Below are 115343 nucleotides of genomic sequence, written 5' to 3'. Positions count from 1 at the left end.
GCCAACAATAGTTACTATTAGCGAAACCACTATTCCCACAATAAGCGCAATCACAGGTTAACCTCCGTATTTTTGTTAAGGCTAGTGTTAAGGCTCTTACTAAGTTTAGCCCAGCTTTCAGCCAAAACGCTCAGCCCCGAAGCATGAGACCCCTTTAACAACACAACAGTACTAGAATGCTCAGCCACAAGACTCCAAACAATATTATTCGCCTCAACGCAATCATGAACAAAATACACGTTGTGTTTAGAATCAACATTGTCATTTTGATACTTATTTACACTGTTATTTCTGTTATTTCGCCAATTATCTCTAGCACCTTTAGCTACGCAAGAAGCTAATTCATCTAATTTTTCACTCGTGGAAGATCCAACGGAAATTATTGCGTCAATATTCTTTTGTGCAACATATTTTCCTATAGACTCATGCATATTATATTCGTCTTTTCCAAGTTCCAACATTGAGCCTAAAACAGCGATTCTAAAAAGTTTAGTGTATACACGCTTAGAGGAATCAGCAGAGTCTACAGAACCAGAAGAATCATCGGACTCATAAGAGCATAATCCATCAATTCCTGCTTTCATAGAGTCTGGATTTGCATTAAATGAATCGTCAATAAGTGTAAACTTTTTATCATCTTTGCAAATAACAGAAATTTGCATACGATGCGGGCTAATATGCGAAACTTTATTCAAAACTAGAGAAATGTTTTTAAGACTCATTCCAAAATATCGTGCAACATTTGATGCAGCAAGAGCATTCATAACATTGTGCACGCCAGGAAGCGCAAGATGTAGTGTTGCACTATTTTCGCTAGTCGCACTATTTTCACTAGTCGCGATTTTTTCGCTCTCGATAATCGTAAATTTTGCACAACCACTTTCGTCTAAAGAAATATTTTGCGCGCGTAATTGATAATTGCCATTATTCGACGCATCAAAATTGCCATTATTATCAACATTTAAGCCAAACCAGCGAACTTTATCTTGGTCAGCCAGCTTGTTCATAGCCGAAACGCGAAAATCATCTGCATTCAAAATCGCAACACCATGAGGCAAAAGTCCCCTAACAATCTCACTCTTAGCTTGCGCAATTTTTTCTACAGATCCAAATTCGCCCAAATGAGCAACACCAACTTTTAGCACAACCGATAAGTCTGGAGGCGCAATAGTTGTGAGCATTGCGATTTCTCCAACATGATTTGCACCCATCTCCGCAATAAGGAATCGCGTATTCTCGTTTACACGCAAAGACGTTAACGGCAATCCAATCTCGTTATTAAAAGAGCCAACGGGCGCAACTGTATTGCCAAGCGTTGAAAGCAAAGCATTAAGCATATCTTTTGTGGTAGTTTTTCCAACGGAACCAGTTATGCCAATAATGCTAAATGGCGTATTTAACGCGCGGCGGCGAACTAAATTATGTTTTGCTAAAAGTCCAAGCGCTTCAACCGAATTTTTAACAACTATTTGCGCAATCTTGTTTTGCACACTTTCATCCAGCAAAACAGCATGTTCCACAATCGCAGCTTTGGCTCCAAGCTGAGCCGCTTTTTGAACAAAATCGTGTCCATCTACTCGCTCGCCCTTTATAGCAATAAATACCGCTCCGCAAGCAACGTTACGCGAATCACTTGTAGCGAAATTAACAATATCGATGCTTTTTACAGAATCGCAAGATGCAGACGAACCACAAGACGCCGAATCGCAAGACGCAGAATCGCAAGATGCAGACGAACCACATAAAAGCTCGCTTGCGTTAACAGCATCTGATACCTCTTTAATGCTCATAGGCATCATATGAGTACTATCTTGCGTAAAAACAGTGTCTGTAATTTTATTTTGCATGCTATTTTGCATGCTATTTTGCTTGCTATTTTGCTCTATTGAAAACATTTTCTGCTCTTAAAATATATTGGTTTCTATTTTAGTTCGTGAGATACTCGCAACGCGCTCTTAATTGTACCTCTTCTAACACCAGCAGCAAGAACCATTGCGATTGAAAGAGAAAGATGTTTACTAACACTTTTGCCGCCGATTTGATCTGCTAATGCAGCTAACTCATCGGATTCCCTAGAACGCATTACACAATAAGATCTTTCGTGACTTATAAATCCATACCTTTGTTGCAAATTATAAAAACTCATTACAGGGCGCGCAGATTTTATGCTTGATTCGTCAATCTTAGAATCAATCTTAGAATCATCTTTTCTATTACTATATATAAGTGATTCCGATGATTCTTTAGACTTAGACTCATACGAATCTTGCGAATCTTCTGAATTAGCATTCACTTTAGATTTGGCTTCTAATGCGCCGCTTGCTTGCGACTTATCTTTTGAATTTGCCAAGCTTGAATCATATGCCAAATCGCCACCACTGTGTTCAATAGCTTGCAAACTGGAATCTGACTTATACAAATCAAGACTTCCTGCCATTGCTAGCGCATTATTGCTTTCAACTCCAAGAACATCAATGTTTACAGATTGCAAAGCGTCTTTTTTAAGAGTTGCAGAATTTAACGCTATAACAACAGCTGCAGCACCATCTTCTACACATACCGACAAATTGTGCTGAATATCCACGATTCCAAGCGGATATTCTAAATCCAGTTCTCGCTGAAGAGAATTAGACCCTGCAGCGCTTATAACACCAATTGGGTTGCCAAGCATATGAAGAAAATCAGCTAATCGTATAACATTTGCATAGACTTCGTCATCATCATCGCCAGCAACCGCAAAAGTCGCTATAAAAGAAGATGGGTCATTATTAACATCGCAAGCAAGTTTACCCAAAGTTACTGGATTGTTAGAGGAAACTAAAAGTGGAATACCAACGCTCATCGCTTCGGACCTAAACTCTGGAGTAACCATTGCTGCGTATGCTCCAGCATCTCTAGCAGCTTCCAATTGTCTTTTATCTACGCGATTTGCAGGAATAAAAAGACACCCAGGCTTAACATTCCTAACGTCGCACGCTAAAGAAGTAATTGTTATTCCAGAAGCAAAAGATGGTATTACTTCAAAACCATATTGTTGCGCAGCAAAACCAAGAGTTACTCTTGTTCTAGAAAATTCATCAACAGCATTCATACTTGCACTCGCCCTTGTTCACTATGTATCACCATTGTACAGCAATAGGGTTGCTGCGAGGAGTTGATACTGGAACGTTGTACTTTTGCATTAAGAACTCGCCTATTGTTTTTATAAGAGTAGCTGCTGTGTAAACGCCGAATGTGCCTTCTGGATTGCTTAATGCAACTGTTATTGCAAAACGAGGGTTATCGACAGGCAATATTGCCGCACAGTCTGCAACAATAGAGCTAAGCGATCCACCAAATCCAGCAACCTCTGCAGTACCACTCTTTGCAGCAATGCGATATCCATTAACAGATATGTAGCTACCGTAATATTCTGCCGCGGATTCCATAGCATTTAACATTTGATCAGCAACGTGTTCATCTAAAACGCGAGTTCCTTGTGGCCTCTTGCGCTCAGTAATTCTGCCATGTGGGTCGATTACAGACTTGATAATCGATTGCTTAAGCCTTACGCCCTTATTGGCGATTGTTGAAATAGCATTGGTGATTTGCAAAACGTTTGTTGCATATCCCTGACCAAATAAAACAGTATTTTGCTTACGACCATCCCACGCTTGCACACTCGGGAACAAACCTTGGGATTCTCCTTGCAAATCCAGGCCAGTTAATTGCCCAATTCCAAACTTAGACAAGAATTCATAACGCTTGTTATTTGGATACTTTTCGCCAGCCATAATCATGCCAACGTTAGAAGATTCCTTTAAAATGCCTGCTAAAGTAAGCTTCATAACACCGTGGCTGTGAGCATCATGGAAAAGTTGACCTTGCTTTTCAATGCTTCCAGGAACAGCAAACTTATCCGTTAGCTGGCGTGCTCCAGTTTGAAGCATTCCAGCAACTGAGAATACTTTGCCAATAGAGCCTGGCTCAAATACCTGGCTAACAGCCTTAGAAACAGATGCTCTAGCTTCGGCAGAACCAGCTTTAATATTATCGCTATCTTCTAGAGCAACAATTTCTCCAGTGCGAATATCTTGAACAACAGCAACGCCCCATCCAGCTTTGTACTTATTCATACCATCTAGAAGAACCTTCTTAACGTACCAATCTACATCGCTATCAATAGTTAGCTTTATGTCGTTACCGTTTACAGCCTCTTTATATTCACTTACCGTTCCAGGAATTTTCTCATTTCCAACGTTATTTCCCTGATATTTTTGGTAACCATCTTTACCAGTTAAAACTTTGTCTTGAGAAAGCTCCAAGCCAGATTCACCAACTTCGCCTCTTCTGCCCTTAGCTTCTTTTCGGCTGCTTTCTTCTGCGTCTTTAACAGAGCCAATCAAAGCGCCTAAAATAGGACCACTTGAATATACGCGCTCACTGCTATTTTCTGCATAAACACACCCAGAAAGATTAAGCTTATCTATTGCACGCTTAACAGAAGGCTTAACGTTTCTTTTTATAACAGCATAACGCCCTACACCTGCAATTTTTCCGCCAATTTCAACAGAACTCATATGCAAAATAGGAGCCAAAAGACGTGCTACAGCAACAGCGCCCGTTCCTTCAACGTCTTTGCCATTAATTGCATGGCAATTCCCAGCAGTTTGCTTTGTGCAAGGAGTTGGTTTAAAGGACTGAGCATTCATTGGATCTGCAATTATGTTATATCTTTCAACACTCTGAGCCAAAACAGCACCATTTGCGTCCAAAATACGCCCTCTACGAGCGAGTATTGGACGAGTCCTACTACGTTCTGCCTGCGCCGCCTGAGCAGTAGAACGTGCATTGATTAACTGTATAAAGCTAAGCTTTACTATTGCTATAGACGCAATAAACGCGAATATCATTGCAACAGCAATACACTTTTTTGCAAAAACCGTGTTTCGTATAACGCTAGTTTGAGCGCCATAACGTGCATTAGCTCCAGAAGAAGCATAACCAGAACCAGAACGCGCGGCATTACTGCCGTATGATCTGTACAACTTACTCGTATTGAATCTGCTCTTGCTGATTTTGCTCACTCTGCTTGTAGTAGAGCGCAACTTTTTACCAGCAAGTTTGGCATAATACAATACTGTTTTCATTTTGCCTGAGTATTTGGCGAAACGTTGCTTGATTAGGCGGTTCATCAATGTTTCTCCTTATTTTTTTGTTCTGGCTGTTGTTTAGTTTGTTGTTTAGTTTTATCTGGTTTAGTTTTATCTGGTTTAGTTTGTTGTTGTTTAAGTTTTTGCTTTGCTTGCTCTGGCTTAGCTTTTTGAGCTTCAATCGCAGCTTGTTCTGCCTTCTTTTTGTTTGCATAAGCACTTAAATCAACTGTTATTGCTCCCTGTTGTGGAATCATTCCCATATCTTGTGCTTTTGCTGGAAGATCCGCTTCTAGCGCATCTAACTTTGTTTGCGCAGTTTCCACATCTTGACGAAGCCTAGAGATACTTGATTGAGTGGCAGCTTGTTCAAAAGATATCTCCGCCATTTTTGTTCGCAACAACAAAGACGTAGTAGGCGTAACAAAAAGGAAAATAACAACAATAATCAAGTTGAAAAGAGGAGCTTTACGAGTGTTACTCCACTCTATAACTCTATGTAAGTGATTCATTACTGTGTAAGACCTACGGTCAGAGGCACTAAACACTAATGGAATCGACTTTAAAACACGATTTTGCCTTGAATTATTACCAGCTGCTTTCTCGTTTACTCGCCCAGCAGGAGCAGATGAACTTGCATAAGACGCAGCAATCCTAGAAGCACGGTTTTTACTTGGCTTATCCATTAGAACCTGCCTCCTTTGCTGTTATTTACACCATTCGCTTTAGAAGAAGAACGATGCAAAGATGAATCTTCTCCTTGAGCAATAGCTGTAAAGTCTTTAATCCACCTATCTGGAATATCTCTAATAAGCTCCACTGCGCGTAAGCGAACAGAAGAAGACCTTGTATTATTTGCAATTTCTTCTTTAGATGCTTTAATAGCTCCGCGAGTTAAAGACTTAAAGAAAGGTTTTGCACTTTGCGGAATAATTGGCATATTTGCTGGAACATCTACTTCTAAGCCTTTATTCATAAAACGCTTAACCGTAATATCTTCCAAAGAATGATAAGACTCAACAACAATTCTGCCGCCGTTATTTAAGCGCAAAGCAAGCTTTGGTAAAGTCCTAGAAAGCTTATCCAGCTCTCCATTAACTTCGATTCTAAGAGCCTGAAAAACTCGTTTAGCTGGATTTCCTGGAGCACGATGAGCACGCGGAATAACATGATCCACTAAATCAACAAGTTGACCAGATGTTTTTATTGGATTCTCTTGTCTAACTTGCACTATTTTTCTTGCGATTGGCCCAGAAAAACGTTCTTGACCATACTCACGGAATATTTGAGCAAGACTGGATGCACTATAAGTAGCAAGAATGGTTTCAGCAGTAACACTTTGAGTTGTATCCATACGCATATCTAAGGCTGTGTTATGAGAATAAGAAAATCCTCTATCTTCCTCGTCTATTTGCAAACTAGAAAGACCCAAGTCCATAAACGCTGCGTCAATCTTATCGATTTCTAAATCTTCAAGAACTTTGTCAACTTCATCAAATGCAGCATGCACAGGAATAAAACGATTCTCTAAGCCTTCGTCGCGCATTCTTTTTGTCGCTAAGCCAAGAGCTTCACTATCTCTATCTATTCCAATAAGAGTTGCAAGTGGAGCAGCTTTAAGAAAAGCTGTTGCGTGACCCGCAAGTCCAAGAGTGCAATCAACAACAATAGAATCTTTGTGATCTAATGCTGGAGAAACAAGATTTACACAGTCTTCCAACAGAACTGGCGCATGAATTGTAGATAAATCTTTCATTGTGCCACCGCCGGAAGAACATCATTTGCAATATCTGCATAATCTTGCTCTTTATCTGCAAGATAATTGTTCCAAGCAGATTTGTTCCATATTTCTGCGCGAGTTCCAACACCAATTACAACAATCTCATCTCCAAGATTTGCATAATCCCTTAGCATTGGAGGCACTACTATACGACCTTGCTTATCTGGCTCCTGATCAACAGCGCCAGAAAGGAAGACTCTAAGGTAGTCTCTTGCAGACTTATTACTCATAGATGTGAGCTGAATCTGAGTTGTAATACGCTCAAACTCTTGCATTGGAAGAACATAAACGCATCGCTCTTGTCCGCGAGCCATAACAAAACCATCGCCCAATTGGGATCTGAATTTTGCAGGTAAAGCAACGCGACCCTTTGCATCTATTTTTGGAGAATAAGTTCCAAGAAGTATCGGATTCTTTACGTGATTATTAGCCTGACTTTGCAAACTATTAGCGCCAAAAACCGCGTCTTGAGGCAAAGGAGTGGATGTAAAAGCCGAAGACGTAGGTTGAGGCTGCATAACAGGCTGCATAACAGGCATTTGAGGCATTTGCTGCGCTTGATACATTTGCGGCATTTGCGGCATCACATAATAAGGCTGAGCGTACGCTTGAGAATTTTGCATTGGCATATGCGCATCTTGGGCATTAGCTTGAGCCGTATTTTGAGAATCATAACCAGATGGATTTTGAGCATGCTTAAAGGAGAAATTGGCTTTATCTTGCGCATTTGCGCCAGCTTTATTACTAGCCATAAATCCATCTCCTTTTCAACATGCAATATGCCACTTGCACATCATTCACCATTTTACCCCATTTCTCACCAAAAATCCCCACTTTTTTGTAAAAAAATAATATTTTTTTAACTTAGATTGGAAACATGCAACGTGTATTAGCCTCGAGGTATACTTAAACGCCTAGTTTTAGCCCAACTTTTAAGAAGAACGGACACAAATGTCTACGTACTCCTCACAACTCAGCGAAGAACAACAAGCGGTTGATTGCGCTTACAGTCGATTAGATAACTTGCGTTCAACAATCCGAGCAAGGCTTGATTCTGTACGCGCTGCAGGCTCGCATGGCTCACCAACTCAGCGAACAGAACGAGATTCTTTTGCAACAATGTACGAAGATCGTTTAACGCAACTTAGAGCTGTAGAAGATAGACTCGTGTTCGGCAGACTAGACAGCCTAGAAGGCATAAGACGTTACATTGGAAGAATCGGTTTACTAAGCGAAAATCACGACCCAATCTTAACTGATTGGAGAGCAGAAGCAGCCAGACCATTCTACGAAGCAACTCCTTCAAATCATGGAGACATTGTTATGCGTAGGCACATAACTCTTAAATTCCGAGAAGTTGTAGGAGTTGAAGACGAGATTCTAGATATTCATTCAGACGAAGTAAACAAAGCATCTAAGCAAGGAACACTTACTGGCGAAGGTGCATTGCTTGCTTCTCTAGGTTCTCGTAGAACTGGAAAAATGACGGATATTGTTGCAACCATTCAGGCAGAACAAGACCGCATTATTCGCGCTCCTCTTGACCGTACAATTGTTGTTCAAGGTGGACCTGGTACAGGCAAAACTGCAGTAGCTTTGCACAGAGCAGCATACTTGCTCTACACGCATCGCAGAAAGCTTGAAAGATCAGGCGTTTTGATCGTAGGACCAAGCTCCGCATTCTTAAGATACATAGATCAAGTTTTGCCATCTTTGGGTGAAACTGGTGTTGTTAGCAGAACTATAGCGGATTTAATCCCAAACATTCATGCAACAGTGCAAGACACTCCTCATGCAGCAAAACTTAAGGGAATGTACCGTATGAAAAACGTTATTCAAAACGCTATTTGCGCAAGAATACGTATTCCTAAAGATTTGCCAACACTACGCATAAATGGTTTTGCTGTGCAATTAAAGAAGGAAGATATAGAGCTTGCGCAATTAGACGCTCAGCGCACACACCATCCTCATAACCAGGCGCGTAAAACATTTGTAAAGTCAGTTATAAGTTCGCTTAGAAACAGGTATCTAGAACAACTTGATTATGTTCCTTCCCAAGCGGAGATATCCGACATTACTTCGCAACTTAGAATGGAAAATAAGCTCAAGATTACATTAAATCTTGCTTGGCTACCTATGAATGCCAATTGGCTTATAGACCAACTCTTTTCTAAACCTGAACAACTTCGCATATATGCTCCTTGGTTAAGTGAAAATGATATTCGTGCATTAATTAGACCAAAAGGAAGTCCTTTAACTCAGTCCGACATCCCACTTCTTGACGAAGCTATGGAGCTACTAGGCCCAGATCCAAAGATTGAAGCACAAAACGCTGCTATCGCTCGTAAAAAACTCGAAGAACAGCAATATGCTTCCGATACTCTTGCACAAAATGGCATAGGGAATGGCATTATTACCGCCGATATGCTTATTGAGAATATTCAAGGTAACGATGCAAATATGGTTGCAAATCTTGCCGCGTCTGATAGAGAGTGGACTTATGGCCATGTTGTTGTAGATGAAGCGCAAGAGCTTACTGCAATGGATTGGCGTATGCTAATACGCAGGTGCCCTTCACGCTCATTTACAATTGTTGGCGATGTTGCACAAACCTCCTCTTTAGGTGGTACACATAGTTGGCAAAAAAACATGAGCTCATTGTTTGGAAACGAAAACTGGGATCTTTATGAACTAACAATTAATTACCGTAATCCTAAAGAAGTTTCTGAAGCTGCAGGAAAAGTTGCAAATAATTCTGGCTTATATATATCAACAGTTAATGCAGTTAGATCTGTTCCAGATTCGCTTGTTACACATACGGTTCAGAATCAAAATGAGCTTAATAATATGCTTGCTAAATATTGCATTGACTTATTTAACGAATTTGTTTCCGAAGACGGAAGCGGACGCGTAGCAATTATTGTTCCTCAAGAACTAATAGAGCATGCAAACAAAATCGTTAAAAATACTCTTAGCAAGAATCTTTCGACTAAGGAATATGCACGCATAATTCAGCAAAACTTTGACGATAGTCAAATTAGCGTTTGCAATGCGGAAGATGTTAAGGGATTGGAATACGATGCGGTAATTCTAATGCAACCTTCTGCCATCGAGCAGGAAGCGGCATCCAGACTTAGCGCAGCGGCAAATCTATACGTTGCAATGACAAGACCAACACAGCGTCTTGTTGTCTTGCGCACACAAGACGACGCCAATTTTTCAAAGTAATAATCGCGAAGTAAAAGTACTGAGTAAACCCAACTATTAACAACCTTGTTATTTGTTTGACCCTTTAATTGGGTCAAACAAATCAGGTTATCCCTCACACTATAACCATATTTATTCTAAGACTCAACGATTCGCTAACAAACAGCAAATCAACATTCACACAAACTCAAATACTCAAACCTATACTTTTAGCAACATTCGCAAAGTGTTCACTCAATGTAAAACATTGCACAATCACTTGCTTTTCTTAAGATCATCTATTGCACGTTCAAAATCTTCCAAACCAGTAAAATTCTGATATACGCTAGCAAAACGAAGATACGCCACCTCGTCTAGTTCACGCAACGGCTTTAATATTGCTTTTCCAACATCTTCGGATGTTATTTGAGCTAATCCACGAGCGCGTAAATCAGCTTCAACTTCCATTCCAAGAGTCTTTAGCTCCTCAGAATCTATTGGTCTACCCTGGCAAGCTTTTCCAACACCAGCAACCACTTTTGCCCTATCAAAAGGTTCCACAGAACCAGAACGCTTCATAACAAGCAATTGCGTAGTTTCTACTGTTGTAAAACGATTACCACACATCTGACACTCGCGCCTACGACGGATTGAATATCCATCCTCGCTGATTCTAGTGTCAATAACCTTAGTATCGGAATTCTTACAAAAAGGACAATGCATATATACAGCATACTAAAAATTAATTAAATATGTTATATATATTTCAATGTTTTATATAAATAAATCGATTTTTTCATATTTTTCCTCGTATATTTTATAAAATTTATCGCAAAACACTCGAATAGATGGATATATAGATACATCCATAACAACAAGTGGTTCAACAATTGGTTTAACGCTTAAATCATGACAACTGCAACATGCAGAATCATCGCAATAATATAATGCAAACAAATCGTATGATTCTGACGAATTATATTCATAATCTGTACTCATGAATACTCCATTCTAATAATATTTGTAATAATAAAATTAGTTGTCAATAAAAGGTACGCGTATAGACTGCCCTACTTCTAAATCTGGAGAATCAAGATTATTTAATTGCATAAGGTAATCAACAGAATCAGAAATATTGCCATTTTTATCTGTTATTGATTTTGCATAACTCCACAAGGTATCTCCAGGTCGAACAGTATACGTTACAAAGGATTTTGATACGGCCGAAACAGCTGGCTTTGGCATAAAAATAATCCAAGCAAAACAAACTAACGCAGAAAAAACTATAAAACGAATAAATAATTTATTTTTGCGTTTTTTGTAACCCTTATTAGCCAGAGCGGCACGATTTAGCGTTGAATAACTAATACCATTAGAAGAGTTCGAGTTCTTATACATAACTATCCTTTCTTACTCTTTAATTGACATGAACATTTGTTCTATCGAACAAGTGTATTAATCTTGACACATTTGTTCTAAAGATGCAACGGCGTGTCGAACATATGTTTGATTTTTTTAGAAAAGTGTATTAGAATGTAAAACAACGAAAGGAGACACCATGAATACCACCCAAAACGAGCTTAGTGATTCTGCGGCGCACAACGCTGAGCCACTAACAGATCGCCAGAGAAAAATCATGGATGCTATACAGCAATGCCTCGAAGAACATGGATTCCCTCCATCATTTAGAGAAATAGGTGAAGCTGTAGGCTTAAGAAGTCCTTCTTCCGTAAAACATCAATTACGAGCACTCGAGATGAAAGGATTAATACGAATAAGCGCAAATAAAGGTAGAGCAATTGAAGTTATTGGAGATTTTATACAAAAGAATAAAGAAAAAGCCCATGCATTGCTTGAAAAACAATCAGCTATCGATGTGAGCATGTATAACAGTGAGTCTTTGATAAACTCTCACGATGTTCCTCTTGTTGGAAGAATCGCTGCAGGAACACCTATAACAGCTGAACAACATGTTGAAGATGTTATGCGTTTACCAGAAAGACTTACTGGAAGCGGAAATCTGTTCATGCTAGAAGTACACGGAGATTCAATGATTGACGCAGCAATTTGCGACGGTGATTATGTTGTTGTGCGAGAACAGAACGAAGCAACAAATGGAGATATTGTTGCTGCGCTGCTAGATAACGAAGCAACTGTAAAGACGTTTAGAAAAGAAAATGGTCACGTTTGGCTTATGCCTCACAATCCAGCGTATTCCCCTATAGATGGGTCTCACGCAAAGATAATGGGCAAAGTTGTTACCATTTTAAGAAAAATTTAATGATTTAAGAGATTTACAAGATTTACTAGATTAAAACAGCTAAAGAGCAATACTGTTAAACGGATACAAATAAGCATATAAATAAAATCGCTGTGACCTATAAATCATATAGATTCTAAATCACAGCGATTAGAGAAAATAGATAGATAACAAGTATGTGCTCGCTTATTAAAACAAATTCATTGTTTAAGCGAGTGGATGAGAATCCTTAATGGTTACAGAAATTTGGCGACCATTTGGAGCAGAGTAGCTAACAGTATCACCCGCTTTAGCGCCAATAATTGCAGCACCAATCGGAGATTCTGGACTAATAACATCGTAATCGGTAGCAACAGCAATATCACGAGAACCAAGAACATAAGTCATCTCTCGACCAGCAAGATCTAAAGTAACAACAGAGCCATTGCCAACAAGGCCTTCCTCTGGAGCCTCAAGAATCTTTGCGTTGCGTAGCTTAACAATAAGCTCGTTAATACGACCCTCGTTCTTGCCCTGCTCTTCGCGAGCAGCCTGATAGCCACCGTTTTCAGACAAATCGCCTTCGGCGCGAGCAGCAGCAATACGCTCGGTGATTTCATCACGATATTCACCCTCGCGATGAGCTAATTCTTCCTTAAGCTTATCGTAGGCCTCTTTAGTTAACAGAATTATTTTTTCTTCAGCCATTTTGCAATCTCCTTAACAAAGAATAAAGAATAAAAGCAACAAAACAATCACTCGCGTTTAGCGAGTAGAAATAATATCAATCACAAAAACGAGGGTGTCCGAACCACCAATTCCAGCCTGCGGAACACCTCGTGAACCATAACCATACTCAGGCGGAATAGAAACAAGTAAGCGAGAACCAACATTATGTCCTGGAACAGTACGATCCCAACCCTGAATAACCTGGCCAACACCAATACCAAAGCTGGCAGGAGTATGACGAGCAAAACTAGAGTCAAAAGGCTCACTTGCTCCCCAAACAACGCCATGGTAATTAACGGTAACAGTGTCTCCAGCACGAACCAAAGGCCCATTGCCTTCTACCAATTCAACAACCTTAAGCCCTGCTGGCGGCTCAAGCGCTGGGAACGTCACCGTTGGCGTAGTACCAAATTCCGCAACTACTTCTGGCATATCCTGTGCCATTTTGCCTCCTTTATAACCTCTTATAATCCCTTACAAACATGTGTAAATGCTTGCAAAAAGCCACTAACACTTACAAACTATTCATTAAAAACTTTGAATATTATAACATTTTTGCAATTTTATAGCGTGTTTTAGATTAGCACTCAACCGCTACCTATGCCAATACGCATATAACTTGCATAACAATATAGCAACACAATGCAAGCAAATACGCAAAACATTCTTAAGGAAAATGCAATAAAAATAGCTATAAATGCAACGACTATAACTAGCACTCAACTACGTTCACAGCTAAGCCACCCTTAGATGTTTCGCGATATTTAGACATCATGTCTTGGCCAGTTTCCTTCATAGTTTTAATAGCACTATCCAAGCTAACAATATGAGAGCCATCACCTAGAAGAGCCATTCTAACAGCGTTAATAGCAGTGTTGGCAGCCATAGCATTGCGCTCGATACAAGGAATCTGAACCAAGCCACCAACCGGATCACAAGTGAGACCAAGATGATGCTCAATACCAATTTCGGCAGCATTTTCAACCTGCTGCGGAGTTCCGCCAAGAACTTCGCACAGGCCTGCAGCAGCCATAGAACACGCAGAACCAACTTCTCCCTGGCACCCAACTTCTGCACCAGAAATAGAAGCATTGCGCTTAAACAAATAGCCAACAGCTCCAGAAGCAAGAAGGAACTTTATTATTCCCTCCTCGCTAGAACTGTCTACAAAACGCCAATAGTATTGCAAAACAGCCGGAATAATACCAGCGGATCCATTAGTCGGAGCTGTAACAATACGGCCACCCCCAGCGTTTTCTTCACTTACTGCAAGAGCAAAAAGATTTACCCATGCAGAGTCAGAAGCTTCCAGAGCGCAATCAGCTCGCCTACGATTTTGCTTAAGCATATCGGAATTTGCAGCAAGACGAGCATACATACGCGGAGCACGCCTATGAACCTCAAGTCCGCCTGGAAGAATCTGCTGCTTAGAGTTACATCCATTTTCAACACACTCTTCCATAACTTCCCAAACATGCAACAAATAGGAACGAACATATTCGGAATTACCGTTATGCAAAGCAAGTTCGTTTTGCCAAACAATGTCACTTATGCTCTTATGCTCTTTTTTGCAAATCGAGATAAGTTCTTTGCACGTTGTAAAAGGATATGGAACAGACGAGTCTTCACGCGAATCACTAGAAGATTCAGAATCTTTATGACTAGAATCTTTAGTTTTATCTTCACTTTCTTCCACATTTTCATCAACGCGGTCATGCAAACCAATCATCTTATCGTTTGCATTGCCTTTGCGAATAAATCCGCCACCAATCGAATACCAAACTTGTTCGTCAACAGTATTACCAAAGGAGTCCAAAGCAACAAACCGCATGCCATTAGGATGTGCAGCCATGCGCCGCCACTTTTCAAAAACAACATCGGAATCGTAGTCAAATTCGATAGTATGACTATGCGCAAGTGTTAAAGTTCCGCTTTTCTTACAATCTTCGCGAATAGTCATCATGTGTTCCGTATCAACATCGTCTGGAAGGTTACCTTCAAGACCAGCAACCGATGCACGATCCGTGCCATGCCCCAATCCAGTAAGAGACAAGGAGCCATACAGTGTGACTCGCACACGCGAAACGTCTTTAAGCCTTCCATTCTTTTGAAGAGAAGTCACAAAAGCATTCGCTGCGCGCATAGGACCAACAGTGTGTGAAGAACTAGGACCTACACCAACCGAGAACATTTCTAAAATACTGAACACATATCTATTGTAAGCACAATTGTTAGTAGGCACGACACGCTACGTCAACGATCACTATCATAAGAGTGCAAAACACTACCGTCGTTTACATTATCAATCCAGTTTTCAATCAAGTGACTAACAAGATGCAAAACTAACCAGATAACAAAGGCAAAAATTACAGCACAAATCATAACAAACATTGCATTTCCACTCACAGGAACATGCAAATCAAAGAAATGCGCAACAAACGGTATAAATGCACCAATAACGCCAGCAGCAGCAAAGCATAAGACCATAATTCCGCGCCAGGAGATAAGTGGCTTAGAAACTGTAGCCAAAACTGCAACACCGAGCACAAAAACAGTAACAGCACAAATAGTGCGAGTTACACCAACAGCGTGCACAGATTCAACAATAAGCCTAGAAGCGTTAGCGTTAGAAGAATCAAGACCGCGCGCAAGCATTAAAGGAGAAAGAATGGACACAACCAAAACAGACACAGCAACAGCTATACCATTTGGTAAAGCAAAACGAACAACACGATGCAAGAATCCAGGAACGTAGCGCCTTGTATTAGGAGCCAAAGCGAGCAAAAATGCTGGAATACCAATGGTTAACGAACCAATATAGGTTATGTGACGAGGCAAATATGGGAAATTAAGACCGAGCAAAACCACACCCGCAGAAATCAGTGCAGAATACACGGTTTTAACAAGGAACAGTCCTGCAACACGTTCCATGTTTGCCATTACTTGACGACCTCTAGCAACAACGTCTGGAAGATGCGAGAAGCGTGAGTCAACAAGCACAACTTGCGCAACAGCTTTAGCAGCTGGAGCAGCGTTACCCATTGCAACGCCTAAGTCTGCTTCTTTGAGCGCAAGCGTGTCGTTCACACCGTCGCCAGTCATAGCTACAACATGGCCTTTAGAGTGCAAAGCTTGAACAATCGCCTTCTTTTGATCTGGCAAAACGCGACCCAAAACGTCAACGTTTTCAAGAACCTCGGCAAGTTGATTTATATCTTTAGGCAACTGCCTTGCGTCCATCGAAACAGGCTTTGAGTCACCAGTTAGACCAACTTTTTCGGCAACAGAGGCAACAGTTGTTGGATTATCGCCAGAAATAACGCGACACCTAACGCCTTGCTGCCTAAACCAAGCAAGAGTTTGACGAGCGTCAGCACGTATTTTCTCTGAGCATCGAACTAAAGCAACAGGGCGAGCGCTTGTAGACACTACTGGAGAACTGGAGAACGTTGCATCATTAGAATCGCCAGAATCACTATAAGCAACAGCTAGAAGAAGAACACGATTACCCTGCTGAGCGTATTCGTTTACACGATTCAAAATTTGCTTAAACGAATCCGTTAAATGGTAATTATCGAAAGGAGAATCGCCAGAAACCGCAGAATCGCTGATTCCGCCTTCTGCAACCGCTGGAGCAATAGAACCGTGCAAATCGCTAGAAACAACACTAGATTTGCGTGCACAAATCGCAGTTGCCAAAACCTCTGGAGCACCCATATACCACGTTTCAAATCTACCGTCTTTTAGCGCGTAGCGTATTGCGCTCCACTTTCTTGCAGACGAAAATGGCAAGCGAGCGCTAACACTAGAAGCAGAGGAAACACCTTGATTTTTAAGGCCTTCCATAATGGCAGAACCTGTAGCATTTGGATTTTCTTCGTTAGATAAGTCAAACAAAGCTTGATTCACCAAACGATTCGAGCCATCACCAATCAAGTCAACACCAACAAACGCGATTCCGCCATCCGTAATCGTGCCAGTTTTGTCTAGATTAAGGCAATCCACTCGAGCCAAAGTTTCAACAGATTCAAGCTCCTGAACCAACGTTTTTTTACGCGCAAGACGCATTGCAGCAACAGCAAAGTTAAGCGAAGTTAAAAGAACAAGCCCTTCTGGAATCATGCCAACAACGCCAGCAACAGCAGAAACAACAGCGCTCTTCCACTGCCCCGTCTGTAAAGCTACAGCAAATCCGCCAACCTTATTGATTTGCGACCAAACAAGCAAAACGCAAAGAGGAACAACAACAATCGTCATCCACTTTAGAATCGTGTTAATTCCACGACTCAAATCGGAGATTGTTTTTGTATAGACCTTTGCTTGTGCAGCAAGCTTAGACGCATAGCTGTTATCTCCTACAGCTGTAACGCGCATTAAAGCAACGCCAGAAACCGCAGTAGACCCAGAATAAACAAAGTCGTCCGCAGCTTTACGAACAGTCACAGATTCGCCCGTAAGCATGGACTCGTCCATTTCTAAGCCCCAAGATTTAACAACATTTGCATCTGCAGGAACCTGGTCGCCAGAACGAACCCACAACAAATCACCAAGCACAATACCGCTATGATCAACATAAACATTTTTGCCTTCGCGCCGAACAATCGATTTGGAAGCAACAAGAATCGAAAGACGGTCGAGCGTACGCTTTGCGCGCAACTCCGTAACAACACCAATACCCGTGTTAATAAGAATCACAAAGCCAAAAACAGCGTCTTTCCAAGAACCAGTGGCAAGAACAACAACCATTGCTGCAAAAATGATTGCGTTAAAAAGAGTAAACACGTTTGCGCGCACAATAGAAAGAACGGACCTAGATGTTCGATTATTCGTAACATTTACAAATCCGCGATTTACAGCATCAAAAACTTCGCTTTGCGTTAAACCTTGTTCGCTAACCTCTGGCAAATCAGGGAAATCGGAGATATTCACAGAATCTGTATAATCTGTAGAGTTTGCAGAGCTTTGCGAACCATGCATTTTTTGCAAACTCGTAACGTTAGCGCTAATCTTTGTCATTTATAACCACATCCCTACTATGAGGCGTATTGTCAATCACAGATTGAACGATTTTTAGAAGACTAGAATGTTGGATTTTACCGAAACTCTTAATTAGATTTGCGTCAAACAAATTCTCGCCATCTAAATCCTTAAGAATATAAAGCTTTGCTGCATACAAAGTGCGGTCCTTAGGTGGATTTTGCGGATTAACAAGCACAACAGGAATCCCAGCAGAGCGCGCATATTCAAGCGCATTAGTCCAAGCTTTGCGAGCTTTTAGATCAACGTGCGCACCACCAGCATTGCTTTTAACGCTAGAATCAACGCGATCTGCTCTATCAACATTAATATTGTTTATCAAAATAATAGACACAGGCTGATTTGAAGCGTCCATAATTGCCTCTTGCGAAGCAAAATTAGCATTTTTGACGTCTGCAATCGAAGTATATGATGCATGCAAACCAGATTTCTCACACATATGCAAAAGCTTAGAATCAAGAGCCGCCTGCCTGGATCCAACTACAAACAATTTTATGTCTTCTACATCAATGCCATCATGAACAATGTCGTCCAAATGCCCGCTATCGCCAACAGCGTGGCCCTGAGGAGTGCAAGCACTTAGAGACGCAAATAAGAAAATCACCAATGCGGACGCAAAAGCCGAAACAACATAATTACGTTTGCACAAAACAGCACGAATCGCACGCATAAGAACGTGTTTTGTTTTGCGCATAAAGACCATAAGACTTTTATAGCACAAATCACGCACGAAGAGTATCGAAGAGCAGCGCAAGAGTTAAGGGTAAGAGTTAATAACTCTGGCCTATAACCCAACTTTTTGGCCTATAACCCCACAAGAGGTAAACATCGTAGATAACAAAAAACGCCGCTAAAACTAGCGGCGCAAAATTTGTACCCCCTAAGAGAGTCGAACTCTTGTTGTCAGATTGAAAGTCTGGTGTCCTAACCGTTAGACGAAGGGGGCTTTAACCAAACCATATGATATTAACACTCATGCGCAGTTCTTGCAAATTACGGCGTGTTGAAGGAAGACAACGCGATTCTAACGCCACGTACAACGCACCACACGCCACACGCCACGCACCACACCACGCTCAACAATCAAATTCACAACTCACTTTTTAACAACATACGCAAAATCGTGAATCACGCGACCAGCATCTAATCCCTTGCGCTCAAAATTCGTCAAAACACGCCCATCAAAGCGACGCGACTCAACAAAATCCGCATGAGGCAAATCCGCAGCATCTTGCGCATTCCCCTTTCCAACATGCTCAGTAGGCAAGCTCACACGCAAATTGCCATCGTTTTCAAAGCACGCCAAAGAATCCATAACTTCGTGAACATGCAATGCGTAATCCTCAATATCTGTAGCAATTCGCCAAACTCCGCCTGCAACAAGCGCATTATGCACAGACTTAGCCAAAGATGGCTGAACAATTCGGCGCTTGTGATGACGCATTTTAGGCCAAGGATCTGGGAAAAATGTCCAAACTCCTGCCAAAACGCTGCTTTGGCATGCCGCAAGAAAATCAGGAGCGTTCACTTGAGCAATTCGCAAATTATGCAAATCCTGCTTACCAGCCAAAAGCATAGTGTGCGCTACGCCTGGGTCATAAACTTCTAGCGCAAGAAAATTCGTATTCGGATTTGCTGCAGCAGCCGCCACAATGTTTTCTCCCTGCCCCGAGCCGATTTCGACTATAAGCGGATTAGCATTGCCCCAATTGGCCTCAATCCACTGCGAATCCACACACAAATCGCTTTTTACGCGCAAAGACCCATCGCCATCCGCAATGCGTAGCAAATACGCGCCTGAGTAGCGCTGCTTGGCTTTCTCTAAGCGCGCGTCGAGCCTGGCAGATCTTCGTACAAAAGAAAGAATCGCCCTAGCGGATGCGTGAGGCTGTTGAGGTTTGGAAGAGTCGCAAGCAACCGCGCAATCATACGCACCAGCAGTCAAATCGCCAGTCAAATCACCAGTCAAATCGCCAAAAGAGTGGCCACTATGCAAATCGTCACTTGCACTATCTACATTAAAATCGTTCATTTTTAGCCAATCTTCCTTATTTTCTTGCATACGCGATTGAATCACAACTCATCGCATAATATCAAACGCGCAAAACACTGGCACAAATACCAGCACAAACACAAACAATCACAAACACAAACACAAACAATGCCAAAAACACAATATGATTCAAGCGCTATAATTTCCCTATAACATTATGCAAAAACAGCATATGCAAGAAAGGTAAACGGTAAACAATGACTATTCTAGTTACAGGCGGATGCGGCTACATTGGCGCACACGTTGTACACGCTCTTCACCAAGCAAAGCAAAACGTTGTAGTTATAGACGATTTGAGCTACGGAAAGCCTACAAGAATTGAAGGCGCGCGACTTTACGGAATGGACATTGCTTCCCCAGACGCTGGAGCGCGACTTGCGCAAATAATGAAGGAAAATAACGTCGATTCTGTAATTCACTTTGCTGCACGAAAGCAAGTTGGAGAGTCCGTAGAAAAGCCACTTTGGTACTACCAGCAGAACATTAATGGCATGCTTAACGTTTTAGAAGGAATGCGCCAAAGTGGTGCTAAAAAGCTTGTTTTTTCGTCTAGCGCGGCCACGTATGGCGAGCCGCCTGTAGATGTTGTGCCAGAAGACGTTGTGCCAATGCTTCCGATTAATCCATACGGCCAAACTAAACTTTTTGGCGAGTGTATGGCACGCGCTTGCGAACACACTTATGGAATTCGTTTTTGCGCACTTCGCTACTTTAACGTTGCGGGATGCGGGCCTGTGGAGCTAGAAGATCCTGCGATTTTGAACCTGATTCCTATGCTTTTAGATAGGTTGCAGCAAGGCAAAGCTCCTGCGATTTTTGGTAATGACTACCCTACTGCCGACGGCACTTGCATTCGCGACTACATTCATGTTTCGGATCTTGCAGACGCGCACATTGCAGCGCTTACTTATTTAGATCGCGATGAGCGCAAATACGACGCTTTTAACGTTGGAACAGGCAAAGGCACTTCTGTTCGTCAAATTGTAGACGAAGTTAGGCGCGTTACTGGATTGCCATTTAGAGAGGCGATTTTAGGGCGTAGAGCTGGCGATCCACCACAATTGATTGGAAGCACTAAGCGCATTAACGAAGAGATGGGGTGGCATGCGCGCTACAACGTTAAGGATATTGTGGAATCCGCTTGGGAAGCTTGGCAAGCAAATCCAAACCATCATATTGATGTTGAATCGTGGAAGCAAGTTGACTAGACAGGTTGACTAAGCAAGTTGACTAAGCAAGTTGACTAAGCAGGTTGACTAGGCAAGTTGACTAAACAGGTTGACTAAAGAGATTAACTAGTCAAGTCATATAAACAAAAAACGCGCGGCAAAAATGCTGCGCGTTTTGTTATCTAGTTTTTATTTATTTACTTGTGGCTCCGAGCGGGATCGATCCGCTGACCTAGCGATTTTCAGTCGCTCGCTCTACCAACTGAGCTACAGAGCCATGACGAATAAAAAACCCGGCGAACCGGGCCTTTACTAATCGCGACCCCGGCCGGACTTGAACCGGTGACCTCCGCCGTGACAGGGCGGCGCTCTAACCAACTGAGCTACGGGGCCGTGGCTTTGTTCCATTGAACAGCCGAGTTACTATCTTACAGAATCCACGCCAAAATGCAAGTTCAAAAGCGTATTCGGCGTGTTGCCGCAGAATATCAAGCAAACACGACGCTTGCTACTCCAGCTCCATTGCACCCGTGCAAAGTTGATAATATTCGCCGCGCTTTTTCATCAAGTCTTCATGAGACCCACGCTCAACAATGCGTCCGTGGTCTAGAACCATAATCACATCCGCGTTTCGCACTGTGGAAAGCCTGTGCGCAATAACAAACACGGTTCTATCTTGCATCAAAGCGTCCATCGCGCTTTGCACAAGCGCTTCCGTATGCGTGTCGATCGAAGAAGTTGCTTCGTCTAAAATCAAAACAGGCGGATTCGCAACAGCAGCGCGCGCAATCGCAATCAACTGCTTTTGGCCTTGAGAAAGGTCTGCTCCGCCGTTTTTAATATGCGTGTTGTATCCGTCTGGCAGCTTGGAGATAAAGGAATCCGCATGAGCAAGAGTGGCTGCAGCAATGCAATCGGAATCGCTAGCATTAAGGCGTCCGTAGCGAATATTGTCTATTATGCTTGCACTAAACAAGCCAACATCTTGCAAAACGGTTGCAACAGCATGGCGCAAGTCACTTTTGCAAATATTACGAACATCGATTCCGTCATACAAGATTTGACCATCAGCAATGTTATAAAAACGCGTAAGAAGATTGGCGATAGTGGTTTTGCCAGCTCCAGTGGCACCTACAAGCGCAACTTTTTGACCCGCGTGCGCATACCAAGATATATTGTGCAAAACAGTTTTAGAAGGCTCGTAGCCAAACGTAACGTTTTCAAAGCGAACATCTCCCCTAACAAGCGTGTACACGCCGTCTTTAGAGCGAATCGCGTGTTTTTGGGCATCTGCGCAAGAATCGCCGCTTGACCTTTTAGAGCAATTTTTCCACGCCCAATACACGTTACTTCCGCAAGAATCTTCGCTTACTTCGTTAAAAACTTGCAAATAAGACTGTTTAGCGTCTGTAAAATCTACTTGATTTACTTGCGATTTATCGCCACTATCATCGCCATCTCCACTACAGCACTCAACGATTTTTGCGCGAATTTTAACGAGCTTAACTGTTCCATCATCTTTTTCAACAGGTTCATCTAAAAGCGCAAAAATGCGATTCGCTCCTGCAGTCGCCATCATAAGCGAATTTAGTTGCATTGTTATCTCGCCAATCGGGTTTATAAATGCGCGAGAAAGCGTAAGAAGAGATATAAGCGTGCCGATTGTAAGCGTGCTTGAATTCACACCAAAAACGCCGCTCAATCCAGCAGAATACACGCCAGCATTTACCGCCCACGCTCCAAAAATCGCAAGCAAAACGTAAAACAGGTAGCTCGCGTTACTAATCACAGGCATAACATTATTCGCGTAAGAATTGGCGCTAGCAGAAATTTTTTGCACGCGAATCGCCAAATCACTTAATTTTTCCACCGCTGCACGCTCGTGATTAAAAATCTTAATAACTTTTCTACCAGAATCCGCCTCTTCTACAAACTCGTTCAAATCGCCCAAAGCCGCCTGGAATTGCGCGAAAAGCTTGCCCGAACGCTTAAGCATAAAACGCACTAGAAGCAAGAGAATGGCAGTAAAAATCACAAGAAAAATCGCAACAGGAATCGAAAGCCAAACAATTGCGCAAAACGCCGCCGTAATAGACATTAGCGCGCTAAACGAATCTGGAAAAGACCAAGAAATCGCTTCATGGAGCGCTTCCGTGTCGTTGGTGTATCGGCTCATAACATCGCCATATCCGTGAGAATCTAAGTACCCAAGCGGAAGATCTTGATGATGCTTAAACATTTGATTTCTAAGGTTTCGCATTACACTTTGCGCGATTTTTACAACCAGCCTGCTCCAAAGCCAGCTAAAAAACACACCAATAGCGCACACGAACGCCATAATTGCAATCATTCGCAAAAGTGGCGCAAAATCGGGATTACGCTTGCCAATTAGAGGCAAAATGTACGCGTCTACAAGCGATTGCAAAAACATTGCGCTTACAGCTTGAACAATGGAGCTTATAATAATTGACGCAATAACAACAAAAACTTGCATCTTGTAAGCCATAATATAAGACGCTAAGCGCTTTAGAACGCGCCAATTTAGAGCGAATTTTTCTTGCGACTTTTGATCTAAGTTTTCTTGCGACTTTTGCGAAGATTCTTGCGAAGATTTTAACGCAGACTTTTCTTGCGACTTTTTCTTATTTATCATTGTTAATCCTGCCGCCCTCGCTACCTTCGGTGTCTTCACTGCCTTCGCTGTTTTTAGATTCAATTATTTTTACACCTTGAGAAATCGCCATTTTTCTATACGTTTCGCACGATTCCATCAACTCGCTATGCTTCCCTTTAGCAACAACACGCCCATCTTTAAGAACAACAATCAAATCCGCGTGCATGCAAGAAGACACGCGTTGCGCAACAATGATTTGCGTGGAATCGGGCATAAAATGCCTTAAATTCTCGCGAATCTTGGCGTCTGTTTTAACGTCTACTGCACTCATTGAATCGTCTAAGATCAAGATTTTTGGCCGCTTTAGCAACGCGCGCGCAATGCAAAGTCGCTGTTTTTGACCGCCCGAAAGATTCTTGCCGCCTTGCTCAAGATTCGTGTTATATGCATGCGGCAAATCGTCTATAAACTCTTGAGCGCAAGCAATTTTGCACGCCTCGCGCAAGTCGGAGTCACTCGCATTCTCATTGCCCCATCGAAGATTTTGCGCAATAGTGCCGCTAAACAGAATATTTTTTTGTAACACAATTCCTATCTGGTTGCGCAAACTTTTGGAATCATAAAAACGAACGTCTGATCCGCCTACAAAAACAGTGCCTTTTGTTACATCGTAAATGCGCGCAATCAAATTTATAATACTTGACTTTCCACTACCCGTTGCGCCCACAATCCCAACAGTAGAGCCAGAAGGAATATTTAGATTTATGTTGTGTAAAATTTCCTGACTACCTTTAATTTCCTGACTACCTTTAGATAAGTCGCAAGCAACCGAAGATGAATCGCCATTAACGCGCGCAGAATCATATGCAAAATCAACATTATTAAAACGAATCGAAGCATCTGCAAGCTCTGTAATTGGGTTTTTATGAACATACTCACTGTTATGCGATTGTAAAACATTTGCAACACGATGCATTGACGTGCGCGCAGTAACCGTCATAACAAAAATTACAACCAAATTAGCAAGCGCAAACAAAATTTGCAACGCATATACAACCAGCGCAGCAAGATTTCCCGTAGTCAAGCCAAATGCAGGATTATTTCCCGAAGCAACGATTTGCTTAGAAGCCATCCACGCAACAAGAAGCAAACACGCATAAAAACACAAGTTAAAAAGAGGAATACTACAATTTAGAATATACTCCGCTTTTAAAAAATAGCTGTAAATTTTATGCGATATGCGCCTAAAACGGCGGTTTTCGTAGTCTTCTCTAACATACGACTTAACAATGCGAATATTGCGCAAATTTTCGCTAACCATGCCGTTCATGCTGTCAATCGTGCCGTAAATTTGCGCAAAAGTGGGTGCAACAATCTTGGCACCAATACCACAAATAACGCCAACAATTGGAATAAGACTAAGAAAAACCCAAGAAATCGAAGGGCTTATGCAAAAAGTAAACCACCATGCTGCAACAATAATCACAAGGCTGCGAACGCCTGCGCGAATAACCATTTGATACGCAAATTGAATATTAGAAACGTCGCTAGTTAGGCGCGTAACAACCGTTCCAGTAGAAAAACGGTCAAGATCGCAAAAACTCAACGATTGCAAGCGACTAAACATCTTGCATCGCAAATTTTTGCCAAAGCCCGCGCTAGAATGCGCGCAACAAACGCCAGAAATAACGCCAAAAATCATTGATATTGCGGCAAAAGCGAGTAATTGCAAGCCGTAGTATTTAACAGCATTTTGGGATTTTGCGGCAATTCCAAAGTCAATAAGACTAGACATTACTGTTGGAATCGCAATTTGCATAGATGCTTCCACAAAAATCGCAGCAGACGTGATTACACCAAGCATACGATAGCGCTTTAACAGCGGCATTATTGTGCGAAACGCATTAGGCGCGTAATCCTTGTGTTTTTTATGCGATTTTGCTTTCATGCGACCTCTCTATTAAAAGAATTTATACGCTTAATCATATCACTTCTGACTATTTTGGCTTGTAGTGCGATTGCGAATCAACGACTTCGAGCTGCATAATGCGCGAGAAGTCACCTCGATTCGCTGAGCCGCTTAGAGCAGAAGCACTGCTTCTGTGCGGCAAAGCGCTTTGACTGAGCTTGAAATTGCATAACGTATTTCAAGCTCCTTCAAAGCGTGATTTGGCTCAAACGTAAAGTCCAGTGGACTTTACATGCCAAATCAGCCGAGCGGCTGCTAATAGCCGCGAGGAATAGCGCGATGTAACGCGCGAGCGTAAACACCCAGCCCTCCTACACACCAAATAGGAAGGTACGCGCAACGCTAAATAGGAAAATCACTTGCGCGGTCTAAGCGCGCTATTTCTAACAACCATTAGCTAACTCGCGTCAGCTTCGCCTTTCGCTCGATCCTTGCCATAGATTGATGGAATAAAACGCTCTTGATCGTGAAGCTTTTCCCAGATTACAGGCGGATCACTCGGATTTTTCAGCGACTTTGGCACGTCAATAATCCGCTGATTACTAGATCCGCGGAATTGCAACAGCGAATCGTGAAGATCCTTCATATATCGCCCGTCAACAAGAATGTCAATGTATTGCAAAAGCTCAAGCTTATCTGGCGTCTCGCCTTTGCGCATAAGCTCTTCCCAAGTGTAACCAGTCCAGCTCCAAATGTCTTTTGTATTTCCAAACTCGCTTCGAATACGCTTGCAAAGTGGCAGCAAAATACCAGTGTTAAGAAGCGGCTCTCCGCCAAGAAGCGTCAATCCTTGCACGTACGGAAGCGCCAAATCTTCCATAATCTGGTCTTCAAGCTTTTGCGTGTATGGGTATCCTGCGCGAAAATCCCAAATCGACTCGTTATAGCATTCAACGCAATGGAACGGGCAGCCAGAAACGTACAGCGAGCAACGGATTCCTTCGCCATCCGTCATCAAAAAACGCTTATAATCCGCAATCATGCCCTTGCTCATGCGCTCACTGGACCACTGCCCTGCGCGCGGATTATTAGAAAGAGAGGTTGGAATCCAAGGCCCGCGGTTAACGTCTGCAGGTGCAAAATCGTGCAAACTTATACGAGCCATGGTTCCGACCTTTTTAGTAATTTAGCCTAGCTTTTACCTTATTTTATGCGACTTTATGCGACTTTATGCGACTTTATGCGACTTTATGCGACTTTAAGCTGCGACTTTATGCGACTTTAAGCTGCGACTTTACGCGATTACACGCTCCGCAATTTTACGCCGCAATCCTACGCACTACTTAGTTTCCTCGTACCACTCGCGAGACTCGCCATTGTTAAGAACAACATGGCCAGTTTCGCCAGACATGTGCTTTACGCGATGAGCGATTTCCTCGTGGCGGCCGTGAACCATTGGTCGCTGAACAGGATTACCCAAGTAGCCGCAAGTGCGCTTAGTCACATTGCACTTATCTGGGTCACTATTGCCGCACTCTGGGCAGCGGAAGCCTTCCTTCGTTGGCTCAAAATCGCCCTGGAATCCGCAAACAAAGCAATGGTCAATCGGAGTGTTCGTACCCAAGTAGCCAATGCCAATCTTATAAGCATAATCCCAAACAGCCTCCAAAGCCTTAGGATTCGCTTGCAAGCATGGGAACTCGCAGTAGTTAATAAATCCGCCGGAAGCAAAGTACGGGAAGTCAACCTCGTAGCGGAGCTTCTCCATAGGAGTTGGCTGCAACCACACTGGGTAATGGAAGGAATTAGTGTAGAAGTCGTGATCTGTAACGCCTTCAATGCTGCCAAACTTCTGACGATCCATGCGGTTAAAGCGATCCGTCAAAGACTCAGCAGGAGTGGAATATACCGAGTAGTGGTATCCCTCTGCCTTCGACCACTGCTGGCAAAGCTGATTCATGCGGCGAACCATAGAAAGCGCAAATTGCTTGCCATCCTCATTCCAGCTGTGATCTTGCATCCAATCCTTGCCAAAGAACACGGATGTAGCTTCATACAAACCAATGTAGCCAAGAGACACGGTTGCACGCTCGTTGCGGAACAGCTGATCCACGCTCTCGTTAGCGCCCAAACGCCCAAACGCGCCGTAGCGGAACAGCGTTGGAGCGTTTACAGGAGTTGCCTGCTTGCAACGCATAATGCGGAATCGCAAAGCTTGATGCGCCACTTCCATGCGCTCGTTAAAAAGCTTCCAGAAGCGGTTTACGTCTCCGTGAGACTCCAGCGCAATACGAGGCACGTTAACTGTTACAACGCCAAGATTCATGCGGCCGTCTTCCACGTCTTTGCCAGTCTTTGGATCAACCCAGCCCTGAAGGAAGGATCGGCAACCCATAGGAGCCTTAAAGGAGCCTGTAATCTTAACAATATTCTCGTAGAAAACAACATCTGGATACATGCGCTTTGTAGAGCACTCAAGCGCTAGCTGCTTCAAATCGTAGTTAGGGTCGCCAGCGTCTGCGTTAACGCCGTGCTTAATAGTAAACACAAGTTTAGGGAAGATAGCAGTATGACGGTCCTTGCCGAGTCCGCGAATGCGATTAAGCAAAATAGCGCGCTGAATTTCGCGAGCAAACCAAGACGTACCAAGACCAAAACCAACAGTTACAAACGGAGTCTGGCCGTTAGAAACGCGGTTGGAATTGATTTGATATTCCATTGTTTGCATAGCGTCGTAAATCGCCTTGCGCGTCATAATCTTTGCGTAAACTTCGCGAAGCTGATCCAACTCACTCAAATTCTCATCAAAAGGAGTGTCTGCTGGAAGAGGATCCCTATCTGAACAATGAAGATTCTTAGGCTCCTGAGCCTTTAAGCCGTCAATCATAGCCTTAGCAACTTCGATTGGCGTGGAATCTGGAATCATGGCCTGAGCCATAGCAAGATTCTTGTCGTAATCGCACTTAGCGTAAGGCTCCAGCATCTCGTCTGCGCGGTTTACAGTTTGTCCGCCGTACTGCGCGCCTGCAATATCCTTAATAATCTGCGTAACTTGAGTAGCCGCCGTGCCAATCGACTTTGGGCTATCCATCATTGCGTTTCCAAGCGCAAATCCCTTAGCAAGCATGTTTCCAAAGTCTGGAAGCGAGCAGTTGCTCATGCACGTAAATGGCGAATAATCGGCATCATGGAAGTGAATATCACCCTTCATATGCGCGTTAGAAACTGCATGAGGAAGCATAGAAAACGCGGAAGCCTTGGAAACAGCGCCTGCAAGAAGATCGCGCTGAGTGGCGTAAACGTTGGAATCCTTGTTAGCATTTTCGCGCACAAGCGACTCATCTCGGTTTACAAGGCGATTCACAGCTTCGTTAATATCGGTTGCCTTAGCGCGGTCAATATCTCGGTTTAGGCGGTAGCTTGTGTAGCAACGCGCAACTTCGTAAAGGTGATTTTCAATAAGACCATGCTCAACAAGAGTCTGAATATCTTCGATTTTTGCAGGGCCATTGTAACGGTCTTGAATCTCGGCCTCAATATGATCCGTAATATCGCGAATCATTTGCTCTTCTTGCGGACCAACTTCTTTGCGCAAATCCTTAAACGCAGCTTTAATGGCCATTATTATGTTCATCTGATCAAAGTCAACAACGCGGCCATCGCGCTTTTCGACTTGCACGCGAGACTTCTTAGAAGAGTCGTTGAAGACGCCATTAAAATCGCCCAAAGTGGCTGCTTGTTCATCTTGCAAAGTGGCATCTTCTAAAGTCATATCAGAGACCTGCATTCTACAGACCTTTCTCAATCTACCGTGTATTTTGCATCGCAAATCGACTTATGATTCGCAACAACTTGCTCTACTATAACCCATTGCATGCACAATATCTAGGGCAAGTTACATAAATCACAAACTATATATAGTGATTTTGTGGTTTCTGGCGATTTTCCAGGCGTGTCTCAGCGTGCCGTGTGCGCAGCTAGGGCGAGTCGCGCAAATTCTTGACGCTTTGATATATTGAGTCACGTGGAACAGACAGCTTTTCAACATGCAGAAGAATTTGGATTCCAACCTGGAGACATCGTACAGCAGTGGCTGTGGGACGATGACGTTGACGATGCGATTTGCAGCAATATCGAAGAATTGACTGGCGAAGAACTTGTTGACGAAGATTACAGCTCCACTGTTGACGGAGTGATTATTTGGTGGCGAGACGGCGACGACGAAGACGAGCTAGCAGACACCATTATGGACGCAACAAACATGTTGAACAGCAACGCACCTATGTGGGTTTTAACACCTAAGCCAGGGCGTGCTGGCTCTCCAAGCTCGAGCACTGTTCAAGCAGCAGCAATGACTGCTGGAATGAACGCCGCAACGCCTTTAACAGTTAGCGAAGATTGGAATGGTATTCGCTTGCGCGCATTCGGCAAAGGCCAAAGCAAGTAGTAAATAGTAAATAGTTGACGCTTTTGTAGCTCAACACTGATATGTACCCCTTTTTTAGACATTGATTGTATGATGTGGTGACATCGTAAAAACGCTGCAAAATCTCCGCCACGATAGTGGGATCCTCTATCAGAATGAATTATCAACGAATTATCGCTAATGGGTTCTTCAAGAGCCATATTCATTGAAGCCATTACTATTTCATTACTGGGATGGCGCCCGCTAGCCCACCCGACTATCTTTCCGTCAAAACAGTCGATAACAGCTGAAATATACAGTTTCGATTCCGTCGTGATGAACTCGGTTATATCTGTAAGCCATAGCTTGCCAGGGGCATTGGTGTGAAAGTTACGCTTTACAAGATTTTCAGGAGCAGGCGCTATCTCACCGTTATAGCTCGAATAGCGCCGTTTCCGACGCGGATAACGCACAAGGATTTTATCTTCGCTAATAATCTTACGCACTACTTTTTCGCTGACTCGTATTCCACGAACACGCAATACATGCCAGATACGACAATAACCATAAGTATGGAAAGACTCACCAGCAATAGCGGCAATATCTTTACGTAACTGGCAATATTTATCCCTGCGAGCCATTGCGTGAAGCTGGTAGTAAAAACTTGAGGAAGACAACCCCACAACATCAAGGAGCATTCCCAACGGATATGTATCTCTAAGAGCGTCCACTACCTACGCTTTGTGACGATTCGTCAAAGCTCCGGGTAGGACGCTGACGTCTTTTTTATTAACTCCAGTTCCTGATCCATCACCGCCTTTTCCACGATTAGCTTGGCTGCTAAGCGTTTCAACTCTTGCGGATCATCAGGCAAGGACGCCTCCAGCGACTTAACGGTAGGTAACTTAGCCGCTTGCCCTCGTTCCTTTCTACTCATTAATACCCACTCTCCTTCCTGCCGGTAGCGCCCCACCCAACTGTATACACTCATCGGGCTACACAAACCCAGGCGCGAAGCGATTTGCCTAGGACGCGCACCCTTGTTGAACATCTTAACCGCGCTAAGCTTTGTCTTAAAAGGATAATGAGTAGGTCTTTCAGCCCGCCTAGGCTTCAATACCGGCTTTCCCGCCTCCCGAATCCACTTATGCAACGTCCAACGCCCAGGATAACCCAGCAACAAAATCGTTTTAGTTACCGACCCCGTACGCCTATACACCCTCAACGCCTCACGTCGCTGCTCCAAAGAATACGAAACATTCATAAAATACTCTCCAACAATCCGTCCGCACCCCCTAATGGCTTTCATGCTCTTTAAATATCATTTATTAGCCGGCAGAGCGCGGAGAAAATCTCCTTGAGAAATTTGCGCAAAACTTTTCTCCAGCCTCTATCTTGTGCGCGATATGTTTCTTAACATTTAGATACCAGCCCAAATAGTAGAGTTGCTCTGGATGCAAAGATCGCATCTCCTAGCATCTCTATCAATACGGCTGCCAGATAATTGTTTTCAAAGACGAGTAGGAAATTATGAAAAAACATTTAGTACCATTTTCCGCCACTGCTGCATCACTGGGTGGCTTCCTTTTTGGTTTCGATACGGCAGTAATTTCGGGAACCACAGCCACCCTGCAAGATAAATGGGATCTCAGCGCTGGGCAACTCGGTTTTACCGTATCTTGCGCGCTGATCGGCACTATTATTGGCGCTTTATTCGGCGGTATCCCCGCGGATCGGTGGGGACGCCGGCCAGTTCTCAAAGGAGTGGCCTCCCTCTACCTATTGACCTCCATATGCGTAGCTATCGCCAACAGTTGGGCATTTTTCTTAGTATTTCGTATGCTAGGCGGCATAGCAGTAGGTGCATCTTCCGTAATAGCGCCACTATATACTGCAGAAATATCTCCAGCTGCCCGCCGCGGAAAACTAGTAGCTACCGTGCAACTCAACATAGTTATCGGAATAGTAGTTTCGTATCTATCTAACTACGTTATAGTTAAGATGATGCCTATCGAAGTAGGCTGGCGTTGGATGCTCGGAATTCAAGCAATTCCATCGTTAATTTTCCTCGCAGTTTGCTATTTCATTCCCGAGAGCCCGCGGTGGCTACATCAACGCGGTAAAGAAAAAGAATCTTTAACAGTCATGAAAGATCTATGGGGAAACGAAGAAGCCGCAGAAGTATTGGCCAACATGCAACAGGCCGTTCCACAAGTAAAGACAAAAGAACCTTTCTTCTCCAGCCGTACTGCCCGCCCAATTGCGATGGCTATTCTTATCGCCTTCTTCTCCCAGTTCGCTGGCACTAATGCGGTACTTTACTACGCACCTTCTCTCCTACAATCAGCAGGTATTGCGGGCGATGCCGCTTTCGCATCCTCCATATTAGTAGGGTTGACGAATTTAGTGTTCACACTGCTGGGACGTTTACTAGTAGATAAAGTGGGGCGGCGGCCGTTAGTAACTTTGGGAGCTGGAATAGATCTGTTAGCTTTGGTAACAATTGCAGGTATTTTCTACTTCTCCGGCAATAATCTATCTACCACGACGGGCATTATCGTTTTGCTTTTGATTATCGTATTCATTGCCGCGTTGGCGTTGGGAATCGGCTCAGTACTATGGGTATTCATCTCGGAAATCTTCCCACCCGAACACCGCGCCAATGGGCAAGCCACTGGTTCGGCTGCACATTGGGTAGCGGCAGCGATTATTTCCAGCACTTTCCCCGTAATGTTTAAAGCCTCTATGACTTTCACATTCCTGTTCTATGCAGCTTGTATGCTGGGTGCAGTGATTTGGTCATGCACTATGATGCCGGAAACAAAGGGATCTATCCTCGAAGAAGTCTAAAGAGAGCAATCTAGCTCAGCAGCGAGGCCAAAATTAAATCCGTACTTGCAGAGGATGAAAAGATGCAAAAAGTAAGTATGAAAGACGTAGCGCAATGCGCTGGCGTATCCATCACTACCGTATCTCATGTCCTCAATGGTACTCGCCGCGTCGATGAATCTACGAAGATGCAAGTTCTAGCAGCTAGCAGGGCACTAAATTACAGTAGTCCGCACACTGTGCGCTCTTTACAAGCAGGAGCACTGCCGAAGATAGGAATCGTCGGCACCTTGCTTGGAAATCCGAGTGGAACTGCATTAAATCTAGAGCTAGCAAGGCAAGCCACCGATAGTGGATTAACACCGTTCTTATCGGATATTGGCGCAAATGTGCTTACAGAAGAAGCCGCTCTGAATGCTTTGATTGCCCATCAAATCGATGCGGTAGTCATTAGTCCTATACCAGGATGGCGGCGGCATTCTCTGCCCCGTTTACGCAAACACAAAGTTCCATTTGTGGTAGTCAATAGCAACGATTTAGCTGTGATTGCGCCGCAGATATGCACCGATCATCAGCAAGCTATTAGAGATATTACTATGCATCTGCTGGAGCATGGAGCACGGTATCCCGTACTTTTTTATCCAGATAGACGCATTAATAACGGATCGCAGCATTTGCGGGGATTCGAAGAAGCCTTGATTGAAAAAGGATACCGGGTAACGCGCCGGCAACTGGTAAATACTCCATCCTCTCCGAGGGGAATCCAGCGGCACATATCTTGGACTTTGGATAATTTCCCGCATATCGATGCACTTGTATTGGGCAGTTCTGCTATGTGCGCACCCGCTTTAGCAGAAATTCGCCGCCGCGGGCTCACTATCGGAAAAGATATCCGAGTGGGAGTATTTGAAGATTCGGAAATCTTCAATGATCACTTCTTCTTGCGCGCAATCGACCCGTTAGAAGAAGTGGCAGAGAAAGTAATTGAGAAAATTATTTATTTTCTGCGCACCCAAAGTGGAGCCAATACTGAATCCTATATCGACTTAGTACCTTGCCCGCTAGTTAGTGGCCCAAGTTGCGGTTGCCCAGCTGTTGAGCAGGAAATACCGCCTTCAGAAACGGAATCACATCCTCTTTATGCCTCTGCACATGGGCGGCGGCATGCCGGATGGATTTCCGATAAACCACAAATTACGAAAAATCGAAAAAATATCTTATCTAGTACGAAAGAAAATACTATGACTAAATCTAATAATTTCCCCGATAAATTCTTCCCTGGCCTGCATATGCGCCCTGATTTCGGTTGGGTGAATGATCCGAATGGAATTCACAAGGTCGGAGATACTTGGCATATGTTCTACCAGTTCAACCCGAAAGCTCCTTGGCATGATCACATTCATTGGGGGCACGCCACTTCCAAAGATCTAGTAAATTGGAAATCGCAAGAAATTGCGCTAAAACCGCGCTCTGGTAAACCGGATGCAAGTGGCTGCTGGTCTGGGGTAGGGCTGGTGCATGAAGGAATTTCTTCTTTGCTCTACACCGCCGTCACGCAGCTCGATGGCCCCTCTCTCACGGTACTAGCAGAGGAAACAGCTGACCGCACCGGCTGGGAGCCTACGAAGGTAGTGGCCACCATGCCTCCTATTAAAAATATCCGCGCTATGCGCGATCCTTTCGTTTTTGAAGTAGATGGCACTACTTACGCTATTCACGGCGGCGGTTTTGAAGACGGCACGCCCGCTATATTCCTTTATGACTGCACTGATTGGTACAACTGGAAGTATCTAAATACACTGCTCGTAGGAGATGATCCTATTGCTTCTATTTACGCCCCCGCTTCAATTTGGGAATGCCCGCAACTGGTAAAAATCGGAAATTCTTGGGTACTTATTGCTTCGCAATGGGTAGAAGCCGAAATGCTTATGGATCACTTAACCGGAGTTGCCTACCTGGTAGGTGATTTAGATATGAGTGCCGGATATCCCCGATTCATTCCGCGCACCGGCGGCAAATTAGACGCCGGCCCCGATTTTTATGCTCCCCAATGCGTAGTAGATAAAGATCGCATTCTCATGTGGGGTTGGACGTGGGAAGGCTCCGATCGCAGCGATGCAGATATTGACGCATCTGGATATAACGGAGCACTCACCCATCCGCGCCGTTTGCATATTTCGGAAGGAAGAGTGTGGGCTGCACCTGCCCAAGAACTCTTCGCTTTGCGAGAAGGGAAAGGGGAAGTGATTACTGAGCTCCCCGATACTTTGCAATTCTCTCTAGATATAGCTGGCACCGGGACTATTGCTTTGCTTGATTCGAGCACTAATGAAATCCTCTTCTCCGCAGAGATTAGCAATCCGGCTACGCTCTGGGTAGATGGATCATTAGTGGAGCTATTCCAAGACGATACTCCCTCTTTTACGCAGCGTATCTATCCGCAAGGCTCGCTCCAGTTACAGCTATCAGAAAATCTACAAGCAACTTTCTACCGGCTATCTGCTTTTGATGACGACGGTACTCGCCTACCGCGTGCACTGCGTTAAAAAACATCGAAGCCTAGAAGTTTCTAGATAGATATTGGGTCGCCCAGCTTTCTTGCCGGGCGACCCAAATTTTCCTAATTGGTTTCATAGTTGCCGAAGATGATACAAATGCGCGAAAGTAGCGGCGGGCGCGAGCGGCCCTGTTAAAAACCGGTCGCCAGGTTTTAGTTGAAATCACGAGGGTGTTTCGTAAATACTCTCAAAGCGCTATGCCTCGGTGTCAATATGCGCCGACGTTGCAGTGGTTGGTTTGTTCAGACCCGCTTTCGAACCGAGGTCAATACCGAGTTTCTCTTCAACCTTCGCAATTGCCGCCTCGTTCTTCTTATTCAACACAGACTGCAAGAAATCCGCCTGGTTCGGAACATCTTTCATCCACACCAGCATATCCAGCAGGTTCGTCGTCGACTTACCGTCCTTATCCTTACCCGGAAGCAACATCACCTCCATAAAGTTCGCCGTCGTAAACGTCTTCGCCAACGCATCAACCTTCTTCATAGAGCCCTCGCCTCCCTTCTACGAAGCGAGCTTATACATCATGCCCAAAGTCGCTTTCTGGGAATCATTCAAAGCACCCGCCAGGCTCTCCAGACGATCCGCATACTTTGCAAAAACATCCTTCGGATCACTCGACACCTTCGACACACCACCCACAGCCCCAGGAATCCCAGACACACCACTCGAAGGCTGCTTAGCCTCATCAAGAATTCCCTGCCATTGAGCCTTGCCAGCCTCGTGAAAAGCAATGTAGCGTTGCGCCGCCGCGGATTGCATCCCTTTCTCAGACACCGAACCGCTCGCATAGCTCGGAGAATACGCAAAAATCAACCGTTGTTCTTCCGTGTAATAGTTGCTGACTGCCAGCCCATTTGTAGTATCCGGACCGAGACACCCAATGATATATACACCTTTTTTCTGGACAGTTAGTGAAAGGGGTACATATCACGGCGTATTGAACAACAAAAAGCGGAAAAACTGACGCACTTTGTACCAAATTCGACCTAAATCACGTACAAAAAGCGGAAAATTATGCGTGACGTTGCGAACTATGCGAGTCACGCGAACTGCGCGAATCATGCGAACGTCCGCGTCCTCTACCTCTGCCTCTGCCTTTGACTCCACCTTTGCGCTTCGGCTGCTCTGGCTCTGGCATACTCCAGCCCTCTTGCAAATCCGCCAAATCGCCAACAATCTCTTGCAAAATCGGCGACTCTGGCTTAACATCTTGCGCTTTAGCATTAATGCCAGCACGCCTCAACATAGTGTGAGCCATGCGCTTTTGATTCGGCAACACAAGAGTCACAACATTGCCCGACTCGCCTGCGCGCGCAGTACGCCCCGACCTATGCAAGAACGACTTTGGGTCCTCTGGCGGCTCCGTTTGCACAACAAGCGCCACATCGCTAATATCAATGCCTCGCGCAGCAACATCCGTAGCTACTAACACGCGTACATCTCCGTTAGCAAAAACGCTCATATGCCTATCGCGTTGATTTTGAGACAAGTTTCCTTGCAAATCAACTGCAGGAATACCCTGTTGCACAAACTTCTTTGCCATATTCTTGGCTTGATACTTTGTGCGCGTAAAGAATATTGAGCGTTTTTTGCCCGAAGCCAGCTTTCTCAAAACTTCGTACTTATCTGCCGCAGAAACGCCAAAAACGTAATGTGTCATTGTGTCTACTTGCGAATCCGCGTCATCTACAGCGTGAACAAGCGCATTTGGCAGGAAGCGATTTACTATAGTCGCAACTTGCTTATCTAAAGTAGCAGAAAACAGCATGCGCTGACCGTTTGGATCAGTCTGCTCAAGCAAGCGCGTAACGGCTGGCAAAAATCCCATATCTGCCATTTCGTCCGCCTCATCTAAAACGCTTACCATCACTTTTTCGAGCGTTAACGCGCCTTGACGCAGCAAATCCTCTAATCGCCCTGGGCAAGCCACTACGATTTGCGCTCCCTGCTTAAGAAGCGCCATTTGCTGCTTATAACGCACGCCGCCATAAACCGTTACAGTTTTCATGCCGTAAGCAGCCGCTAGAGGCGCGATTACGTCGTCTATTTGATGCACCAGCTCGCGAGTCGGCGCCAAAATCATTGCGTGAGGCGCTGGAACATCGTCTTCTTTGCGATTCTTGTTTTTTCTAGAAGCGCGACCCGAGTTTATTAAATCAACAAAGTTATCGGCCAATCGCGCAACAAGCGGAATAGAAAACGCTAGCGTCTTGCCACTTCCCGTTCGGCCGCGCCCAAGAATGTTCGCGCCTTGCAAAGAGTCTGGCAAAGTCGCCTGTTGTATTGGAAAAGCCGTGGTTTTGCCGTCTGCGCGCAAAACTTCCACCAAAGGCTGCGGAACGCCTAGCTGCGCAAAAGTCACGTCATCGCTATAGTTTTCGCGCGATTCCACAGCTGTATCTGGGATCATTACGGAGTTTTTTGTGATTTCTTGATTTTGCTTATCTGAATTTTGCTTATTTTGATTACGATTATTTAGACGATGATTCTTAAAGTCACGATTCTTAAAGTCGCGCTTATCAAAATCGCGCTTGCTAAAGTCCTGAGAAGTAAAGCCCTTCTCTACAAAGTCCTTCTCAGCTTCTTGAATTGCCATCTCTTCGTATTGCAAAGCTTTTTCTCTGGCGCGACTTCTAGCTTTATCTGCCTTACGATTGCGGTTCTTACGCGCATTAAACTCGTTATTCTTACGATTTCTTCTATATTCAAATGGATTTTCTTTGGACTTATAACCTTTTTTAGAAAAATTCTTATTATCTTTTTGACTTACAGCGGATTTTTTACTATTCGATTTTCTAGCAGCAGTTTTCTTAGAGCCTTGCGTTTTAGCAAACGCATCATAATGAGTATGTGGCACAATAGCCTTTCGTATTTTATGATTGAACAATTCGATTGACGAATCGATAAAAAGTCATGAACTAACCGAGATTAGCACACGCCCCACACAAAAACCCTGTATTTAAGATATACGCAATTGTTAAAGCACGTAAGAGGGCTTGGTAATTCTTGGTCACGCAAGCGACATTTCCTATTTGGTATTGCGCGAGGTTTGAGTATTTCTCTCCTCGCAGGCGCGACGACCTGCCTTTTCGCTTAGAGCGTAGCGCGAAAAGGTAATTCGGAGCGCTGAGCTTGCTCAGGTTGAAAGCACGGTGTGCTTTCAATGCAAGCGAAGACGCGAGCGCGCTTAGACCGCGCGAACGAAACGCCTCTTTCGCTGCGAAAAATCTCGAATCTCTACTTCACCTGGCGTAACCTTGTAGTGCGATTGTACTTAAAATACGGCGTGTCGTCATACAAACGCACTACATAAACAAAAGCCTCGCTCGGCCAAAGACCAAACGAGACTTATGAGTATTGCTATAAGCACTAGTAAAGCTAATCAGCTAGCAGTAAAACATCAGTCAAGCTAAATAGCTTACAGCCAAGCATTAGTCGCGATTAGCGTGCTTTGTGCGCATGCGTCGAGTTGCAAACGCTCCGCCGATTGCAGCAATCATAGTTGCCATCAATCCAGTAGTCGCAACGTTTGCACCAGTCGCAACGCCTGCATTTCCGCGAGAGCGCATGCCCTTTATAACGCGGCTGCGAACAGCTGCACGCACTTTTGCTGCATTGGCTTGAGCATCCGCAAGCGCCTTACGCGCATCCGCAAGCTTAGCTGCCGCAGCGTCGACTTGCGCTTGCGTTGCATGCGGATCTGCAGCAACGCGCTTAGCTTGTGCCAAAGCTTCGTCTAGCGTGGCAGCAGCCTGCTTAACAGCAGCATCCGCCTGCTTAACTTCTGTCGAGTTTTCTACAGCGTTATTTACAGCCTTGTTGTCAACACCTGCATTGGCTGCGCCCGCAGCGCCAGCGCCAGCAGCACCAGCGCCTGAGCCTGGAGCTACAGCACCCATACCAGCGCCTTGCGCACCTGCACCTGGTGCGCTTGGATTTGTGCCAGCAGCACCAGAGCCTGGATTAGCGCCACCTGGATTTTCGGTTGTGTTAATCTGATTAATCAAATTCTGCTTATTAACGCCACCGCTCGTGCTTGTGGAAGTGCCAGAGCCAGAATCCGAGCTGCTACCAGAATCCGATTCCGAGCCAGAGCCAGTATTGTCATCACCGCTTGGAGGAACTGGAGTTGCATCCTTGCCATCAAGAGCCTCAGCCGCATCGCTCAACGCCTTAAGCGCTGCATCCAAAGCTTTTTGCTTATTCTCCTTGGTGTCAAGATGATCGTCTGCGCTAGCATCCTTCTTACCAGTTAGTTTATCTATAATATTCTGAGCAGCGTCAAGAGCATCGCCATACGCCTTCTTCTTAGAATCAGAAGCCTTAGTGTACTCTACAGACTTCTTAATATCCGCATCTTTAGCGATTTGTTTCTCAAGAGGCTTGGTGTTAACACCATCCAAAGCAAGGCGAGCCTTAATAAGCTTGTCAAGAGCAGCATCGATTTCTTTCTGTTCAGTTGCTTCTTTATCTGCATCAGAAATATCAGCAGTAGCAGCACCATTCAAAACTGTTTGAGCTTCGTTCAAAGCCTTATCAAACTCATCTTTCTTATCTTGAGAAGCAGTGGTATAAACAGAATCGCCTGGAGTCTTAGGATCAGTTTCACTTGGCTTCAAGCCCTTATCAGATTCAATTTCATTCTTAAGAGCATCAGTCTTTAGACCAGCGCTCTTGGCATCAGGATCAATAGCGCGCATTGCTTTAAGAAGGTCATTGTACAAAGTATTGACTTCATCGGCGCCCTTATCAGCACCCTTGTCAGCTGTAGTTAGCGTTGTTGCAGCATCAAGATAATTATCGAAATCATCTTTCTGCTTCTTTTCAGCAGGCTTTGTAGTGTCAAGCTTTGAGTACTTGCCACCTTGCTTATTCTTAAAGTCGCTGGCTTTCTTCTTCAGCTCTTCAAGACGAGCCATAGCATTATCGGTGTTTGCAGCATTAGCGAGCGCATCGTCGATGTCGTCAACACCAGTGTCTTTGCCCTGGTCATCTTTGCGATTACCAGCATCAGTAGTGTTGATGATATCTTTATACGCTTTCTTCTGCGCATCATTCAAATGCTCAAGGTTGTCAATTGCTTTAAGCGCATCCTCGATCTTCTTGGCCTTCAGCGCGCGATCAGCAATACCCGTTGGGTCGCCAAGCTTCTTTGCCTTATCGATGTCATCAATAGCCTTCTGCTTTTCAGCATCGGGAAGATTGCTATCTTGAATGCGCTTCTTCTGAGCTTCCTTTTCCTTGTTGAGCGCATCCTTATTGTCATTCTCTTGATGTTGTTTGTTGTTTTGCTGCGCGTTAGTCACTTGAGTGTTGATCTCTTTAAGTGCATCATCAATCTTCACGCCATCAACAGCAGTCTTGATATCAGAAGGCTTCTTAGCATCTTTTACAGAAGTCTTAGCACCGTTGATTGCAGTCTTGGCAGCTTCTACCTTCTTCTTAACAGCTTCTTTCTGAGTCTCATTCAAGCCATTTTCAGCGTCGGTCAGCTGCTGCAAAAGCGCATCAAGCTTCGCAATACCAGCGTTCTTAGCATTTTCTTCGTTAATCGCATTCTGGCGCTTGGCTGCGGCAAGAGCATCCTTAATCTCTTGTGCAGTTGCTGCAGCAGGATCCTTCTTTGCAAGAGCATTTTCCAAATCGGTAAGCGTTGAATCCTTAGCAGGAGTTCCTCCGAGCAGCTCGTTAAGAGCAGCATCATCGGCATGCGTAGCCTCTGTGTTGTCTTTAGCGCCAGTGCCGTGGTCGAGGAACACAAACTTTTCTTTTTGTGCTCCATCCTTAACACCCTTAAGCTCATCTGCTAGCTTTGCAGCATCAACAATCTGCTGGACGTCTGCAGGAGTCTTAATATCTGTACCATTAAGCTTATTCTTAAACTCCGTCTTTTCTTCATTTGACAAATTCTTAAGAGCTTCGATTGCTTTCTTTGCAGCTTCTTTAGCGGCGTCAAGCTTCTGCTGGTTCTCAGCGTCAGTCCCATTCTGATTGCCGCTTATTTCACCCTTAATCTTAGGATCAGTAGAAGTTGAGTTCTGATTTGCTTTCTCTGCAGCTTCCTTCAAAATATTTTGAATCTGCTCAGCAGTAGTTGCTTCATCAATACGCTTATCAAAACCATCCTTATCCGTCTTAGTCAGATTTGGATTATGATCGATAGTTTCCTTAGCTTGCTTTCTCATCTCCTTAAGCTCATCGTCGCTAAGCTTTGGAGTTTCTTCCTTCTTCTTGTAGCTAATAGCAACAGTGAAAAGCTGAGTACCCTTGGCATCCTTAAAGACGATTGACTTATAGTCTTTTTTACCATCGGTTTCACTGGAAGTAACTGACTTAATATTATCGTCAGCAATCTCCATATCAATAGTGCCAGACTTTGGAGTTAAATCAGTAGGTAAAGCTGTAGTGACATCATTAGCCTGGAAATTGTCGCTTTTATCGTAGTTAGCTTTTACGAACGCTTTAACAGCCTTCTTGAAATCATCTTCAGTAAGCTTAGTTGGATCGTCAACTACAACTTCACCAATAGAATTGTACGTACGATCAGCATGCTTTACTTCACTCAGCTTCTTAATAAGATCACGAAGCTCTTCGGCATCATTCATCTTATCAATAGCATTATCAGTTATTTCATCTTTATTTAAACCAGCTCTTCTAAAGTCAGATTTAGTAAGATTTTTCTTTTCATTCAAAAGCTGCTTAGCAAGCTCTTTCAATTTTTCAACGGTGTTGTCCGTAGGAGTCTGCTGAGTACCCTTTTTAACATACAAATCTTTGGCTTGGATGGTAAACAGGCCCCTTTCCAAAGAAGAATTCCAATCGGCACCATTGTCAGCATCAGGATCCCAAGGGTGACCATGAACTGTAATAGCAAAACCGTTAGTAGGATCTATACTAAATGAAGTCATCGGGCCATCATTAGGTGCTTTAGCACCATAGGCGCCCATATTCTTAGTACCAGCTTTTGGAACCCACTTCGTATTAACAGTAACACTGTCAGCGACAGTAGCCAGGTCATCATCAGATACGTTATTGTAATTGTCTTTCACAAACTGCTTTAATGCTTTAATAGCATCTTGAACAGTTGGCTTATCTCCATCAGTCTCAATTTTTCTAACGTTATATGTGAACGTATTCTTTGCTTGATCTGGGTCAGTATCAGTCTTACTCGTAGGAGTCTGCTGCGTAGGACTCTGAGTACCAGTTCCATTTACTTTCTTCTTATAGAAGATGCCGATTGGATACTTTCTATCTTCATATCCTTCGGCTTTAAAAGTTATAGTACCGTTTGCAATATCAATCTTTGCAGAAGTAAGAGTTACAGTCTTATTACTATCGCTTGAGTCCTTAGCAGTTAAATCTTTCAATGCTGTTTCAAGGTTGCTAAGCTGATTCTGATCAACTGTTGCAGTCTTATCAAATGGATCGAAAGTAACTTCCGTAGGTGTTGCTGGCAAATCAACCGTAAACTCTTTGGTAGTTTGCTTTTGCTCAGGCTTTGTAGCTTGCGTCTGCCTCTTCTTCAAGAACATCCAAGCAGGAACTGTAGTTTGTGAACCATCTGCCCAAGTAATTACAGCATTGTTTTTGTTATCAAACGTTACAGGAGACGTATTATTGTTATGCGTTTTAGCAGCTTGATAAACAGGGAAACTCTTATTTGCTTCATCAAATGCCGACGCAATAGTATTCTTTTGATCTTGAGTTAATGCCTGAGATGGGTCATCTACTTCCGTAGGAACTGGAACGCGATACGGCGCCCAGTCGGAGATCTTTGGCCCTTGGAACACAAGCTCAGACGCAGGAATCGTAGCTTTGGAGCCATCTTCATACGTTACAACAAGGTTTTTGCCGTCTTGATCGAAAGCAATAGGATTATCCTTAGCAAGATGTTTGTTGAAATCTGTATTGTCCTTATTCTTTTCCTTGAACGCGTCAATAACAGCCTTTTTATCTTCATCACTTAACGAATCAGGGTTCACAACAGGAATTGCATCAGGCAAAGTTGGCTTATACTTATCGCTATCGGACTCGTCTTTAGAAACAAGCAAGCTAGCTGGCATAGTGCGCTTAGTGTTGTCTTTGAAGGTTATAGTTGCAGAGCCATTATCATTTACAACAATGCCGTCTTGACCGTCTTTAACTAATTCGTCAAACAGAGTTTGAGAACCAGCTGGGCCGCGATTAGCCTTTTCAATTGCTTCTTGAACCTTGCCCTTTTCATCTGTGCTAAGCGCATCAAGCTTCTTAACCTTCGTAACCTCTGGATAGTTAAGCTTCAAATGGTCCGCAATCTTCGGCGTATTGTGCTTTTGGCCAACCGCATAGTGCCAATTACCAGCAAAACGATAAACGCCAGCAGCAAAACGAAGTGGATTAGTATCGCGCTTCTCCCAAGCATCCGTTGTCATCTCGCCAACATAAGTCATGTCATAGAAGCGCTGCCCTGCAGACTCCCAGTCTACAAAAATGCCTTGCAAGCCAGCGGTTTCACCCTGGTAATCACCCCACTGACTCTCCGTTTTTCCAACGTTATCGTACTTTCCACCATTAAGACCAAGCAGCTGCTTCCAACCCTTGCTGGCAAGCACATTCTTCTCATCAAAGTAGAAGTTGGAGATGCCTTTCCATTGCTTTGGAGTATCATATGTTTTCTTAGATGCAATGCCGTAGCCGTTTGTATCTGTAAACGTAAACTGCGATGAACCAGCTGGTACAAACGGATTATTTCCGCGCTGATTTGTCATTTTTTCAATGCGCGTATACGTAATATTCTGCACGTTCTGCAAGCCCTTAGGAACACCAAACCACCACATTGGGCGGAATCGCCAATCGTCGGCTGCGCCGCCGTCTTTGTTGCAATTAGAAAGATAATGAACGCGAACAAACTTTCCAAGCGGGTCTTTACCCTCATCCTTGCCCGCCTGAGCATGCTCAAGAGTATCGTAATAATCCACTTCTATGTGGAAACGAGCTTCTGTATAACTTGCGTCTGTTTTATAACCGTAATAAATGTTGTTGCCAGTGCCGTCTACATAACCGTCAGCATAGGCAGGCGAGGAAACGAATACCCCCCCCCCGAGCACCATTGCGCCAGCTAGCATTGCAGCGCAAACACTCTTTGAAAGAACTGGCTGAGAGTCTACCCCAACACCAGCTTTAAAGCTAGAATCAACTCCAGAATAGTGCTTAACTACACGAATCTTCTTAGACATACTCTTACTCCATTATCTTACTCTTTGGATTAATGCGCCAACCCGACCGCAAAATCCACATAACTATGCAAAGCATATTTTACTAATTGTTTTATACAATTTAAGATTAATTCGTATGATGAATTTTGTGTGATTAACGCACTTTGTACCAAATTCGACCTAAAACACGTACAAAAAGCGGAACACCACTCCGCACTTTGTACCAAATTCGACCTAAAACACGTACAAAAAGCGGAACACCACTCCGCACTTTGTACCAAATTCGACCTAAAACACGTACAAAAAGCGGAAAGACTCGTGGGAAAAATAAAAGCGACTAGCCACAAAAACATGCAACTAGTCGCAAAAGCGCCATTAGAGCTAAATATCACTCCGACTTAGCAGATGCGCCATCAGCCTCACTCTTAGAAGCATCAGCTTTAGTCTCTGGCAAATCATCCCACCTGCCAACAAACTTCTTGTAAGCGTCTTGGTCAATAACAACGTCTAACTCGCCAATCCAAGTAAACGGATCATTCGCTCTGCAAAAACCGTTCTTAAAGAAGTAAAGGCCTTCATCCATGCTAAGCGAATAAGTTCCGCCCATGTTGAACCACTTTAAGCCAAGCTCCTTAGTGCGCAAAATCAAATTCCAAATACACGTATAGCCTGGAGCAACCTTTCCATGCATGGTCTGCGTTGCGCCGTAAATGTACCACAAAGTGTCTTTGTATGGGAACGAAAGCATGCTTGCAACTGGCTCACCCTCGTACTCGCAAGTGCAAATCTCAATCTGCGGGTATGCAGCAAGCAAGCGCTCAAAGTATTCAAATGGCCTATATTTAATGCCATGCCTGTTTGCCATAATCTTTGTAAGCTCGTAGAAGGTTTGCAAGTCTTCTTCCGACCTACTCCAGCGAGTTACAACACCAGCCTTAATGCCAGCACGAATATGCCTTCTTGTAAGCGTGCTAAAACCAGCCATAAGCTCTTCTTCGGTTTTGCCCTCAACCTTAAGCATAATCTCGTGAAGCGGGTTGGAGTAAGACTTAGGGTGGAATCCCTGGCCTCTAAACGTGTAGCCAGCAGCCCTGTACTTTTCTATAAGAGCCTCGTCGGTTTGAACGCAAGGGTCCATTCTAAGCAAAAATGCGTTGTACTTTTCAAAAAGTGGCTTTGCTTCGTTGATTAGCTTTTTAGTGGTTTCAACGTCGTAAAAATCGCAAACTGGGCCTCTAGGAGCGTAAAACAGCGTTTTATCGTCTACAGCCTTAATGCCAAGAATAGACACTGCAGCAGTAATCTTGCCGTTTTCTTCCAGATAAACGTATTCGCTAGACCAGTTGTTTTTAACCTTTGCCCATGCCATGTCTTGCATTGCATTAGTGTACGGAGAATTTTTTACAAAGTCCTCGTATTCTTTAACTTTAGCAGAATCATTTTTATCTAGTATTGGCATTTGCACTCCTTTTTTAGCTCAATACACGATTTTAGCGCGACTACCGTTTAAGATATTTGCTTTAGCGTTTTACAAGGCGATTTGCCGCCAACAGACTGTGTCTTGCTGCTAAAAGCTTGCGACTTGCGACTAGCAACTTACGACTTGCCACCAACAGCTTGCGATTAGCCGCCATTCGACAGTCGCAGCAACACACAACTTGCGATTAGCGCGTAAGCTTTCTGTGCAAGCGATGCGGGCGAGCAGCTTCCTCACCAAGGCGCGCAATCTTGTTTTCTTCGTACGCCTGGAAGTTGCCTTCAAACCAGTACCAATTTGCAGGATTCTCGTCTGTGCCCTCCCAAGCAAGAATATGCGTTGCAACGCGGTCTAAGAACCAGCGATCGTGCGAAACAACCACAGCACATCCCGGGAAGTCAAGCAAAGCGTTCTCTAAGCTTTCAAGAGTTTCAACATCTAAATCGTTAGTAGGCTCATCAAGCAGAAGCAAGTTGCCGCCCTGCTTAAGAGTCAAAGCCAAATTCAAGCGGTTACGCTCGCCGCCAGAAAGCACTCCCGTAAGCTTTTGCTGATCCGAACCCTTAAAACCAAAGCTTGCAACGTATGCGCGAGTAGGAATCTCAACGCCTGCAACCTCAATAAAATCAAGGCCTCCCGAAACAGCTTCCCACAGATTCTTATTTGGATCCAAGCCTGCGCGATTCTGATCTACGTACGAAATCTTTACAGTGTCTCCAACAGTAAGCTCGCCGCCAGAAAGTGGCTCCAAGCCCACAATCGTCTTGAAAAGCGTAGACTTACCAACGCCATTCGGACCAATCACGCCAACAATGCCGTTACGAGGCAACGTAAACGACAAATCGTCGATTAGCACGCGATCGCCAAAAGCCTTGTGAATATGCTTCGCTTCCAAAACTTGCGATCCCAAGCGCGGACCTGCTGGAATTTGAATCTCCGAAAAATCAAGCTTCTTGGAATTGCGTGCCTCTTGCTCCATTTGGTCGTAACGCTCCAAACGAGCCTTATTCTTGGCCTGGCGAGCCTTTGGCGAGCTACGCACCCAGTCAAGCTCATTCTTCAAGCGCTTAGCAAGCTTTGCATCTTTAGCGCCCTGAATCTCCATACGCTTGGCCTTAGTTTCCAAGTAAGTAGTGTAATTGCCCTTGTATGGGTAAAGCTGACCGCGATCTACCTCGCAAATCCACTCTGCAACGTTATCCATAAAGTAGCGATCGTGAGTTACAGCAATAACAGCGCCTTCGTACTTGTGCAAGAACTGTTCCAGCCAAAGAATTGACTCCGCATCCAAGTGGTTTGTAGGCTCATCAAGCAACAGCAAATCTGGAGCTTCAAGCAAAAGCTTGCACAATGCCACGCGTCGTCTTTCTCCACCCGAGCACACAGAAACAGGCGAATCTGGGTCTGGGCATTGCAAAGCGTCCATTGCCTGCTCAAGTTGCGAATCCAAATCCCAACCGTTAGCCGCATCAATCTCCGTTTGCAGCTTGCCCATTTCTTCCATCAATGCATCAAAGTCGGCATCTGGATTTGCCATCTCTTCGCCGATTTTGTTGAATCGATCAACCTTTTGAGCAATCTCACCAAAAGCCATCTTAATGTTTTCGCCAACGGTTTTAGTCTCATCCAGCGGCGGCTCCTGCTGCAAAATGCCAACGGTGTAGCCTGGAGTAATCGAAGCTTCGCCGTTAGAAACATTTTCCAATCCAGCCATAATCTTTAGCAACGTTGATTTACCCATGCCGTTAGGTCCAACAACGCCAATTTTTGCGCCCGGCAAGAAGCTTAAGGTAACGTCGTCTAGAATTACGCGATCTCCGTAAGACTTGCGTGCCTTAATCATTTGGTAAATAAATTCAGCCAAAGTAATACCTTTCTTAAAATTGTTAAACCGCTATTTTAGTTGCAATTTTGATTGCCATTAGTCGCCGTTAGTTGCCATTAATCGCAGCTGAACGCCATTAAACCGCCGCCGCTTTCTGCGCTCGATCCGAAGAATCGCCAGCAGCATCCGCTCCATCTTCTGGAGGAATCTGACACATCCATTCGCCAACAATGCCAATAATCATGTCTATAATGCACACGATTCCCTCAATAACACATTCGCGAATAACGTTGGAATAAAGCGGAATATCCGCGTGCGGCCAGCAAACAAAAATCTGACCTGCATACCAGCCCGTTAAAATAGCACCAGCCATTCCAAGCGATTTTGCAAGCATTAACGCCGAAACAGCCATTTGCATGTTAAAAGGCTTGCGCTCTTTTGGCTTAGAAGTAGCGTATTGATGCGTTTGCCAAGCAAGAACAAACGTGACTATTCCGCCGATTATCATAACAGCCAAAACAATCCACGGAGCTCCCGAAAGCGATATTGCGCTAGATTCTGTAATCGACACCAAAAACGCGCCGAATACAAATCCAAACAATAGTCCAAGCGCAAAATACCACCAAGGCGTACGGTAAGCTTTCATCAGCACTCCCCAATAATCCAGCGCTCAGAATAAACGCCAACTTGCGAAGCATCCTGCAAAAGCGCAAGTTTGTAAGAGACTGGCTCGCCATCAATTGCAGCGTCTGGCTCAACTTGCATCCACGGCTCCAATTGCGCAGCACTTAAGTGCAAAGGATCGCTTGAATCCATTGACTTTGTAGACGCGCTATCTAAGCCGTATTCTCTTGTTCCAACAATATTTAAGCGCAAATCTAAAGAATCGGCAGAATCGCCATCAATTTGATCGCGTTGCATTTGCTCGATTCTTTGCGCAAATTCCTGATTGCTCATTGTTGTAGACGCCACTACAATCGCGCAAAAATCTTCACCGTTTGCATTGCTTGCCTGGTAAAGCGCCGAAACGCCTTCGACTTGAGTTACGCTATGCGAATCTTTATACTCAAGTCCGCTTAATACGTTTAGCATTGCGCGCATTGTTGAATCGCTTTTTTTGCCTTGCATAGACACCACTGCGGTTGTTTGCATTGGGCTATTTAGGGCATTTGTAGTATTTGCGATATTTGAGTTATAGGAAGACTCGTGCGATTCTTGCACTTCTGCGGTTGCTTGCGACTTTTGCGCTTCAGAATCCGCTGCAGCACCAGCCTTAGAAGCATTAGAATCCGAATCCTTATCGCTCTTCTCTAAACTCGCACCTGCAACATTCCTCTTTAAGCTTTCTGGAATCTCTACAGGAGGAAGCGGCGAATCTGGGCGATCCGCATTAGAAAGCCACAAATCGCGCTCTGGCGCTTTACGAATCTTAGAGAAGATTTGCTCAAGTTCCTTCTCGTTAAGAGTCTCCTTAACAAGAAGCTTGCTAACAAGCTCATCTAAAATATCGCGATTATTGTTAATAATCTGCCAAGCCTCGGTATGAGCCGTTTCAATAAGCTTATGAACTTCTTCGTCAATCACTTCCGCAGTCTTATTAGAGAACTTACGCGATTGCAAAGAATCCAAAGAACCAGAAGAATCTTGATCTGCATCCATCCACTTTACAGCGCCAAGCTTAGATGAGAAGCCATATTCAACAACCATCTTGCGAGCGATTGCTGTAGCCTTCTCAATGTCGTTAGAAGCACCAGTAGTTGGATCGTGGAACACAACCTCTTCCGCAGTACGGCCGCCCATAGCATACGCCATTTGATCGAGAAGCTGGTTTCGAGACTGAGAATAGCGGTCGCTAGTTGGCATAACAGCCGTGTATCCAAGAGCGCGGCCGCGAGGCAAAATCGTAACCTTAGTAACAGGATCCGTGTGATGCAAAGCCGCGGCAACAAGCGCGTGTCCACCTTCGTGATAAGCCGTGTTACGCAACTCATCCAAAGCCATGCCCTTAGACTTCTTTCTAGGACCAGCCTGAACGCGGTCAATTGCCTCGTCAATAGCGCGATTGTCAATAAGCTGAGCGCCAGAGCGAGCGCAAAGCAAAGCCGCTTCATTAAGCACATTAGCCAAATCCGCGCCCGTAAATCCAGGAGTTCTAACAGCAACCATATGAAGATCTACGTCTGGAACAAAAGGCTTGCCTTTAGCGTGAACCTTAAGAATCGCCTCTCGGCCTTCCAAATCTGGAGCTTCTACAGCCACTTGGCGATCAAATCGGCCTGGTCGCAAAAGCGCAGAATCAAGCACATCTGGTCGGTTTGTAGCGGCAATAATAATCAAATTAGTGTCGTTATCGAAGCCGTCCATCTCTACAAGCAGCTGATTAAGAGTTTGCTCGCGCTCATCGTGGCCGCCAGTCATGCCACTTCCGCGGCGGCGTCCAACAGCGTCAATCTCGTCAATAAAGATGATTGCTGGAGCGTTCTTCTTAGCTTCATCAAACAGCTCGCGCACGCGAGACGCGCCAAGACCAACGAACATCTCAACAAAGTCCGATCCAGCCATTGCGTAGAACGGAACGCCAGCTTCGCCTGCAATAGCACGCGCAAGAAGAGTTTTACCAGTTCCTGGAGGGCCGTAAAGCAGCACGCCACGCGGAATGCGCGCACCCAAAGCCTTGTAGCGAGAAGGATCTTTAAGGAATTCCTTAATCTCCTCAACTTCTTCTACTGCAGACTGCTCGCCTGCAACATCCGCAAACTTAGTTTTAGGAGTCTGACCTTCCAAAAGCTTTCCACGGCCGCGGCCGCCACCCATGCCAAGCATTCCGCCGCCTGCGCTTGCCATTCTGCCAAACATAAACCAAACAAGTCCAAGCAGAATCAAAATCGGCAGCATAGACGTAATCAAGTACGAGAAAAAGCTAGAAGTTTGTATGCTAACAGTCCAACCGTTTGCTGGCTTAGCCTTTTGAATCTTTTGCACAACTGTCTTGCTTTGAGCAATCGTGTAGTAGAACTGAACGTCTTTTCCGTAATCGTGCTTTTGCTTATCTCGCTTATCTGACTTAACGTACTTATTGTTTAGAGTAAGCTTAACAAGCTGCTTATTGTCTATAACCTCAACGTAATTTGCACTACGATTATCGAGCAACTCTAATCCGTCTTGAGTGTCGATTGTTTGCGAACCATTATGCATAAACATTTGGAATGCAGCTACAGAAAGCAAAACTAAAATAACAATCCAAGTCCAAGGCGACTTAAAGAATTTACGATTGGAATCGGAATTATTGCCATCCTTTGGATTGGCGTTATTCTTATTGCCGTTATTCTTATTGCCGTTATTGTTCTTATTCTTGTTCTTATTTGAATTGTTTCCAAAATTAGGAGGCAAGAACGGATTGTTGCCGTTTCCTCCCATAGGACTTTTCATAGGTCCACCCATAGGTCCGCGAGGCGACATTGGAGAAGCGCCCATACAATCAGACTCCTTTCAGGATTCTAACTAACAACACTCGTCTAAACATGTAATTACTAATCGCAAGCAACCAAAGCGCAATCGCTGTAATCGCTTGAATTAATCCCTTTAATTAATCCCTAAATAAATAGCATGTAATCAATCAAGATTACTCAATTACAACCATCTAATCAAGACCGCTAATAAAGAACCAATCAAGACTCATACACAGAAGGCTTAAGAACCGCAATAGAATTAAGATTCCTGTACTTTTCGTCGTAGTCCATGCCAAAACCGACTACGAACGCGTCTGGAATCTCAAAACCAGTGTACGCAATATCTACTTCCACTTCTCGGCGAGCTGGCTTTGTTAAAAGCGCAAACACCTTTACACTTGCAGCTCCCCTGCCCTTAAGCTCCCTAACAAGCCAGTCCAAAGTCTTGCCAGAATCAACAATATCTTCCACAATCAGCACATCTCGACCGCGAACATCTGTAGTTAAGTCCTCGCGAACCGTAATCTGGCCGCTGGTCTTAGTGCCACTGCCGTAGCTAGAAAGACTCATAAAGTCCATCGGCGCGTTAAGACTAAGCTCCTGCGAGAAAACAGCAAGCGTGTTTACAGCGCCTTTAAGCACTGCAACAAGCAAAATATCGCGGTTTTCGTAGTCTTTGCTAACTTGAGCAGCAACCTCACGAATGCGCTTCATAAGCTCTTCGTGGCTGATTAATTCGTAATCAATATCATCTCTTATATCTGCAACTTGCATGCTAACTATAATTGCATAAGAGAATGACGGACATGTTACAACTTACACATTAGGATTTAGACTATAAGCATGGTGTACTCATCTTGTTGGCGCAAAGGAATCGGCCAAGTAAAACGTTGCTTTAATAACATAGGGTTAAACGTGCAAGACCCTCAATTCTTGCAACACGGCGAACATGCAACTTTGCCATCCGCTCCTATTGTGTTGGTCGCATGCTCTGGCGGTCGCGATTCACTTGCGCTAACAGCGCTTGCATCAAAAGTGTGCGCAAGCAGAGGGATTCAATGCGGTGCAATAATCGTAAATCATAATCTTCAAAAAGACTCCAGCAAAGTGGCGCTTAATGCTGCTAAAACTGTTGCAAAACTTGGAGTAGACGAGTCACTCGTATTTGTTAAATCTGTGCAAGTTAAAGATAACGAAGAGGGAGAAGAAAGCGCAGCCAGAGATGCTAGATACGCTGCGATTATTGAAGTTGCAAAAGACTTGCGCGCGGCGGCGGTTCTTTTAGCACACACAGCAAACGACCAAGCAGAAACGGTTTTAATGGGATTGCGCGATTCTGCTGGCTTGGAGGCCGTGGCTGGAATGAAAGACGTTACAGTTAGGGAGAATGTGCTATTTGCTCGGCCGCTAATTAATCTTATGCGACTTGAAACCACGCAGATTTGCAAGGATTTGGGCGTTGAATGGTGGGACGATCCAACAAACGGCGATTCATCGCCAATCGATGTTGAGCTGCCAAAATCCTACCCGCTGCGCTCTAGAATCAGGCATACACTTATGCCGTATATTTCGCGATTTTTTGAATCAGATATGACTTTGTTGCTTGCAAAAGGAGCGAAATTTGCTCAAGACGACCTAGACTACATAAACTCGCAAGTAAATCTTGTAGAAAAAGAGGCGATTGTAAAAGAGGATTGCAAAGTCAAAATCAAACTTGCGACTCTAGAAAATAGCCACATCTCGATTAGGCGGCGAATCGTAGCTCGCGCGCTAAGTGCTGCTGGAATACGCTTTTCGTCAAATCATATAGAATCAATCGACGAGTTAATAACAAACTGGCATGGTCAAAAGCCGATTGCGCTTCCAGGAGGATATGAAGCAAGCAGAAAATCACATACCATAACGATTTGTGAACGCTACTAAAGATTGGTAAGCTTTGCCATCATCTTATTAATGCCAACATAAGTGTAGTTAACATCTCCAGGCGGATTAACAACAACCGCAAAAGTTAGCGCGCCTCCCGACTTTCTAGAAACGTTGCCAACCATAGACGAAACATCACCCAAAAATCCAGTTTTAACACGCATCAATCCAGCGGCCGACTTATCAACAAGACGCTTTTTAGCAGAAGTACACCAAACGCCTGGCAAGGCCAAACCTTCTGCTGCAGCAGCACCAATCCCCTCCTGAAGATTTTGCGCTTGAACCTGAATCAAAGTAATCGCACGAACAGCGGATTTAGGCGAAAGTCCCGAGCAATCCGACATATGCAATCCGTTTATATCAATACCTAAATCACGCAAAACATCTTGCACAGCCAAAGTTGCACCCTTTGGAGAATTTGGCTTACGCATAGCGAGCGCAGTTAAACGCCCGAACTCTTCCGCAAGGGAATTGTCGGAATGCCTAAGCATATACGCCATTATCTCGCTTAGCGGAGCAGAACAAACGCGCGCAATCTGGCTAAAATCGGCGGAAATAAGCGATTTTTTGTAGCTAACATGCATGGAGTCTGCGCCAGAAATTTTAGCTGCCTTAGTGATTTTTGCAGAATCGCCCTTCCATTCGCGAACGTCAATGCCATATTTTTGCAACAAATTTGCAAAAATCAAACCCGTACTAACAGCAGGATGCCTATCTAAAAGCGGATAATCGTCGGTATCGTCCGCGTCGTTTCCGTACGAAACCCACGCCGCAAAATCGCGATTACGCCCCTCATCCACTGCAACAGACGAAGTTGGAGCGTAGAATCGGCCTTCTTCGTCGTTCTCGTTAATAAGCTCAGGATATCTTTTTGCACCAAACAGCGAATCGTCAACAGCAAACTGAACAATCTTAACGCCCCGCTTTTTAAGAGCGGCAGCCGTTTTATTTGCAAGAGTTTCTAAGCCAGCTCTACCGTTTACGTGATTCGGGTCGCTTTGCCCAGCCCCAAGCAGCATGTCTCCACCGCCGCGCAAAACAATTCGCGCAACACTCCCACCTTCGTCGCAGCTTGCATAAACCAGCGTGTCTAGCGTTGAAGCCATATCTAAAGTATGCGAGGCCGCTAGAGCTGTAAGCGTTTTCATTGTAGACGCTGGTTGCAAAGCAAGATCTTCGTTTTTTGCAGCAATAATCTTCCCGTTTGCATCCGCTATAACAGCCGCCGCATTTGGCCCAAGATCTGGGTAATCAAGGAATGTTTGCAAAACCTTTTCCGCAGCATCTTTGTCAACTGGCTTGTTTTTATCTAATTGCTTTATTAAAGACGCGTAATGCGCTATTTTCTTAGGTTTTGGACTGCTTAGCTCTTGCAAAGATTTATTGTTTTTAATTGCCATTCGCGACTGAATAAAATCGCAATTTTGCAAAAGATCTTTGCTATCAAACAGGATGTATCCGCACATTAGTGATACAACGCTTGCAGCTGCGATTAAGCACACAACAGCGCGATTACGTGACTTTGGCGGCTTTTGCGCACCTAAGCTAGACGTAAATCCAGCTTTTTCTCTTGATTCTTTAGACGTAAAAGCATCTTCGGGAATCTCGATTATATTATCTGGATTCTTAACGTTTTCATCGTCTTGCATGCGCACGCCGCCTGTTTTACCGATTAATTGCAACTCTGTATAACTATACAAGCCATGTAGACTATATAAGAACTACATAAAGTCTACATAAGCTATACGCTTGCACACATAAATCGCAGATCTTACGTGCGCATTAATACTCAAGCAGTAATCGACGCAAATCTGCGCAAGTTTTCTACAATACGAATCATGCGCTTATCCATTACTTTGCCACCAATAATTACGCCAACAGCCAACACAATTGCGCCGTTCACTACGAACAGAATGCATGCAATCCACAGCAGTTGCGGCGCAAGAATAATAAACGCAATCACAGCCGCAACCGAAGGAATCATGCAAACTACAGAAAGAAGCATAAAGCCGATAGCTGCAAAACTTCGCCCGCCAGCAGAACCTTGCGGCCTAGAAAATGGCTTTTCGATTGACGATACAGGGTACATTGCAATGCACGAAGAAATTAAGCCAATGCCTATGGTCGCAAAAGCTACTCCAATTGGAGAAAGAGTTTGGAACATAACTGCATTCATATTTTGCTGAACATTTGCTACAAAGAAAAGGAAAGCGTAAACCCCTATTCCAAGAATTGCAAAGTACACAGCGCAAATCACGGACCAAACTATTGCGTGCGCTAAACGATCGTGCAAACCTTTTACGCCAATAATCGCGTGCATAGTAAAAGGTGTTCCATCGTATGCAATATTGTTTCCAACAACCATTCCCATAAGCGTCGCAGCATATATCATCCATCCAGAAACGCCTATGTCCTGTGCTATAGAACCAAATCCTTTAGCGTTAAAACTAGTTCCTCCTGCAACTACCAGCATAAAAAGCGGCGCAATAAGCAAAAATAGTTGACGCATATCTCTTCTCATAACGCTAATAATTCGCGCAATAATCGCACCAACTGTGTTGTCTGGAACTGCTGCAAACAAGCCGATTCCCTTAGTTTTAACAACTGTTTTTTGCTCACCACGAAGCAACTTCGGCTCTAATTTTGCACAAAATACAGAGATTGCAAAGCAAGCAGCAATCGTTACAACGCAAATAAGGAAGCGAATAACAAGCGCAAGCCAATTGCCATTAATGGCGTCAAGAGGCAAAGCCATAGCCACACTTAACGGCGTAAAAGCGGAAACAGCGCAGAAACTTGAGCCAAGCACAATTCCGCTTGGATTTTTGTTACCAATATTCACAGTGGCAACAAAAATCATGTACGCTACGAAAATAGCAAAGTAAAAAATGTTTCTTGAATGCTTGTTTATTAAAATAGTATCCAAAAGCTCAATAAGCATTTTGCTTAAAGACACGATTGTTGCAACATAAAGCGGAGCCGCGATTACGCTTACTAAAACTGGCACAATTCCAAAGTTTCGGTACGCTAAAGACCACAAAGCAAGCGCGATTGTGCAGCTTACTGAAAGCGCTCCAAAAAGAGAGCCAAGAAGCATGCCAGCTTGCTGCTTTACGTAAGGAATGCCGTAAAGCGCAAAACTACGCGATTTTAGTGTTGTGTCGCTGCCAAACATAAACACGTTTATAAACAGCGTAAAAATTGACACAATCGACGCAACCATTATTGGAGCCAATTGGAATTCCTGCCAATTTTTAGTATCTGCAAGCATTCCTGGATTAATGTACTTGCCAGTTTCCCAGCCCGCAAAACCAAGAGCGCATATAAGCGCAAGTCCAAAAACAATTGCTATAGCAAAGCCAATTTTTTGCCAAATTGACTTTCGCATAACAGAAAAAGTAAGCGCCCAGCGAAGGCGAACCATGGTAAAAATCATAGACATTACGGTTCTCCTTTTTAAGCGTTGAAATTGGTGGAAGATGCAGGATCGTTATCAGATTTACCGCCATTAAGCCAGTCGATGCGTGCAGCAGCGTGACGTCCGCCAACAAGCTCCATAAAGCGATCTTCAAGATTCTTGCCTTGAGCAACTTCTTCAAGAGAGCCAGCAGCCGCAACATGACCTTCGTTAATGATTGCCACGTGCGAGCACATTTTTTCAACCAATTCCATAACGTGCGAAGAAATAATCACCGTTCCGCCAGTAGAAACATACTCGGCGAGAATATCCTTCAAATTTGCGCTAGAAACAGGATCCACTGCCTCAAAAGGCTCGTCCAACACAAGCACGCGAGGGCTGTGAATCATAGCTGTTGCAAGGCAAATCTTCTTAGTCATACCAGTTGAATAGTCCGAAACCATAGTATTTGCAGCTTCTGTTAAGTCGAAAGCAGAAAGCAAGTCGTTCGCGCGCTTTACGGATTCCGCGCGACTCATATCGCGAAGCATGCCAGCGTAAGTTAAAAGCTGAAGGCCAGTAATCGTCTTAAAAATCTCATCTGCTTGTGGCATTAAACCAATTGCGCGCTTAGCGCTATTTACGTCACTCCAAACATCGTTGCCAAAAATCGAAGCCGATCCAGCATCTGGCATAAGCAAGCCCGTAAGCATTTTAATCGTAGTAGTTTTGCCAGCACCATTAGGGCCTACTAATCCATAGAAGGATCCTGCTGGAATATCTAGCGAAAGATTATCTACAGCAACTTTCTTGCCAAAAGTCTTAACAAATCCGCGAATAGAAACAGCTGGAACATCTGCACTACTATCACTCGAATCGCTCGAATAAGTGTTTGCACCAAAAACTGGAACAGAATCCACCATATAAACCTCGCAACATACAGATAAACGCACGTATTGCGCCACATTAATTGCGCAATCGCACGTTTACACCAAGGCTTTCATTATCTCATATCTTGCGTATAAACACACTACGAGATTACATAAATTACACCTAGTAAGGTGGAGATTCGAGATTTTTTGCGGCGAATCGACGACTTCGAGCTGCATAATGCGCGAGAAGTCACCTCGATTCGCTGAGCCGCTTAGAGCAGAAGCACTGCTTCTGCGCGGCGAAGGCGTGAGCGCGCTGTAACGCGCGAGCGTAGAAACACCCAGCCCTCCTACAACAGCAAGCAAGGAAAACCGCTCGCTCCGATTTACCGACCCGTGTGATGAATCGGCTTCCACTCGCTCTTAGAGAACACAGCTTGGAAAGCAATCGGCACGTACGAAAGCATAAAAATCGGGAAGCTAAGCGCGTACGCAAAAAGCTCTTTGTTAGTAGCCCCAAGCTTATCGTGTTCTACAAGAATAGTAAGCGAAACAAACACCATCATACCCAAAACGCTTGTAACAGTAGTGGTTATAAAGCTAAGCGTTGAATCAATCTGACTTGCCCACGTAACAAATCCAAATGCTGCAAAGATAAATCCGAGTATAAGGCGAATAATCGCAAGCACCATAAACGGGCAAAGCATAAGCGTAAAATCAACCGACGAAAAATCGCGTTCGCGGATTCCGTGGCGTATAAGAGCCGCTCCGTAATATCGAAACACTTGCAAGAAGCCCTTACTCCAGCGCAGCCTTTGCCTCCAGCTTTGCCTAAACGAAACAGGCTGCTCGTCGTAAAGAACCGCCGACCCGCAATAGCCCACTTTGTCGCCGTGCAAAATCGAGTCCATTGTAAACTCAAGATCTTCGGTAAGCAGGTGGAACTTCCACCCACGATTTCTGTGCATAATCTCGCGCGAAAACATAAATCCCGTTCCACCTGCGTGGCAGCTAGACCCAAAAAGCATGCGCGAATTGTTAGTAAATCGCGATTCGCGTATAAACCACAATGCAGACCCAGAAGACACCCAATTATCCGATAGGTTAACAGAATTTCTGTAGCTTGTTAAAATCTGATACCCAGCGTGGAATCCCTTGTTCATCTCTTCAAAATAGTGCAAATCCAGCTTATTGTCTGCGTCAAAAACAAAGTACGCGTCGTAATCTTTGTCTTTTCCAAGCTCCATTATGTGGTCCAAAAGGTAGCTAAGCGCGTAACCTTTGCCAATATGCTGCTTATCGAATCGCTCTATAACATTGCAACCGTACTTTCGCCCAACTTGCGCCGTGCTGTCTGTGCAATTGTCGGCAACTAGCCAAATATCTATTAGCTGTTGGTTATAAGTTTGATGCTGTATGCACTCTATAAGATTCCCGATTACAGCTTCCTCGTTTCGCGCAGATATTAAAACCGCGTAATGCTTGTCCATTGGCGCTGGAGGGAAAACCACTGGCTTTGCAATAAGCGACGCCACTGCGCAAACGCCTTGGTAAATAACGCTGCTCACGCCGATTATGATTACTAAAACGTCGAAAATAGACAAAAGAATCATTTATTCCACCCGCTTCGTGGATTTGTGTTTGTGTTCGATTTTTTGTTTTTACTTTCGCTTGGAATTGTAGCAGATTTATTTGCTTTCGACTTATCTTGCGACTCATCTTTAGCATTCGCATGCAACCCGTCGGCTGCTTGCGATTCGCGATCCGCTTGCCCACTATCCAAATCCGCATTTTCCGCGCGTTTCTTAGCAATATCGCGATTAACTGCATCTAGAACATCGCGCGAAATCGCCATAGTAGCAATATATCCAGAATCTTCTTGAGAATTTTGACTTTCATTAGAATCACTAGAAGAAAGGCTAGAATCACTAGAAGAAACATAAGCTTGCTTATACCAATACATAATGTCTTCATTAATCGAAACTCTAGAAGACGAGCCTTTCATAACTCGAAGAACCTTGTCTTTAACAGGCTTTACAAAACTATTGCCAATCGCTTCAACACTCGTAACCATAATCGACTTGCGATTAGGCTTTGGATCGTTCATTAATGGAGAATCAACAAGCTTGTACTGCTTTGTGCAAACCTTAAGAATAGCTTGCAAGCTGGCAGTAACAGGAAGCGCCAAAAATGCTCCAAGCGCCCCAAAAACAGCACCCATTACCAACACCGACAAAAATGCTACAGCAGGATTTAGGTCCATTGTTTTTTCGGAAATCTTAGGAGAAATCACCATGTTTTCAATCTGCTGATAGATGGTAACAAAAACAAGAACAGCCAATGCCGCTGCAAAACCGTTGGAACCCCAAGCAAATACGATTGGCAAAGCTCCGCCCAAATACGTACCAATTGTAGGCACAAATTGCGAAACTATTCCACAAAACAGCGCAAGCGGAAGCCAATACGGAACTTTCATAAATATTAGGAAAATCGCAGTACCCGTTGCATTAATCGCAGCCAAAATTGTGCGCGAGAATAAGAAGCTCGATATTTGCTCTTGAACAACCGACCATATAAACAAAAATCGCCTTTGAGACTTAGGATTCAGCAAGCGGCACACGCTTCTACGCATTGCAGGACCTGCAGCCGAAATATAATAAGTAACCATCAAAATGGTAAGCAAATCAAGCAAAGCGGCCATCAAACCCCAGGTGGTGTTAAGTGCAAAACCGCCAAAATCCACAACCCACGATGTTTGAATGTTGCGCAAAATCTCCATTCCAAGCTGCTCGATATTTGGCATCTTAAATCCAGTGGAATTTAACACAAAATGCGCAAATTGGTTGTATAAATCAGGTAAACCAAGAACCATGGAAACAGCTTGTTGCACAAAAAGATTGCCAAAAAGAACAAGCAGCAAAATAATAACCGCAAGCAGCCCAACCAAGCTTGCCAAAGACGCAAAAGCCCTACTCCAACCGTGTTTTATAAGGCGCACAACAAGTGGCTCTATTGCCAACGCTATAAAAATGGAGATTACAACGTCGAAAACTATAAAAGCTATACTTCCCCACGCAAACCAAACAAAAATCGCAACAAACGCGGCGATTACCGCATACATAAGCGCGCGACTTAGCCAATCAGGAGGCCTTCGATTATCTCCCTTAGCTGGAAAAATCGAAGCTAAGTCGATTTTTGCGCTTGTGCCGTTGCTATCCATACGGCTTTCGTGGTTTTCTTTATTTGTCATAAATTCCATTGTACTTTACAAAGCGTGTAACACAATCGTAACCAGATAGTCGAGTCGCTGAAATACAAAATCATATATAACAATCTAAACTATTTACTGAGATTTTTATGAAAGGATCGTGGCATGACCACTTTGCAAACTAAAGAAGATGCCGAGGCTTTGATTAAGCAAGAAGGCATTGAGTACGTATCTGTTCGATTTACTGATTTGATTGGTGTTCAGCAGCATTTTACTGTGCCTGCAAGCGAGTTCTTAAACAGCGCATTTACAGATGGAATGGCCTTCGACGGCTCTTCTATGCAAGGATTCCAGGCTATTAACGAGTCCGATATGAAGCTTATTCCAGACGTAGACACCGCTTACATTGACCCATTCCGCAAGCACAAGACTTTGAACGTTGCTTTTTCGATTGTGGATCCTGTAACAGACGAGCCTTATTCTAGGGATCCTCGCCAAGTGGCAATTAAAGCCGAAGCCTACTTAAAGGCCACTGGCATTGCCGATACCGCAAGCTTTGCTCCAGAAGCCGAGTTCTTTATTTTCGACAAGGTGCGTTTTGCAAACGATATGCAGCGTTCCTTCTACGAGGTGGATTCCAACGAGGCTCCATGGAATTCTGGCATAGACACCGAAGACGATGGCAGCAACAACATTGGTTTTAAGAATCGCGTAAAGCACGGCTACTTCCCTGTTCCACCTGTTGATCACAATCAAGACTTGCGCGACGACATGGTTTACAATTTGCAAAAGGTTGGTTTGATTCTTGAGCGCTCTCACCACGAGGTTGGCGGCGCAGGCCAGCAGGAGATTAACTACCGTTACAATACGCTTGTCCACGCTGGCGACGACTTGATGAAGTACAAGTACGTTGTTCACGAGACTGCTGCTTTGGCTGGCAAAGCTGCAACGTTTATGCCAAAGCCAATTGCTGGAGATAACGGCACAGGCATGCATTGCCATCAATCGCTTTGGAAAGATGGCAAGCCATTGTTCTATGCGGAAACTGGTTATGCTCAGCTTTCCGATATTGCGCGTTGGTACATTGGCGGTCTTATTAAGCACGCGTCTTCTGTGCTCGCTTTTACAAATCCTTCGCTTAACTCTTATCACCGCTTGGTTCCAGGCTACGAAGCTCCAGTCAACTTGGTTTACTCTGCTCGTAACCGTTCTGCAGCTATTCGTATTCCTCTTGCTGGCGAGGCTCCTTCTGCTAAGCGTATTGAATTCCGCGCGCCAGATCCTTCGTGCAACCCATTCTTGGCGTTCTCTGCTCAGCTTATGGCTGGCTTAGACGGCATTATGAACCACATTGAGCCTCCTGCTCCTGTTGATAAGGATTTGTACGAGCTTCCTCCAGAAGAGCACGACGGCATTAAGCAGGTTCCTTCTTCGCTTGGTGAAGCTTTGCAGGCTTTGGAAGAAGATCACGACTTCCTTATGCAAGGAGATGTGTTTACTAGCGACTTGATTGAGACTTGGCTTAATCTAAAGCACGAAGAGATGGATATGGCTCGTTTGGCTCCAACGCCACTTGAGTATGAGCTTTACTTCCACATCTGATATTTGTGATTAATAAAATCCCCCGCAAGAAAACTTGTGGGGGATTTTATTTTGCATTCGTCTTTTATTTTAAATCGCAAAGCCTAGTGTTCTAGCAGCGTTTACAGGAACTGCCTCATCTGCCCAATAATCCTCAAGGTTTTCGTCGCTAGAAAGCGAGCGCATTTCTGCGCGATCAATGTAAAGCTCACCGCGTAAATGATCCGTCTCGTGCTGGAAGATTCGCGCTGGCCAACCGTGCAAGCGCTGCGAATGCTGCTTTCCATCCTCGTCTTGCCAAGTGGCTTGAATATCTAGCCAGCGCTGACGAACAGCTTGATACCCTGCAACACTTAAGCAGCCCTCATAGAAGCTGCGCGTTTGCGTGCCAATTGGCTCATAATGCGGATTAATAATCGCCCTAAATGGCAATTCCGCAATATCTCTAGGGTCGTCTTCGTCGTCTCTAACGTGATCTTCTACAACCGCAATCGCTAAGCCAAGACCGATTTGCGGAGCGGCCAAACCAACTCCTGGAGCGTCTAGCATAGTGCTGTGCATAAGCGAAATAAGCTTGTTAAGCGTTGCGCGCGTAAGCTGACCATCGTAAGCAACCGTGCGCTGCCTTAAAACAGGCTCCCCTGCTTGAACAATCGACAAAACGCCATCTTCTGTAGCGGAATCCAAAAGGCGCTCTACTGCGCGGCTAAGCTTAGTGTCGACACTTGCGTGATGCGTAAACATAGGACTCCTTTACAAGGCGATTCTACAAAACTTCTAACTCTATAAATCTAAATTTGACTATTGCTAATGGCATATATGTTAACAACAATACCAAAAGAGCTAGTATATCAAGATTATCCGCTTTTTGTAGTTCTAGACGGCGTGTTGAGCTACAAAAAGCGGAAAACCACTCCGCACTTTGTACCATATTTGACCCAAATCACGTACAAAAAGCGGGAAAAACTGACGCATTTTGTACCAAATTTGAGCCAAATCACGTACAAAGTCGGTAAAACTACAACTTAAGATTATCCGTTACAACTTGTGCAAGTCGCGCGCAAACCTCATCTGCTTGCTCTTGCGTTGCAGCTTCGCACATAACGCGCACAAGTGGCTCCGTTCCGCTTGGTCTAAGAAGAACGCGACCCGTGTCTCCCAAAAGCGCACTTTCCTTCTCTACAGCATTAAGAACAGCAGCATTTGTCTTAGCAGCCATCTTATCTACATTCGGCACATTTACCAGGCATTGCGGAAGCTGCGGGAAGTCGGCAGCCATTTGCGAAAGCTTCTTGCCTTCACGCACAACTTCGCGGCACAACGTAAGCGCTGTAAGAGTGCCATCTCCCGTGGTTGCAAACTCGCGATTAATCACATGACCCGACTGCTCGCCACCAAGAGAATAATCGCCTCTAAGCATCTCTTCTAGAACGTAGCGGTCTCCAACGCTTGTTTGAACAGTAGAGATGCCCATGTCTTTTAGCGCAAGCTTTAATCCAAGATTGCTCATTACAGTAACAACAAGCGTATTGTGATTCAGCTTGCCTTCGGCCTTCTTAGAACGCGCAAGAATGCCCATGATTTGGTCGCCATTAACCATGTTTCCGTTCTCGTCTACAGCCAGGCAGCGATCCGCATCTCCGTCGAAAGCTACTCCTAAATCGGCCTTAGACGCCTTAACCATGGCTTGCAACTGCTCGGGATGCGTGGAACCCGCGTGATCGTTAATGTTGTATCCATCTGGAGAAGCGTTAATAACAATCACTTCTGCGCCAGCTCTGCGCAATGCTTCTGGAGCTACTACAGATGTTGCGCCATTTGCGCAATCTGCCACTACTCTAAGACCTGCAAGAGGCTTAGGACGAGTAGAAGACTCACTGCTTAAAGGCGCTACAGAAGAAACAAGATGATCAATGTAAAGATTCGTAGCTGTAGTGGTATCGTGACTGATTCGCCCAACACCGCTGCCCGTAGGACGCTGCCAATCCTTGCCTAAAACTGCTTCAATCTCGTCCTCTTTACTGTCTGGAAGCTTAAAACCGCCACGCGCAAAGAACTTGATTCCATTATCTGGCATTGGATTATGCGAAGCAGATATTACTGCACCCATCTCTACGTTTAGCACAGAAGTTAAAAAGGCCACGCCAGGAGTTGGGATTATGCCAGCGTCTATAACGTCAAATCCGCCTGCACTCATGCCTGCTGCCAAAGCGGACGCTAGAAAATCGCCAGAAACGCGAGTATCGCGACCAACCAGCGCCCTTCTCCTAGCGTGCATCTTTTTCCCTGTATCTTCGCTATTTGAATCGCTGCTATGCGTTGCCTCTCCTAAAACACGAACGGCAGCATCGCCTAAATCTAACGCTAATTGTGCGGTCAAATCGCGATTTGCTAATCCCCTAACACCATCGGTACCGAACATATTTGGCATAATCAGACTCTTTCAATTAGATTTCAAAAAACACACTGTGTTCCATTTTACTCTGCAATGCGCTAGACGCGCCACACTAGCAAACTACGACTTAAGCACTTAATAATTAAACACAAAACCAGGTTACGAGCATAATATATGCACAAAAACAATTAAGCCCGCCTAAAAAGACGGACTTAATATTTAATGCTATTTAATGCTTAAAGTGATTAAATCACTCAAATAAAGCCAATAAACTAAAATCAGGCTTCTACTGGAGCATTAACATCTGCAGGCAAAGCAGCCTTAGCAGCTTCGACGATTGCCTTAAAGGTCTCGACGTCGCTAACAGCAAGCTCGGCCAAAGCGCGGCGATCCAATTCGATGCCAGCTAAGCGCAAGCCCTGAATAAAGCGGTTGTAGGTGATTCCTTCTGCGCGAACAGCAGCGTTAATGCGCTGAATCCACAACTTGCGGAAGTCGCCCTTGCGAGCCTTGCGGTCGCGGAAGTTATAAGTAAATGAGTGAAGCAGCTGTTCCTTTGCCTTGCGATAAAGGCGGGAACGCTGACCGCGATAACCCGAAGCCCTATCAAGAACAACGCGACGCTTCTTGTGAGCATTAACTGCGCGTTTTACTCGTGCCATAAGTATTCCTCAGCTTTCTTAAAAATTTTAATTGCGTCTTTGTTTTACTGCACTTACTTAGCCAGCAAGCCCTTTAAATTCTTGCTCTGTGCTGTAGCTAAAACCTTATCTGCAGACAAAGCACGACGCTTACGAGCAGACTTATGCTCCAAGTTGTGGCGCATTGCGCTTCCATCGTGCATTACCTTACCAGTGCCGGTGAGGCGAACGCGCTTGGACGCTGCGGAATTAGTTTTCATCTTCGGCATTGCTGCCCTCCTTATGATTCTGATCAGATTCTACAGAAGCTTTTGCGGACACATCGGCCGCTGCCTGAGCTCCTTGCTTTGCCGCAAGTCGTGCTGCTTGACGAGCTTGACGCTCTGCGCGCGATTCAGCGCCTCTACGACGCTGCTCAGACTGAGTATGAATCTTTTTACCCTTAGGCGCGAGAGTCATTATTATGTTACGACCCTCCTGCTTAGGGGCAAACTCCACGGTTCCACTTTCGGAAACCTCATCTGCAAGCCTACGCAATAACTCAACTCCGCCTACAGGCCTCGACTGTTCGCGGCCGCGCAGCATAATGGTGACTTTTACTTTGTCTCCACCATTTAGGAATCGAAGAACATGACCCTTCTTAACGTCGAAATCGTGATCGTCAATCTTGAGTCGGAAACGAATTTCCTTAATCTCGGCCGTACTTTGATTACGACGCGCTTCACGAGCCTTAATCTTCTCGTTGTACTTGTACTTACCGTAGTCAATAAGCTTGGCTACAGGAGGCTTAGCAGTAGGCGCAACCTCTACAAGATCGAGGTTTGCTTCCTTTGCTAGGTTCAACGCTACCGAGGTCGCAATAACACCCACCTGCTCGCCTTTCGGACCGATAAGGCGTACTTGTGAGACGCGAATCTCTTCGTTAATGCGTGGTTCGTCGCTAATGATGACTCCAATCCTTGTTAAAACAGTGGAACAGCGCACCAAAAGGTCAAAGATAAATTCAAGTTCAAACATCAATCAAATGCGCTTAAGAATAGCGCTATAGCAAGCATATTGCTACGTGACCGAAGTCATGAACCCGAAACCCTTTAGGCTTCCAGGTGGGATATACCACTTTCTTGATTACTCAAGCCAAATATTCATTCTACTTGAAGCCTTGACAATAATCAACCATGCTCAAAAATACTAAACAAGTCGCATTAAATCTCAACAAGCCGCAACAAAACACGCGATATAATCGCAATTCCGCGCGCGCGATATTATATGACTATGGAGCCTTTGAAGCGCTGCGTTGTTTTAGCAGCTGGAGATTATTACGACCATACGCGCGAACACGTTCCTGATCGCGCTTTAACTATTGCAGCCGATGGTGGCTGGGATCATGCGTGCAGACTTGGTTTACACGTTGATGCTCTAATTGGCGACTTTGACTCCGTGCGATTAAAACTCCCAACAGACGCTGCGATTACGCGACTTCCTGCCGAAAAAGATGACCCTGATTTGCTTTCTGCTCTTAAAGTTGGCTGGTCTAAAGGCTCTAGAGAATTCCATATTTTTGGCGGCTTAGGCGGCCGCGTTGATCACACGATTTCCAACATTCAACTTATGGTTCGACTTGCAGTTAGAGGCGGAATTGGATTCTTGTATGGAGACGGCACGATTGTTACAGCAATTCACAACGGTTCCCTTGACTTTCCTGCGTCAGGCGGCCCCGAAGGCCGAATGGTTTCTGTGTTCTCACACACGCCTGTTTCTAGCGATGTAAACGAGATTGGTCTTAAATATCAACTTCAGCACGAAACTATGTATGGCGATGCCGTTCAAGGCCTAAGCAACGAATTACTAAACGACACTCCTGCGCATATTGACGTTCACGAAGGCACTCTTGTAATCACATTCCCTATAGACGCTCCACTGCCGCAAGTTAGCTGGTTTAAGCGACCAGTTGGCGATTTGGGAGATATAAACACCAGTGTTTCAAGCGCTCTAGCTGTTTCACCAAAGTAGTGCGAATAATCGCAAATGCGCGATGCAACAAGGCAAAATGTTGCACAAGTGTAATACAAAATGATGCACTAACGTAGTACATACCGCACATTAAAATAAACATGTTAGTTTAAATAACGAAGACCAAAAACGTATTGTTAAAAATCGCGAAAAATCGCAAAAACCGTGCGTTAAGGTTTCACTCAAGGGAGATCCCACATGACAGTCAAGATTGGTATTAACGGCTTTGGACGTATCGGCCGTTTGGCATTCCGTCGTATTTTTGAGCTTCAAGCTCGTGGCGGTCAAGCTGGCGATATTGAAGTCGCAGCCATCAACGATCTGACCACTCCTTCAATGCTTGCTTACTTGCTTAAGTACGACAGCACTCATGGCACTTTCCGCCACGACGATGGCACCCCAGTTGAGGTGACTTCCACCGAAGACGCAATCGTGGTAGATGGCAAGACTTACAAGGTTTACGCCGAAAAAGACGCAAACAACATTCCATGGGTTAAGAACGATGGTGTTGAGTTCGTGCTCGAGTGCACTGGTTTCTACACTTCTGCAGAAAAGTCCCAGGCTCACTTGAACGCTGGAGCTAAGAAGGTTCTTATCTCTGCTCCTGCTAAAGACGAAACCACCCCAACCGTTGTGTTTGGTGTAAACCAAGAGATCTTAAAGCCAACCGACAACATTGTGTCTGCTGGCTCTTGCACCACCAACTCCATGGCTGCAATGGTTAAGCTTTTGCAAGATAATTGGGGCATTAAGTCTGGCTTTATGACCACTATCCACGCTTACACTGGCACCCAGATGATTCTCGACGGCCCACGCGGCTCCAAGCCACGCAACAACCGTTCTGCTGCTTGCAACACAATCGAGCACTCCACTGGTGCTGCTAAGGCAATCGGCAAGGTTGTTCCAGAAGTTAATGGCAAGCTTCAGGGTCATGCTCAGCGTATTCAGGTTCCAGATGGATCCGTTACCGAGTTGACTACTGTTCTCGAGAAGCCAGCAACCACCGAAGAAATCAACGAAGCCTTTAAGAAGGCATTCGAAAACTGCGATTACTTTGGCTACAACGCCGATAGCATTGTGTCTTCCGACATTATTGGCGATACCCACGGTGGCGTTTTCGATCCAACTCAGACCGACGTTAACACTGTTGACGGCGTAACCTTGGCTCGTACCGTTACCTTCTACGACAACGAATACGGCTTTACCGCTAACATGATTCGCACATTGCTTTACTTCGCTGAGATTGCTGAGTAAAATTAGCGAAACAAATAAAGCTAAATAAAGCTACAAACCCCTTGCGGTGACTCATCGCAGGGGGTTTTCGCAACGCATTGCACACGGGGGTAAAAATGGGCAAAAAACATGCTGCAACAGGCAAAGCAACGCCAGCAATCGCACAACTAGAAAACGCTGGAATCACATTCCGCGTTGTTGACTACGAGCACGATGCAGATCACATGGATGACGGCTACGGCATGGAAGCAGCGCAAAAATTAGGCGTAAACGCAGAGCAAGTTTGCAAAACGCTTATGGTAGACACAGGCGAAAAGCGCGTAGTCGGCATTGTGCCAGTAAACGCTCGATTAAGCATGAAGGCGATTGCGAGCGCAGTAAATGCCAAAAAAGCCAGCATGACAAGCCCAGACGTAGCTCAACGAGAAAGTGGATATGTTGTTGGCGGAATCAGCCCATTTGGTCAGCGCACTCATCACGAAACTGTGTTGGACGCTAGCGTTATGCACTTTGACGAGATTCTTGTTTCTGGAGGAAAACGCGGACTAGACGTTGTTCTAAATCCAAACGATTTGGTTAGCTTGCTTAACGCAACTGTTGCAAATATTCTAGCTTAAAGCTAGCAAACGTCGTGGCAACGTGCGATAATCCGTAAGGTTGTTCATTTTAATCGTTAGGAGTTTATTATGGGTATGCGTGGACGTAAGCGCAAGGCTCGCCGCAAAAAGGCAGCAAATCACGGCAAAAGGCCAAATGCTTAATGCAAATGCTTAATGCAAATGCTTAATGCAAATGCTTAATGCAAATGCTTAATGCAAATGCTTAATGCAAATGCTTAATGCAAATGCTTAATACGTTTGATTTGCGTATAAATTTGTAACTAAAAGCCCACGGATTTATTACCGTGGGTTTTTTGTTTACGCGATTTTTAATCAAACAACCAAACGACTCAAAAACGCACGCAAGGGTCTTCGCTGCATTCTAGGATTATTGCATGGCAAAGAACATAGATGAGTTGCTAGAAGCACTAGAAAAAGCACCGCAGCAAGATAAAAACACAGCATTGTGCAAATCAATGCTGCTTGGCTTCGACACAGAAACAACGGGCGCAATTATTGGCAGTGATTCAATATGCTCCGCAACGCTCGTTTTTAGAGACCCAGCGCGTGGACGTAACAATGACGTTATTGCAACGTGGCTTGTAAACCCGCATAAGCAAATCAACCCTAAAGCAAGCGAAGTAAACGGCTTTACAAACGAGTTTTTGCAAGAAAACGGAGGCGATCCAACTCAAGAAATCGAATTGCTTGGAAGAGCCATTAGCCTTGCACAAAGCAAGAACATTCCACTTCTTGCATACAATGCGCCTTTTGACGTTAAAATGCTAAACCATGATTTGCAAAGATGGAGTCTTGACTCTTTGCAAAATCGCCCAAAAAGCACAATTAATGGCGGCGAGATGCTTATTGTAGACCCGCTTGTTATAGATAGAGCCATTTCTAAGCGAACTGGCAAACGCACACTTACATACACAACGCAGTTTTATGGAATAGAGCCAATTGGCAATTTTCACGATGCTACAGCAGATACAGTTGCTGCAGTTGATTTGATTGAGCCTATAAGCGAGTTGCACGAAAATGTTGCAAATCTTAAGTTATGCGAGATTATGGTTTGGCAGCGAGACGCTTACGCAAAGTGGAAGTTAAGCTTTGATAGCTGGCTTAAGTCTAAAGGAAGACCAGTTAGCGAAGGAAGTTGGCTGTAATTAATGGCGATTCTTGCACAATTTGCGCGCGAAAAAATCGCAAGCAGCCGCACGAATCAAATAAACACAACTAAAATAAAATCAACTAAAATAAAACGCAAATAACAAAAACAACACGGAAAAGCGAAATGTCTTTACAAAAATTATCTTTAGACGAAGCATGCAATATTTTGTTAAAGCAAAATCTTTTGCGAGAAATAATACAAAATAAAAGTGCGCAAAAACATGACGATTTAACGCACGAAAACGACCAAACTTGGTCAATAGATGCTAGCGATTTTAGTGCGCACTCAAAGCCGTACAGCCACATAACGTACGATTCGCGCGATATTAAGCCAAACACATTGCTTTTTATTAAGGGCAATTTTAAGCCAGAATACCTTAAAGACGCAGATAAAAATGGCTTAAACGCATACGTTGCTCAGGATTGCTACGCGGAATACACTAATGCGGTTGGATTGATTGTAACAGATGTTCATAAAGCTATGAGCTTACTTTCGGCAGCATTCTTTAACAATCCGCAAGAAAAGCTTACGACTATTGGCATTACGGGAACAAAAGGCAAAACAACCACAGCATACTTTACTCATGCTATTTTGAACGCACATTCTAATGGCAAAGCGGCGCTATTCTCTTCGGTAGACAATTGTTTAGATGGTAAAACATATGTTGAGTCGGACTTGACTACGCCAGAAAGCCTAGATGCATTTAGAATGATGAGCCAAGCCGTAGAAAATGGCATGAAATACCTTGTTATGGAAGTTTCGTCGCAAGCATACAAAGTCAACCGCGTGTATGGATTGCACTTTAATGTTGCGGCATTTTTGAACATTAGCCCAGATCACATAAGCCCAATCGAACACCCGACTTTTGAAGATTATTTGTATTGCAAGCGTCAAATCGTAAAAAATACGGATGCACTTGTGCTTAATGCGGATTGCGCGCATGCGGATTTGCTTCTTCAAGACGCAAAGCAAAATGGCGTAAAAGTCACGACTTTTTCCAGAATACACAAAGAAGAACTAGACGGAAACACTTGTAATTGCACAGAATGCAGCGATTATTCCGATATTCACCCTTACGAAAACAGCGAAAAATACCCAGAGCTTGTTTTGCCAAGATATGTAGCGATACCAGAGTTGCAAGAATCGCAAGAATCCGATGAATCGCAAGAATCGCAAGAATCGCAAGAATTACCAAGTTCGCAAGAGCATTGTATTGCGATTTTAGAAGGCGAAGCTAGCGAGTACGTAAATCAAGACATGCCTAATTACAGCGCTATAGACAAATTCAATCTAAAGATTGCTGGCGACTTTAACTACGAGAACGCCACTGCAGCAATCGCAATCGCAAACGCATTAAGCATAAATGAAAACACAGATCAAAAAGCCCTACATGCTATAGAAAACGTTCAAATATCGGGGCGAATGGAAGTCTTTAAAGACACAAAATCCAATACAGTTGCCATAGTTGATTACGCACACAACTACATTTCCACAAAATCTGTTGTCGACTTCGTATACGACAAATACGGTAACAATGATCTTAGAATCACGCTTGTAACAGGATCCACGGGAGACAAAGCCGTTGACAGGAGAAAAGAAATAGTTCAAGCCGCACAAGATCGAATCAACCAATTTGTGTTCACTCAAGAAGACACAAATGTCGAAGACGAAATGGACATTTGCAAATACATGCAATCTTGCGTAACCAATCCAAACGTTGAATCGCGAATTATTATAAACAGAGCTGAAGCTATTGAGTACAGTGTTGAAGAAGCAAGAAAAGATGCTAGAGAGAACAACAGACTAAACATAATACTTGCTATCGGAAAGGGCGACGAACGCTGGATAAAGGTGCACAACAAACATGTTCCTTACGAAGGAGATTCGTTTATTATTAAACGCTTATTTAGCTAATCACCTCTTTAGCTAAAGTCATTCCGCAAGATTTGGATGAATATTAGCGCGTTGATCTTTTGGCTTCTTTAAGTCTGGATTAACGCGCTCAATCAGCATAGTGCGCGCATCTCCTGCCGTAACAAAGCTGCCGCAAATCAGCACTCCGTGCCCATACCCCACTCCAAGCTCATCATCTTCGTCAACAAGATTCACTGCCGTTTGAATAGCGTCTGGAAGATCGTCAACGCGAATCACGCGATCTTTACCAAACACACCAATCGCAATCTTCTCTAAATCTTTAGGATCCATAACGCGGTCTCGCCAAGAGTTACGCGTAACAATAATCTTAGTTAAAATCGGCTCAAGCACACCCAAGTATTCTTCAACTTGCTTATCTGCCATCATTGCCACAACGCCAATAAGCTGCTCAAAATTATAGTTTTCTTCGATTGTTTTACGAAGCGACTCGGCAGCATTAACATTGTGACCGCCGTCAATAATAATCGTTGGAGAAGTACGCACTTGCTCAATTCGGCCAGGAACCTTAACTTGACTCAAAGCCTCGGCAACCAAATCGCCGTCTAAAGCGCCATTTACAGGAAGAACAACCTCCGCAGCAGCAAGCGCCGCCAACGCATTATGTGACTGATGTACACCAAACTTATCAATCGGCACATCTTCATAAGTGCCATTTGTAGTTCGCAAAGTGGCAACTTGACCGCCAACAGCTGGAGTGCGCGAAACAACCTCCAGCTCGCCGCTGCCGTCACTAAAGTCGCGTAAAAGCTTGGCATTATTGCGATTTGCCACCTCTTGAATAATCGGCAAAACCTGCGATTCGTGTGGCTGCGGCCCCAAAATCACAGTGCAATTTGGCTTAATAATGCCAGCCTTTGTGCGCGCAATCTCTTCAACCGTGTTTCCAAGCCATTGCATGTGGTCCATGTCTACAGGGCCAATAATCGCAGCATCCGCGTTCATAACATTAGTGGCGTCCCATTCGCCGCCCATGCCAACTTCCATCACAGCAACATCTACAGGAGCGTCAGCAAAGGCCCAAATCGCCATAGCTGTAAGCACTTCAAAAAAGCTCATTCGCGGCTTGCCATCAGCATCCATGCGAGCGTCAACCATGTTTATAATGTCTTTCATTTGATCAAACACGTCAACAAACTGGTCATCGCTAATTTCTTGGCCGTCAATCATAATTCGCTCATTTACACGTTGCAAATGCGGCGAAGTGTAAAGACCCGTGCGCAAACCGTACGCGCGGCAAATCGCCTCCGCCATGCGCGCCGTGGAGCCTTTGCCATTTGTGCCAGTAATGTGAATCACGTGCATCGATTGCTCTGGATGCCCCAAAATATCGAGGATTAAGCGCATTCTATCTAAATCAAGATTCGTCTTATTATGCTCTGGAGCGCGGCTCATAATATCTCGCTCAACGTCAACAATTCGCTCATTGGTGCGATTTGGATGTTCCATCGACATTTTGTGCTCCCATTTTTGATTTACGTTTTCGGATTTACGTTTTCGGATTTACGTTTCGCTCATTTTTCCAACTATCTAGATTAATAACTGTAGTGTTTTTGTACCTGATTTACGGCGTGTCGAGCAACAAAAAGCGGAAATAGCGTTTGCGTTGAATAATCGGTTTTATAGCGCGTTATAGATTTCTGCAATAATCAAAAACGTTACAAATCGCACAAAACTAGCGCATAAAGGCGTGTTAGTGGCGATTAAATGGTAAAGTACACGTTGGCGTTTCTGCCCAGGCTGCGTAGGTCGAGAAACGCTCAAAGAAATTACAATGCGCAGCAATCAATAGTTAGGAACACTAATGAGTGATATTCTAAGCAACGAATCCGCAAACAATCAAAGCGAAGAAAACGCACAATACTCCGCACAATCCGAAACTCCAATAACCGATAAGGCTCGTGCAAACGCAAATCCTGCACCAACAACAATCGCAAGTCTTAAATGGCGCGTTGCAGATATATCGCTCGGCGCCGCTCTAGCCGCCTTGTTTGGCATAATCTACTGGGGCTTTACCATTGTGTTCTTCTCCCAAATCTCCCCTATTTTGCGCACTGTTTTGCCTGGATTTGGCAGCATTTTGCACGGCGTTTGGTACATGTCTGGCCCGCTTGCACTCCTTTTAATCCGCAAGCCTGGTGCTGCAATTTACGTAAACGTTGTTGGTGCCGTGTTTGAGAACATTCTTGGCCAGCAATTCTCTGCGTTTATGGTTTTAGCTTCTGCCGCCTTGCAAGCCGTGTTTAGCGAGCTTCCTTTTGCTATCGCTCGCTACAAAAAGTACAATCTTACTTTAAGCGTAATTTCTGGCACGCTTACCGCTCTTGAATATGGTATTTACTTAATGTTTGTGGTCTACCAAGGAAAGAGCGCAAACTATCTTACAATTCACATGATTTGCGAACTTATAAGCGGCTTTGTGATTGCAGGCATTGTTCCTTGGCTTCTGTTCGTTGCAGTTCGTAAGACTGGAGCTTTGAGCAATTTTGCTTCTGGAAGAGACCAAGAAGTAGTAGCGTAGCTATTTGCTCTAAAGCTGCTTGCGACTTGTCTTGTGCGCACCCATGCGATTTTGCGTGCTAAACAACACGTTAATCGTAGTGTGTTAAACAGCGTGTTAAACGTTTATGGGTGTGTGCTAATCTAGTCGTTGCTAACTTTGTTAGCGTGGGGCTTTAGCTCAGTCGGTTAGAGCAACGGACTCATAATCCGTCGGTCCAGGGTTCAAGCCCCTGAGGCCCCACTAATAATCGCCTTAATGGCGTATAAAAAAGCTTCAACTCGTTTGAGTCTAGGAATTACCTAATTAATCTTACAAGTTGAAGCTTTTATTTATATTCTTGCAGCCTACAGTCCTGCTTTAGAAAGATAGTCTGGGATTTCGCTCGGGTACTCTGGCCACGCTCCTGCTTGAGTGCAAACGTACGCAGCAGTGTTGATTGCAGCACGATGCGCGTCTTTAAGCGAATCGCCAGCTAAAATCCTTGCAGTAAACGTGCCAGAGAATGAGTCTCCAGCACCAACCGTGTCGTTAACTTCCACATGAGGAGTTGGGTAGGTAGAGCTTTCGCCATTCTTAGTAAAGATTGCGCTAAAAGTAGATCCGCCAGTCAAAATCACGTAATCCAAACCATAGCGAGCTTGGAACCATTTGCAAGCCTCATTGTCGGAAGTTTCGCGAATATTGAACATATCTCTAAGAAGAAGCAGCTCGGAATCGTTAAGCTTAAAAACAGTTGCCTCTTTAAGAAGAGCGTCAATCAAATCCTTTGAATAATGATCGCTACGAATGTTTATGTCGAAGAACTTCATGGCGTTTGGCTTTGCATGCTTTAAAAGCTCCAAAACAGTATCGTGTGTTTCTTGCGATCTTAAGCTAAGAGTTCCAAAGCAAATCGCGTCTGCTTTGCTAACAAGATCCACAAGTTCGCGCGTATAAACAATATAATCCCACGCAATGTTTCGCACAATCGTGTACTCTGGAATGCCATTTCTAAGCGAAACATCTACCGTACTAGTTGGCCAAGCATTGCGCTGAATAACGTGCTTAATCCCTGCTTTTTCAACTTCTTCAACAAGTTCATTGCCAAGAGAATCTTCTCCAACAGCACTAATAACGTAGCTTTCTGCACCATTGCATTGCGCGTGATACGCAAAATTCGCTGGAGCACCTCCAACTCGTTTTCCTTGGGGAAGCAAATCCCAAAGTAGTTCTCCAAGTGAAAGAACGATTGGCTTAGTCATTGTATTCCTTTCGAGAGTATCGATGATTTTGGCTGCGACTCGTTAATCAACATCTTTATTGCAACAAGTCACATAAATGCATAAAACACAAATGTATAAAACGCATGAAACATATAAAGCATATGCAGCACACAAGCCACATAAGCCGCAATAAAGTAATGTTGTTATAACAACTAAGTGCTATAACAACATTATTGCGTAAAGATTAGATAATTAATTTAGATGATCTTAGATGATTCTAGATAATCCTAGATAATCCTAGATAATCCTAGACAATCTTAGACAATCCGTTTAGATAGCAGCACACTATTTAGCAGCGCGCTGAGCCATCCAAGCTTCAACATCTTCGATTTGCTTAGGAATATCGATAGAAAGCCATTCAGGACCATTCTCCGTCATCAAAACATCATCTTCAATGCGGATTCCGATTCCGCGCATTTCTGGCGGAAGCATAAGATCATTGGCAGCAAAGTACAAGCCAGGCTCGATTGTAAAAATCATTCCTGGAGTAATCTTCGCACCCTGATAAGCCTCGTAGCGAGCTTGAGCGCAATCGTGAACATCTAGACCCAAGTGGTGAGCAACACCACACGCATGCCAGCGACGATGCTGCTGACCTTGCGGAGAAAGCGATTCCTCAACGCTAACTTTTAGAATGCCCCACTCGTGCAAATGCTCTGCAAGCACGCGCATGCAAGCGTGGTGAATATCGCTGTAGGTAGCACCTGGCTTAGCAGCCTCAAAACCAGCTTGCTGAGCGTCGAGAACGCACTGGTAAAGCTTCTTTTGCAAATCCGTAAACTTGCCATTGGTTGGGAAAGTTCGCGTAATATCTGCTGTGTAAAGGCTGTTAACTTCTACGCCAGCGTCAATCAAAAGAAGATCACCGCTAGAAACCACGCCCGTGTTGCGCATCCAGTGCAAAATTGGAGCGTGCTTGCCAGAAGCAACAATTGTATCGTAGCCAACTTCGTTTCCAACTTCTCGAGCAACGGAGTTAAAAGCGCCTTCAATCATGCGTTCAGAATGATCCTTGCCCAAAGCTTGAGGCAAACGCGTAAGCATGCGATCAAAGCCTAACTTTGTAGCAGCAACAGCTTTGCGCATTTCGCAAATCTCGTAGGCATCTTTAAGCATTCGCGCTTCGGCAGCCACTTCGTGCAGCTTATCGTCTGCAGCAATGTTAGCATCTTCGTCGCTAAATCCACTCGCTTCTCTTAAAGCATCTACGCGCGCAGTTAGATCAGCATCCGACTCGCGCACAATTCGCACGCGCACGCTTTCGGCAGCGCTATTATCGTCGCTAACGTTTTTTGCAATCGCGTCGTCAAGCTCGGCAATATCGCGCGTTTCAATGCCAGTCATAGCCTTAAGCTCTTTAAGTCCTGCGCGAGGACCAACCCAGTATTCGCCGTAGTGTGGGTCTTTATAGAATGCTGCAGTGCTATTGTCTGCGCGAGGTGCCACAAAAAGCTGCGGAACGTGGGTTTTGCCCGCCGCTTCCTCTTCGCTGCCTGCTTGCACTGGCTCAAGCACAAGAACAGCGCCTGCCTCGTAATCCTGACCCAAGCCAGTGTAATATGCGAAAGTCGTGTCTGGCCTAAAAGCGTAGTCGCAATCGTTATTGCGCACTTTTGGCTGGCCTGCTGGAATAACAAGGCGCTCGCCTGGGAATCGCTTGCCAAGCGCCTCTAGACGCACTGGTGTGTATTTCGACGATTCAAGCGGTTCGATTTGAGGCTCCTGGTTATCCCAGCCGCTAGTCATAAACTCTTTAAAGGAATCGCTGTTTGGTCGCAAAGATCGATTGTTTACGCGGTCTTGCGCTTTTTGCGTACCATCCGCGTTTAGTTGCTCACCATGTATTGTTGGCGTTGATTGATGCATATCTTCTGCCATCTTGCGACTCCTTGAGTTTAATCTTAATCAACTTAATCTTAATCAACTTAGATTCAATCTACATTTCCCTATTTTCTTATTAGGAATGTACATTGAAAATTGCTATTTGATTGCAAAAAACTAGAGCGAAGCGTTGTAATGCTGCACTTTAAGCGTGCGTCGAGAAGAATCGAGCTTGCCGAGCACCATGCGCCGCAAAGCTTGATCCGCATCCTTATGCTCATCAAGCCAGCTTTGCCCGCGCTCAACCAACTCGTCTACATCCGCATAATTTGGATACAAGCCTTCAATCAAAGTTTCCGCCATATGGAATGTGCGATTCTTCCAAATCCACTCAACTTCCGCAAAGTAGCGCTCAACATAAGGCTTAACCAAATCGCCTTTAGCAGTGCTTGCAAATCCAGCAACCACAGCACCCATTTGCATATTAGTCAAATCAAGATTACGCAAAGCCTGTTCAAAAGCCCAATCCTTAGCTTCTGCAGTTGAGCGAGCAGCACGAGCCTGGTATGCGTATTCACGATTCTCGGTAGTATCGCGCTTTTTAAGTTCCGCGTCAATTCCAGCTTCGTCCAAAGCATTTACGCCTGCGAGCGCAATCAAAATGCTCCAACGCAAGTCGTTATCTATTTCCAAGCCTTCTAAGCTCACAGAACCGTCAAGCAATCCGTTAGCGATTTGTACAAACTCAGCATCTCCAACTTCGCCGTATCCAAGATAAGCCTTTAGCAACTGGAATTGCTCGTCGGAGCCTGCCGAAGCTGCCAAAGCCAACTGCCATAGTTCATGAGCAACATGCTTTGCGACTTCTGCTTGGCGCTCAGGCACCACGTAGTGGCTTGCAGTTACCTTTACTTGACCAAGAGCATAGCGGAAAGTCGTAGATTCGCGCTCAGTTGCCAAGGCCTTAAGGCTAAGCTCCACAAAGCGCTCTGCTGGGAATTCCGCGTCGCGAGTCATATCCCACAGTGCAAGCCAAATAAGAGAGCGCGTCAAAGAATCCTTAAAGCGGTAAAGATTTTCGGCAGCAAACTCAAGCGACTTTGCGTCAAAACGTAGCTTTGTGTAAGTCAAGTCGTCGTCGTTTACAAGAATAAGCGCAGGCCTTTGCAATCCGCGCGCTTCCGCCACTTCCGTCACTTCGCCATCAACATCTAGTTCGATTCGCTTTGTGCGCACAATCTCGCCACTTGCTTCGTCCACATTGTAGAATCCAACAGCCAAGCGATGCGCGCGCAAAACTGGATGCTCAACTGGGGCGCTCTGACGCAAACGCAAGGAAGCAATAGTACCGTCTTCAGCTTCTTCGACTTCTGTAGAAATCGTGTTAATTCCAGCCTTTTCAAGCCATTGCGCACTCCAAGACTTAAGATCGCGTCCGCTTGTAAGCTCCAACTCGTGCAACAAATCAGCCAAAGTTGCGTTACTATAAGCGTGCTTGCTCAAATAGTTGTGAATTCCTTCAAAGAACTTTTCGCGGCCAACATATGCTACAAGTTGCTTCAAAACAGAAGCGCCCTTTGCGTAAGTAATGCCGTCGAAGTTAACGGAAGTGTCGTTCAAATCGTTGATTGGAGCCACGATTGGATGCGTTGTTGGAAGCTGATCTTGATTAAGCGCCCAACTCTTTTCGCCAGAATTAAATGTGCTCCAAGCGTCGTGCCATTCGGTTGCTTCAGCCGTTGCAAGCGTAGACGTAAACTCAGCAAAAGACTCGTTGAGCCAAAGATCGTTCCACCACTTCATAGTTACGTAGTCGCCGAACCACATGTGTGCAAGCTCGTGCAAAACTGTTACAACGCGGCGCTCAGCATAAGCGTCTGTAACTTTGGACTCAAACACATATTGGTCGCGAATTGTAACCATACCAATGTTTTCCATAGCTCCAGCGTTGTATTCTGGCACGTAAATCTGATCGTACTTTGCGTACGGATATGGCACTCCCCAAGTCTTAGCGTAGAAAGCAAAGCCCTTCTTTGTAATGTCAAACAAGTAGTCAACATCTTTTGCAAAAGCGTCTTTAAGTGCCTGACGGCAGTACATTGCCATTGGAACTACGCGGCCGTCCTCATTGTTGTAAGACGTGTGCCATTCGGCGTAAGGACCTGCGCAAATCGCAGTTAAGTAGGAGCTCATTTTTGGAGTTGACTCAAACACCCAGCGCTTCATGCCTTCTACAGCGCCATTTTCCAAAGTGCCATCTTCCGTCTTGCGCCCTTCAATCGCAGTTTCGCTTTTAACTGGCATGTTGGAAGTAACAATCCAACTTTCTGGAGCATCCACACTAAAGTCAAAAACAGCCTTCAAATCTGGCTGGTCAAACACTGCATAAACGCGGCGAGCGTCTGGAACCTCAAATTGCGTGTAAAGGTAAACGTTGCCGTCGGAAGGATCAACGCTTCTGTGCAAGCCTTCGCCCGTGTTGGAATATTGGCAATTTGCTACAACTTCTACTGTGTTGTGCTCAGCCAAATTTGCAAGCTCGATGCGACTATCTGCAAAAACCTTAGAAACGTCAAGAGAAACGCCATTAAGCACAACGGATTCAACACTGTTTGCAATCAAATCGAGGAAGCTTGTTCCACCAACTTTTGCGCCAAACTCAATTTTTGTGTGCGACTTAAAATCGCGGCCACCCTTGCCTAAATCAAGTGCAACAGTGTAGTGAATTGGCATTTGGATAGCGCTAAAACGTTCCGCAGCTTCTACGCGAGTCAGATTTGCTCCTGGCATATTAACTTCCTTTTGTGTTTATTGTGTATTTACTTGTGTATTTATGGTGATTTTACTTTATTTATGATTTTTACGTGGCTCTTATCGCTTGACTAGTCCTTGACTAATCACTTGACTAATCCTTTTGCGCAAGATCCGCAACAACAGGCACAATCATTGGCTTTCTACGCAACGCGCGCGCAATCCAACTTCCAAGCGTTCTTCGCATAATCTGCTGAAGCTTGTGCGTGTCTTTCTCGCCGTGCATCATGGCATCTTGAAGCTGGAAAACAATCTGAGATCGAACCTTTTCAAAATCAGATTCGTCTTCTGCAACAGCATTCAAGTAAATCTTTGGACCTGCTACAACGTCTGCGCTATCTGTATTTACAACTACAAAACTAGACACAAAGCCTTCCGTACCAAGGATTCTGCGCTTTTCCAGCTCTTCGTCTGTAAGCTCTCCAACGGAATCGCCGTCAACGTACACGTATCCGCATGGAACAGAGCCAACAACAGCAGCATTTCCGTGGTACAAGTCCACAACATCGCCATCTTCTGCCAAAACAACATTCTTAGGGTCCACGCCCGTTTTAACAGCAATCAAACCGTTTGCAACAAGATGCCTGTGTTCTCCGTGGATTGGCATAGCGCACTTTGGCTTAACAATGTTGTACAAATAGAGCAACTCACCCTCGTTGCAATGACCAGATACGTGGATTGCAGCATTGTCTTTGTTGATTACGCGAGCGCCCATTTGCACAAGCTTGTTAATAACCTTATAAACTTCGTGCTCGTTTCCTGGAATTAGAGAGCTTGCAAGAATAACGGTATCGAACTCGTTAACTGTAATATCTTTGTGTATTCCGTCTGCGATTCGTCCAAGTGCTGCCATTGGCTCGCCTTGAGATCCTGTGCACATATAAACAAGCTTATCGTCTTGAATATCTTTTGCTTGCTTTAGATCTACAACAGTATTTTCTGGAATATGCAAGTAGCCAAGATCGGCCGCAATCGACATATTTCTAACCATTGATCGCCCAACAAACACCACTTTTCGACCATACTTGTGCGCAGCATCTACGACTTGCTGAACGCGGTGAACGTGGCTAGAGAAGCTTGCTACGATTATCTTGCGCGATGCGTTAGCAAACGCTTGATCCAAAGCCGGTCCAATAGTGGTTTCTGGCTTAACAAATCCTGGAATCTCAGCGTTTGTGGAATCAGCCATTAATAGGTCAATTCCTTGCTCGCCAAGCTTTCCGAATTCAACTAAATCAGTAAGCCTATGGTCTAGTGGAAGCTGATCTAACTTTATATCTCCAGTGTCTATAATCGTTCCCGCTGGCGTTTTTACGCATACAGCAAGAGCGTCTGGAATCGAGTGCGTTACGCTAATAAACTCCAAATTGTATGGGCCAACTTTTAGCTTTGAGCGGCCTTCTACCTGAATTGTTTTTGGCTTAATCTTGTGTTCTTCGCACTTTGCTTCAACAAACGCAAGAGTGAGCTTAGACCCGATTAGCGGAATATCTGGGCGCATTTTAAGCAAATACGGCACGCCGCCAATGTGGTCTTCGTGGCCGTGAGTTAAAACTAGCGCGTCTACTTTATCTAGTCTGTTTTGAATGTAGTGGAAGTCTGGCAAAATCAGATCCACGCCTGGCTGCTCTTCTTCTGGGAAAAGCACTCCGCAATCTATAAGCAAAATATGGCCGTTATATTCAATAACGTTCATATTTCGGCCAATTTCACCCAATCCACCAAGCGGAACGATTCGCATTGACCCCTTGCGATACTTTGGAGGCGCAACAAGCGCGCCCTCTCGCTGATCATTTACCACTGGCGGAAGCGCATTGTAAGTGGCTTTAGAGCTTTTAGGAGACTTAAATCCTTTAGATGCCCTACTCACCTTATTCGATTCAGAGTCTTTAGTTTTTTTAGTTTTTGTATTTTTATTTGTAGTTTTATTTTCTTTTTTCACAGTTTTTATTGACTTTTTATTGTTTATATCCGGGGATTGAGGAATTTTTACAGAGTCTACAATCTCTGCAAGAATCTTATCCGTCGATTGCGTCGTTGTATCACTCATCTGCTCTATTGTAGCGTTAAGCCTCAACGGATTTACAAAACTGCGACTTCGCGCGTGCAATAAAAAATGGCAATCACAAAAATACCGTCTTAAAAGGCTGCCTTACAAGGCTGTCTTAAAATGCCAACAAAAATGCCGCGAAAAATGAAAGTCAAAAATATTAAGCTAAATCTAGTGCTCTAGCACTCTAATACTCTAATGCTTGCCGTATTTTTTCCAAATCTTAATTCCAATACCAACAAGAACAACCACGATTGCAAAAATCATGGAGCCAAGTATTGCAGAACCCGATTGAGTGTTAGCGAATCCAGCTGCCGAGCAAATAAGTGAACCAAACATTTCTTGCCTTCCCAGTTTGTTTGAAACCTATAACACAATTCTACAATACTTTTCTTCAAAAGATAATCGCAAAAATAATCACGTCAATCGCGAGCGATTTTCCCGTGTTTGTTCCCAAAATCACCAAAAACGTAAACAAACACGGGCAAAAATAAACAAACATACGAAAGTATTCCCGCGTTTGTTCCCTATTTGACCCAAAATGTAAACAAACACGGGCAAAAATAAACAAACTCGGGAAAAACCTTCCGCATTTTGTACCAAATTTGACCCAATTTACGTACATTTCCGGGAAAAACAAAACAACATCGGCAAACTTTGACGCCATAATGTAGACTAGAAAGACACTCAAAAATCAATCATGTTAATCAAGTTAAACATGTTAAGCGCGTACAAATTTAAGGGAAGTGAATATGTCATCGAAATCGGCGCAGCCAAAGTCTTCGCCTATGTCAAACTACGTAAGATTGTTCTCATTCGAAGGAACACGAGCGTTTTGCATATCTGGAGCAATAGCAAGGCTGCCTATTTCGATGATGGGCTTAGGAATTGTTCTGGCATTAAACCACATCTATAATAATTGGACAATTGCAGGCACTATGAGCGCAGCATACGTGCTATCGCAAGCAGCCGTAACGCCATTATACGCAAAGCTTTTTGATAGATTTGGTCAAAGAAAAGTTGGAACACTTGCTCTAAGTGTGCAAGTTGTAGCTATGCTATCTTTTGCTTTTGCAGCACTAATACGTGTGCCATTGCCAATACTGTTTGCGCTTGCAATTTTAATGGGAGTTACACAATTTGCGTTCGGCGCGCTTGTTAGAACTCGCTGGGCATATACGCTTAAAAATCAAAGCGACGACACTCTGCTAAACGTTGCATACGCGCTGGAATCTGGAATCGACGAGATTGTGTTCATTTTTGGACCAATTCTTGCTGCATGGCTTGCCACTAGCGTTCACCCTGTATCTCAGCTTTTTGTGCCAGTTCTAGCAAGCGGACTAGGCGGAGCATGGTTCTTATCGCTTAAAAACACACAGCCTGCGGTTGTTAAAATTGTGCAAGTAGAAAGCGCACCCGCAAATGATGAAGATGTGCGAGTCGCGCTAGAAAATGGCCCTTACACAGCAAGTGAGGACTCATCGAAAAATGGCAAGAAACTAATCGCAAAAAATCTTAGAGATAGGCTTTCGCTAAAACAGCTGAGGAACACAAATCGCAAAAACAAGCCAAAAAACGTGCTTCTTTACCGCGGAATCATACCGCTTGTTGTTATGTTCCTTGTTTTTAACATGAGTTTTAGCGCCTTTGACGTATCTGTTACAGCAGCAATGCGCGCGCAAGGATTAGACAAACTGATTGGCTTGCAACTTGCGCTGTTTGCATGCGGGTCTTTAGTTGGAGCCGTTATTTTTGGCTCGCATAAATTCCGCGGATCCAACTGGTCTCATCTAATCGTGTTTCTAAGCCTGCTTACTATTGGCTTTATTCTTATGAACATTAACATAGATAGACTTGTGCTTCTAAGCATTTTTGAGCTTTTAAGTGGATTATGCGTTTCGCCGATTTTTGCAACTGGAAACCTTATTGTTAAAGACACAATTCCCGAGCATTCGCTTACTGAAGGATTATCGTGGCTTCCAACAGCATCCGCGACTGGCGCCTCGCTTGGATCCATGGTTGCGGGATTTGCGATTGACGCTTGGAGTTCGCGCGGCGGAATGATGGTTCCGTGGATTTCTACGCTTGTTGCGATTCCAATCGCGTCAATTGGGTGGATTATTGTAACGCGCAAGCGCAGTTAATTTGCGCAATCAACCTTCCGCATTTTGTACGCGCGACGACCTGCCTGAGCACTTAGAGCGTAGCGTGCGAGGGCAATTCGGAGCGCTGAGCCGCTCAAGGCAGAAGCATTGCTTCTGCGCTGCAAAGCGCTTTGACTGAGCTTGAAGTTGCATAACGCATTTCAAGCTCCTTCAAAGCGTGATTTGGCTCAAATGTAAAGTCCAGTGGACTTTACATGCCAAATCAGCCGAGCGGCTACTAATAGCCGCGAGGAATAGCGCGCTTAGACCGCGCGAACGATTGGCCAAATTTGGTACAAAAAGCGGAGTTAATCAACGCGATTGATGCGTGCGTCTGGTGCGGTTTACAAACGGCTCGCCCGAGTATATGTACAAGTCCTCAACAAGGTCTTTTACGCGATCCGCATACTTTTCGTGATCTTTTTTAGCCCACGTAGCATCTCGCCTAAGCCCGTGATAATCGTAAAAACTAACATCGCAAGCCGTGTCTGTGTGCAAAAAGTAGCGGTTCACTCCACGGCTGCGCAAATGTTGCATTGTGCGCTTCCACAATCCGCCGCCGACTCCGTGCCCACGAGCGTCTGGAGAAACAATAAAAAGCTCCAACTCTGCCTGAGTCAAGTCGTTTATGTGGCTCATCGCCTCCAACTTGCGCTCAATCTGGCCCATGCCAATCGCAGAATCCAGCGCTTTTGCGTGCAAAGAATCGTCTTTGCTAGACATCTTTGCCTCTTGCTCTTCTAGCATCTTTTGAACTTGCTTAAACAGCACCTTATCTCCGTACACGCGCGCAAGCAAAAGTCCCATAAATTTGCCGTTTATTGTTGCAACAGTTCCGTACGTAGAAGGCTCCAAATAGTGAAGAACAAATCGCCTAGAAAGATTGCGCGAAGCGTCTGCTCCAACAGCATTCGCAATCCCCCATGTGCGCTCGTATTCCTCTACGATTGCGTCAATGTCGTTAATTTTAACTGGACGAAACTCAACCGTCATTTTGTCCTTCTTTTACTTTTACTAACTTAACTTTTACTAACTTAAATCGGCTTATGCTCTACTTTTAGATTACCAAATACGTTGATTCTAAAAAGACGCCTCGCTCAAAATCTCGTCACGAGTTTTGCACAACGCGTGAATCTCGCGATTTTCCGCACGCGCCTCGCTAACGTAGTAAAGAGTGGCGTCAATGCAGCTTAAATCAACGTTTGTAGCGCGCGCAAGCAGTAGCCTATACCAGTCAAGCTGCTCAAGTTTTAGGCGAATATCTTCCGCACTTTTTGGCCGCTTACCCGTCTTCCAATCAACGATTGTGTAGAGTTTTGATTCGTCGTTAGCGTCTAATCCTCCTGCAAAAACAGCATCCAAAGTGCCGTTGATGATTCTATTTGCAAACTCCGTATTATCGACTTGCATTAAAATCGGCATTTCTGCAGCAAGCGGCACTCGTTTTGCCCAACGCGATTCTATAAGCCGTTGCTTCCATTGATTTAGTGCGCAACTTTGAGAATCCGAATCCTTGCGATTCTGATTAAACTCGTAAAGCAAATCTTTGCGATCTTGAGGAATAAATTGCTCATCCAGCAAAGTGCCATTTTTTACAATAGTACGCCACTTAGCGCACTCGGATGCACTAGAAGACACTGCCGAATCCACAAATTGCTGCGCCCACGCGTGGAATTTTGTACCGAGATTTGCATCCATCGACGAAACGGACGGAATTGGGCGAATGCAAGCCAATAGATTGTTGTAAACTCGATCGTTTGCGCGCGCGCTAGCGTTTGCGTTTGCGTTTACATCAGGCGCAACTTTGCTTATTTTTTGCAAAGACGTTACGTTAAGCCTAGATCCGTTGGAAATCTTTTCCACCTTTTTTGCTAAGTCTTCTAGAGAATAATCGCCAGCGTTTTGCGATGTTAAATCGGCGTCTTGAACAAACGCTTTTGCGCGGTAATAAAGCGATTTTTGATGTGATATTAAGGAAGATTCGCCATCGGCATTGCCACTAAAATCACCATTAAAATCTTCACTTTTAACATCTTCACTCCTAACAAGCTTTGCAGATTCTTGAAGCGCATTTTCTACATCTTCACTCAAAGCACAAGGCCATTCGAGCACGCTTTCTTTAGCGTGCGAATCGCTTTGAACTTTAATTTTCCCAAAATCTTTAGCAAACTCATGCGCAAAATCGCCTGCAATAAATCCAAAAACGTCTTCACTGGAATCATCAGAATTACTAGAATCCACAGAATCCACAGAATCGCCAGAATTTTCCGCCTCGCATCTTTTAACCTCAATCACACCATTAAGCGACTTTATAGCTTCCATAGACTCCTTAAGAAACACCGAAGCTGCACGCTTTCGCCCATTTTCTTCCGAATCTCCCGAATTTGCTGAGCCAGTTAAAAGCGCTGCAAACTTTGCGCGCGTAAGAGCAACGTACATAAGGTGACGCTCGTCCATGTGAAGCTGGATTCCGCGCTCCTCACTTTGCGTAAATGGCATAAAATCAACGCTTTGCTGGGATTTATACGTGTTATACACGCGGCGCGTTTCTTCACTCAAAAAATCGCCAGAATCCGAAGAACCAGAATCCGAAGAATCGCAAGAATCCACCTCTTCAACAGCCTGCGCAAAATCGCACAAAGCTTTGATTCTATCTGGCTTAACCTCGTCAAAAATCTTTTGCACACTATCCAAATCTTGCATTGCTTTTTCTGGGTGCATTGCCTCCGCGCGCGTGACTGCATGCGGAAAATGCGGCAAAATGTTAGCATCCACGCGCAACGCAGAAGGCACGCTTGCAGCAAACTCAATCGGTATGCGAGCGCTTGCCTGCCCATTATCATCAACTTTTAGAGAATCTCCTTGATTACTTGGAAAAGCGCCATCATTTAGCCCAACTACAGCAACTGCTGGCCATTGCAAACCTTTTGATTGGTGAACTGTCATTAAAACAACTTGCGCGCTATTTTGCTCTGTTCCCGAAGCTTGCGAATCAAGCGTTTTTGCTGAGTCAATCCAGCTTATTAGTCCGCGCAAGCTAACATCTTGCCACTCGCCCATCTCTTGCACATACGTTTCTACAATCGCGTTTAGCGAATCTAGAACATTGTGCATGTCGTTAAGCATTGTTTGATTGCTAAAATCCTTGTATTTTAAGGCCGCTCCAACAGCGCTATCAATGTCTACGTTAAGCGCTTCAACAGCCGATTGCATAACGCTTGTTAGAGAATTTCTTTGCACGCGATCAACTTTATTTAGGATTTTACTAAGTCGATTTACGGCAGCAAATGCATGTGCGCTCAGCTTTTCTCGCATTTGGCTAACCCAATAATCGCCAGCAACCGCAGAATCGCCAGCAGCCGCAGACTTACCGAAATCGCCAGAATACCCACTCGCGCCAAAATCGCCAAAATCGCGCATAATCAAATCCGCTAAATACACTCCGCCATAAATATTTATGACTTGCGCCGATATTTCCCCACTATTTGCCTTATTTCTAAGATTGCGAACGGCAGAATCCCACTGGCTTCTAGGCAATCCCTCCTCAACAAGCCCAGCCGATGCATACACGTTGTAAAGATATTCCGTATTCGCACTATTTGCGATTGATGCCAATGTGCTCAAATCCGCGGTAGATAGCGCAAAACGAGGAGCGGCAAGAAGACGCATAAGCGAATTCGAGTCACTATGGTCTTGAATCACTCTTAGCAAACTCAAAACGTCTTTAACTGCAGGCTTTTCAATAATCGAAGAGTAGCCAACTATGCTTGTGCGAATCCCAGCATCCTCCAGTTTTTGAGCATATTGTGGCATTTTTGCTTTACTTCTAAAAAGAATCGCAAGTTGCGGCTCGAGCGGATTTTCGCCATATTTTTCAACGATTTTCTTAGCGAATCGCACAACTGCATCAATTTCTTCGCCTTGATTTGGCATAAATAACGCACCAACAGTGCCATTTTGCGCATCCTCTTTAGGCTTTAAGGTTTCCACTTGCACTTCGCGATCGTCAATGCTGCTAAACCTACGACTTGCGTTTTGCGTTGAAGTATCGCCATTTTCTACGCGCATTGGCTCGGTTAGCGCGTTTGCAACTTTTAGTATAAACAGCGAATTTCTGCGCGTAACAGTTAGCGAATATTTGTTTTGCGCGCTTATGTTAAAGTCTTGTTCAAACTTGCAAAAAGCTCCAGTTGAAGCGCCTCTAAACGAGTAGATTGCTTGGAACGGGTCGCCTACTGCCATAACATGCGCGCGATTCCCCTCTGCAGCAGCATTACCATAAAACAGCGTATTTATAAGCATTGCTTGCGTTGTAGAAGTATCTTGATACTCATCTAAAAGAACTTGCGAATATTGATTCCTGTATTGCGCACAAATCGAAGGAAAATGCGTAACCAAATAGTAAGCTGCAATAGTAAAATCGCTAAATTGCGCCATGTTTACGCGCTTTTTTTCGGCGTCAAATTGTAAAACAAGATCTAGCAAAATGTCTCGTTTTAGGCAAGCGTTGTATAGATTTATGCAAAATTGCAAGCACGAATCATCCCAATATTTTTCGTAACTTTTACACGCATCCTTAAATTTTTCTGCAGACGCTTTCTCCACGTCTTGCTCACTCATTCCAGCTGTTTTTTTGACTTTTTTGTATTTTGGAATTGCTGGAGCTTTTGCGCTTAGTGGCGATTCTACTTTTTTATCTGCAATAACGTTTTTTAAGTGTTTTGCAAACTCATTATTCCACTCGCGTATTTTTTGAACAGCTTGAGGCACGCTTGAGCACGTTGCGCCTACACTATCTACTCCAATCATCGAGCACGATATTTCGGAGCAAAGATTAATAACATCCGCACACAAAGTGTCAAAATTGTATAGCTTACTTAAATTTTTAGCATTATTTTGTGGATTATCTAAATATTTTCCGATTATACTTTTTATGATTTCCATCGCGCCAGCATCGCTTAATGGCATTGTGTTTTGATTAAAGCCAACCAAAAGCCCATATCTTCTTACGATTGATTGAAAGAACGCGTCGTACGTCATAACTTCTGGCTTTAAGAATGACTTTGCGCCATTTGCGCCGCTTGCACTAACCTCCGCAGAAACGCGACTTAGCAATTCCGCAGCCGCCTTGTTTGTAAACGTTAATCCCAATATGGACTCTGGCGGAACTTTGCTTTTAATTAAATGTATTACGCGACGAGTCATAGTGTATGTTTTGCCGCTACCAGCTCCAGCAACTATTAGCACGTCTTGATTAATCGGCGCTTCTATAACGTTTTTTTGCTCTAAACTTGGACCACTATTAGGCGTGGATTTTACGGCGCTAACGTTGTTATTGCTCATTTTTACCTTCAATCACTTCGTAAACAGTGTCCACTTTTTCCGCACACGCAGGGCAAACGTCTAAACATCTACAATAATTTTTATGATCCGCTTTTGGCTCTACAGCAAAACTTGTTGACTTAACAGCAGCAGCGGCAAAAAATACGCGAGATATCATCATAAGCGACCATTTTGCGCGCATTGGCAATTTCACAAAATCCGCCCACGCACTTTGACTTACGCCTTGCGCAGGATTTTGCTCATCAATACTTGGAAGATCGTAAAGTCGATTATTGTTAGAATATCTGTAACGACTTATGATTTCACTAGCGCTTAACGATCCATCTTCGTCAAACAGCGAAGGCTGACAAATATTCTCCGCAACACCATTATCTTGCGCAGGAGAATCCTTGTACACAACGTGGAACAGCGCACTTCGCGCGATTTTTGTGTGCTTAAGCTTTAGCAATTGCTCATAATCTTTGTTGTTTTCGGAGCAAAAAACAATTCCTAGTTGATAGCAAATAAGTTGCAAATCATTAAAAACTTGCTGTGTTTTAGGAACTTTTCCTGTTTTATAGTCGATTAGGCGAATTTGTTGCGTGTTGTCGTTTAACTTTCTAAGTTCCATGCGGTCAATTCGCCCCTGGATTCTAACGCGCAAATCGCATGAACCGCCATTAGGCCATCCGCCTACCAAAAATCCCATTATTGAATAAAGATCTTCCAAGCTTGTTTGCGATTTAGCAGCAAGATTGTACGCGTTTAGAATATCGTCAAAGCCAAAAGTGGCGTTTATTGGGCACTCGCAATAAGCTTCCTCGAGGCTTCCCAAAGGAACGTCTGCAATAGTCGGTTTAGCTGTTTTTGACTTTTCGGGTGCAGGCAGAATCTTTGTTATAACACCATCTTCGTCTTTTTGCACAAGAATCGGGTAATTTTGACCGTTTAGCGAGCCTACAAAATATTGAGAAATCGTGTAAAGCGCGCGGCGAACATTCAAATCGTTTTTTATAAAACGGTAGCGGTCTTTTACGTTAGAAATACTAGAATCACTCGGGCAAATCGAATAATAATGCTCAATCATCTTATTTGCAACGTCATCAATCGCCTTTTTTTGCAAAGCACTAAACGAATCAAACGAAAAATCAAAGTCCGCAGATTCCTGCGCGCGAGTGCCAACAAACCCACTAACAAATGCTCGAAGCTGTGGGTAGTTTTTGCGCAAATAATCGTTGTCTAAATGCTCATCTTGACTTGCCCACCTTGCAGTTTCGTGAATAAGCGTACCGAATTGTGCTGCCGTGCTTCCTACGGCAGGCCCCGCAAATTTACTCTCCAAAAGGCAACAAACTGGGCAAGACCAAAGTTTATCTACCATTGAAGGAGATAGAGTTACAAGAGTTTTATTAGTGGAGGATTTTTCTTGTGACTTTTCTTGCGATTTTTCTTGCGACTTTAGTGGCGATTCTTCTTGCAATTCTGCGGTTGCTTGCGATTCTTGTGTTTCAGAATCAATCGCAGAATCAATCGCAGAATCGTAATTTTTACGCATAAAATCCCAATTATCTGGATTTGCTGCATCAACTCCGTTGTTTTTTAACAGATTTAACGCATTTAACGCATCTTGAATCGTAGGATTTTGCGCCAAACTATCGCTATTCTTAGAGCCAGACTCCTGTTTAGCAAGCGTAATTCTAGACGCGCAAACAAGACCTCTTGCATCGGCATCAACCGCCGCAAAATCGCCACAAAAATCTGTGTAGTCACAACTTCCGTCTTGATTTCTCCAATAAATCTCTGGCAAATAGTAGTACAAAAAGTCCGAAGGAACGCAATCATCACTATTAACCGCACTTATGCAAAGATGCTTGCGAGCGCGCGTAATTGCCATTAGCAAGCTGCGCTGTTCGCCAGTAAAAATCGCTTGCTTATCACTTACGCAAATGCCATTAGGATTTTTAGAATACGCGTCAAAAAAGTACGTTATATCTCCACTTTCTCCACTTTCTCCACTTAAAATCCTGCTATTTAGCACAATATCAACAAGCGTTTCCGAAGCAAACATAGTGCTTCTAGCGGCAGTATTCGGCCAAACTCGCTGCTGAACCGCAGGAATCCACACGTAATCCCACGTTCTTCCAACCGAGCCAGAAGGCGTTGTAAGAGTCACAGCGTCTGGAAGAGGCGCCACGCTTGCAAGCGAATCCGCTTCGATTTCCATTTGGCGAACTTGATCAATAAACTCCACGATTGTTGGAGCAGCCGAGACTCCATTAGGCGTCTGCTGGCCTTGTGAGACTGTATACGAGAACGAATCCGCGTACTCAAAAAGACGCATTGCAGCATCTAGCCTATCGTTTGCCGCGCGGCCTTCATCACTATTACTAAGCGCTTGAATTTGCCACTTTTTAGCGCAATTGCAAAGATTCCAAGCCTTGCTTAAAACGTAGCTAACTTGATTTTCTCCGCTGTTTTTAACTTTTTCAAGGTTATTTTTTAGATTTTTAGAAAGTCTTAGAACAATATTAAACACGCGCATCAACGCACGCATATGAACACTGTTTGGGCGCATTTTTTGCAAAACAGAAAAGATTTCTGTAGATTTTACGCCTTGATTCTCTTCGTTTTCTGAATCACCTAAATCGCCAGAATCCGCAGAGCAGCCGTCAATAAGCGCCTTAAGAATCAAAAGATAACACGACTCAATGCTAAATTGCGTGCTATTTGCGTTTGGTTGCGCGCTAAAAACGCGATTGTCAACCGTAACGCTTGCGCTTTCAATCGCAGATGGCTCGTTTGCGCCTAAAAGGCGATTGCTAAGCGCTTTCCATTGCTCTATAAGACCGTGTAATGGCGAATTTTCTCCGCTTGCATTTGCACCGTTCGCCTTTGCACCGTTCGCCTTTGCACCACTTGCATTTGCGCCTGAAATCACTTCGCTAAGTGAACAAATTGAGCGCATAAGAGAATCAACAGCCGCCAAATCCGCGCAATTGTAATCGCCAGAATCCACAAGCGGACTTTCCAAAACGGTCTTTATTCTAGAGCGAACAAAATGTGCAATCGAATAAAGCGTGTAATTACCCGAATGCACGCTTTTTGCTAAATCATCAACACTTTTTTGACTAAATTGCGCTAACTCAATAATCGCAAAAAGCGCTTTAATAAACGGCTCGTCTCTAAGCGCGCGCGTGACGCTCGAGTAGCGCACAGGAACACCGTCTTTTCTAAGACGCTCGCCAAACGCGCGAACTGTTGCATTATCGTGCGCAATTAAAGCCATGTTTTTCCAAGGAATCTTATTGTCTAGATGAGCGCGCTTTATTTGCCAAATAACGCAATCCATCTCTTGGCTAGGAGTTCTGTACAAATCGCCAGAAACCGAAGAATTTTCTGTTTTTTGCGAATTTAATTCGATTTTTTCTATAGGAAAAGCACCTTGAATATTGGCCATTTTCCAAGCCCTGCGGGCGATAGGCGTTTGCGTTGGCATAAGCGAAGCAATCGAAAGAGAAACGCGCGCAGAAAAAAGATTTAGCGCAATTGAGCGATCTGAATGGTTTAGAAAATCGTGTATATTTTGCGATTCTTTGCGCTTTACATCTTGCGACGCCTGTTTTGCAAAATCTTCGCCAAATCCTTCGACTTTATAATCGCAAATTTTAGAAACAGCAGCTTGCATAACGCCATTTTGCGCCGATTCAACAACGTAATCTGGGTACGATCCGCGGAATGATTGCACGGATTCGTCGGGATTTGCCGTTAAAACAATTCTCACGCCCAAGCGCGCTAGCGACTCAAGAAAAGCCAAACCAGCAAGCGTTACGTCGTGAAAATCGTCAACAACCAGCATGTGCGGAAGGAAGAGTTTAAGAGCGTAAAACTCAAGTGAAGAATCGCAAGCCGCCGAAGATTCATTAGCACTATCGCAATGTAAATTATTAAAAATATCGTTCAAAATTTGAACGCCACTTGCCAAAAGCCTAGAAGAATCAAGCCTAAAAGCGTTTGGATACTTTTTGCGCACGCAATCCGCATACTCGCTTCTAAGAGCAAAAGCCAAATTCCATTGAGTTCTAATGCGGCTAACAATAATAGACGATACAAAATCTGAGTTAACGCTAAGCTGCGAGTCCAAACTGTTCAGCATATTTTTTTCCGCAAAGTCGCTTACAATGCCCATCTCGTCTAAGCGCGCGAGCATATCTCGAAGTTGGTGAATAAAAGCGCTATTTACAGAGATGTTAGAGATGTAATTAGAATCGAGCGAATCATGTGAATCGAATGAATTGCTAGAATTATGCAAATCGCTAAAATCATGCGAATCGCTAAAGTTAGGCGAATCCTCGCTATTTTGCGCGTTTTGTAATTTAGAAATTGTGTAAATCCAAGAATTTTTAGACGAATCGCTAGAAGAATCTTTAGAAGAAGAATCTTTAGAATAGTCGCTAGCAAAATACTCGCTAAAAAGAGCGCAAACTCGGCACTTGCCACTATCGCCTTGCAAAACGTGATTAACGTGTACGCGCACAACTTCACGAAGAAGAGCATCTTGCTCAGCGCCATTAAGCAACTTAGGTGCAGGCATGCCAAAAAGCTTGTTTCGCGCGGAAATCAAACTAAACGCAAGCGCGGAAAGTGTGCCAACTGGGCGCGATTGATGCGAAACACCCAAGTTTTGAATCACGTAATCCGACATTCGTGCAGCTGTAGAGCGATTTTGAGCAGCAGCAACAGCCATATCACCACGAATAGCATTTTTTAGCAAAAGCTGTGCAGCGCGATTATTGAGCGAGCAAGGCGAATCAGATGCCGCGCTCCAATCAAAACGCAAACCCAAAAGCAACGCGCTAAGCGCAAAGCTTGACTTGCCAGCGTTCGGTGCTCCAAAAACAAGCAAAACATTGGTGTTGCGTTCATGCGCGTTTTTAAGAGTGCCATTTAGCAACGATTGAACAGCAGCCAGCGCAGAATCTTCCGTACACATAAACACAATTCTATCAACTGGCTTAGTTTGTATGTAACTTTGTAGTGCGTTTGTACCAAAAAATGCCCAAATTAGATACAATCGCACTACATAAGTAGCGCAATTCAGATCGTGTCGTTCGCGCGGATTAACCGCGCTCACGTCTTCGCCGCGCAGAAGCAATGCTTCTGCCTTGAGCGGCTCAGCGCTCCGAATTGCCTTCTCGCGCTACGCTCTAAGCTCGAAGGCAGGTCGTCGCGCGATCGTTTTTAATCGCAAGAAATGCTATTCCAATGCCAATAAAAATCAGCGTAAAAATGGCAAGCAAATAAACAACACCCACTCCAAGCGTTGTGGAATTAAACGTGTTTGGCGCAAAACCAAACCATCCTGCAGGAGCCTTGTAGTTCAAAAAATTGTACGGCGCTGCCATAGCATGCTCTCCCCATCGCACGCCAGCAAACTCGCTTAGAGCAACAGCGTACGCAACGTAAGTGAGCGGCGGAATCGTAGCAAAATAAACGTGCGCGCGGCTGGACTTGTACTTGTAATCAAAAAGAATAAAGTCAAAAATCGCAAGCAACGGCGTTATAAAATGCACGCATAAGCTTGAGCAGCCATTGTTCATGTACGCGCCAACAAATCCGAGCTTGTTTGTAGGAGCCAAAAAGCACAGATACAGCGTAAAAGTGACGGCGATTGAAATCGTCATCATAAACTTAAAAACGTACCATGCGTTTGGTTTTGAATCCACCCAGGCGCCAGCCTGCTCAGCCTGCACACCCTGCTCATCGCTTTTAGACTTAAGCGCACTTCGCGTGTCTAGAATCAGCGAGCCTAGCAGCGCAAAGCAAATCATCAAGTTAGAAAGATTCGTAAAATACGTTAGTGCCATTGAATCCCAAGACATTGCCATTCCGTAAATAGAGCATACGATTGCAATAACTCGAATTATGGTTCTTGTAACGTAATCTTTGCGCGTTAGGACTAGTGTTTCGCTCATTTTAAGCTCGCTTTCAAATAAGTTTTAATTCTTATTTATGTTCTTCGATTATTTATGTTCTTCGATTTTTCGCATAAACACATTTCGTTTTACATAAATAAGATTTACTATACTTGACTCCGATCTATAAATAGCAAAACGTGCAAAATTCAATGGCGATTTTTGTAGATAATGCCAAACAATCTGCAGCAACGTGCGCGACGACCTACCTTTTCGCTTAAAGCGTAGCGCGAGAAGGCAATTCGGAGTGCTGAGCTTGCTCAAAGTTGAAAGCACAGTGTGCTTTCAACGCAAGCGAAGACGTGAGCGCGCTGTAACGCGCGAGCGACATGACCTGCCTTGTAGTGCGTTTGTACCGAATTTACGGCGTGTCGCCATACAATCGCACTACATAAACACGCAAATCTGTAGTGCAGCTAAGCGCGCTATTCCTCACGGCTATTAGCAGCCGCTCGGCTGATTTGGCACATAAAGTCCACTGGACTTTATGCCTGAGCCAAATCACGCTTTGAAGGAGCTTGAAACGCGTTATGCAATTTCAAGCTCAGTCAAAGCGAACAAAAAAGCCGCTGCAAGATGCGTAAAACAACTTGCAACGGCTAGTCGAAGTGGATTTGCTTGATTAAGCAATCACACAATCAAGCAATCACATGATTACTCAATGTCATCATCGTAATCACTCTGACCACCTTGATCATCAAGGTAATCATCTGGATTAAAATCATCACCGAGCTTCATGTCTCCAAAATCAATGTTAGAGAAGTCAACATCTGCCATGTCGCTTTCACCAAAGTTTGATGGAGTGCTATTTTCAGCAGTCACAGCAAGGTTTGGATACATAGCGTCACGAACTTCTGGATCCGCAGACACATCCGCATTACGGTAGCGCGCCAAACCAGTACCAGCTGGAATGAGCTTACCAATAATCACGTTCTCCTTTAGACCCTTAAGATCATCTTCCTTCTGACTCAAAGCAGCCTCAGTAAGCACGCGTGTAGTCTCCTGGAAGGATGCGGCAGAAAGCCAAGAATCCGTAGCCAAAGAAGCCTTGGTAATACCCATAAGCTCTGGTCGACCAGCAGCAGGCTTACCGCCATTCTTAACGGCAGCAAGATTTGCCTCGCGGAACTTTGCCTGATCCACAAGCTCACCTGGAAGAAGCTCAGTGTCTCCAGAATCAATCACCGTAATACGGCGGAGCATCTGGTGAACAATAACCTCAATGTGCTTATCGTGAATATCAACGCCCTGAGAACGGTAAACGTTGTGAACTTCTTCCACAATATTCACCTGAGCTGCACGCGGACCAAGGATTCGCAGAATCTTCTTAGGATCCACAGAACCCTCAATAAGCTGCGTGCCAACCTCAACGTGGTCGCCATCCTTAACAAGCATTGGAGCGCGGCGAGTTACTGGGTAAACGATTGGTTCAACGGTTGTATCGTCTGGAGTCAAAGTGACTTGACGGCCGTGATCCGTATCTTCTACCTTCACAACGCCTGGGAACTCTGCGATTGGAGCCTCGCCCTTAGGAGTACGAGCCTCGAAAAGCTCGGTAACACGAGGAAGACCCTGCGTAATATCGCTTGCCGAAGCAACGCCACCAGAGTGGAAGGAACGAAGCGTAAGCTGCGTACCAGGCTCACCAATGGACTGTGCTGCAACAATACCAACAGCCTCACCAACGTCCACGAGTCGGCTTGTAGCCAAAGACCAGCCGTAGCACTTTGCGCAAACGCCGCGCTTAGATTCGCAAGTAAGAACGGAGCGAGCCTTAACTTCTTCAACGCCGTGCGCAACCAAGCTGCGCAAAACGTCCATAGAAAGCGCGTCTCCACACTTTGCCAAAACTGTTGTACCGTCTGCAGGATCGAGCACGTCTGCAGCAAGCAAGCGAGAGTATGGGCCACCATCGGCAGCCTTAACCAGCGTCAAATTGCCGTTTTCGTCGCGGTCCGCAATCTTCATCATAAGGCCACGTTTCGTGCCGCAATCTTCTTCGCGAACAATAACTTCCTGCGAAACGTCCACAAGACGACGAGTCAAGTAACCAGATTCTGCTGTACGAAGTGCGGTATCTGCCAAGCCCTTACGAGCGCCGTGCTGAGAGATGAAGTACTCCAACACGGAAAGGCCATCGCGGTAGTTTGACTTAACAGGACGAGGAATAATCTCGCCCTTAGGATTTGCCACCAAGCCTCGCATACCAGCAATCTGGCGAATCTGCATCCAGTTACCACGCGCGCCAGATTGAACCATAATGTTCACGTTGTTGTCGTCGTGGAAGTTCTCGCGCATTGCGTCTGCAACCTTATCGGTGCACTCTGTCCACAAGTTAATCAACTCTTGACGACGCTCTTCGTCTGTAAGAAGACCCATATCGTACTGGGAGTTGATCTTTGCAGCCTGATCCTCGTAATCTTGCGCAATCTGCTCGCGATTTGGAGGAAGCACAATATCCGAGAATGCCATTGTAACGCCAGACCAAGGTGCGCGCGTAAAGCCAAGATCCTTCAAAGCATCAAGGCTTGCCGCCACTTGCGCGGTGGAATAACGCGTAGCAATGTCGTCAACAATCTTAGAAAGAACACCCTTTGGAACCTGCTGGTTTACAAACGGATAGTCCTCTGGAAGAGTGCTATTAAACAGCACGCGACCGCAAGACGTTGCAAACAGAACAGTTCCATCCTTAAAGCGCTCTTCGTGAACAACATCTGGGCTGCCTGGCTCTGGGTCTACAACCTTAAGCTCGGAAGGCTCCCAATCCTTTGGCAAAACAAAGTCTGCAGGAACGCGGATTAACACCTTAGCTTGCATGTCAATCTCGTGCTTGTCGAGCGCCATTTGAGCTTCTGCAAGCGAGGAGAAGATTCGGCCTTGACCCTTTGCACCGTCGATTACGGTAGACAAGTAGTACAAGCCCAAAATCATATCCTGAGATGGCATTGTAACTGTGTGACCATCTGCTGGCTTCAAGATATTGTCGGATGCCATCATCAAGCTGCGAGCTTCTGCTTGAGCTTCGGCGGAAAGTGGCAAATGCACTGCCATCTGGTCACCATCGAAGTCGGCGTTGAATGCCGCGCAAGCAAGTGGTGGCAAGTGGATTGCCTTACCTTCAACCAAGATTGGCTCAAATGCTTGAATACCCAATCGGTGAAGCGTAGGTGCGCGGTTAAGAAGAACAGGATGCTCGGAGATAACTTCCTCGAGCACGCCCCAAACCTCGGAATCTCCGCGATCCACAAGGCGCTTGGCGCTCTTCATATTCTGCGCAAAGCCCTGATCCACCAAACGCTTAATAACGAATGGCTTAAACAGCTCCAACGCCATTGGCTTAGGCAAACCGCATTGATGCATGCGAAGGCTTGGACCAACAACGATTACGGAACGGCCAGAATAATCAACTCGCTTACCGAGCAAGTTCTGACGGAATCGACCCTGCTTACCTTTAAGCATATCGGAAAGCGACTTTAGTGGCCTATTGGATGCGCCAGTTACTGGGCGTCCACGGCGACCATTGTCGAACAGCGAATCAACAGCTTCCTGAAGCATGCGCTTTTCGTTATTAAGCATGATTTCAGGAGCGCCAAGCTCAATCAGCCTCTTCAAACGATTGTTACGGTTGATTACGCGGCGATACAAGTCGTTCAAATCGGATGTTGCAAAGCGGCCACCATCAAGCTGAACCATTGGTCGCAAGTCTGGTGGGATTACTGGAATAACGTCCAAAACCATTGCTTCTGGCTTGTTTCCAGTAGTCAAGAACGCGTTCACAACCTTAAGTCGCTTCAAAGCGCGCGCCTTGCGCTGACCAGTACCATTGTCGATTTCTTCGCGAAGTTCTACAGCAGCAGACTTAAGATCGAAGTCTTGCAAGCGCTTCTTGATTGCTTCCGCGCCCATGCATCCTTCAAAGTAGTCGCCATAGCGGTCTTCCATCTCTCGCCAAAGATCAACATCGCCTTCCATATCTCCTGCGCGCAAGCCCTTAAAGCGATCGAAAACTGCGTTCAAACGCTGAATTTGCTCGTCGTAGCGAGTACGGATAGCAGACATTTCGCGCTCAGCTCCAGCACGCAACTTAGACTTTGCGCTACCTTTTGCCTCGCCCGATTCTTCTAGCTCGTGAAGATCTTCTTCTGCCTTCTTTGCGCGCGCATCAATCTCGTTGTCGCGGCGCTTACGAAGATTGCCAATTTCGGTATCAAACTCGTCTTGCAAGTCTGGAAGATCCTGGTGACGCTGCTCTTCGTCTACCTTAGTAACCATGTAAGCTGCAAAGTAGATGACTTTTTCCAAGTCTTTTGGAGCAATGTCGAGCAAATATCCCAAGCGGCTTGGCACACCCTTGAAGAACCAAATGTGTGTTACAGGAGCCGCAAGCTCAATATGACCCATGCGTTCGCGGCGAACGCGGCTGCGTGTAACTTCCACGCCGCATCGCTCGCACACGATTCCCTTAAAGCGCACGCGCTTATACTTGCCGCACGCGCACTCCCAATCGCGAGTAGGACCAAAAATCTGCTCACCGAACAGACCATCCTTCTCTGGCTTAAGGGTACGGTAATTAATGGTTTCTGGCTTCTTAACTTCGCCGTGGCTCCAGCTACGGATGTCTTCGGCAGTGGCCAGTCCAATCCTCAGTTTGTCAAATGCGTTGACGTCCAGCACTATTATCGTCCTGTCTCATGAAATTGTTTTTCTAAGTTTCTTAAAGTGATTAGTGATTAGTGATTAGTGATTAAAACACTTGTAACACTTGTATCACTGGTATTCAGGTTCTTGAATAACTTGGTCTTCTTTGGCAGACGAATCTGGTCGTGCACCAATATTAAAGCCCAAATTTTCAGAAGACGACACCGGATCATCATCTTCATCCTTCATGTCGATTGCCACTCCTTCGGAGTTAAGCACCTCAACATTCAAGGAGAGCGACTGCATTTCCTTGAGCAACACCTTAAAGGACTCAGGAATACCAGCAGGTGGAAGATTATCGCCCTTAACAATAGCGCCATACACGCGCACGCGACCGTCAACGTCATCAGACTTTGTGGTCATCATTTCGTGCAATGTGTACGCAGCGCCATAAGCCTCAAGCGCCCACACTTCCATCTCACCAAAGCGCTGGCCGCCGAACTGAGCCTTACCACCCAACGGCTGCTGGGTAATCATAGAGTAAGGACCAGTGGAACGAGCGTGAATCTTATCATCAACCAAGTGATGCAGCTTCAAGATGTACATGTAACCAACAGAAATTGGCTTAGGGAATGGTTCACCAGTGCGGCCGTCAAACAGTGTTGCCTTACCGTCGGAGCCAACAAGCTTATTGCCATCGCGGTCTGCAAGCGTAGTGCTCAAAAGACCCTTCAAGGTCTCTGGGCGCACGCCGTCGAACACTGGAGTTGCAACAGGAGTGCATGGATCGCCGTGCTCGGCGCCTTCTGGCACGTACTTCTTCCAAGCAGCCTCAAGGTCTGGATCCAAGTTAATATCCCAGCCTGCGTGAGCAATCCAACCCAAGTGAAGCTCGAGCACCTGGCCCAAGTTCATTCGAGAAGGCACGCCCAGCGGGTTAAGCATAATGTCTACTGGAGTACCATCCTCCAAGAATGGCATATCCTCTTCTGGCAAAATGCGGGAAATAACACCCTTATTACCGTGACGACCAGAAAGCTTATCGCCCTGCGTAATCTTGCGATGCTGAGCAATGTAAACGCGAATCATCTGGTTTACGCCATTTGGAAGCTCATCGCCATCGTCTTCAGCGTCTTCGCGAGTGATTTCCTTAACAGCAATCACGGTACCAGTTTCGCCGTGAGGCACGCGCAACGAAGTGTCTCGAACTTCGCGGCTCTTTTCGCCAAAGATTGCACGAAGTAAGCGCTCTTCTGGAGTAAGCTCGGTCTCGCCCTTAGGAGTTACCTTACCAACCAAAATATCGCCAGCTTCAACCTCGGCACCAATGCGAATAATACCGCGCTCGTCGAGGTTTGCAATAGCGTCTTCACCAACGTTTGGAAGGTCGCGAGTAATCTCTTCGGCACCAAGCTTGGTTTCGCGCGCGTCAATCTCGTACTCTTCAATGTGAATCGAAGAAAGCGTATCGTCTTGCACGAGTCGCTGAGAAATAATCACAGCATCCTCGTAGTTGTAGCCGTTCCAAGGCATAAACGCAACAAGCAAATTCTTGCCGAGTGCAAGCTCACCCTTGTCTGTTGCAGGGCCATCAGCCAAAACGGTACCTGCTTCTACGCGCTCGCCATCTTTAATAAGCGGCACCTGGTTGTAGCAAGTAGTCTGGTTGGAGCGCTGGAACTTAGAAAGCTTGTAGCTAGATTGAGTTCCGTCATCGTTCATAACGCGAATAATATCCGCAGAAACGTAGGTTACAACGCCTGGCTTTTCGGAAAGAATCACGTCTCCAGAATCAACTGCAGCACGCCATTCGGAACCCGTACCAACAAGTGGACGCTCCGACTTAATAAGAGGCACGGCCTGGCGCTGCATGTTGGTACCCATCAAAGCACGGTGACCTTCATCGTGCTCCAAGAATGGAATCAAGCTTGCGCCGAGGGAAACCATCTGACGTGGGGAAACATCCATGTAGTCAACAGTGCTTACAGGCACATCGACTGCCTCTTCTTCGTCCACGCGAGCAAGTGCCTGCGTGCCAACAAAGTTGCCATTTTCGTCGAGTTCCTGGTTTGCCTGAGCAATAACGTGCTCGGCTTCGCGGTCTGCAGTCATATATTCGACTTCGTTAGTCACATGACCGTTAACAACCTTACGATAAGGCGTTTCAATAAAGCCGAATGGATTAATGCGACCAAAGGTTGCAAGCGAACCGATAAGACCGATGTTTGGACCTTCTGGGGATTCGATTGGGCACATACGACCAAAGTGGGATGGATGCACGTCTCGAACTTCCATAGATGCGCGGTCTCTAGAAAGACCACCAGGACCAAGAGCCGAAAGACGACGCTTGTTTGTAACGCCTGCCAAAGGATTGTTTTGATCCATAAACTGGCTGAGCTGGGAAGTTCCGAAGAACTCCTTAATCGTAGCGTTAACTGGTCGAATGTTAATCAATGACTGTGGTGTAATCGCCTCAGCGTCTTGAGTTGTCATGCGCTCGCGCACAACGCGCTCCATACGGCTTAAGCCAGTACGAATCTGATTCTGTACAAGCTCGCCAACCTGGCGGATTCGGCGGTTTCCAAAGTGATCAATATCGTCTACGTCTACACGCAACTGCACATCTTCGCCATCGCGCTTGCCTGGGAAGGTCTTTTCGCCAGCATGCAAAGTAACCAAATACTTGATTGTTGCAATAATGTCTTCGCGATTCAAGCTGCGATCGTTGTAATCCGCTTCCAAACCAAGCTTGCGATTAATCTTGTAGCGACCAACGCGCGCCAAATCGTAGCGCTTTGTGTTGAAGTAGAAGGATTCGAGCAAATTGCGGCCCGCGTCGGCAGTTGCGGTATCTGCTGGGCGAATCTTTCTGTACAAGTCTGTAAGAGCATCGTCTTGAGTATCGATTGGCTCTTTTTCTAGAGCGTCGAGAACAAGAGGATAACCCTGGAATGCTTCGGCAATTTCTGGCTTAGTCATGCCGATTGCCATTAAGAATACGATTGCAGACTGCTTGCGCTTGCGATCTACGCGCACGCCAAGAACATCGCGCTTATCAATCTCGAACTCAAGCCACGCTCCGCGACTTGGAATGATTTTTGCGCCAAAAACGTCTTTATCGGAAGTGCGATCTTGCGTGCGATCGAAGTACACGCCTGGGGAACGCACAAGCTGAGACACGATTACGCGCTCAGTGCCGCCAATAATGAATGTTCCGTGTGGGGTTTGTAATGGGAAATCACCCATAAAAACAGTCTGGCTCTTAATCTCGCCAGTTTCGCCGTTTTCAAACTCTGCATTTACATACAAAGGAGCGGAATATGTGTAATCCTTCTCTTTGCACTCAAGCACAGTGTGACGTGGCTCTTCAAAATATGGATCCGAGAATGTGAGGCTCATTGTCTCAGCAAAATTCTCGATTGGAGAAATCTCTTGGAACACTTCTTCCAGACCAGAGACGTGTGGCACCGTGTGAGTGCCATTTGCCTCATCTTCTTCGACGCGCTTCTTCCAACGCTCGGAGCCGATCAGCCAGTCAAAGCTGTCGGTTTGCACACCGAGGAGGTATGGCACATCGATTGGCTCACAAATGGAGCCGAAATTCACACGATCCGACGCTTTGTGCAATTTAATGCTGTGCTCGTCGGCACGTGCGATGACTTTGGTGGTGTTCGTCGTAGCTTGTTCAGCAGCCAATGGACGTTCCTTTATCGCTAGCTAGTTTTATTAATCCTTGGGAGCTTTAGAAAATCGCAGCAAACGCGCTTAAAATCAACGATTTTGGGTTTGCGGGCGCCTTCTTCGGTTCCTTGAGTATGCCCGCTATATGACACACCGTGTACAAAGAAACGATTTTACCCCTTCGCTTCGACTTTTTATCGTCATTTATGCAGGCACTAGCGAACAGAAATAACCACAGGATTGCTTTGCAACCCTGCTACGTCTTTATGCTCGATTTGCGCAATATACGTTCCGCGCGAAACTTTAGGCAAATCGGAGTCGTTAGCGCAATTTTCTCCACTCGGCGTGCCAATCGTAGCGTTTGCATTCCAAGTAAACTTTTTATCGTACGAATCGCCTTTTGCCATAAGCAGCGGCTTTAGCGGAATTACACACATATCTGATTGCCATTGCGGAACAGCTGCTTGTGCAGACTTGTCTTTCGACTTATTCGACTGATTCGACTTATTTTGCTTATTTGACTTATTTGATTTATCGCCTTTTGCGCCAGAAGAATCGCCAGCAGCTTGCGATGAATCGCTTGCACTTTGGCCTACAGTCAACACCATTCTTCCGCTCGAAGCGTCAATCCTGCATGAATCATCGCCTTCGTAAACAATATGAGCATTAAACTCTACACTTCCGCCCATTGGAATAGCTTGAGACGAAGAAGATAGCTCAATTCTAACGTCTTTTGAATTGCATTTTTTTATGACTCCAACGGGTCTTGGATCTGGCACAAGTTGTTTAGATAACGTAACGTCTGAATGCTTGTTTATAGCGGTTCCAATTGCGCTAATGCCCTTAAAAATGCTGATTATGCAAAATATACAAAACACTAAAACAGCCAGCAGCCCCACGCAAACTACGATTCGGCGGCGAATGTACATGCGACGGCGCGCAGCACTAATCTTCCGCTTCGGTTTACGTTTTAACACAGGCATATTAACCATTGTAATGCATGAGTAGTTTTAAGACTATTTTTGGCTATTTTTTGCTATTTTTGACTACTTTTGATTACTTCCCACCCTCAAATCCAAGCTGACGCCACGCCTCATAAATGGCGATTGACGCGCAATTCGTAAGATTTAAGCTTCTAAGCGAAGGACGCATTGGCAAGCGAACCTGTTCCGCAACATGCGGGCCTGCCATAATATCCATCGGATCTGGAATATCTCCTGGCTCTGGCCCAAAAAGCAAAATATCGTTCGGCTTATACTCAATATCTGTGTAAAGTTTTGTGGCATTTGCAGTAAACGCGATTATGCGAGAATTTGGCATTGACTCAACAAGGTTTTCAAAATTCGGATGCATAACAACGTGTGCCATATCGTGATAATCAAGACCCGCGCGACGAAGCTTTGTGTCTTGAAGATTAAATCCAAGCGGCTCTACAAGATGCAAAATCGTACCAGTTACCGCGCAAAGGCGAATCGCAGAACCTGTATTTCCTGGGATTCTAGGCGAGTAGAAGCACAAGTGCGGAGTTTGAGTTTGCGCAGTGCTTGCATCTTGCGCGCTTAGCATGGCATCCATAACGCTGATTGGATTTCCGTGCGCGTCTGTTACAAGCTCGTCTGGGCCGTAGTTTGACTTTCGGTAGCCGTACTCATACATCTGCTCTACGCGATTGACTGGGTTTTGTGCATCTGGATTTTGTAAATCCGTGTTTTGTGCATCTTGCATATTCGTCATAATCACCTCAATAAAATCATCATAATAAAAATAAGCGCAAATCCTGCAAAATCAGCCCACGAGAACACAGCTCCCGTAAATACAACAGCCGTGATTGCAGCCATAACAGGCTCGCTCGCGCCCAAAAGCGTTCCGCGCACAGATCCAACTCGCATAATGCCAGCCAAAAACATCCAATATGCGCCAAAAGTTCCGCCAACAATCGTAAAAGTAAACAGCAAATACGCGCGCAAATCCAAAGGAGGCATTGTTTGCCATGGCTTCACAAATGGCAGCATAATAAGACCTGCAATAATAAACGTGATTCCGTTTACAGTAAGATTTCCCCATTTTGCAATCAATTTAACTGGCATAATCGCAAGCGCCGCCGTACTCGCAGCATCTGCTAATCCCCACAAAAGTCCCATCAACGGCAGCGAAAGCGAGCTAAAATTGCCGCCCGTTGCCATAAGCGCAGTTCCTGCAAACGCAAGCAAAACACCAATGTTTTCGCGCAAAGTCGGAGTTCTTTTTGACCGCAAACACACGTAAACAAGAACAAAAAGCAGATTGAGGCTTTGCAAAACGGTAGCTGTTCCAGAGTTAGTCCAGTCGATTGTAAAAAGATACGCAACTTGCGTTAAAAGCACGCACACAATACCTGTTACGACTAGCATTGGCCATGATTTTTTTGTGCTTAATGCGCCAACGAGTTGCTTGCGATTAACAATTGAGGCAACAATTACGAATAGCACGCCTGCAGCAAGCTGACGAACGCACGCGATTTGCAGCGGACTTACAAGGTATTTAGACATTAGAATCTTAGAAACAGTAGCGTTTGTGCCCCAAAGCGCGCCGCCAAGAATTGTTAAGATTATGCCAATCATCATTGTGCGCGGACTATGATCAACTGCAGGATTCGGTTTTTTAGGTTTTATTTTTTGGATATTCTTTACAAAACCAACATCCATGCTAAACACCTTCTAAACTTAAATCCTGTATTTGCTAATAATCCTGTAGTTTTGCGCATCTGTAGTAAGTCGCAAATCGCAAGTCTGGCAAATCGCTTACTACATATGAAAAATCTACACTATCATATAATCAACAACACGCACATAATCGACAACACGCAATTGCAAGGATTGTGTGTGCAATAAATCTATTAAGGTGATTTAAGAATCGCAAAAACGTTAAAAATGTCGCTCGCGCGTTACAGCGCGCTATGTCGCTCGCGCAGATTAGCTGCGCTCACGTCTTCGCAGCGCAGAAGCAGTGCTTCTGTCTTGAGCTGCTCAGCGCGCAAAATTGCCTTCGCGCGCTACGCTTCAAGCGCTCCGGCAGGTTGGCGCGCGCAGCTATTAGTAGCCGCTCGGCTGATTTGGCATGTAAAGTCCACTGGACTTTACATGCCAAATCACGCTTTGAAGGAGCTTGAAACGCGCTATGCAATTTCAAGCTCAGTCAAAGCGCTTTGCAGCGCAGAAGCAGTGCTTCTGCTTTGAGCGGCTCAGCGCTCCGAATTGGAAAATCGTTAGCGCAGTCTAAGCGCGCTAACGTCTTCGCCGCACGTAAAGTCCACTGGACTTTACGTTTGAGCGGCTCAGCGAATCGAGGTGATTTCTCGCGCATTATGCAGCTCGAAATCGTCGATTCGCGCTACGCTTTAAGCGAAAAGGCAGGTCGTCGCGCAACGCGCGATTTTGCATTATCCGCACACTATGTTATCTTATTTAAGTTGTCTTTCGTTGTGTGTTTAGCGCAATGATTGATGTGGAGAATTCGCCTAGTGGTCTATGGCGCACGCTTGGAAAGCGTGTTGGTGTAACAGCCTCACGAGTTCGAATCTCGTATTCTCCGCGAGTAGGGTTTCTAGCCAGTACTGTTGGTTGGAACCCTTTTTCGTACTTATATACTTTGCGCCAGCCTTACTTGCTCCAGCCTTATTTACGCTTAACGCGCAATAAGTGGCGCTACTTGCGATTCGTAAGCGCGCAAAGCCATATCAATCACATTGTGCATATCGTAGTAACTGTACGTTCCCAATCGCCCACCAAAAACAGTGTTCGGCTCAGCAGCTGCAAGCTCTGCATAGCGCGCATACAAGGCTTTATCTTCCTCAGTATTCACTGGATAATACGGCTCGTCGTCGCGAGTTGCAGCGCGAGAATACTCCTGCCAAACAACAGTCTCCCCAGCTTTAACGCTTTTACCTGGCACAAAATCAGCATCGCAGCTAGCAACGCCGCCAGCCTCGCAATCGCCAACCTCCTCGCGCTCTGGATTAAAGTTCTTAAACTCAATCGCGCGCGTAAACGGAACATCTGCATCTGAATAGTTCATAACTGGGCAGCCAAAGTGGTCGCTCTCCTTGTAACGCACTTCCTTAAAGTCAACAGTTCGCCACTTTAACTCGCCAAGTGCGTAGTCAAAATACCTGTCCACTGGCCCCGTATAAACCACTGGCACTCCAGCTTCCGCCAGAGCGCGCTTGTTAAACGGCTGCGACTCGTCGAAAAAGTCCACTCCAAGCGAAACGTGAATTAGCGGATTATCAATCATGCGCTGCATCCAAGCCGTGTAGCCATCCTTTGGCAAACCTTCCCAAGTGTCTTTAAAGTAGCGATTATTGTAGTTAAATCGCACAGGCAAGCGCTTAATAATCCCTGCAGGCAGCTTAGAAGGGTCCGTTTGCCACTGCTTTGCTGTGTAATTCTTGATAAACGCTTCGTAAAGCGGCCGCCCAATTAAGCTAATGCCTTTATCGTTCAAATTTTGCGGATCTTTTCCAGCGAACTCCCCTGCTTGACTTGCAATCAAAGCCTTTGCTTCTTCTGGCGTGTAATGCGCGTGGAAAAATTGGTTAATTGTACCCAAGTTGATTGGCAACGAATACACTTCGCCGTCGTGAGTTGCGTAAACGCGATGCACGTAGTTAGTAAACGATGTAAAACGGTTCACATAATCCCACACGCGCTTGTTGCTTGTGTGAAAAAGATGCGCGCCATACTTGTGAATTTCGATTCCCGTGCGCTCGTCAAAATACGAGTAAGCGTTGCCGCCAATGTGATTACGCACGTCAATAATCTCAACGCGAGCGCCAACGCGTTCTGCCGCTTGCTGCGCTACAGTTAAGCCGAACAAGCCTGCTCCAACAACTACTAAATCTGGGTATTCGCTCATTTTCCCACTCATTTCTTGCTTTCTGATTTACACTTTACTCTTCGATTTTTAATTGCATTACTTAATGTTTTTAATGCATTACTTCATGTTTTTGATTTTGTAATCGTAGATTATTTTTTCAAGATTTCTTACACACGACATCGTAAAACATTGCGCGCGCTGTAAAATCGTAAGCTTTTTAACAGCTGATTTAGCAAATTTTACGTCTTTATCATAATTTTTTTCGTATATTTTTTGGATTTCTGCGTCGCTATTTTTTCCGCTTTTAAGCGTATTTTCTCCGCTTTTCAGCGCGCATCGCTCGTACCTCAAATTTCCAACCATTGTGTAGTAGCTTCTTGCTGGCAAAACGTTGTGTTCTAAGCACAAATCCCAATTTGCTCGAACAGCGTCTATATGATCGTGGTAAAAGTCCGCGTCTCGCATTTTGTGCGTTACGGAATCTGCGCGTTGCAGCCAGTAATACAACACTGCGTCCACATGCGACACGCAATTCATGCGCGAGTACAGCACGCTCGCCATAGCCGTATCTTGCGCAAACTTTCCTTCGGGGAATCGCACTCCATCCCAGATTTCTCGCTTGTACAGCCTGCACCAATTCGCTTCGTTAAAGTAGCGCGCTTCGCTGTTTTTGCCCAGCTTGTTTCCGATTATTCTAAATATTTTGCAAAATACAGTTTGATACGCTTTTAGAGGATTTTTTACGATTTTTATTTGAGGCATCTTCTCTAAACGCTCGGTTGCTTGCGACTTTTCCGAACGCAAGTCACTCGCATCCACTCCACGCGCATCCAATCCAGCTTCTTTTTTAATCTGCTCTAAGCTACTTAGCCCAAATTGACGCCATTTTGCTTTGCTCATGCTAGCTCCGCTTTGCAAAAGCGCGTTTAACAAAATCTCAATATTTTTGCAATCTAGAATATCGTCATTGTCTGCAAACGCTATAAATTCGCCACGAGCCGCATCAAGCCCCGCGTTTTGCGCGCGCGATATTCCGCCATTTTGTTGGTGTATTACTTTAACTCGCGAATCTTTTGATGCGTATGAATCGCAAATTTTACCCGAGTCGTCTTTGGATCCGTCGTCTACTAAAATCAGCTCTATGTTTTTGTAAGTTTGCGCAAGAATCGAGTCCACGCATCCGCTCAAATATTTTGCAGAATTGTAAACTGGCACGATTATAGAAACTAGCGGATTTTCGTTTTTAGCATAATTTTCCATTGCTGTCATTGCTATCCTTTCAAACCGCGTTCTGTTCTGCTTTACAAGATGAGATTTTGCGCATTTGACGAATCTTTTGCTGCCCATCCTTAAATCCGCGTATCATCGCGCGAATTTTCGCAAATTTATTCTTTTCCCACAGCGCAACGAAAATCATATCTCGCACAACTGCACGCAACGACTTAGCATACGAGTATGTTCCCATTTTGTAGTCCACTACTTGCATATTTCGCGCTATGTAGTACTTGCGATTTGCGTTGTGATTCCACACGATTGGGTGTTTTATAATCAAGTTTATTGAGCGCGCTTTGCCGATTTGGTGTTCCATTATAACGTTTTGGCACTCTACGATTTGCCAGCCAGCGCGCACTAGTCTCCTTGAAAAGTCGAAGTCTACTCCGTCGATTTCTAGCCATTCGTCAAATCCGCCGATCTTAGCCCACGCTTCTACGCTTGTTAAGCTTCCAGACGTTATGCATTCGTCTTCGTGACACTTGCTGTGTAAAATCGTGCCGTCTAAACGGTTTTTTAGCAAAGAGCATACAATTGCGATTTTTGAATTTTTTGCATTTTTTTGATTTACAAGACTTCCCTGATTTTCTAGGATTTTCTTGTATTCGCTAATCATGTTGCTTGGCACAACAGAATCGTCGTTAAGCGTTAGAACCCAGTTGAAACCTTGCGATTTTGCCCACTCAAACACTTGCGTCAATGCTTTTGCAAAACCAATATTTTGACTGTTTTTAACTAAAGTCACGTTTGTGTATTTGCTTACAACTTCTTGCAAGCTTTTAACATTTTTAGACGCATTGTCTACGATTATTACGCGCTCTACTTGATTGCATAGCGCTTCTAAACACGTGCTTACGTCTGTTAAAGTTGGATTATAGGTGATTATTCCTGCACAAATATGCATGTTAATCCAAACTGCGATTCGTGCTGCTATTATCACTGCGATTTCTCACAGCACTTTCAACACTATTTTTGCTACTACTTTTCACTAAATATTTGCTCACAAAACCAACAATCAAGTTTGTAAAACGCTTGAGTATTACAGAAAGCACAAGAATCACCACAAACTCTGCGATTAGCAATCCGTACGCTTGCCAGCGATTAAGCCACACAGGGTATATTACTGTAAACACTTGCATTATTAACACGTGGTGAACCAAAAAAATCGGGTACGAATATGCGGATATAAACTTTGTGCACGCGCTTAGTGGCTTAAAACTTTTAACAAGTTCGCCAATATAAGATAGCAATAGGAATGCAAATATTCCTACAATCGTAACTGCAATATTGTCTTTTAATATGTGCGTTAATTGTTGTGCTGCAAGGATCACAAAAGATACTGCAGCAAGCCAAGACGGCACTTTTTTAATAAACTTTACAAAAATCATGCCAAATACTAATTCTGGCAATCTTGTTGTTAAAAGAATATCAGACGGCACTCGTGGAATCTGGTAAAACATAAAGAACGCAACTGTTACAACATATAGAGCCAACACAATGCAAACAGTTGCTATTGGCATTTTATTTACGCCAACTCTTAAAAGCGGGAACACTATGTAAAACAGTATTATGAATCCGAGGAACCATTCACCTAAAGTGTAAAATGTGCCTACACCGAATGCAGAAGCGTAGCCATCCATTCCAAAAAGCGAAAAAATTACTGTTATTTTATGCCTTGGTACAAAAATATAGCCATTATTGCGAATAAACAGTAAAATATTCGCCACTATAAATGCCACCCAAAACATTGGATACAACGTTTTTGCGCGCTTTGTGTAGAATGTGCGCAAATCCAGGCTTTCTCTATCCCCGTAGTTGTACATAAGAGCGGCGCCAGAAATAATCAAAAATAGCGATACTCCTAATCCGCCAATGTAAATTCCAAACGGCCTATTTACAAAGAATCGCGTAGGCTCCAAATACGGATTGTTAAAATGAGTTACAACAATCAAAATCGCAGCTATTGCGCGAATCCAATCCAAATAGAAAAGTCGCGGTTTTTTTGCGCGCGCGCGAACGCATTTTGTTGCGTCTGTATTTACGCTTATATCACTCATCTTCTTTACCTTCACTACCAACGTTACCTTTACGACAAATGTGTACAATTCTTTGAGCTATGTACAAAGCCTTATAAAATACGCGTTTTGCAATACTTTTTAGCACTCTTAAAACAGTGTAGCGGAAGCGCTTTCCGCGCATTACTTCTCTACAAGTTTCTTCCAAATTGTGCTTAATCCACGGCGTGCTAACAGATTTTGATAGTTCTCGAACATCGAATTCTAGATTCGTCATCTCTATTCGCGCAAAGTGGTCGGAGAATATGTATGCGTCGTAGTAGCCGTTTGATTGCGGCACATACCCGTATGCTCGCTCTATAAAGTGCAACAACGTTCCGTCTATTTTTAGCGGTTCTGCTGGGAAATCTTCGTAAGTCCACTTTCTATCCAATAGCCCGTGCAGTGCTTTCGTGCGGAACCAGAACATTGTGCCAAGCGGAGCTATAGCGTCTTTGTTTTCGTCTAACGGAACGCTGATTCCTAACGTTTTTTCTAGGAATTTCTTTGTACCCTCAAAGTTTGGACCCCAAGTGTATGTAAATCCTGGGAAGTAGTCTGCATGATTTGGCGGCGTTGGCATTGCCATTCCAAGTCGCGGATGCGTTTCAAATAGATTTATAACGTTTTGCACATACTCTTTACTTGCAAGAATATTTTCAAAACACTTGTAAGCGAATCCGTCACCTATGCTTCGAGGAGATAATTGCGTGACTTTTTTATCGTGAGCAAAGCATACGTAATCGTACTTCATAAGATCTGCGCCGCCGCCCACTAAGAATGCGCTCACATCTCTACCGCGATTTTCAATCAACCGCACGTCTACGTTATACGGAAGTTGTTTCACGCGTTGTTTCACGATTTGCTGGTTTTCTTTCGATTCTACAGTTAAAATAACGTCACATCCTTGCGGCATGGATTGAATATAGTGCAAACTTTTATCTAGCAAATCCATGTAATACAAGTGCATGCACAACGCGACTTTTGGCTTAGATGCAGGCTTAGCAGTAGATGTTGATGTAGCTGTTGATGAGTTTTCTACAATCTGATTTTGCGGCAAAATGTATCGCAAATGAAGATTCTTCATCAAATCTGCCATATTCATGCTTCGCAAAGCATTTTCCCAAATCAAATCCGTGTTGTAATCGGTGTGATCCCGCAAATACTCGTATAAATCCAATGCTTGGTTTCCAACAGATTGCGTAGAAACGTCGGAGTAATCGTGGAAGAACGACCTGCGCTTAAAAATCGGGCAACGCTTATATTCCACAATCTGCCTTGCAGCATACGTTATTGGACCGTAAGAGTAACCTTCTAAATCACTCGTATCAACGTATACAGACCACTTGTATCCCTTGTCTGCAAATCGCTTTGTAAACACAGATTCATGTAATCCAACCGACTCAAAGTAGCTGTTGATTGGTGGAAGATTATTCCAATAATCCTGAAAATCTTTGGATTGAACAAAGCTTTTTCTGTATGCGTGAAAATGCGATTGAATATGTTCTGGCAAATATCCGTACGGACTGTATCCAAACGGGTCTCCATTAACCTTATGAAACTTTGTTATGCCCCAAAAATCAAGGTCTTTTGCGTTCATAGCGTTAAACATTTCGCTAAACGGATAAACTGGCCCCATAATCGTAGCGTTAAATAACACTACTTCATCAAACTTTTCCAGATTCTCCCAACCGTAAGAGTCCATTGCAGTTTTGTACGCCCACACGTCAAAACCCTTGTTTTCGCGCAAAATAAACTTATTCGCATAGCTTTTAAGCATTGCTTTGCTTGGTTCGTCTATTTTTCCGTTTACTACAATCGCAAGCTCGTTAAAGAATGGCTTAAATCCGTCAAGCAACGTAGACACATAACGGTCTGCGTGACCTTGCGCATCATAGAAGAAGAAAATGCCCAAGCGCTTTGGATTTTCCAAAATCATGTTATCTCCCGATTTACCTTTAATTATCTTTGATTATTCTATTGTGTAATTTTGTATTTTGTTTAATCTCAAATTTATTTATTTTTTAACTTTTACTTATCATTATTTGGTTTAGTTAAGTTTTTAATTGACTTTTTTATCTTTTTTGCAAAACGCTTATAAGCTGGCATTGCATCGTAACGTTTTTGCTCTTCAATTTGCAAACGCTTTTGCTCTTCTTCGTATTTTTGTTGATTCACTTGCATAATATGCAAAGACATTAAGTCTACTTGCTCAGCATAAGTAGTGTTCTGTGGGTTATTAAAACTATCTGGTTTAATATTTCGGTAAACGTTAAGAAGAGCATCACAAACGGAGCCGTGTTTTATTACGCAATCATCTTCTACAACTTGATTCATAAGGTGCACAAGCTCTTCTAGCACAATCAAGCACGCGCGTTCTAATCCCCATGTTTTAATAACAGCGTTTAT

General features: G+C 44.6%; 79 protein-coding genes and 5 tRNA genes (2 of these 84 only partly in view). 19 read left to right on the top strand and 65 right to left on the bottom strand.

Translation table 11 applies throughout. The features are described from left to right. From mraY to mraZ, 7 genes are all read right to left on the bottom strand, one after another. Positions 1-54: the 5' end (the start) of a phospho-N-acetylmuramoyl-pentapeptide-transferase gene (gene mraY, locus NYP67_RS02730; RefSeq protein WP_018619883.1), read on the bottom strand. The gene continues 1050 nt to the left of window position 1, outside the view; the window shows 54 of its 1104 coding nt (coding positions 1-54); it begins with the start codon at positions 52-54; the stop codon falls past the left edge of the window. Next, a complete protein-coding gene (locus tag NYP67_RS02725; protein WP_473411216.1) occupies positions 51-1847 on the bottom strand; it encodes a UDP-N-acetylmuramoyl-tripeptide--D-alanyl-D-alanine ligase in 1797 nt (598 codons plus the stop codon). Before NYP67_RS02725 ends, mraY begins: the two co-directional genes overlap by 4 nt. 74 nt (positions 1848-1921) lie before the next feature. Continuing rightward, the gene (locus tag NYP67_RS02720; RefSeq protein ID WP_353938716.1) at positions 1922-3091 is read right to left on the bottom strand and encodes a UDP-N-acetylmuramyl peptide synthase; all 1170 of its coding nucleotides are present in this window, start codon (positions 3089-3091) and stop codon (positions 1922-1924) included. 28 nt (positions 3092-3119) lie between these two features. Further along, positions 3120-5174 carry a peptidoglycan D,D-transpeptidase FtsI family protein gene (locus NYP67_RS02715; protein WP_415695110.1) on the bottom strand — a complete coding sequence of 685 codons (2055 nt, stop codon included), beginning with the start codon at positions 5172-5174 and terminating at the stop codon, positions 3120-3122. After that, positions 5174-5818 carry a hypothetical protein gene (locus NYP67_RS02710; RefSeq protein ID WP_128813952.1) on the bottom strand — a complete coding sequence of 215 codons (645 nt, stop codon included), beginning with the start codon at positions 5816-5818 and terminating at the stop codon, positions 5174-5176. Before NYP67_RS02710 ends, NYP67_RS02715 begins: the two co-directional genes overlap by 1 nt. Next, positions 5818-6888: a 16S rRNA (cytosine(1402)-N(4))-methyltransferase RsmH gene (gene rsmH, locus NYP67_RS02705; RefSeq protein ID WP_128831844.1), complete on the bottom strand. Its 1071-nt coding sequence runs from the start codon at positions 6886-6888 to the stop codon at positions 5818-5820. The genes NYP67_RS02710 and rsmH overlap by 1 nt, the downstream gene beginning before the upstream one ends. Beyond that, complete coding sequence (mraZ, locus tag NYP67_RS02700) at positions 6885-7664, bottom strand: division/cell wall cluster transcriptional repressor MraZ (RefSeq protein WP_415695108.1); 780 nt, start codon at positions 7662-7664, stop codon at positions 6885-6887. Before mraZ ends, rsmH begins: the two co-directional genes overlap by 4 nt. Positions 7665-7863: 199 nt before the next feature. Here mraZ and NYP67_RS02695 point away from each other — a divergent pair, with 199 nt between their 5' ends. Next, a complete protein-coding gene (locus NYP67_RS02695; RefSeq protein WP_248899319.1) occupies positions 7864-10140 on the top strand; it encodes a HelD family protein in 2277 nt (758 codons plus the stop codon). A gap of 234 nt (positions 10141-10374) precedes the next feature. On the opposite strand, the gene nrdR is transcribed toward NYP67_RS02695, so the two are convergent. The 3 genes from nrdR to NYP67_RS02680 are packed head-to-tail and all read right to left on the bottom strand — an operon-like array spanning position 10375 to position 11496. Continuing rightward, entirely contained in the window at positions 10375-10821 is a 447-nt protein-coding gene (nrdR, locus tag NYP67_RS02690; RefSeq protein WP_032812895.1) for a transcriptional regulator NrdR, read from the bottom strand. A 51-nt stretch (positions 10822-10872) separates the two neighbouring features. Continuing rightward, entirely contained in the window at positions 10873-11097 is a 225-nt protein-coding gene (locus tag NYP67_RS02685) for a hypothetical protein (RefSeq protein WP_004130095.1), read from the bottom strand. A gap of 36 nt (positions 11098-11133) precedes the next feature. Next, positions 11134-11496: a LysM peptidoglycan-binding domain-containing protein gene (locus NYP67_RS02680; RefSeq protein WP_115757299.1), complete on the bottom strand. Its 363-nt coding sequence runs from the start codon at positions 11494-11496 to the stop codon at positions 11134-11136. Positions 11497-11656: 160 nt separating this feature from the next. Here NYP67_RS02680 and lexA point away from each other — a divergent pair, with 160 nt between their 5' ends. Next, the gene (gene lexA / locus NYP67_RS02675; RefSeq protein ID WP_004130078.1) at positions 11657-12379 is read left to right on the top strand and encodes a transcriptional repressor LexA; all 723 of its coding nucleotides are present in this window, start codon (positions 11657-11659) and stop codon (positions 12377-12379) included. Positions 12380-12565: 186 nt separating this feature from the next. Here the strand turns inward: lexA and NYP67_RS02670 are convergent, their stop codons facing one another. The 7 genes from NYP67_RS02670 to trmB form a co-directional block, all read right to left on the bottom strand. Further along, positions 12566-13045 carry a GreA/GreB family elongation factor gene (locus NYP67_RS02670; RefSeq protein ID WP_004132677.1) on the bottom strand — a complete coding sequence of 160 codons (480 nt, stop codon included), beginning with the start codon at positions 13043-13045 and terminating at the stop codon, positions 12566-12568. A gap of 57 nt (positions 13046-13102) precedes the next feature. Beyond that, on the bottom strand, positions 13103-13510 hold the full coding sequence (locus tag NYP67_RS02665; RefSeq protein ID WP_004130076.1) for an FKBP-type peptidyl-prolyl cis-trans isomerase: 408 nt from the start codon (positions 13508-13510) through the stop codon (positions 13103-13105). A gap of 268 nt (positions 13511-13778) precedes the next feature. Further along, the gene (locus NYP67_RS02660) at positions 13779-15257 is read right to left on the bottom strand and encodes an L-serine ammonia-lyase (protein ID WP_473411215.1); all 1479 of its coding nucleotides are present in this window, start codon (positions 15255-15257) and stop codon (positions 13779-13781) included. A 62-nt stretch (positions 15258-15319) separates the two neighbouring features. Continuing rightward, a complete protein-coding gene (locus tag NYP67_RS02655; protein ID WP_473411214.1) occupies positions 15320-18043 on the bottom strand; it encodes an HAD-IC family P-type ATPase in 2724 nt (907 codons plus the stop codon). Positions 18044-18068: 25 nt separating this feature from the next. Next, on the bottom strand, positions 18069-18806 hold the full coding sequence (locus NYP67_RS02650; RefSeq protein WP_473411153.1) for a hypothetical protein: 738 nt from the start codon (positions 18804-18806) through the stop codon (positions 18069-18071). A gap of 171 nt (positions 18807-18977) precedes the next feature. Beyond that, positions 18978-19049: transfer RNA gene (locus NYP67_RS02645), tRNA-Glu, on the bottom strand. A gap of 150 nt (positions 19050-19199) precedes the next feature. Then, entirely contained in the window at positions 19200-20165 is a 966-nt protein-coding gene (gene trmB / locus NYP67_RS02640) for a tRNA (guanosine(46)-N7)-methyltransferase TrmB (RefSeq protein WP_473411213.1), read from the bottom strand. A 188-nt stretch (positions 20166-20353) separates the two neighbouring features. Here trmB and galE point away from each other — a divergent pair, with 188 nt between their 5' ends. Further along, the gene (gene galE / locus NYP67_RS02635) at positions 20354-21364 is read left to right on the top strand and encodes a UDP-glucose 4-epimerase GalE (RefSeq protein WP_473411152.1); all 1011 of its coding nucleotides are present in this window, start codon (positions 20354-20356) and stop codon (positions 21362-21364) included. A gap of 165 nt (positions 21365-21529) precedes the next feature. On the opposite strand, the gene NYP67_RS02630 is transcribed toward galE, so the two are convergent. The 6 genes from NYP67_RS02630 to nrdD all read right to left on the bottom strand — a co-directional run bounded on the left by NYP67_RS02630 (position 21530) and on the right by nrdD (position 29635). Beyond that, positions 21530-21602 (bottom strand) — tRNA-Phe (locus NYP67_RS02630). 42 nt (positions 21603-21644) lie between these two features. Continuing rightward, positions 21645-21718, bottom strand: a tRNA-Asp gene (locus NYP67_RS02625). Between the two features lie 115 nt (positions 21719-21833). Beyond that, complete coding sequence (locus tag NYP67_RS02620) at positions 21834-23978, bottom strand: ABC transporter ATP-binding protein (protein ID WP_410294210.1); 2145 nt, start codon at positions 23976-23978, stop codon at positions 21834-21836. Next, a complete protein-coding gene (locus tag NYP67_RS02615) occupies positions 23968-25887 on the bottom strand; it encodes an ABC transporter ATP-binding protein (protein ID WP_473411151.1) in 1920 nt (639 codons plus the stop codon). Before NYP67_RS02615 ends, NYP67_RS02620 begins: the two co-directional genes overlap by 11 nt. Before the next feature lie 418 nt (positions 25888-26305). Continuing rightward, complete coding sequence (nrdG, locus tag NYP67_RS02610) at positions 26306-27013, bottom strand: anaerobic ribonucleoside-triphosphate reductase activating protein (RefSeq protein WP_248899327.1); 708 nt, start codon at positions 27011-27013, stop codon at positions 26306-26308. A gap of 174 nt (positions 27014-27187) precedes the next feature. After that, on the bottom strand, positions 27188-29635 hold the full coding sequence (gene nrdD / locus NYP67_RS02605; RefSeq protein WP_248899328.1) for an anaerobic ribonucleoside-triphosphate reductase: 2448 nt from the start codon (positions 29633-29635) through the stop codon (positions 27188-27190). A gap of 237 nt (positions 29636-29872) precedes the next feature. Between nrdD and NYP67_RS02600 the strand changes: the two genes are divergently transcribed. After that, entirely contained in the window at positions 29873-30295 is a 423-nt protein-coding gene (locus tag NYP67_RS02600; protein ID WP_004130062.1) for a DUF3052 domain-containing protein, read from the top strand. On the opposite strand, the gene NYP67_RS02595 is transcribed toward NYP67_RS02600, so the two are convergent. Beyond that, entirely contained in the window at positions 30187-30984 is a 798-nt protein-coding gene (locus NYP67_RS02595; RefSeq protein ID WP_148699028.1) for an IS3 family transposase, read from the bottom strand. The genes NYP67_RS02600 and NYP67_RS02595 overlap by 109 nt on opposite strands. A 23-nt stretch (positions 30985-31007) precedes the next feature. Next, positions 31008-31517, bottom strand: a complete 510-nt coding sequence (locus NYP67_RS02590; RefSeq protein ID WP_032817727.1) for a helix-turn-helix domain-containing protein — start codon at positions 31515-31517, stop codon at positions 31008-31010. Positions 31518-31783: 266 nt separating this feature from the next. On the opposite strand from NYP67_RS02590, the gene NYP67_RS02585 reads away from it, so the two are divergent. Continuing rightward, positions 31784-33103, top strand: a complete 1320-nt coding sequence (locus NYP67_RS02585) for a sugar porter family MFS transporter (protein WP_016636320.1) — start codon at positions 31784-31786, stop codon at positions 33101-33103. A gap of 62 nt (positions 33104-33165) precedes the next feature. Continuing rightward, the gene (locus tag NYP67_RS02580; RefSeq protein WP_102704938.1) at positions 33166-35628 is read left to right on the top strand and encodes a LacI family DNA-binding transcriptional regulator; all 2463 of its coding nucleotides are present in this window, start codon (positions 33166-33168) and stop codon (positions 35626-35628) included. A gap of 207 nt (positions 35629-35835) precedes the next feature. On the opposite strand, the gene NYP67_RS02575 is transcribed toward NYP67_RS02580, so the two are convergent. The 9 genes from NYP67_RS02575 to hpt all read right to left on the bottom strand — a co-directional run bounded on the left by NYP67_RS02575 (position 35836) and on the right by hpt (position 52362). Beyond that, positions 35836-36126 (bottom strand): hypothetical protein, encoded by a 291-nt coding sequence (locus tag NYP67_RS02575; protein ID WP_050567573.1) that lies wholly within the window; start codon positions 36124-36126, stop codon positions 35836-35838. An 18-nt stretch (positions 36127-36144) separates the two neighbouring features. Beyond that, positions 36145-36417: a hypothetical protein gene (locus NYP67_RS02570; protein ID WP_115757313.1), complete on the bottom strand. Its 273-nt coding sequence runs from the start codon at positions 36415-36417 to the stop codon at positions 36145-36147. Between the two features lie 238 nt (positions 36418-36655). Then, positions 36656-38500, bottom strand: a complete 1845-nt coding sequence (locus NYP67_RS02565) for a DEAD/DEAH box helicase (protein WP_473411150.1) — start codon at positions 38498-38500, stop codon at positions 36656-36658. A gap of 574 nt (positions 38501-39074) precedes the next feature. Then, the gene (locus NYP67_RS02560) at positions 39075-44858 is read right to left on the bottom strand and encodes a MiiA motif-containing surface protein (RefSeq protein WP_115757319.1); all 5784 of its coding nucleotides are present in this window, start codon (positions 44856-44858) and stop codon (positions 39075-39077) included. Between the two features lie 367 nt (positions 44859-45225). Then, positions 45226-46296: a lipid II:glycine glycyltransferase FemX gene (locus NYP67_RS02555; protein WP_115757322.1), complete on the bottom strand. Its 1071-nt coding sequence runs from the start codon at positions 46294-46296 to the stop codon at positions 45226-45228. A gap of 205 nt (positions 46297-46501) precedes the next feature. Next, positions 46502-48178 carry an energy-dependent translational throttle protein EttA gene (gene ettA / locus NYP67_RS02550; protein ID WP_004130043.1) on the bottom strand — a complete coding sequence of 559 codons (1677 nt, stop codon included), beginning with the start codon at positions 48176-48178 and terminating at the stop codon, positions 46502-46504. A 97-nt stretch (positions 48179-48275) separates the two neighbouring features. After that, positions 48276-48785, bottom strand: coding sequence for a DUF3180 domain-containing protein (locus NYP67_RS02545; protein ID WP_473411149.1), 510 nt, complete (start codon positions 48783-48785; stop codon positions 48276-48278). Further along, positions 48785-51613, bottom strand: coding sequence for an ATP-dependent zinc metalloprotease FtsH (ftsH, locus tag NYP67_RS02540; protein WP_415695101.1), 2829 nt, complete (start codon positions 51611-51613; stop codon positions 48785-48787). Before ftsH ends, NYP67_RS02545 begins: the two co-directional genes overlap by 1 nt. A 194-nt stretch (positions 51614-51807) precedes the next feature. Beyond that, positions 51808-52362 (bottom strand): hypoxanthine phosphoribosyltransferase, encoded by a 555-nt coding sequence (gene hpt, locus NYP67_RS02535; RefSeq protein ID WP_016636126.1) that lies wholly within the window; start codon positions 52360-52362, stop codon positions 51808-51810. 69 nt (positions 52363-52431) lie between these two features. Here hpt and tilS point away from each other — a divergent pair, with 69 nt between their 5' ends. Further along, positions 52432-53511: a tRNA lysidine(34) synthetase TilS gene (gene tilS / locus NYP67_RS02530; RefSeq protein ID WP_473411148.1), complete on the top strand. Its 1080-nt coding sequence runs from the start codon at positions 52432-52434 to the stop codon at positions 53509-53511. On the opposite strand, the gene NYP67_RS02525 is transcribed toward tilS, so the two are convergent. From NYP67_RS02525 to NYP67_RS02505, 5 genes are all read right to left on the bottom strand, one after another. Further along, a complete protein-coding gene (locus tag NYP67_RS02525) occupies positions 53508-55160 on the bottom strand; it encodes a D-alanyl-D-alanine carboxypeptidase/D-alanyl-D-alanine-endopeptidase (protein ID WP_473411212.1) in 1653 nt (550 codons plus the stop codon). The two genes, tilS and NYP67_RS02525, sit on opposite strands and share 4 nt — an antisense overlap. 140 nt (positions 55161-55300) lie before the next feature. After that, complete coding sequence (locus tag NYP67_RS02520) at positions 55301-56953, bottom strand: hypothetical protein (RefSeq protein ID WP_473411147.1); 1653 nt, start codon at positions 56951-56953, stop codon at positions 55301-55303. 14 nt (positions 56954-56967) lie between these two features. Continuing rightward, on the bottom strand, positions 56968-57831 hold the full coding sequence (locus NYP67_RS02515; protein ID WP_115757342.1) for an ABC transporter ATP-binding protein: 864 nt from the start codon (positions 57829-57831) through the stop codon (positions 56968-56970). A gap of 335 nt (positions 57832-58166) precedes the next feature. Then, entirely contained in the window at positions 58167-59393 is a 1227-nt protein-coding gene (locus NYP67_RS02510; protein ID WP_116689731.1) for a glycosyltransferase family 2 protein, read from the bottom strand. After that, complete coding sequence (locus tag NYP67_RS02505) at positions 59390-61030, bottom strand: AI-2E family transporter (RefSeq protein WP_473411146.1); 1641 nt, start codon at positions 61028-61030, stop codon at positions 59390-59392. Before NYP67_RS02505 ends, NYP67_RS02510 begins: the two co-directional genes overlap by 4 nt. Before the next feature lie 123 nt (positions 61031-61153). Here NYP67_RS02505 and glnA point away from each other — a divergent pair, with 123 nt between their 5' ends. After that, a complete protein-coding gene (gene glnA, locus NYP67_RS02500; RefSeq protein WP_004112221.1) occupies positions 61154-62590 on the top strand; it encodes a type I glutamate--ammonia ligase in 1437 nt (478 codons plus the stop codon). Positions 62591-62659: 69 nt separating this feature from the next. Here glnA and NYP67_RS02495 read toward each other — a convergent pair whose 3' ends face one another. From NYP67_RS02495 to infC, 5 genes are all read right to left on the bottom strand, one after another. Further along, entirely contained in the window at positions 62660-63313 is a 654-nt protein-coding gene (locus tag NYP67_RS02495; protein WP_004130015.1) for a peptide deformylase, read from the bottom strand. A gap of 274 nt (positions 63314-63587) precedes the next feature. Beyond that, positions 63588-65000, bottom strand: coding sequence for a phosphoglucosamine mutase (gene glmM / locus NYP67_RS02490; protein ID WP_004132710.1), 1413 nt, complete (start codon positions 64998-65000; stop codon positions 63588-63590). Between the two features lie 242 nt (positions 65001-65242). Continuing rightward, positions 65243-65626, bottom strand: coding sequence for a 50S ribosomal protein L20 (gene rplT, locus NYP67_RS02485; protein ID WP_004114536.1), 384 nt, complete (start codon positions 65624-65626; stop codon positions 65243-65245). Between the two features lie 53 nt (positions 65627-65679). Beyond that, the gene (gene rpmI, locus NYP67_RS02480; RefSeq protein WP_004112988.1) at positions 65680-65874 is read right to left on the bottom strand and encodes a 50S ribosomal protein L35; all 195 of its coding nucleotides are present in this window, start codon (positions 65872-65874) and stop codon (positions 65680-65682) included. Then, entirely contained in the window at positions 65855-66622 is a 768-nt protein-coding gene (gene infC / locus NYP67_RS02475) for a translation initiation factor IF-3 (RefSeq protein WP_016636400.1), read from the bottom strand. Before infC ends, rpmI begins: the two co-directional genes overlap by 20 nt. A gap of 255 nt (positions 66623-66877) precedes the next feature. On the opposite strand from infC, the gene NYP67_RS02470 reads away from it, so the two are divergent. From NYP67_RS02470 to NYP67_RS02445, 6 genes are all read left to right on the top strand, one after another. Beyond that, positions 66878-67615 carry a thiamine diphosphokinase gene (locus NYP67_RS02470; protein WP_115761743.1) on the top strand — a complete coding sequence of 246 codons (738 nt, stop codon included), beginning with the start codon at positions 66878-66880 and terminating at the stop codon, positions 67613-67615. Between the two features lie 198 nt (positions 67616-67813). Next, a complete protein-coding gene (gene gap / locus NYP67_RS02465; protein WP_016636398.1) occupies positions 67814-68869 on the top strand; it encodes a type I glyceraldehyde-3-phosphate dehydrogenase in 1056 nt (351 codons plus the stop codon). A gap of 95 nt (positions 68870-68964) precedes the next feature. Beyond that, entirely contained in the window at positions 68965-69465 is a 501-nt protein-coding gene (ybaK, locus tag NYP67_RS02460; protein WP_004130002.1) for a Cys-tRNA(Pro) deacylase, read from the top strand. A 69-nt stretch (positions 69466-69534) separates the two neighbouring features. Further along, complete coding sequence (locus NYP67_RS02455; RefSeq protein ID WP_369803150.1) at positions 69535-69609, top strand: 50S ribosomal protein bL37; 75 nt, start codon at positions 69535-69537, stop codon at positions 69607-69609. A 233-nt stretch (positions 69610-69842) separates the two neighbouring features. Beyond that, positions 69843-70613 carry an exonuclease domain-containing protein gene (locus NYP67_RS02450; protein ID WP_115761742.1) on the top strand — a complete coding sequence of 257 codons (771 nt, stop codon included), beginning with the start codon at positions 69843-69845 and terminating at the stop codon, positions 70611-70613. Positions 70614-70741: 128 nt separating this feature from the next. Continuing rightward, complete coding sequence (locus NYP67_RS02445) at positions 70742-72532, top strand: UDP-N-acetylmuramoyl-L-alanyl-D-glutamate--2,6-diaminopimelate ligase (RefSeq protein WP_415695097.1); 1791 nt, start codon at positions 70742-70744, stop codon at positions 72530-72532. A gap of 18 nt (positions 72533-72550) precedes the next feature. Here NYP67_RS02445 and NYP67_RS02440 read toward each other — a convergent pair whose 3' ends face one another. Next, positions 72551-74005: a bifunctional folylpolyglutamate synthase/dihydrofolate synthase gene (locus NYP67_RS02440; protein ID WP_032813196.1), complete on the bottom strand. Its 1455-nt coding sequence runs from the start codon at positions 74003-74005 to the stop codon at positions 72551-72553. A 349-nt stretch (positions 74006-74354) separates the two neighbouring features. Here NYP67_RS02440 and NYP67_RS02435 point away from each other — a divergent pair, with 349 nt between their 5' ends. After that, on the top strand, positions 74355-75071 hold the full coding sequence (locus NYP67_RS02435; RefSeq protein ID WP_128813936.1) for an ECF transporter S component: 717 nt from the start codon (positions 74355-74357) through the stop codon (positions 75069-75071). A gap of 148 nt (positions 75072-75219) precedes the next feature. After that, positions 75220-75293 (top strand) — tRNA-Ile (locus NYP67_RS02430). 104 nt (positions 75294-75397) lie between these two features. Here the strand turns inward: NYP67_RS02430 and NYP67_RS02425 are convergent. The 5 genes from NYP67_RS02425 to NYP67_RS02405 form a co-directional block, all read right to left on the bottom strand. Beyond that, positions 75398-76294: a carbohydrate kinase family protein gene (locus NYP67_RS02425; RefSeq protein ID WP_473411145.1), complete on the bottom strand. Its 897-nt coding sequence runs from the start codon at positions 76292-76294 to the stop codon at positions 75398-75400. A gap of 306 nt (positions 76295-76600) precedes the next feature. Continuing rightward, a complete protein-coding gene (locus tag NYP67_RS02420) occupies positions 76601-78181 on the bottom strand; it encodes an aminopeptidase P family protein (protein WP_415704743.1) in 1581 nt (526 codons plus the stop codon). Positions 78182-78313: 132 nt separating this feature from the next. Continuing rightward, entirely contained in the window at positions 78314-80926 is a 2613-nt protein-coding gene (gene pepN, locus NYP67_RS02415; RefSeq protein ID WP_473410600.1) for an aminopeptidase N, read from the bottom strand. A 115-nt stretch (positions 80927-81041) separates the two neighbouring features. After that, on the bottom strand, positions 81042-82997 hold the full coding sequence (locus tag NYP67_RS02410) for a ribonuclease J (RefSeq protein WP_473411144.1): 1956 nt from the start codon (positions 82995-82997) through the stop codon (positions 81042-81044). 195 nt (positions 82998-83192) lie between these two features. Further along, a complete protein-coding gene (locus NYP67_RS02405) occupies positions 83193-83336 on the bottom strand; it encodes a hypothetical protein (RefSeq protein WP_020973320.1) in 144 nt (47 codons plus the stop codon). A gap of 413 nt (positions 83337-83749) precedes the next feature. Here NYP67_RS02405 and NYP67_RS02400 point away from each other — a divergent pair, with 413 nt between their 5' ends. Beyond that, positions 83750-85141, top strand: a complete 1392-nt coding sequence (locus NYP67_RS02400; protein ID WP_473411143.1) for an MFS transporter — start codon at positions 83750-83752, stop codon at positions 85139-85141. A 312-nt stretch (positions 85142-85453) separates the two neighbouring features. Here the strand turns inward: NYP67_RS02400 and NYP67_RS02395 are convergent, their stop codons facing one another. The 4 genes from NYP67_RS02395 to NYP67_RS02380 all read right to left on the bottom strand — a co-directional run bounded on the left by NYP67_RS02395 (position 85454) and on the right by NYP67_RS02380 (position 96435). Further along, positions 85454-86134, bottom strand: coding sequence for a GNAT family N-acetyltransferase (locus NYP67_RS02395; protein WP_101889707.1), 681 nt, complete (start codon positions 86132-86134; stop codon positions 85454-85456). Positions 86135-86221: 87 nt separating this feature from the next. After that, positions 86222-90484, bottom strand: a complete 4263-nt coding sequence (locus NYP67_RS02390) for an ATP-dependent DNA helicase (protein WP_473411142.1) — start codon at positions 90482-90484, stop codon at positions 86222-86224. Beyond that, a complete protein-coding gene (locus NYP67_RS02385; protein WP_473411141.1) occupies positions 90474-95453 on the bottom strand; it encodes a PD-(D/E)XK nuclease family protein in 4980 nt (1659 codons plus the stop codon). Before NYP67_RS02385 ends, NYP67_RS02390 begins: the two co-directional genes overlap by 11 nt. A 214-nt stretch (positions 95454-95667) precedes the next feature. Then, positions 95668-96435: a hypothetical protein gene (locus NYP67_RS02380; RefSeq protein WP_473411140.1), complete on the bottom strand. Its 768-nt coding sequence runs from the start codon at positions 96433-96435 to the stop codon at positions 95668-95670. Positions 96436-96922: 487 nt separating this feature from the next. Between NYP67_RS02380 and NYP67_RS02375 the strand changes: the two genes are divergently transcribed. Beyond that, complete coding sequence (locus NYP67_RS02375) at positions 96923-97057, top strand: hypothetical protein (RefSeq protein ID WP_464410944.1); 135 nt, start codon at positions 96923-96925, stop codon at positions 97055-97057. Between the two features lie 32 nt (positions 97058-97089). Here NYP67_RS02375 and NYP67_RS02370 read toward each other — a convergent pair whose 3' ends face one another. From NYP67_RS02370 to NYP67_RS02350, 5 genes are all read right to left on the bottom strand, one after another. Beyond that, positions 97090-101109, bottom strand: coding sequence for a DNA-directed RNA polymerase subunit beta' (locus tag NYP67_RS02370; RefSeq protein ID WP_116689748.1), 4020 nt, complete (start codon positions 101107-101109; stop codon positions 97090-97092). Between the two features lie 93 nt (positions 101110-101202). After that, positions 101203-104769: a DNA-directed RNA polymerase subunit beta gene (rpoB, locus tag NYP67_RS02365; protein ID WP_060785614.1), complete on the bottom strand. Its 3567-nt coding sequence runs from the start codon at positions 104767-104769 to the stop codon at positions 101203-101205. A 200-nt stretch (positions 104770-104969) separates the two neighbouring features. Continuing rightward, on the bottom strand, positions 104970-105746 hold the full coding sequence (locus tag NYP67_RS02360) for a peptide ABC transporter permease (RefSeq protein ID WP_115793769.1): 777 nt from the start codon (positions 105744-105746) through the stop codon (positions 104970-104972). 64 nt (positions 105747-105810) lie between these two features. Next, positions 105811-106479, bottom strand: coding sequence for a tRNA (cytidine(34)-2'-O)-methyltransferase (locus NYP67_RS02355; protein WP_082258759.1), 669 nt, complete (start codon positions 106477-106479; stop codon positions 105811-105813). Positions 106480-106490: 11 nt separating this feature from the next. After that, positions 106491-107438, bottom strand: coding sequence for a DMT family transporter (locus NYP67_RS02350; RefSeq protein WP_016636192.1), 948 nt, complete (start codon positions 107436-107438; stop codon positions 106491-106493). An 801-nt stretch (positions 107439-108239) separates the two neighbouring features. On the opposite strand from NYP67_RS02350, the gene NYP67_RS02345 reads away from it, so the two are divergent. Then, positions 108240-108324, top strand: a tRNA-Ser gene (locus NYP67_RS02345). Between the two features lie 93 nt (positions 108325-108417). Here the strand turns inward: NYP67_RS02345 and NYP67_RS02340 are convergent. From NYP67_RS02340 to NYP67_RS02315, 6 genes are all read right to left on the bottom strand, one after another. Beyond that, entirely contained in the window at positions 108418-109647 is a 1230-nt protein-coding gene (locus NYP67_RS02340; protein ID WP_473411211.1) for a UDP-galactopyranose/dTDP-fucopyranose mutase family protein, read from the bottom strand. Positions 109648-109725: 78 nt separating this feature from the next. After that, the gene (locus tag NYP67_RS02335; RefSeq protein WP_102705087.1) at positions 109726-110868 is read right to left on the bottom strand and encodes a glycosyltransferase family 2 protein; all 1143 of its coding nucleotides are present in this window, start codon (positions 110866-110868) and stop codon (positions 109726-109728) included. Positions 110869-110887: 19 nt separating this feature from the next. Continuing rightward, on the bottom strand, positions 110888-111784 hold the full coding sequence (locus NYP67_RS02330) for a glycosyltransferase (RefSeq protein WP_004132767.1): 897 nt from the start codon (positions 111782-111784) through the stop codon (positions 110888-110890). A gap of 1 nt (position 111785) precedes the next feature. Further along, on the bottom strand, positions 111786-112937 hold the full coding sequence (locus NYP67_RS02325; RefSeq protein ID WP_473411139.1) for an acyltransferase family protein: 1152 nt from the start codon (positions 112935-112937) through the stop codon (positions 111786-111788). Beyond that, a complete protein-coding gene (locus NYP67_RS02320) occupies positions 112930-114873 on the bottom strand; it encodes a rhamnan synthesis F family protein (protein WP_473411138.1) in 1944 nt (647 codons plus the stop codon). The genes NYP67_RS02325 and NYP67_RS02320 overlap by 8 nt, the downstream gene beginning before the upstream one ends. A 92-nt stretch (positions 114874-114965) precedes the next feature. Further along, positions 114966-115343 carry the 3' end of a glycosyltransferase family 2 protein gene (locus NYP67_RS02315; RefSeq protein ID WP_004132770.1) on the bottom strand. It continues 945 nt past the right edge of the window, so only the last 378 of its 1323 coding nucleotides appear in the window; its start codon lies beyond the right edge, outside the window; the stop codon is at positions 114966-114968.

The organism is Gardnerella sp. c23Ub_4, assembly GCF_055804115.1.
This window is presented reverse-complemented; position numbering and strand designations above follow the sequence as displayed.

Coding starts and splice junctions, on each gene's coding strand:
- NYP67_RS02725 (WP_473411216.1), bottom strand. CDS start 1,847: ATGCAAAATAAAATTACAGACACTGTTTTTACGCAAGATAGTACTCAT.
- NYP67_RS02720 (WP_353938716.1), bottom strand. CDS start 3,091: ATGAATGCTGTTGATGAATTTTCTAGAACAAGAGTAACTCTTGGTTTT.
- NYP67_RS02715 (WP_415695110.1), bottom strand. CDS start 5,174: ATGAACCGCCTAATCAAGCAACGTTTCGCCAAATACTCAGGCAAAATG.
- NYP67_RS02710 (WP_128813952.1), bottom strand. CDS start 5,818: ATGGATAAGCCAAGTAAAAACCGTGCTTCTAGGATTGCTGCGTCTTAT.
- rsmH (WP_128831844.1), bottom strand. CDS start 6,888: ATGAAAGATTTATCTACAATTCATGCGCCAGTTCTGTTGGAAGACTGT.
- mraZ (WP_415695108.1), bottom strand. CDS start 7,664: ATGGCTAGTAATAAAGCTGGCGCAAATGCGCAAGATAAAGCCAATTTC.
- NYP67_RS02695 (WP_248899319.1), top strand. CDS start 7,864: ATGTCTACGTACTCCTCACAACTCAGCGAAGAACAACAAGCGGTTGAT.
- nrdR (WP_032812895.1), bottom strand. CDS start 10,821: ATGCATTGTCCTTTTTGTAAGAATTCCGATACTAAGGTTATTGACACT.
- NYP67_RS02685 (WP_004130095.1), bottom strand. CDS start 11,097: ATGAGTACAGATTATGAATATAATTCGTCAGAATCATACGATTTGTTT.
- NYP67_RS02680 (WP_115757299.1), bottom strand. CDS start 11,496: ATGTATAAGAACTCGAACTCTTCTAATGGTATTAGTTATTCAACGCTA.
- lexA (WP_004130078.1), top strand. CDS start 11,657: ATGAATACCACCCAAAACGAGCTTAGTGATTCTGCGGCGCACAACGCT.
- NYP67_RS02670 (WP_004132677.1), bottom strand. CDS start 13,045: ATGGCTGAAGAAAAAATAATTCTGTTAACTAAAGAGGCCTACGATAAG.
- NYP67_RS02665 (WP_004130076.1), bottom strand. CDS start 13,510: ATGGCACAGGATATGCCAGAAGTAGTTGCGGAATTTGGTACTACGCCA.
- NYP67_RS02660 (WP_473411215.1), bottom strand. CDS start 15,257: ATGTTCTCGGTTGGTGTAGGTCCTAGTTCTTCACACACTGTTGGTCCT.
- NYP67_RS02655 (WP_473411214.1), bottom strand. CDS start 18,043: ATGCATGGTTCGCAAAGCTCTGCAAACTCTACAGATTATACAGATTCT.
- NYP67_RS02650 (WP_473411153.1), bottom strand. CDS start 18,806: ATGGTCTTTATGCGCAAAACAAAACACGTTCTTATGCGTGCGATTCGT.
- trmB (WP_473411213.1), bottom strand. CDS start 20,165: ATGCAAGAAAATAAGGAAGATTGGCTAAAAATGAACGATTTTAATGTA.
- galE (WP_473411152.1), top strand. CDS start 20,354: ATGACTATTCTAGTTACAGGCGGATGCGGCTACATTGGCGCACACGTT.
- NYP67_RS02620 (WP_410294210.1), bottom strand. CDS start 23,978: ATGATAAATAAGAAAAAGTCGCAAGAAAAGTCTGCGTTAAAATCTTCG.
- NYP67_RS02615 (WP_473411151.1), bottom strand. CDS start 25,887: ATGAAAGCAAAATCGCATAAAAAACACAAGGATTACGCGCCTAATGCG.
- nrdG (WP_248899327.1), bottom strand. CDS start 27,013: ATGGCTCGTATAAGTTTGCACGATTTTGCACCTGCAGACGTTAACCGC.
- nrdD (WP_248899328.1), bottom strand. CDS start 29,635: ATGCAGGTCTCTGATATGACTTTAGAAGATGCCACTTTGCAAGATGAA.
- NYP67_RS02590 (WP_032817727.1), bottom strand. CDS start 31,517: ATGAATGTTTCGTATTCTTTGGAGCAGCGACGTGAGGCGTTGAGGGTG.
- NYP67_RS02585 (WP_016636320.1), top strand. CDS start 31,784: ATGAAAAAACATTTAGTACCATTTTCCGCCACTGCTGCATCACTGGGT.
- NYP67_RS02580 (WP_102704938.1), top strand. CDS start 33,166: ATGCAAAAAGTAAGTATGAAAGACGTAGCGCAATGCGCTGGCGTATCC.
- NYP67_RS02575 (WP_050567573.1), bottom strand. CDS start 36,126: ATGAAGAAGGTTGATGCGTTGGCGAAGACGTTTACGACGGCGAACTTT.
- NYP67_RS02560 (WP_115757319.1), bottom strand. CDS start 44,858: ATGTCTAAGAAGATTCGTGTAGTTAAGCACTATTCTGGAGTTGATTCT.
- NYP67_RS02555 (WP_115757322.1), bottom strand. CDS start 46,296: ATGCCAATACTAGATAAAAATGATTCTGCTAAAGTTAAAGAATACGAG.
- NYP67_RS02545 (WP_473411149.1), bottom strand. CDS start 48,785: ATGAAAGCTTACCGTACGCCTTGGTGGTATTTTGCGCTTGGACTATTG.
- ftsH (WP_415695101.1), bottom strand. CDS start 51,613: ATGGGCGCTTCTCCAATGTCGCCTCGCGGACCTATGGGTGGACCTATG.
- hpt (WP_016636126.1), bottom strand. CDS start 52,362: ATGCAAGTTGCAGATATAAGAGATGATATTGATTACGAATTAATCAGC.
- tilS (WP_473411148.1), top strand. CDS start 52,432: ATGGTGTACTCATCTTGTTGGCGCAAAGGAATCGGCCAAGTAAAACGT.
- NYP67_RS02525 (WP_473411212.1), bottom strand. CDS start 55,160: ATGCAAGACGATGAAAACGTTAAGAATCCAGATAATATAATCGAGATT.
- NYP67_RS02520 (WP_473411147.1), bottom strand. CDS start 56,953: ATGTCTATGATTTTTACCATGGTTCGCCTTCGCTGGGCGCTTACTTTT.
- NYP67_RS02515 (WP_115757342.1), bottom strand. CDS start 57,831: ATGGTGGATTCTGTTCCAGTTTTTGGTGCAAACACTTATTCGAGCGAT.
- NYP67_RS02510 (WP_116689731.1), bottom strand. CDS start 59,393: ATGATTCTTTTGTCTATTTTCGACGTTTTAGTAATCATAATCGGCGTG.
- NYP67_RS02505 (WP_473411146.1), bottom strand. CDS start 61,030: ATGACAAATAAAGAAAACCACGAAAGCCGTATGGATAGCAACGGCACA.
- glnA (WP_004112221.1), top strand. CDS start 61,154: ATGACCACTTTGCAAACTAAAGAAGATGCCGAGGCTTTGATTAAGCAA.
- NYP67_RS02495 (WP_004130015.1), bottom strand. CDS start 63,313: ATGTTTACGCATCACGCAAGTGTCGACACTAAGCTTAGCCGCGCAGTA.
- glmM (WP_004132710.1), bottom strand. CDS start 65,000: ATGCCAAATATGTTCGGTACCGATGGTGTTAGGGGATTAGCAAATCGC.
- rplT (WP_004114536.1), bottom strand. CDS start 65,626: ATGGCACGAGTAAAACGCGCAGTTAATGCTCACAAGAAGCGTCGCGTT.
- rpmI (WP_004112988.1), bottom strand. CDS start 65,874: ATGCCGAAGATGAAAACTAATTCCGCAGCGTCCAAGCGCGTTCGCCTC.
- infC (WP_016636400.1), bottom strand. CDS start 66,622: ATGTTTGAACTTGAATTTATCTTTGACCTTTTGGTGCGCTGTTCCACT.
- NYP67_RS02470 (WP_115761743.1), top strand. CDS start 66,878: ATGGAGCCTTTGAAGCGCTGCGTTGTTTTAGCAGCTGGAGATTATTAC.
- gap (WP_016636398.1), top strand. CDS start 67,814: ATGACAGTCAAGATTGGTATTAACGGCTTTGGACGTATCGGCCGTTTG.
- ybaK (WP_004130002.1), top strand. CDS start 68,965: ATGGGCAAAAAACATGCTGCAACAGGCAAAGCAACGCCAGCAATCGCA.
- NYP67_RS02450 (WP_115761742.1), top strand. CDS start 69,843: ATGGCAAAGAACATAGATGAGTTGCTAGAAGCACTAGAAAAAGCACCG.
- NYP67_RS02445 (WP_415695097.1), top strand. CDS start 70,742: ATGTCTTTACAAAAATTATCTTTAGACGAAGCATGCAATATTTTGTTA.
- NYP67_RS02440 (WP_032813196.1), bottom strand. CDS start 74,005: ATGTCGATGGAACATCCAAATCGCACCAATGAGCGAATTGTTGACGTT.
- NYP67_RS02435 (WP_128813936.1), top strand. CDS start 74,355: ATGAGTGATATTCTAAGCAACGAATCCGCAAACAATCAAAGCGAAGAA.
- NYP67_RS02425 (WP_473411145.1), bottom strand. CDS start 76,294: ATGACTAAGCCAATCGTTCTTTCACTTGGAGAACTACTTTGGGATTTG.
- NYP67_RS02420 (WP_415704743.1), bottom strand. CDS start 78,181: ATGCATCAATCAACGCCAACAATACATGGTGAGCAACTAAACGCGGAT.
- pepN (WP_473410600.1), bottom strand. CDS start 80,926: ATGCCAGGAGCAAATCTGACTCGCGTAGAAGCTGCGGAACGTTTTAGC.
- NYP67_RS02410 (WP_473411144.1), bottom strand. CDS start 82,997: ATGAGTGATACAACGACGCAATCGACGGATAAGATTCTTGCAGAGATT.
- NYP67_RS02405 (WP_020973320.1), bottom strand. CDS start 83,336: ATGTTTGGTTCACTTATTTGCTCGGCAGCTGGATTCGCTAACACTCAA.
- NYP67_RS02400 (WP_473411143.1), top strand. CDS start 83,750: ATGTCATCGAAATCGGCGCAGCCAAAGTCTTCGCCTATGTCAAACTAC.
- NYP67_RS02395 (WP_101889707.1), bottom strand. CDS start 86,134: ATGACGGTTGAGTTTCGTCCAGTTAAAATTAACGACATTGACGCAATC.
- NYP67_RS02390 (WP_473411142.1), bottom strand. CDS start 90,484: ATGAGCAATAACAACGTTAGCGCCGTAAAATCCACGCCTAATAGTGGT.
- NYP67_RS02385 (WP_473411141.1), bottom strand. CDS start 95,453: ATGTGTACGGAAGATTCTGCGCTGGCTGCTGTTCAATCGTTGCTAAAT.
- NYP67_RS02380 (WP_473411140.1), bottom strand. CDS start 96,435: ATGAGCGAAACACTAGTCCTAACGCGCAAAGATTACGTTACAAGAACC.
- NYP67_RS02375 (WP_464410944.1), top strand. CDS start 96,923: ATGCCTGAGCCAAATCACGCTTTGAAGGAGCTTGAAACGCGTTATGCA.
- NYP67_RS02360 (WP_115793769.1), bottom strand. CDS start 105,746: ATGGTTAATATGCCTGTGTTAAAACGTAAACCGAAGCGGAAGATTAGT.
- NYP67_RS02355 (WP_082258759.1), bottom strand. CDS start 106,479: ATGCAAGATGCACAAAACACGGATTTACAAAATCCAGATGCACAAAAC.
- NYP67_RS02350 (WP_016636192.1), bottom strand. CDS start 107,438: ATGGATGTTGGTTTTGTAAAGAATATCCAAAAAATAAAACCTAAAAAA.
- NYP67_RS02340 (WP_473411211.1), bottom strand. CDS start 109,647: ATGAGCGAATACCCAGATTTAGTAGTTGTTGGAGCAGGCTTGTTCGGC.
- NYP67_RS02335 (WP_102705087.1), bottom strand. CDS start 110,868: ATGGAAAATTATGCTAAAAACGAAAATCCGCTAGTTTCTATAATCGTG.
- NYP67_RS02330 (WP_004132767.1), bottom strand. CDS start 111,784: ATGCATATTTGTGCAGGAATAATCACCTATAATCCAACTTTAACAGAC.
- NYP67_RS02325 (WP_473411139.1), bottom strand. CDS start 112,937: ATGAGTGATATAAGCGTAAATACAGACGCAACAAAATGCGTTCGCGCG.
- NYP67_RS02320 (WP_473411138.1), bottom strand. CDS start 114,873: ATGATTTTGGAAAATCCAAAGCGCTTGGGCATTTTCTTCTTCTATGAT.